Source organism: Vibrio cionasavignyae (assembly GCF_050337155.1).
Lineage (GTDB): Bacteria > Pseudomonadota > Gammaproteobacteria > Enterobacterales > Vibrionaceae > Vibrio > Vibrio nomapromontoriensis.
Window position 1 is genome coordinate 57,672 of the sequence record NZ_JAKJSR010000022.1, and the last position, 90,589, is coordinate 148,260.

The window sequence follows — 90,589 nt, forward strand, 5'->3', positions numbered from 1 at the left end:
CCTTAGGAGGTACTTATGCTTAACAAAGAATTAGAATCGAGTCTCAACGGCGCATTTGCTCGTGCCCGTGATAAAAGACATGAATTCATGACCGTAGAGCATCTCCTTTTAGCTTTGTTAGAAAATGACTCGGCTAAAGAGGCTTTAACGGCTTGCAGCGCAAATCTTGATACCTTGCGTGAAGAGCTTGACGCATTCATTGACCAAACAACGCCACTCATCCCTGACAACGACGATACTCGTGAAACCCAACCAACGTTGAGTTTCCAGAGGGTATTGCAGCGCGCAGTCTTTCACGTACAGTCTTCTGGACGTAGTGAAGTGACTGGGGCTAATGTTTTAGTCGCCATATTTAGTGAGCAAGAATCTCATGCCGCCTATCTATTGAAGAAAAATGATATCAGCCGCCTAGATATCGTTAACTTCATTTCTCATGGTATTACTAAAAATTCTGGCGCTTCAGACAGTGAACCATCAAGCGGTTCACTAGGTGGTGGAAGTGAGCCTGTTGAAGACGCAAATGGCGAAGATCGCCTAGAAAATTTTGCGACTAATTTGAATCAAGTTGCCAAAGACGGCAACATCGATCCTCTTATTGGTCGTGATAAAGAGCTAGAACGTACCGTTCAAGTACTTTGTCGTCGTCGTAAGAACAACCCATTACTTGTGGGTGAGGCCGGAGTAGGTAAAACCGCTATTGCAGAAGGCCTCGCATGGCGCATTGTTGAAGGTCTTGTGCCGGATGTCATTGAAAACTGTGTGATTTATTCGCTCGATATCGGTTCATTACTGGCGGGTACAAAATATCGTGGTGACTTTGAAAAGCGTTTTAAAGCCATTTTGAAACAGCTTGAAAAAGAAGACGACGCCATTCTATTTATCGATGAAATTCATACTATCATTGGTGCTGGCGCTGCATCGGGTGGTCAAGTTGACGCGGCTAACCTGATTAAGCCGTTGCTGAGCAGCGGTAAATTGCGCTGTATTGGGTCGACAACATACCAAGAGTACAGCAATATTTTTGATAAAGAACGTGCCTTGTCGCGTCGTTTCCAAAAAATTGATGTGGTTGAACCTTCGTTAGATGATACAACCAAAATCCTTATCGGATTGAAGCCTAAGTATGAGGCGCACCACGAAGTTCGTTATACAAACAAGGCGCTTCGTGCGGCTGTAGAGCTTTCGGCGAAATACATTAACGAACGTCACTTACCAGATAAAGCTATTGATGTTATTGATGAGGCTGGTGCCCGTAGCAGACTTGTCCCTGCGAGCCGCCGTAAGAAAACGGTTGGCGTTGCTGATATTGAGTCTATGGTTGCCAAAATGGCGCGTATTCCGGAAAAATCCGTGTCATCGTCAGACAAAGATATACTGCAAAATCTTGATGAAAAAATGAAGATGCTGGTATTTGGTCAAGATAAAGCCATCGATGTGTTGTCAGAAGCCATTAAGATGACGCGTGCTGGATTGGGGAACGATGAACGACCGGTTGGTTCTTTCTTGTTTGCTGGTCCAACAGGGGTCGGTAAAACAGAAGTCACGGTGCAATTGTCTAAACTTCTGGGCATTGAATTACTTAGATTTGACATGTCAGAATACGGCGAGCGCCATTCTGTGAGTCGTTTAATTGGTGCGCCACCGGGTTACGTCGGCTATGACCAAGGCGGACTATTGACGGATGCGGTGATTAAGCACCCACACTCAGTGGTATTACTTGATGAGATTGAAAAAGCCCACCCAGATATCTTTAATTTGCTATTGCAGGTTATGGATAACGGTACGCTGACGGATAACAACGGTCGTAAAGCCGATTTCCGTAATGTGATCTTGGTCATGACTAGTAACGCTGGTGTCTCTGAAACTGAGAAGAAATCCATTGGTTTGATACAGCAAGATCACAAACCAGATGCGATGGGCGCAATCAAGCGTGTCTTCACACCTGAATTCCGAAATCGTCTTGATGGAATCATTTGGTTCAATAGCTTAGATGATACGGTTATTCACCAAGTAGTAGACAAGTTTATTGTTGAACTTCAGGCACAGCTTGATTCCCGTGGCGTATCGTTAGAAGTCTCCGCTGAGGCTCGTGATTGGCTTGCGCTGAAAGGTTACGACAAGACAATGGGCGCACGTCCAATGGGCCGTGTTGTTCAAGACAAGCTGAAGAAACCGCTAGCAAATGAATTGCTCTTTGGTTCATTGGTTGATGGTGGCACGGTTAAGGTTGGCTTGAAAGATGACGACCTAACGTTCGAGTATATTGGCTCTAAGGAAGAAGTGCTTCATTAGCCATAAGGTACTGATTCTTCCTGATATAGGATGAAACGGTGACAATAAAGCGTGCGATTTCTCGCACGCTTTTTTATTGTCTATAGATAGCGGTTAGTGATCATTTAAAGTGGCCTAATGGCGATCAATCTACCTGTTGAGTCTAAAAATGTACAAATGCTACGGTAACCTTCATTTCCTCTCTAAGTTCGTACTCATTGCTTTATTGTGTTTTGCTAGTACGGGCTGTCAAGAATCACCAGTATTGGTTAAGTCTGGAGCTGACCACTTTCAGCCCATTATTGAGCGCGTAGAGCAAGGTAAAGCATCAAATATCCATAGTTTACTAGCTTGGCAAAACGGACAACTTTTGTTGGAACTCTATCGTCAAGGTGGCGGTCTTGACGGTAACTATCAGACTTCTCGTTTACCCATCGGGCCAGATGAGCTGCATAATATTCATTCAGTGACCAAGTCATTTGTCGCGACATTAATTTTTATCGCCATTGATGAAGGGAAAATTTCTAGTTTAGAGGCTCAGATATTTGATTTCTTCCCTGAATACGAAGGGGGTGATAGAAAGCAAAAAGAGAAAATACGCCTTCGAGACGTACTAAATATGTCGACGGGTTATGCGTTAGATGAGCTAAGCGTACCTTACAGTGATGGGGTCGCAAATGTATTTTCAAGGCATTACCACGCTAAAGACGTGTACCAGCAGTTTGTCGAGACTGAAGTAGCATTTGAACCGGGTACGCGTTTCTCATACAGCGGGCTATCGACGATAGGGCTATCTAAAGTGATTGAGCGAGCCTATGGCAAGCCGTTCACTCAGGTCATGAAAGAGAAGCTATTTGAGCCGCTATCTATTACCAATTACCAATGGTTGGCGCACTTTGGTAGCGGAGAAGCTGGAGCAGATTGGGGGCTACGACTTACTTCTAGGGATATGGGGAAGTTTGGTTTAATGTGGCTCGATGGGGGTGTTTACGGTGGGCGTCAAATAGTCGCGAAGCATTGGTTAGAACAGTTGAAAACGAGCCGTTTTAGTGGCTACAAAATGGGTTATGGATTGCACTTTTGGCAAGTGCCGTCTGCTGATGCAGTCATGGCAGTGGGTTATGGTGAGCAATATATTGCAATAATACCGAGCAAAAAAGCGGTAGTAGTGACAACAGCAGGAAATTATAAGCTAACTTCTCAGCCAGTATTAGGGCTTATTCAGCAGCTAGTGGGGGAGCTATAATGTAAGTGACTTATAATGTGGATGAAATGTTTGTATTAATGTCACTATTGGCGAGCGAATAGCCACAAAAAACGGAGCCTAAGCTCCGTTTTTTTGTGTTCTGTTAAACGTAGAGATTAACGAGCACGGAAGACGATGCGACCTTTAGATAGGTCGTATGGAGTCATCTCTACAGTTACTTTGTCACCAGTAAGGATACGGATGTAGTTTTTACGCATCTTACCAGAGATGTGGGCTGTAACTACGTGACCGTTTTCTAGTTCAACACGGAACATTGTGTTTGGTAGAGTATCAAGAACAGTGCCTTGTAGCTCAATTACGTCTTCTTTAGCCATTGAATCCTCTTTCGAAATGTGGCGCTTTTAACGGTCTGCATTGTGCCGTTAAAATCTTTATAAGTAAAGTTGTCGCGTATTCTACCCTTGCCACCGCTGATTTACTAGCCTTTGATGACGTTGGAAGCGTGTTTTATAGTTCATGGCGGAGCATTGGTCGATTTGATAGCCTAAATATAGCCACTGTTTGTTGTAAAGTTGGCAGTATTGCACTTGAAAAAGCACGGCGAGCGTTCCCAGAGATAGTGGTACGTCTGGGTCAAAAAAAGTGTAAAACGCACTGGCGCTATTTTCCAAAATGTCTGTAATTGCGATACCAACGAGCGTCTCCCCTTCATAAATATGGAGAAAGTGCATAGTCATCCAGCCACATTTAGCAAAATCAAAGAACTGCTCTTTTTTAGGAGGATACATACTGCCACTGGTATGACGTGCGTTGATATACTTAGCGTAGAGTTCAAACCACCCTTCATCGAGTTCGGTTTTTATGGTCCAGGAAAGGTGCGTAGATTTGGATAGAAGGCGCTTTTGGCTGCGACTGGCTTCAAATTCGGGAATCGCGACTCTTAATGCTTGGCATGACTGGCAATGGTCGCATTGTGGTTTATAAATAACGTCGCCGCTGCGGCGAAACCCGTTAGCAAGCAGCATCTCAAAGTGCTCTTCATCATGGCAGTACTTTTCTAAGACGATGGCCACACGCTCTTCTTGTTCTTTGATGTAGCTGCATGGTTGGTTTGTGGTTAAACCAATCCGAATTTGTTGTGAGGCCATGTTCATTCGTTGTTCACCTTGGGTAGAGTTACCGTAATATCCTGTTGTGTGTAACAATCCTTAAGCATGGACGCTTCTCTACGTTGATGCAAACTATCGATAAATACCTCGCGGGTTAATTCTATCGCGCCTAGTGACTCCAGGTGTGGGTTCATGACCTGACAATCGATAAGTGTCCCACCGTGTTTGACAAAGTGCTGGCAAAAATACCATAACGCGACTTTTGAAGCGTTGGGTTGCAGCGAAAACATGGACTCACCACAAAATACCGTTCCAACAGACAGCCCATACAGTCCCCCAACTAAGGTATCGTCTTGCCATACTTCGACAGATTGGCAGTGTCCTTGCTCGGCCAAAGCAATGTAGGCATCACACATATCTTGATTTAGCCAGGTTTCTTGAGCGGGACGAGTACTTGAGCAGTATTGGATAACTCGATCTGTTGCCATGTTTACAGTCACCCGGTATTGCGCCTTATTTTGGTACTTTTTCAAACTACGTGAAGGCTTGAAGAGATCAGGAATGAAGACGGCTCGAGGCGCGGGGCTCCACCATAGTAAGGGCTCATTAGGGCCAAACCAAGGAAATACACCATGATGATAGCCGTTCAAAATCCTTTTAGGGTTGAGATCGCCACCAAAAGCGAGCAAACCGTTGGGGTCATCCAGCGCCTCGAAAGGAGAAGGGAAATCAAAGTTAGTGTTGCTGAGTTCAGGCAAATAAATAGTCATGATAATTAGCTTAGCTGTTCTTGAGATAATTATACGCCATTTCAGTATGAATATGCTGATTGAATCAGTACTAGCTAGCTAGTACTGATTGCGTAAAAGGTAAACAAAAGTCGCGGATAAAAGCTGGTGTTTGATGCGTAATTTGGTTAGGCTGCTTTTACGAAGAATAGTAATGGTATTCGTTGTAGGACAGTGGATGCCAGTAAAGGATTAGATTCAATTAATGGAAAGCTTAACACTCCAACCCATCAAAAAAGTCTCCGGAACGGTTAACCTTCCAGGTTCTAAAAGTGTCTCAAATCGCGCGTTACTTTTAGCGGCTTTGGCGGAAGGGACGACAACACTGACCAACCTTCTTGATAGTGACGATATTAAACATATGCTTAACGCCTTAACCGCGCTAGGTGTAAGCTATGAACTGTCAGAAAACAAAAAACAGTGCGTTGTGCAAGGACTGGGTCGCCCTTTTTCGGTTGACCAAATGACAGAGCTATTCTTGGGTAATGCGGGAACAGCAATGCGCCCGTTGGCGGCAGCACTATGCCTCGGCCAAGGTGACTATGTGCTAACTGGCGAGCCAAGAATGAAAGAGCGTCCGATTGGGCATCTTGTCGATGCACTAGCACAAGCGGGTGCAAAAGTGGAATATCTTGAAAATGATAATTATCCACCGCTCAAAATTTATGGCACAGGCTTAAAAGGTGGAAAAGTTACCATCGACGGATCTATATCTAGCCAGTTTTTGACAGCGTTTTTAATGTCCGCCCCTTTTGCTGAATCTGATGTGACCATTGAGATTGTCGGTGATTTAGTGTCAAAGCCTTATATTGATATTACGCTTCACATCATGAAGCAGTTTGGTGTGGTTGTAGAAAACTCAAACTATCAGACCTTTGTCATTCGTAGCGGACAGCAATATCGCTCCCCGGGTCAGTTCTTAGTTGAAGGCGATGCCTCATCTGCTTCATATTTTCTTGCTGCTGCCGCGATTAAGGGCGGAGAAATCAAGGTGACGGGTATTGGCAAGAATAGTATTCAAGGTGACATACACTTTGCTGATGCGTTAGAGAAAATGGGCGCAGAAATTGAATGGGGCGAGGACTATATCACGTGCCGAAAAGGCCAATTGGTTGGCATTGATATGGACTATAATCATATTCCAGATGCTGCGATGACCATTGCGACAACCGCATTATTTGCGACGGGAAAAACCGTGATACGTAATGTTTATAACTGGCGCGTCAAAGAAACCGATCGTCTAGCTGCCATGGCAACAGAGCTTAAAAAAGTAGGCGCAAGAGTAGAAGAAGGTGAAGACTATATTATTGTTGAACCTGTCTCTCAATTAACCCACGCTGCGATTGATACTTATGATGATCACAGAATGGCAATGTGTTTCTCACTTGTTGCGCTGAGCGACACTCCAGTGACCATTAATGATCCCAAATGTACGTCAAAAACATTCCCTGATTATTTTGATAAACTGGCAGAACTAAGCCAGTAGTAGGTTGATGAAGTAATAAAGCGCCCAGCAAAAGGGCGCTTTATTTTTTCCGTGTTAACGACGGCCTGTGTTAATGATTACTTTAAAGTAAATTCTTTAGAAAGATGATGGGCAAGGTACTTAAACATGTTAAATACAGCCGTAGTATTGGCAGTGGGTAGGCCTTGTTCGTCGAGAAAATAATTTCCTTTAAAAACGAGCACTTCCTCTTTTTCATCTACACTGTCTGCACGCATACCCTCTAAATAGTCGTCATGCTCTTGAATTATTTGGTTTGCAATTAGCAATAAATCAAACTCGGAAATACGTTGTTTTTCTGACATATAAACGCTCTCAATCATTAGGCAATTTCCGATAGTGTATGGACGCGCTGCGGGTTTGCAAGTGCTAAGTTGTTGCCTACAATGGCGGATGTTTTGTGATAAGAAACAAATTTTGATTATCAAAGCTAGGCACAATAAGGGTTTGACGTTTACTATGGCGCCTTCGTTTCAATGGGTAGACGAAGTGAGATCGGACATTTGTCGAGCGATTAGAATGTAATTGCAAAAAACAGGTTGATCTTCTTTTGTTCTCGCTCAATAGTAAAAAGAAGCATAAATTTCGAACATCGTGCGATTAATACTCGCAATGTGATATAGGACGTTAGTGTCATTATGGGAAAGTCACTGGTTATAGTGGAGTCACCCGCTAAGGCTAAAACCATCAACAAATACCTGGGTAAAGACTTCGTCGTGAAGTCGAGTGTGGGTCACGTACGTGATTTACCAACTGCAGGTCAAAGTACTGGTAAAAAAGCAGCGGCAGTCTCGACCAAAGGTTTAAGTGTTGAAGAAAAAGCACGAATTAAAAAAGCAAAAGACCAAAAAGCACTGATTAAAAAGATGGGCATCGACCCATACAGCGACTGGGATGCTAATTATCAGATCCTACCTGGAAAAGAAAAGGTCGTTGCAGAACTACAGAAATTAGCGAAAGACGCCGATTACGTCTACCTCGCAACCGATTTGGACCGCGAGGGAGAGGCTATCGCATGGCACCTTCGTGAGATCATCGGTGGCGATGAAGAGCGATATAAACGAGTCGTCTTTAACGAGATTACTAAAAATGCTATCCAGCAGGCCTTTGAGGCACCTGGAGAGCTGAACATGGATGGTGTTAATGCACAACAGGCGCGTCGCTTCCTCGACCGTGTTGTTGGCTTTATGGTATCGCCATTACTGTGGAAGAAAGTCGCACGTGGCTTGTCTGCAGGCCGTGTACAGTCGGTTGCGGTTAAGTTATTGGTAGAAAGAGAGCGTGAAATCAACGCGTTTATCCCAGAAGAGTTCTGGGACATTCATGCCGATACTAAAACCGTCAATAAAACAGATTTCAGATTGCTTGTTGCTCAAAAGGGCGGTAAGGCATTCAAACCAACTAATGAAACAGAAGCAAGCTCAGCTACAGCGGTTTTAGCCAACGCCACGTATGAAGTGTGCAAGCGTGAAGACAGACCGACGCAGAGCAAGCCATCAGCACCTTATATCACATCAACATTGCAACAAGCTGCGAGTACTCGCCTTGGTTACGGTGTTAAAAAGACCATGATGTTAGCGCAGCGTCTTTATGAAGGCGGCTACATTACCTATATGCGTACCGACTCTACGAACTTAAGCTCGGAAGCGGTAGAGACGGTTCGAAGCTATATCGATAGTGAGTTTGGCGGCGAGTATTTGCCAGAGAACCCACTGCGTTACGGTAGCAAAGAGGGTGCACAAGAAGCGCACGAAGCAATTCGACCTTCTGACGTTACGGTTAAAGTCGACGATTTGCAGGGTATGGAAGCCGATGCTCATAAGCTATATTCATTGATTTGGAACCAATTTGTTGCGTGTCAAATGACGCCAGCCAAATACGATTCAACGACGGTGAGTGTCAAAGCTGATGACTTCACGCTAAAAGCGAAAGGGCGTATTCTTAAGTTTGATGGTTGGACTCGTGTTCAACGTCCTATGGGTAAAAACGAAGACGCGATTTTGCCTGCGGTACAAGTTGGCGACAAACTGGATTTAGTGGCACTGGATCCTAAGCAGCACTTCACTAAACCGCCAGCACGTTTTACAGAAGCGGCACTGGTTAAGGAACTTGAGAAGAAGGGTATCGGTCGACCATCGACGTATGCTTCTATTATTTCGACAATCCAAGACCGTGGCTACGTAAAAGTAGAACAGCGTCGTTTCTATGCTGAGAAAATGGGCGAGATCGTTACTGACCGTCTCAATTACAGCTTTGACGACCTAATGAACTATGACTTTACCGCTCGTATGGAGCAAAAGCTCGATCAAATCGCGGAAGGTGAAACGAACTGGAAAGGGGTGCTTAACGACTTCTTCAACGAATTTACAACGGATCTTGAAAAAGCCGAACTCGATGAAGAAACCGGAGGCATGAAGCCTAATCATATCGTTGAGACGAATATCGAATGTCCGACCTGTTCTCGAACGATGGGTATTCGTACCGCATCAACGGGTGTGTTCTTAGGCTGTTCAGGTTATGCATTACCACCGAAAGAGCGCTGTAAAACCACCATTAACCTTGGTGATGAAGAAGGCATTATCAACGTCTTAGAAGAGGATGTTGAAACGGCTGCGCTACGTGCTAAAAAACGCTGTCCTATTTGTGAAACGGCAATGGACGCGTATCTTATCGACGATAAGCGCAAGCTTCACGTTTGTGGTAATAACCCGAACTGTGAAGGCTACGTTGTTGAGCATGGCGAGTTTAAAGTTAAAGGTTATGACGGCCCAACGGTTGAATGTGATAAATGTAACGCTGAAATGGTGCTAAAAAATGGCCGTTTTGGAAAGTACATGGGTTGTACTAACGAGGAATGTAAGAATACTCGTAAGATCCTTAAGAACGGCGAAATAGCGCCGCCTAAAGAAGATCCAGTTCACTTCCCTGAATTACCGTGCGAAAACTCAGATGCCTACTTTGTGCTTCGGGACGGTGCGTCTGGTCTGTTTATGGCAGCGAGTAACTTCCCTAAATCACGTGAAACACGTGCTCCATTGGTGAGTGAACTCGCGAAATATAAAGAGCGAATTTCACCTAAGTTTCATTACTTGGCTGATGCACCAGTAGAAGACCCAGATGGTCGTCCAACAGTGGTTCGTTTTAGCCGAAAGACCAAAGAGAATTATGTTCGTTCAGAAGTAGAAGGTAAGCCTTCAGGTTGGACGGGTATGTTTGTTGATGGTAAATGGGAAATTACCGATAAGCGTAAAAAGCCAAAGAAATAGCTTCTCATCTTACGGATTGAAAACAGCACCTATTAGGTGCTGTTTTTTTTTGCTTGAAAAGAGCGGTATCACAAAACGTTTTATAACTTTTATGTATTTGTAAAGCATCTATGTAGAAAGTGTTAATACGATTTAGATCACAATCGGTTGGTGTCCGGGTGACTGAAGTGTTAGTTAAGTGTGGTTTTAATGTTGCGCCGCTATGGATAGTTGTGATGTACGCCACGAGTTGCAATGCAATACCGTACAATGACCGATATTGAGATCTTACTAGTTGTAATCTTTTTTCAACACGATAATTTAGATGAAAACCATACGAAGATTATGGTCGAACCGTGCCCCGTTCTAAGGAATATTGGTGGTGCGAATTACTTATTTATAAATGGTATTTCACTTTATATACGATATTCAACGTTTGATTGTCTGATGCCAACATCGACATCGTCATCCGTTAATAATGACGTCAGGCTGAATAACAAAGAAAAGCCTGATAATAATGACAAAGCTGTAAAAACGGAGAATATAATGGCTGGTGTATTAGGAATGATTCTTGCTGGTGGCGAAGGGTCTCGCCTTCGTCCTTTAACTGAGTCTCGCAGTAAGCCTGCAGTGCCTTTTGGAGGGAGTTATCGTCTTATCGATTTCGCCCTTAACAACTTTATCAATGCAGACTTAATGCGTGTTTATGTACTGACACAGTTTAAATCTCAATCCCTGTACCAACATATGAGAAAGGGATGGAACCTAACCGGCATTACCGACCGATTTATTGACCCTATCCCAGCGCAAATGCGTGATGGTAAGCGTTGGTATGAAGGCACAGCGGATGCTATTTATCAAAATGTTCGCTTCATTGAGTTAGCAAACCCTGAGCACGTCTGTATTTTTGGTTCTGACCATATTTACAAAATGGACATTCGCCAGATGTTGGACTTCCACAAACGCGTTGAAGCCAAATTGACGGTATCTGCTTTGCGCATGCCATTAGCTGAAGCTTCAGAGTTTGGTGTAATTGAAGTGGATGAAAACGGTAAAATGATTGGCTTTGAAGAGAAGCCACAAAATCCTAAATCGATCCCAGGTCACCCCGATATGGCACTTGTATCAATGGGTAACTACATTTTTGAAGCTGAGAGCCTATACCATGAGCTACGTATTGATGCGGAAAATGACGCATCAAGCCATGACTTTGGTAAAGATATCATCCCTAAAATGTTCCCCGAAGGGGACGTGTATGTCTACGACTTTTCAACCAACAAAATCACAGGTGAAAAAGACACCACGTATTGGCGTGATGTGGGTACGATTGATTCTTATTGGGCAGCACACATGGACTTGCTACAAGAAGACGCTCAGTTTTCGTTGTACAACCGCACATGGCCTCTACACACGTACTATCCACCTCTACCACCGGCGACGTTTGTGGATGCCGAGCATCAAAAAATTAAAATTACCGATAGCCTAGTTGCTGGTGGCAGTTACGTTCGCGGCTCATCCATTTACCGCTCGGTCCTAGGTTTTAGAAGTAATATTGCTGCTGGTTCTATTGTCAGCGAATCTGTTATCCTAGGTGACGTCAAAATTGGCGCGGGCTGTACTATCAAGCGCACAATTATTGATAAAAATGTAGAAATTGCCCCTGGAACAGTGATTGGTGAAGATTTAGAGTTGGACGCGAAGCGTTTTCATGTTTCTCCAGGTGGCGTAGTAGTCATCAAAAAAGGGACAAAAGTTGGATTCTAAAATGAGAAACATAGATGTATGGTTTCCAGTTTCAGAAGCTCAAGGACTTGTAAAAAGTGGAGGCTTGGCAGATGTTGCCAAGGCTCTGCCTAAAGCATTGCAAGAGCTCGGGAAATCGGTAGCGATTACATTACCTGGCTACCAAACCTTACCGAATAAACACGATTACGAGTGTCTTCTTGCCACAGAGCTAGAACATTGGCCGCATACGGCATATCAAGTAAAAAAAACCGAGCTTGATGGTGTGGATGTTTACGTTATCGAGTGTGATAAATACTTCGACCGACCTGAACTGTATGCTGAGCACAACCGCGCTTATGCTGACAACGGCGAGCGATTTGGTTTTTTTGCTGCTGCTAGCTTAGATGTATTACCGAAACTTGGTATCAAACCTGCGGTTGTTCATGCGAACGATTGGCATACCAGTTTAGTGCCATTTTTGCTTAAAACTCGCTACGGTGATGATGAGCGTTTTCGTGACGTAAAATCTGTCCTAACGGTACACAACGCTATCTTTAAGGGTATTTTTTCTTATAGTCAGCTTGAAATCATTCCAGAACTGAACTTGTCTGGGATGGAGTTCTTACAGTACGGCGAAGGTTGGGTGAGCATGTTGCGAGCGGGTATCGCTTTTGCTGACAAGATCAATGCGGTCAGTCCGAACTATGCCGCGGAGTTGGTAACTCCGTTAGGCTCGCATGGATTAGTAGATGACTTTGTGCACCGCGCGAAAGATCTACATGGTATCGTTAACGGTTGTGATTACTCTGAGTGGGATCCACGAAACGACGAATTCTTGCCTGAGCGTTATGAAGCTAAGCTTTCTAGTATGTTACAAGGAAAGTTAGCCTCAAAAAGGTTGCTGCAGCAAGAACTCAACTTACCTCAAGTTGACACGCCAATGGTCGGGATGGTTTGTCGTTTGACCCACCAGAAAGGCTTTCATTACATTCTGCCAATTTTAGAGAAGTTTCTTAAAAATGATGTGCAGATGGTCATTATCGGAACGGGTGAATCTCAAATTGCTGCCCATCTGCGTGATATCGCATTAGCGCATCCAGATAAACTGGCATTTGTAGAGGCCTACAGCAACCGTTTTGCTCACTTGGTAGAAGCGGGCTCAGAGTTCTTTTTGATGCCATCAGAGTTCGAAGCTTGTGGTCTTAACCAACTGTACAGCATGGCTTATGGAACGCTACCGATTATTCGTAAAGTGGGTGGACTAAAAGACACGGTTATTGATTTTGATGATAACCCGTCAGAAGCTACAGGCTTTGGTTTCGATGAGCCTTGCCACGATGCGTTGCTGATTACTCTGCAAAGGGCGCTGTTGTTCTATTTGCAGCAACCAGAAGAGATGCATAAGATGCAGCTTCGTGCAATGGGGCGTGATTTTAGTTGGCTTGAGTCTGCAAAGGATTACAGTAAAATGTATGATATTGCGTTGAATCAAGGCTAATTATTAGCATTGCTTAAATGTAAAAGGCGACGTTATGTCGCCTTTTTTAATGATAAAAATCGATGATAAGTTAACACTTAGAAATGATTTTGAATGAAAAAGTGCGGACTTTTTACCTGCATTTACAAGAATTGTGGTAACGTAACGCACACTGATATCACCCTCTTAAGAGCCTATGTCTGAGAATCTACTTTTTCATAAAACGTATCCGCATCCCACCAGTAAAGAGTGGGTCGTGTTTGTGCATGGCGCAGGGGGAAGCTCGTCCATTTGGTTTAAACAAATTCGAGCTTACAAAGAACATTTCAACTTACTATTTGTCGACTTACGTGGTCATGGTAAATCGAATCAATTGATCAAAGGGATCATGGCAAGCGGTTATACTTTTAAAAGCGTAACGGTTGATATACTAAAAGTACTCGATCATCTCAAAATCCAATCTGCGCATTTTGTCGGTATGTCCCTGGGTACAATTATTGTTCGCAATATCGCGGAGTTATCGGCCCATCGAGTTCGTTCTATGGTGTTAGGAGGCGCTGTAACGCGTTTTAACACACGTTCTCAGTTATTGGTCAATATAGGCAATTGGAGCAAGCACATCATCCCATATATGTGGTTATATCGCTTGTTTGCTTATATCGTGATGCCACAACGTGGTCAAAAAGAGTCCCGTCACTTGTTTGTCCGTGAAGCGAAAAAATTATGCCAGAAGGAATTTAAACGCTGGTATACCTTAACCACGGAAGTGAACCCACTACATCGTTACTTTAAAGACAAGGAATTGCCAATCCCTACGCTCTACCTTATGGGGGATAAAGACTATATGTTTATCCACCCTGTTAAAGAGATGGTGGCAGAACATAAATCGAGCCGCTTATTAGAAATCGCGGATTGTGGGCATGTTTGTAACGTTGAAAAGCCAGACGAGTTTAATAAGCACTCCATTGCCTTTATTCAATCGGTCAGTTAATAATCTGCCGTGCTAGGTGCTAGGTGCTAGGTGCTAGGTGCTAGGTGCTAGGTGCTAGGTGCTAGGTGCTAGGTGCTGGCAATTCCAACAAGACCCGAACTGAGCTTCGTTAAGTTCATGACAATGTTGGCAAGTCCAATCTCCCCCAGTGCTTTGATTGGCTTGCAGTTGCCATGTATCAATGATGGCTTTAGCTTTAGGCTCTTGGGATAGATCCATCAACCAAATAAAAGGCAGTGAACTTTCGTCAAGCGGAACTTCCCCCCTTAATCCAAAGACCCCTTCACCTCTTACTTCACATTGAATTCCTTCAGCATTAAGCTGTTGTTGGATAATATGCGTTTCTGTCGGGTTGTTACCTACGTAAATTTTCATTTAGTCTCTACCTGAGGCGTTTTGTTCAATTTTGCCATGACCCATTTAGCAAGAAGTGGAAACAGTCCTAGTAGAGCAAACGAAGCAAGAACAGTAGGCGAGACTATGCCAGACAAACTATCAATATTCGCAAGTTGTGTACCTGCGTTCAAATACACTGCGGTGCCTGGTAGCATGCCAAGTTGGCTGACGAAGTAGTATTTTGAGGCACGAATAGGCGTTAAACCCATGAGTAGGTTGATTAAGAAGAACGGAAAGACAGGAATGAGTCGCAAAGAGAAAAGGTAGAAAGCCCCATCTTTTTCGACACCATCATTAATGGTAGTGAGTTTTGCACCAAACTGACGCTGAACCCAGTCTCGCAGTAGAAACCGGCTACTAAGGAAGGCTAGGGTAGCACCAATGGTACTCGCAAAGGAGACCAGTAAAAGGCTGGTCCAAAATCCAAATAATGCAGCGCCTAATAGCGTCACAACTGCAGCGCCAGGAACTGAAAATGCTGTAATTGCTATGTAGAGAAAGAAATAGGTGAGTGCAGCCGTGACAAAATTGGCGTCAATGTAACTGGCGAGCTCAGCTTGTTGTACTTTGGCGTTTTCTAATGTTAAATACTGACCGAATTGCGACCCCAAGAATAGGATAAGAGCAACGAAGCCCAACCCTAACAGTAACTTTTTACTCATGACTTACTCCATGTAGACAATGCATCTTTAAGTATAAGACAGGAGCAGGGTAAATTTACTTTCAAAGACTTATAAAAAAAATCAGCCTTAAGCTGATTTTTTTATAAGTATATCAACACTAGTTGATGTGGTTAGCGAGTTCATCTCGTTTCGCTTGTGGGATAACGGACCAATGTGTACCGTTAATCGCCCCTTCTAATGCCCATAGTAACTCTAGGCCGACACTGGATGAATGTGTTTTCTGAATCGCTTTGAATGCTTCTACAGAGCCATGCTCTTGTAATGAGTTAACTGACTCGATGCCCGCTTTTTTAAGCATACGCTCTGTGGCAAGGCGAAGATTCGGCAGATCTTTTAATCGGTTAGGTTTAGTATCGGATTGTTTTACTTTTTCGTCTTTGGCAAAATCCAAGGCTGCGCGAGCGTATGACAATATAACGTTAGTGTCGTCCCAACAATCTTCTGGAAGTGCAAAGTACTTAGTAACAACAGGGAATCCACGTTTTTTATACACGTAAGGCGTATAGCCTAATTGCTTAAAAGACGCGACTGTTTTGGGGTTAGTTCGGATATGTAATTTGTTGTTCACTGCTAATGCAAACATTGTTTCGTCAACAAAGATCCCAAATCCACCGAACATGGAGCGAGATTTTACTTTTCCTAGTTGAGCGAACAATTGCATTGAATTTTTTAATACTGGATTGTCCATGCTTATCTTTTCTCGGTGTTATTGATTGTGTCACCAAAATCAGGTCCGAGAGTATAGCAAACAGGTGTCAGTTTCTTGTTAGGTCAATAACAGGATTTGACACCTTTGCCATCGGTAACCCCGCTACCTACCAAATGTGGTTTAGGCCGGAGGCTTTGCGTCCCACCTTTTCAGATGGTTTGCCCTGTGCGTGACTCAAATAGCATAAAGAAAAAAACCATTAATATGCATGGGTTATTAGTTGAAGTGTGATATTGCTTCAAAAATTAGAGGGGTATTTGTGCTTGTGAAGTAGCACAAAGTAACAATACAGATTGAAATTTATTGGAAGAAGATCAAAAAAAAGCGCCCAATAGAGCGCTTTTGTCATTATTTTGTCATGTCTTTGACAGAGCTTCGTTCAATTATCTCTGGGTGCATCTCGAATATGCGTTTGTCATGACCTTTATCTTTGATTCGTTCGAGTAGAATCTCAAATGCATTTTTACCAACACGACGTTTTGGTTGGTGAACGGTGGTCAATGGTGGTGAAAAGTACTCAGCCAGCTCGATATTGTCGTAGCCGATTACAGAGATATCACCAGGGACGTTTAATCCAAGCTGTTGTAAGCGACTCATTAGGCCTAATGCCATGGTATCGTTAAAACAAAAAACGGCGCTTGGTCGGTCTTCCATAGCGGCAATGCGATTGGCGGCGATGACGGCAGTATCGCATTCGAAGTTACCTTCAAAAATACGGTCTTCTTTCATCGTTAAGCCTGCTTCTGTTAAAGCGCGTTGATAACCGACAATGCGTTCTTGGCAAACAGCTTTTTCTAAATGACCACTTAAGCAGGCGATGTCTGTATGCCCTTTCTCAATAAGGTATTTTGTCGCTAAGTAGCCACCTTCTTCCGAGTTATCGATGATCTTATCTGCTTGCGAACTTTCTGGGCCCCAGTCCATAATGACTTTAGGGATATCAGAGTGACGGTCAAGCATAGTGAGAAGCTCTTCAGTTAGGTCTGAGCACATGACTAAAATGCCATCAACACGCTTCTCTGCCAACATGCGAATGTAGTCGCGTTGCTTTTCATACACGCCACCTGTATTACACAGTATCAAGGTATAACCTTGTCGATAGCAATAACTCTCAACACCGTCAATCACCTCAGAGAAAAACAGGTTAGTGGATTGAGTCACCAGCATACCAATGGTCTTCGTAGAGTTGCACTTTAAGCTTCTTGCGACAGCACTTGGCGCGTAATTGAGCTCTTCGACTGCAGCATTAACTTTTTCTTGTGTGGCCTCGGCAACAAAACGCGTTTTGTTGATGACGTGAGATACGGTGGTAGTAGAAACGCCAGCTAGGCGGGCGACGTCTTTAATTGTTGCCATAGCTTTATCCTGTTAGTAACGGCTTTTGTGTTTTTAATTGCATAAAAGTCGTTGCGATCATGAAGCATTATTTACGAAAAATAAGCGCTTTGTTGTAACGAATGCGTACCGGACACAAATACACTTTGTGAAATGGCGGTTTCCAATCAGTACATTTAAGTGGAAACCACATCGTACTAAAGCCTGGCTTTCGCATTTTAAACGGCGAATTGTAGTCTTAGTGGCAGACCCTAGCAATGTCTGAACCGACAATTTTGTCTATAAAAGCCAAATTTATATTTGGCTTACTGATTATTGTCGCGTTAGGGACTGGGCGCTTAACTACTTTACCTACTCTACGCGTAAGTATGTAAGGTCAAGCTGACAGAATGCAACGAGTAGTTGTGCAACAGCTGCATAAAAACCGAATTCATCAAATTCTTTACATCGACGATCAAATTGAGGTAACCACGTCATGAGGTGTTGTTCAATAAAGTCAGCTTGTTCAAGTAAAGCGTTATTGATGTGCGCATCAGATTCCAGTTCATTAGAACGAATGATGAGGTTGCCAAGAAAGTCTAACTCAATCGCTAAGTGATCTGCTGGCTCATTTAGGTTATCGGACACGCCAATATTGTGCTGTTTGAGGAGCGCTGCCATATCGTGTGCTGGGGTGTCATTTAGTAAGCCTGACTTGCCTATATACATTGATGCGTATGGGAGTGCGCCATGCTTATCGGTTTTCAAGAACAAATCGCAAAAGTCAGCAGAGAGCTCAAGTTGAGCATCTTCGCGTGTTTGTAAACGATTGAGTGCGTCGATAAAATTGGCGATAGAAGCGCTTAATGACGCATTCTCCCCCAACCCAGCGAGGAAAGCGCGTATTTCAACACTGTGATACTTCTCTAGCTCTTCTTTTGTTAGTTCTTTGGCAAATAAGCTGGATAGCCACCAATAAATTTCTGCACGTTGTTCGTTAAATGCTTTGATTTCTTGCATTTTATCTTCTCCAAAAGTCTTACTATCATTTTAGCCAATAAAAATGAACAGCAGTAAGGCAATTGGTGAAAAAATATAGGAATTTGTGAAGATAAATGAATGTGATGATGGAGAGTTCGAATGAACGAGGTGCCATTTAGTTATTAAGCTATTTATTATGGTTGCATATGTTGAGGAGGAATAGTTCTTGTCTTGAATCAAAAAAAACACGACTTTCGACAAATTGCCTTAATGTCGGCTAGAATTGTGACTAATTATGAATAGAATGGCCTTGGTCATAACAAATTTAAGAAACGGTGCATATGAGTTATCACGTATTAGTAGTTGAAGATGATGTCGTTACACGTAGCAAATTGTCTGGTTACTTTGAGAGTGAAGGCTATTTGGTGAGCGAAGCAGAAAGTGGTGAAGAGATGCGCCAAGTACTGCAATCATCCAGTGTCGATCTTGTTATGCTCGATATTAATTTGCCAGGTGAAGATGGGCTCATGCTAACTCGAGAGCTACGCAGCCAATCTGACATAGGCATTATATTGGTGACCGGACGTACCGATAGTATTGACAAGATTGTTGGTTTGGAGATGGGGGCAGATGACTATGTCACTAAACCGTTCGAGTTAAGAGAGTTATTGGTACGCGTTAAAAACTTACTGTGGCGAATTTCTCAAGCAAGAAAGCCACCTCAAGAGCCGCAAAGTGCAGAGAGTGAACATGTTGTCCATTTTGGTGAGTGGTTGTTTGATAAGCAGCGACGCTCTTTAACCTGTAATGGCGAGCCAGTAAAACTGACAAAAGCAGAATATGAACTCTTGGTTGCCTTGTCTACGTACCCCAATCAGGTGTTAAGCCGAGAACGCATCCTTAATATGATCAGTCATCGTGTTGATGCCCCTAATGATCGCACCATTGATGTGTTGATTCGCCGTATGCGTACGAAAATGGAAATGGATCCAAAGAATCCGCAGATTTTCATTACCGTTCACGGTGAAGGTTATATGTTCGCTGGTGATTAGACGCTGCAGCTGATTAAGCGCTACAGATGCGCTGACTTATCAAGTATTCCTTATGTAGGCCCGGACGTTGTATTTCGTCCGGGCCTTTTAATGCGAGTAATCTAGATAAATGATGAAATTGATATGCAACACAAGTATTACTTTTGTTAAGTGACTCGTAATCAGGTTCTGGAATGCCTACAGATTCATTTACTCGCTCGTGAGTGCGCTAGCTTGAATAGGCTGTTATGAAAAATTTAGTCTCTCAGGTTGGGTACTAAAAGAGAAAAACTAACGATTAACAGCGATTTATCATAGTTAAGTTCATTTAATACAAGGACAAGTAAATGGATAGGACGAACCCGATAGCCCAAAATAAATTACTGTCTCCAAAGGCAGCGTTGAATCACTACACTGCAACTTCATTATCGCTACTTGTTTTATTTTCGCCCACCGCATTCGCTTATCAGTGTGACAACTTACCGGTATGGAATGCAGAGACAGCGTATAACGGCGGTGCCGAGGTAAAATTCCAATCGAATGCTTATCAAGCGAACTGGTGGAGCCAAAATGCAAAGCCAAGCGAAAAATCGGGTAGCTTCCAAGAATGGACACTGCTCGGGGCGTGTGACGCGAGTGGAGGAAACCAATTACCGACGCTATCAATTCTTTCCCCTGTAGAAGGTGCCAATATAGCGTCTGGGAATACGATTACGTTTCAGGCCGATGCAAGCGATGTTGATGATGCGATTGTCAGTGTCGCTTTTGTTGTTAATGGCCAAGTGGTATCAACAGTGACATCTGCGCCTTATCGCGCGGACTGGCTTGCAACGGTGGGGAGCTACACCCTTGAGGTTATTGCCACGGATGAGCGCGGCGCGAAAACCACGCAGTCGAGATTGTTTTCAGTTTCGGTGACGGAAAATCAACCGCCATCCATCACCTTATCGGCAGACTCGCTATCAGTGTCGGTTGATCAGCCAGTGACACTCTCAGCGGCCGCAGATGATGTTGATGGTAGCGTAACCAGTGTTCGTTATGTCGTGGATGGCGTTACGCTCAGCACATTAACCACACCACCATGGACAACGACTTGGACGCCGGCGGCTGTGGGTCAGTTTGCGATACAAGCTATTGCTACTGATGATGGAGGGCTCAGTACTCAGTCACAACTTATTGATATTAATGTTTCGAGTGCTGCATCTGGCGGGCAATGTACGACACTGCCGAGTTATGTGGCGGGCAGTCAATACTCGAGCAATGAGAAAGTCAAAAATATTGATGAAGTTTTCCAGTGTAAAGTAGCAGGTTGGTGTTCATCTAGCTCTGCATGGGCGTATGAACCTGGAGTAGGTCAGTATTGGCAGGATGCGTGGGATAGTTTAGGCAGTTGCGGAGCATCTCCCGTCGTCAGTATCTTGTCACCGTCGGCTGGACAAACGGTATTGCTTGGTAGTGATGTCACGATTGAAGCGGATGCAACAGATAGCGACGGTACGGTGGTCTCTGTAGAGGCCAGTGTGGATGGCACGTCGTTAGGTGCGCTGACGCAAGCACCTTATACCTGGTTGTGGAATGTGAATACGTTGACGTCAGCGACAATCAGCATTGTTGCAACGGATGATCAGCAGCGTGAAACTCAGGCTTCAACAACCGTTAATGTTACCGACCAAGTGCTAACCAGCGAAATCATACAACCTACGTCTGGTAGCATTGTCCCGTTAGATAAACCTGTATATGTGGCGGTGTCGGCTCAATCCCTGCAAAGTGATATTGCTAAAGCCGAGCTCTATGTCAACGGACAGTTAGTGGCAACAGATAGCGCAGCACCTTATGAGTTTTCATGGCAGCCAGCAGCAATTGGAGGCTATCAGTTAACGGCATCGGTATCCGATACTCAAGGTAATCAGGTGGTATCGAATAGTGTCTCAGTTGAAGCAAAATCCATCGTGTTGCCTAAGCACAAGCTGATAGGCTATTGGCATAACTTTGTTAATGGCTCAGGTTGTCCAATGCCATTGAGTGAAATGTCAAAAGACTGGGACATTATCGATATTGCCTTTGCTGATAACGATCGTAACAGTAATGGCACCGTACATTTTAACCTTTATAACGGTGATATCCATTCAAGCTGTCTACCGATTGATCCGTTGCAATTTAAGCAAGATATCGCATCACTTCAATCAGAGGGCAAAGTCTTCGTATTGTCTCTTGGCGGTGCAGAAGGCACCATCACTTTGAATACTGCTGCTGACGAAGCTGCTTTTGTCAGTAGTTTAACGGCGATTATTCAAGAATGGGGTTTTGATGGTTTAGATATCGATCTAGAAAGTGGTTCTAATCTCGTGCACGGTAGTCAAATTCAAGCTCGACTACCAACGGCATTACGACAAATTCAACAAAATATGGGCCGAGACATGTATCTCACTATGGCGCCGGAGCATCCTTATGTACAAGGGGGAATGGTCGCATATTCAGGCATATGGGGCGCGTATATCCCAGTCATCGATCAGGTAAGGGATATGCTGAATTTACTCCACGTTCAACTGTATAACAACGGTGGCCTTGCCAACCCTTACACAACGGGAGCGGCGGCAGAAGGTTCGGTCGATATGATGGTCGCTGCGTCAAAAATGCTTACTGAAGGGTTTGAACTCGCGGATGGGTCGATGTTCCAGCCGTTAAGGGATGACCAAGTGGCAATAGGACTGCCATCGGGTCCTAGTTCAGCGAACTCAGGGCAAGCGCCTATCGCCAATATTGAAGCCGCGCTTGATTGTATGGTTTTACTGCAGCGATGTGGTAGCGTCCAGCCCACTCAGCTATCGCCTAACTTTGGTGGGGTAATGACGTGGTCTATCAACTGGGATCAACATGATGGCTTCAATTTCTCCGCTCCGGTGAAAGCCAAGCTTAACCAGTTAAATAATAGATAAAAGCTCTCGAAAACAAAAAGACCTCATCGTTATGATGAGGTCTTTTTTTATCTTACGCCGTCGCTTATTTACCGTTGGCTTGTTCGGTTTTAGGCGCACTATCTACTTCAGAGTGAGTCTCGTCTTCGGTAGCAAGCGCATCGTCTACAGCATCAGATTCTAAGACGGTGGGATCGCCAGATGGTGTACCTTCGTTTGCTGCCCAATCACGAAGACGCTGCCACGTTAGCCCCATCGTCTCATGCCAATAGCGTTCTGTTTGCTCAAGATATTGCGCTTTTGGCGTGTATTTTTGCCACGCTTGCTCAATATTTTTTTGCGCCAAAAAGTTAGTCGGGGCAGGATAGGGAATTAAGCCTGCAGATTCAAATTCATACATAGCACGTTGCATGTGACTGGCTGACGTAACAAGAACCATTTTTCTATTTTTAACAAATGACGTTGCCTGTCTTGCCTCTTCCCAGGTGTCTTTAGCTGTTTCTAGTAAAATAATGTCGGGTTTAGAGACGCCTAGCGCCAATGCGACCTTTGCCATCATACGAGCTTGACTCACGTCAGTGCCACCGTTGTAGCCAGACAAGATCAGTTTAGCACCCGGATACATGCGCATCACGCGAATGCCTTCACTAAGGCGTACTAAAGCGGTTCGGCTAAGCTCTGAAGTTGGCGGGAGATCGCTGTCGACCACGTGACCACTGCCCAGCACCATGACATAGTCAATAGTCTCGTTCACGGGTAAGAAAGGTTTATACTGGCGCTCTAATGGCATCAGTAAGCGACTAGACAGAGGCTGGAAGGCGATGAGAAAAATCCCACACAGTGATACAAGAATAACCATGCATCCGATTCTGCGTCTAGCAGTAAACATAATAAGTGCCAGCCCTAAAAAACCGAGTATCAGCATAGCTGGTAAAGGCATTAACAGGGATGACACGATTTTTTTCAGCTCAAACATAAACTAATAGTCCGAAAAAACACCACTTAACGCTAAAAAAGAGGCTTGCCCCTTTATTCCTGTCACTTATATGACAGAATAGCAGTCCGATTGGCTATCTTAACTCAATAAACCGTGATGCAAGACCGTAATTTCGACGATATCGCCCACAAATTTGCAAAAAATATTTACGGCTCAGAGAAGGGTGAAATCCGGCAAACTATTGTTTGGGAAGACTTAACCCAGGCACTCGCCGTACTGGATGATACTAGAAAAACATTAGAAATATTAGATGCAGGTGGCGGATTGGGGCAAGTTTCCCAAAGGATCGCAGCAAGAGGACATAACGTCACACTTTGTGACCTCTCTTCAGAGATGCTAAAGCTGGCGAAATCTGATGTTGAAAAAAAGGGACTACTTTCGCAATATCGCTGGATCCATAGCGCGATTCAACACGTCGATGACCATTTGTCACAGCCTGTTGATTTGGCGTTGTTCCATGCTGTGATGGAATGGTTAGCGGACCCTAAATCAGCATTAGAAACCGTGCTAAGGCAAATCAAGCCGGGTGGCATCGCATCGATTATGTTTTATAACCATCATGGGTTGGTGTTTAAGAATGTCATTTGTGGCAATATTCCGCATGTACTTAATGGAATGCCGCATCGTAAAAGATTCAAGCTTCAGCCCCAACAGGGACTCAAGCCAGAAGAGGTGTATCAGTGGATCGAAGAGGCCGGGTTTGAGATACAAGGCAAATCTGGCATTCGTTCATTCAGTGATTACATCGGTAATATGCAATATATGGGAGACTACACAGCTGAAGAGGTTCTAAAATTGGAACAACAGCTGTGCCGCCAAGAGCCCTATCTCTCAATGGGTCGATACATTCACGTATGGGCACAAAAAAAAGAAGAACAGGAAAGATAATGAGTGAGAACACTCTGCCTGCTGGAGAGCAACCTATCGACGAACTTGTCGGATGGGTGAAACAGCATGACTTTTCATTAAACCTGTCAACAGAACGGTTGGCATTTCTCATTTCTATTGCAGTTCTGAGTAATGAAAGATTTGATGAAGAGCTGGGCGAAGGCGAATTGCACGACGCATTCAAGATCGTAACCCAGCAATTTGATGAAACAGGAGACGCTTCCGCGTTTCGAGCCAACAATGCGATCAACGAACTGGTAAAACAGAAGCTCATGAGCCGATTTACCAGTGAAGTGACCGATGGTGCGAGTATTTATCGCTTAAGCCCATTGGCGATTGGCATTACGGATTACTACGTTAGGCACCGTGAGTTTTCAAAACTGCGCTTATCGATTCAGTTGTCTATGGTTGCTGACGAAATGGCGAAAGCGATTGTTGCGGCTAGAGACGGCGGAACAGTTGGACATTGGCGTAAGAACGTCTTTGGCGTACTCAAATATTCGGTGGGTGAGATCTTCGATCAGATCGATCTTAACCAACGTGTAATGGACGAGCAGCAACAGCTGGTGAAGCAACAGATTGCCGAGCTACTAAACAAAGATTGGCGCGAAGCCATCAACAACTGTGAGTCCTTACTATCAGAAACGTCTGCGAACTTACGCGAGCTACAAGATACCTTGCAAGCCGCCGGTGATGAATTACAGACTCAGATCCTCGATATACAAGAAATTGTTTATGGTGATGATGAGCTTGAATTTGTTGGTGAGGCGTTATTTGGACTGCAGATGAAGCTAGATCGCATCATCAGTTGGGGTCAGCAAGCCATCGATCTCTGGATTGGTTATGATCGCCATGTTCATAAATTCATACGTACCGCCATTGATATGGACCAAAACCGCGCCTTTAGCCAAAGGCTGCGCCAGTCGGTCACAGACTACTTTGATGCACCTTGGTACTTAACTCATGCCGATGCTGAGAAGTTATCCGACTTACGTGATGACGCATTAGTACTGCGTAACGAAGAAGTCACGGGTGCTGTGCCACTGGACGTAGAGTATGAAGAGTTCGAGCAAGTCAATGATGAGCTTGCCGAGCGCATTGCAGACATGCTTAAAGCGCATAAAGAGCGTGGTGCAGCGATCGATTTAGGCCAAGTCTTACGCGACTATCTAGCCTCGCATCCTCAGACACATCATTTTGATTTAGCAAGAATTGTTGTCGACCAAGCGGTGAGAATGGGCTATTCCCAATCTGACTACTCAGCCATCCAACCCGATTGGCAAGCGATTAACGATTTTGGCGCAAAGGTACAAGCAAATGTCATCGACAAATATTGACGAATACATGCCAGAAAAGCTGGCAAAAGCAATTACAAACCCGCTGTTTCCAGCGCTGGATAGTGCACTTCGTGCTGGCCGCCACATCTCTTCTGAAGATTTGGATAACCATGCGCTACTTTGTGATTATGAAGTGGAACTGGCGTCATTTTATCAACGCTATAACACTGAGTTGGTTAAGGCTGCGGAAGGTTTCTTTTACCTGCGACCACGTTCAACCACGTTAATTGGACGTAGCGTACTATCTGAGCTTGATATGTTAGTGGGTAAGGTGCTGTGTTTTCTCTACCTTAGCCCAGAGCGCTTGGCGCATGAAGGTATTTTTACTAATCAAGAACTCTACGAAGAGCTGCTGTCTTTAGCGGATGAATCTAAGCTGATGCGTTTGGTGACTAACCGAGCGACAGGCTCTGATCTGGATAAAGAAAAACTGTTTGATAAGGTAAAAACGTCACTGCGTAGACTACGTCGTTTAGGTATGACTATCTCTATTGGAGATACCGGTAAATTTCGTATCAGCGAATCGGTATTCCGCTTTGGTGCGGACGTAAGACTTGGCGATGATATGCGCGACGCACAACTGCGTTTGATACGAGATGGTGAAGCGGTGGTTGCTCATGTTAAAGAACCAGAACAACAAAGCTTAATTCCAACTGAAGAAACTTCAACAGAAGAACGGCCAACAAGCGCTGAAATAGAGCAAGGACAAGACGAGGCAGACGTATGATTGAAAGAGGTAAGTATCAATCAATGACCATGATCAACTGGAACGGCTTCTTTGCGCGTACCTTTGATATCGATGGTCTGGTAACCACCTTGTCTGGCGGTAATGGTGCCGGTAAATCCACGGCAATGGCGTCATTCATCACAGCACTGATCCCCGATCAGAGCTTACTGCACTTTAGAAACACCACGGAAGCGGGCAGCTCACAAGCGTCACGTGATAAAGGGCTTTACGGTAAACTGCAGCCGGGTACCTGTTACTCAGCGCTTGACGTCGTTAACTCTCGCAACCAACGCATTTTGTTTGTGGTTAAATTGCAGCAAGTTGCGGGGCGTGACAAGAAAGTCGACATTAAGCCTTTCATTATTCAAGGCTTACCGAGCCATGTTAAACCGACGGATGTTTTGATCGAAAACGTATCAGACAATCACGCTCGTGTTCGTCAGATCAATGAAGTAAAAGATGTCATTGGCGACATGGAAGGGGTGCAGTTTAAAGCCTTTAGTTCGATTGTTGAATACCATTCACAGATGTTTGAGTTTGGCGTACTACCGAAGAAACTTCGTAATAACAGCGATCGTTCTAAATTCTACCGTTTGATAGAAGCATCATTATACGGTGGTATTTCAAGTGCCATTACCCGTTCGCTACGTGACTACTTACTGCCGCAAAATGGTGGGGTGAAAAAAGCCTTCCAAGATATGGAATCGGCGCTGCGTGAAAACCGCATGACGTTAGAAGCGATCAAAACCACCCAAGCGGATCGTGATCTGTTCAAGCACTTGATCACCGAGTCAACCAATTACGTTGCCGCGGATTACATGCGCCATGCCAACGAAAGACGCAATAAGCTAGAACAGACTTTGGCGTTGCGTGGAGAGCTGTTTGGTTCTCGTCAGAGCCTAATATCACAAAATGATCTGCTTAATAATGTTCAACAATCACTGGCTATGCTGGTGGAAAGTGAAGCGGGTCTAGAGCAAGATCATCAAGCGGCGCAAGATCACTTGCAGTTGGTACAAAATGCCCTTCGCCAACAAGAAAAAATCGCCCGTTATCAAGAAGACCTAGAAGAGCTAAATGAGCGTCTAGAAGAACAGGTCATGGTGGTTGAAGAAGCGCAAGAGCGTAAATTCATCGCCGAAGAGCAGGCATCTCAATCTGAAGAAGAAGTGGATAGCCTCAAAACACAACTGGCCGATTATCAACAGGCGTTGGATGTACAACAAACACGGACGCTTCAGTATCAACAAGCGGTGCAAGCATTAGAGAAAGCGCGTCAGTTGGTAGGCAGCAACGATCTGGATGAAGGTAACGCAGCAACACAACTTAACCGCCTTAAAACGGAAGAAGCGACAAGCACGACTAAGTTGCTGGAGCTTAAACACCGAGTAGACATGTCTTCGGCGGCGGCAAAACAGTTTGAACTTGCGCTATCGCTGGTGAAAAAGGTGGTCGGCGATGTGAGTCGTGACCAGGCATCTAGTGTGGCGAAAGAGCTGGTTAATAATGCCCAGGCATACCAGCAAGTACTGAAAGATGAAACTCAGTTGCGCGCTCAGTTTCGTGACGTAGAAAAGTCACTGGAGCGACAAGAGCAAGCGCAACAACTTCGCACTGACATCGATCAACAGGGTATCCAAATCAGTACTGAAATGGATATTGAACTGGAAGCGGAAAGTCAGCGTGAGCGCGTGCTTGAAACTGAGCTTAAGTTAGAAACGCTAAAAGAGCAGCAGCGTGACGTTAAACAACAGGCGCAAGGTCACAATGCTGATATCGCCCGATTGGAAGCTCATGCACCACAATGGATTCGTTCATTTAACGCCTTAGAAGCATTGCGTGAGCAATCGGCACTTGAGCTGGTGGACCGAGCGGATGTGATTGCCTCAATGCAACATATCAATGAATCTGAACGCCAAACCGCGACAACAAGAGATACGCTCGCGATTAAGCGTGATGAACTAGAGCGTGAAATTGAGCGCCTTGCATCACCTGGCGGTTCTAATGATCCTCGCTTAAAAGGGTTAGCGGATACCTTAGGCGGCGTATTGTTGTCTGAAATCTACGATGACATCACGTTGGATGATGCGCCGTATTTCAGTGCAATGTATGGTCCGGCTCGTCATGCGATCGTCGTTTCTAACCTCGATGGTATTAAAGAGAAACTGGTTGAGCTTGATGACTGCCCTGAAGATTTATACATCATTGAAGGCGATATTGATGCGTTTGATGACAGTACCTTTGATGCCGATGAGCTAGGCGGCGCAGTATGCGTTCAACTGAACGAACGTCAGTTGCGTTACTCTCGCTTCCCAACCATTCCATTGTTCGGTCGTGCCGCTCGTGAACAGCGTTTAGAGCTACTTCGAGACCAAAAAGAAGATACCGTTGAACAGCACGCGAAAGCGGCGTTTGATGCACAAAAACTGCAACGTTTGTATCAAGCATTTAATGCCTTTGTTGCAGAACACATGCAGTTGGCATTTGACGCGGATCCTGAGCAAGCTATCGCGCAATCTCGAGAGCAGTTAAGTGTATGTAATCGCCAGCTGAATGATTTTAAACAACAAGAGCAGCAGGTTGCCTCACGGTTTAAGCAAGCAAAACAGACGGTGGTTTTATTAGATCGCCTGATGATGTCGGCGAGCATTTTGTTTGATGAGACTCTGACAGAACGATTCGACGCATTACGTACGCGCATCGAAGAGTTAAATACCGCTAAGCTGTTTATTTCAGCGCACGGTCAAACTGTGACGCAATTAAGCAATGTTGCTAACGCGCTAGAGAGCGATCCAGAGCAATTTGAAGCGCTGGAAAGTGAATATCAATCGCTGGATAGCGCTTTACAGTCGCTAAAAGGACAAATCTTTGCTGTGGCTGATTTAGCCGAGCGTCGTCCGCACTTTGCTTATGCCGACTCTGTTGAGATGCTGAGTAAAAGCAGTGAGCTGAGTGAGCAATTAAAGACGAAGTTGGTTCAAGCTGAAGACGCTCGTCGTCGTTTACGTGATGGCTTGAAACAAGCTCAAGAGCAATCAAACCAGTACAACCAAGTTATGGCATCGCTTAAGAGTTCATATCAAGCGAAATTAGAGACGGTTCAAGAGTTTAAGATTGAATTGCAAGACTACGGTGTTGTTGCCGATGAAACCGCCTTTGAACGTGCTGAAAAGCGCCGTGATGAGCTGCATTTAGCATTGCAAACGTCTCGTACTCGTAAGAGCGAATACGAGAAAACTATCACCGCCACAGAATTGGAGATGAAGGGGCTAGCTAAGCGCCTGAAAAAATCCCAAAAAGAATACGTTGAATTGCGTACTTATGTGGTGGCTGCAAAAGCTGGTTGGTGTAGTGTTCTTCGTTTAGCGAAAGAAAATGACGTAGAGCGTCGATTGCATCGTCGTGAGCTGGCGTATTTAAGCGCCAATGAGCTGCGTTCAATGTCGGATAAATCATTAGGGGCGCTGCGTTTAGCTGTCGCGGATAATGAGAACCTTCGTGATGCACTACGCTTATCGGAAGACAATGCTAAGCCTGAACGTAAAGTACTGTTCTATATTGCTGTATACCAACACCTTCGAGAGCGCATTCGCCAAGATATTATTCGTACCGATGATCCGGTTGAAGCTATCGAAGAAATGGAAGTGGAGCTGGCTCGTTTAACCGAAGAACTGACGCAGCGTGAAAACCGCCTCGCATTAAGCTCGGAATCGGTTTCAAGCATTATCAAGAAGACCATTCAGCGTGAGCAGAACCGAATTCGTATGCTTAACCAAGGTCTATCTAATATCCACTTTGGACAAGTGAAAGGCGTACGTCTTAACGTTAAGGTTCGTGAAAGCCATGAGCAGCTTCTTGAAGCGCTGACTAGAGAGCATTCCGATCTCTTTGAAACCATGCGCTATACCTTCTCTGAAGCAATGGCGAAGTTGTTCCAGCGTGTTAACCCACATATTGATATGGGGCAACGCTCGCCACAGGTTCTTGGTGAAGAGCTACTCGACTACCGTAACTACTTAGAGTTAAGTGTTGAAGTAAACCGTGGCTCCGATGGTTGGCTACAAGCCGAATCTGGTGCGCTATCCACAGGTGAAGCGATCGGTACTGGTCAATCCATCTTATTGATGGTGGTTCAGAGCTGGGAAGAGGAATCAAGACGACTACGTAGCAAAGATATTGTTCCATGTCGTCTCCTGTTCTTGGATGAAGCGGCGCGATTGGATGCGAAGTCCATTGCGACCTTATTCGAGCTATGTGATCGTCAAGGAATGCAGTTATTAATTGCCGCGCCAGAAAACATCAGCCCAGAAAAAGGCACCACGTATAAGCTTGTACGTAAAGTGTTTAAAGACCACGAGCATGTACACGTCGTTGGTCTACGAGGTTTTGGTGAGACGAAGCAAGCAGAACAGATAAAAGAGCTTGAAGAACAGATCTTAGACTAAGATCTAATCGGATAGAAATAGAAAGAGGCGTGACACGGTAAGTGTCACGCCTCTTTTGTTTGCTATGAGTCAAATTTTCGCTATAGCCAAACGGATGACTATAATTATATGAAAGCTATAATTCTATGAAAACTCGGGCGAAATGCTACTCGTAGTCAGACGCGTACGTCTCTTCGTAGGTATGTGAATAGAGCTCAAACAAGTTACCAAACGGGTCTTCTAGGTAGACCATTTTAGCTTGTTTGCTGTCGTCTTCTGGGTGGTAGCGCATAATGTCCATACGTACTTTCCCGCCAAATTGTTCAGTACGTTCAATTACGCCTTGGAAGTCGTCGGTTTGAAGACAAAAATGGAAAATGCCGATGCGAGTAAAGTCGACTTCGTGACGCGCTTGACGCTCTTTCATCTCAAACAGTTCCACACCAATCCCATCGGATGTGACGAGGTGGGCTATGTTGAAGCCTTTGAAACCCTCACCAAATACGGCAATACACATTCTACCAATCGCCGTTTCGCGCTCTTCTTCAACCTTAGTATTGCCCATAACAATGTTTAGACCTAGCGCTTTAGTATAAAACTCAACCGCTGTATCCATATCGCCTACCATAATTCCGACGTGATTCATTTTCATAGTTTGCTCCAAATTTGTATTCGTTGCTTGTTTCGATGAGGGGGAGTATAGGTGGAACCAGTAATTACCTGAAATTATCATTAATTATTTATATGATAATATTTTGTTATCATATGGTTTGACTTCGAGTGGTGTGCTGGTGGTTATGGTTATGAAAATAGAGGGTTATGAGAGGGAGTGAAAGGCAAAAATAGAGAGTGAGTGGTGACTCACTCTCTATTTTGAAATGGCTAGTATAGCGACGTTTTAGGACTCGTGGGCGGAGTGGCCAGCAATAGGGCGTGCCAGTTTACCATGGCGCTCCCTTAGGCGTTGTAGCATCACCCAGATAACCGGCACGATTAAACAACCCAGTACGGTTGCGGCGAGCATGCCACCAAAGGTACTGTAACCTACTGCGCGTCGGGCACCGTCGCCAGCACCTGCGGCAATGACTAACGGAATGACACCTAGGATAAAGGAGAAGGCGGTCATTAAGACGGCTCTAAAGCGCAATTTTGTTGCCGCAATAGCAGCATCGACAATTGGCAGCCCTTTAGTTTCACGTAACTCTTTGGCAAATTCGACAATGAGTATGGCATTACGACTTGCCATTCCGACCATCAATACCAAGCCCACTTGCGTGTAGATATTAATATCGCCATCCATTAGCCAAGTGTGGAGCAGGGCACCGAAAATAGCGGTTGGGACACACATAATAATTGCCAGTGGTGTAACCCAAGATTCGTACTGCGCCACAAGGAACAAAAAGGTAAACAACATAGCCATGGCGAACATAATCGGTGCCGCATTGCCGGCTTTTTGCTCTTGGTAGGTTAACCCTGACCAATCGTATTTGTAGCCTGCAGGTAAGCTTTCATCGGCGATTTTTGCCATGGCTGCGACCGCTTCTCCTGAGCTGTATCCCGGAGCTGCGACACCATTGATCATCAGTGAACTATATAGGTTAAAGCGCTCAACGGCTTCTGGACCTAATGTGTTATTCACGGTGATCAGTGAGCTAAGAGGCACCATCTTTCCATCGAGTGAGCGAACGTAAAAACTTGAAATGTCGCTGCTGTTGGCGCGGCTTTTTGCTTCTGACTGCAAAAATACTTTATAGTTTCGACCAAACTCTGTGAAGTCGTTGACGTAAAGCCCGCCAAGGTAGGTTTGCAGCGTCATGTAGACTGACTCGAGGCTTACATTGGTGGCTTTGATTTTGTCTCTATTGAGCTTCACTTCTATCTGTGGTGTGTTGGCGCGAAACATGGTGTAAGCCAAGTCAATCGCTGGGTGCGCCATCGCTTGTTGCATCAAATTGTCGCCAACTTGCGCGAGAGATTGCGACGAGCGTCCCATGGTATCTTCAAGACGCATCTCAAACCCAGAGTTCATTCCTAAGGCGGGAATGGCGGGAGAGAAAAAGCTTATGATTTCAGCATGTTTAATTGAATCAAGTTTGGTCTGAACGCGATCCATGATCGCTTTCATGTGAAGGGTCGCGTCTTTACGCTGTTGCCAATGGTCGAGATTAACAATCATCATCGCAGAGTTAGAGGCTGCGGCGTTACCGAGCAAACTAAATCCAGGTGCAGAGACGACGCTAGATACCCCGTCTTCTGATAACACGATGTCAATCGCATCGCGGGTGATCTGCTCCGTGCGAGCAAGTGAAGCCGCTTGCGGCAATTCAACGTTAATGAAAAAGCTGCCGGAATCTTCATCTGGCAAGAAGCCACTTGGCATTTGATAACCCATCATTACGATCGCTGCAATCATCACACCAAAACACACCATGCTTAGCGTTAAGCGCCTGATCATCAGTGAAACCGTTACACCAAGTCCTGTTGTCGCCTTTTCTAGTCCACGGTTGAACGCTTGCAACCATTTACCGGGCTTAGGGCCGCCGGGACGCATTAATATCGCGGCAAGGGCTGGCGTAAGGGTTAACGCATTGATGGTTGAAATTGCGATGGATACTGACAGCGTAATACCAAATTGCTGATATAGCTGACCTGTCAGTCCAGGCATCATGGTGACGGGACCAAAAACCGCAAACAGCACTAAGGCAGAGGCAAGAATAGGAGCGGTTACTTCTCGCATGGCTTTTAGTGTGGCGTCCATTGGTGAAAGATGCTCTTCTGCCATTAAACGCTCAACGTTCTCAACCACAATAATTGCCGCATCGACAACCGCGCCGATCGACAATACGAGACCAAGCAATGTCAGCATGTTCATCGACATTCCCATCACTTGCATAGCGGCAAAAGTGGCGATGACAGAGACAGGAATCGCAATCACCGGAATGATGGTGGTGCGCCAATCTTGAAGGAAAACGTACGTTACTGCTGTTACGAGCAAAACGGCAATAACGAGGGTTTCGAACACCTCAGCGATCGAGACTTTAACGAACTCGGTCTGGTTGTATGGAATTGAGTAGTCAATACCTTGCGGAAAGCGCGACTTGAGCTCTTCCATTTTGTCATAAATACCAGAGGATATATCCAACGCGTTGGCGCCAGGGGCCTGGTAAATAGCAAGTAACGCAGCATCTGATTGGTCATACATCGCTTTGACGATGTACTGTTGAGAACCTAGCTCCACCTTGCCCACGTCCGAAATGCGAACTAATTTGCCTTGCTTGTCAGATTTAATCACGATGTCGTCAAACTGCTCGGCGTTACTTAACCGTCCTTCAGTGCGCACCACCATTTGAAACGGTGAAGACTGCTCGGCATAGGGCGCAGCACCCACCATACCAGCAGGGCGGATGACATTCTGCTCGCCAATGGCGGCAGCCACATCTTCAGGCACAATGCCAAGGCTTGCCATTTTGAGCGGGTCAAGCCAAATACGCATCGCGTATTCCATGTCGCCGATATTACGTACCTTTGAAACCCCAGCCACCCGTGCGAGCTCGTCTTTAATGTTCATGTTGGCGTAGTTGTTGAGAAACAGCCCGTCTTGGCTTTGATCTGGCGAGTGCACCAAAACGGCCATCATGATGTTAGACGCGGTCTTTTCAACTTTGACACCTGAACGTTTCACTTCTTCAGGTAATTTCGCCATTGCGCGGTTGACTCGGTTTTGTACTAATATTTGCGCCTTGTCAGCATCAAAGCCGACTTCAAAGGCCACTGTTAGCAAGTAGTTGCCGTCGCCAGCTGATTTAGATTTCATGTAAATCATGCCTTCGACACCGTTGACCTCTTTCTCTATTTCGGTTGCAACGGTATCACGTAACACTTCGGCATTTGCACCGGTAAATTCAGTGGTTACTTCAATCTCAGGTGGCGCCACGTTGGGGTATTGTTCGACAGGAGCATTAAGTAGTGCAACCAGACCGATGATGGTCATCAAGATACTCAGTACGATGGAAAACTTGGGACGACGGATAAAAAATTCAACCATTTGAGTTATCCTTCTTCCGTCATAGCTGTATCCACGATGGTTCCCGGTTTGACCTTTTGTAGCCCATCAACAACGATATGCTCACCCTGCGTTAGACCTGACTCAACCAAAAAGACATCGCTTAATTGCTGATACCACTTAAAGTATTTTTTTTGCACGGTGGCGTTGGCATCGACAGCATAGACAAAGTGGCCGCCTTGATCATATTGAACGGCTTTCGTTGGTACCGATAATGAAGCGATGGAGTCATCCACCACTTCAACGGTGACATATTGTCCCGGTAGTAAAAGGAGCTGGGGGTTAGGGAAGTTTAGACGAACGGTGATGGTACCAGTCTCTACGTCGACGCGATTATCAACAAAACCCACTTGGCCAGCGTGAGGGTAGCGAATACCGTTAGCTAATTTTAGATTGACATCAAAGTCGCTGGCATGGCTTTGATTCAAGATCATGGCTTTTTGAAACTCGGCTAAACCAGAGGTTTCATTGACCGAAATATTGACCCAAGTGGTGTCGAGTTTGACCACGGTAGTTAGCGGCTGTCCTTCAGGTGTGACGATGTCACCTAAGCTGTATTCAGAGTTACTCACGCGGCCCTTAATTGGGCTAGTGATTTTTGTCCAGTCGAGCTCGAGCTGGGCTTTATCAAATTCAGAATTCGCGATTTCATAACTTGCCACTGCGGTGGTGTGCTCAAGTTGAATTTCTTCGAACTCTAGTGGGCTTAATGAGCCTTCACTGTGCAGTTTGCTTGCTCTTGTCAGAGTGCGCTTAGCTTGGGCGAGTTGTGCCTGAGTTTTTGCTCGCTCGGCTTTAGCGGCGTTTAATCTAACCTGAAATGGCTGTGGATCGAGTTCATACAATAGTTCGCCTTTTTCTACATCTGCGCCTTCAGACACGGCTTTGTGAATAAGACGTCCGGAGACCAGTGGCCGAATCTGCACATCTTCAGGGGCGCGAGTTCGACCTACGTATTCAGTAACAGGAAAAATATCACTTTGTGATACGGCGATCGTATTAACGCTGACAGGGGAAATGGAAGCGGTAGTTGTGTTGTCAGTATCACAGCCAAAGAGAAGAGCTAACGAAAGTGTTAAGGCTGTATATAGAACGGATTTGGTCATTTAAGTCTCCAAGCCACAAAATCCAAAGAGTAGTTAAAGCAATCGCGATCACTTCATATATGTAGGCCTAATAATGTTGGGGTCGTGATTAACGACGAGTTGCGAGCGCGTTAATACTCAAGTGCTAGCACTCAGGTACTAACAATCAGGGTCAGTAAAGGTTGGGTACTCATTATTAGGCGCGGCAAATATAAAGGGCGGGGAGTCTAAGGCGCAGTGAAATAATACAAATATAAATTTACCTATAGATCAGGCTTTTAGTGTGGTGTTAAGGGTTTGCTTGCATGGTATGAGGGTTGTTAACACGCTAAATGGTTGTTTTTATAGGTGGTTGCTGGGTGGTTGGACTGGCTATGGATGGCTTGTTATTGGTGGGGTGAATGCTAAATGGTTTGGTATTTTTGATGTGTTCGTGGTAAGTGATTGATATTAGTTGGTTTATTTGTTGTGTGACTTTTTAATAAATCTAGAGGGAACAAAATAGAAAAGTGAGAACTAGCGCAAATATGATGTGATGTAATCAGCTTGCCAGTACTTTTATCAAAAAAACGGTGGGCATAAACCCACCGTTTTTATTCTGTTTTACAGGCTACTCGTTATGGTGGCCAAACATTTTTGCCGCATACTCAACACGTTCTTCCGGTGTTGGGTAGTCAAACGGGTTTGGTGTCCCAAGTGATTCAATATGCTGTAGGCGAGGGAGTAAACCACATCCGTTAGCAATCTGAATGGCTAAGCCAGGACGTGCGTTAAGCTCGAGTACCATCGGACCTTCTTCACGGTCAAGAACCATGTCGGTACCCATGTAACCAAGCGTTGTCATTTCATACGCGCTAGAGGCAAGTGTCAGCAAACGCTTCCAGTGAGGCACCACCAATGTTGCCAGTTCTTTTCCGGTATCAGGATGTAATGTCACGGGTTGGTCATATTGCACCGCACGAACCGCTTTACCGGTTGCGATGTCAATGCCTACACCTACCGCGCCTTGGTGCAGGTTGGCTTTACCGTCAGACATTGAAGTAGAAAGTCGCATCATGGCCATAACGGGGTAGCCTTGGAATACAATGATTCGTACATCAGGCACACCCTCATAACTAAAGCCGTCAAAACAGTCATCAAATTTGATAAGGTTTTCAACCACGGCTACGTCGTTCTTGCCACCAAGAGAGAACAAACCAGCAAGAGCGTTACTGATGTGGCGCTCTACATCGACTTCGTTAATCGTTGCACCAGAGGGTTTAGTATAAACACCATCTTTGTGCTCAGTGACGACCAATATGCCTTTACCACCACTACCTTGAGCGGGCTTAATCACAAAGCCAGGCCAGTCTTTCACCATCTTGTGAACTTTTTTAACTTCAGCTTGGCTACGAATAACGCCGATAAGGGCAGGCGTTGTTGCACCTGCTTTTTCAGCAATAATCTTCGTTTGCAGCTTGTCATCAACCAGCGGATACTTAGAGCGATCATTGTACTTACTAATGTAGCTATGATTGCGCTTGTTCATTCCCATAATGCCACGTTCGCGTAGCTTGAACGGACTGGTAATCTTATTCAACATAGATTAGTCCTCCGTCAGAGGTTTGAATCGACGTAGCTCTGTTAGACGGTAACCAGTGTAAGTACCGACTAAAAGAATGGTGCCAAGGATAACCAGTTGCAGCCCGATAAAGTTGAACGTGAGATGCTGAACGTATGGATTGGTCATCGCAACATAAACCATCACTGCAGTTAGCAGAGAGCCGCCACCTTGTAGCACAACCTCTTTAACACCTTCTTCTTCCCACAAAATAGACATACGTTCGATGGTCCAAGAAAGGATAATCATAGGGAAGAAGGTAATGGAAAGCCCTTCGGTAAGCCCGATCTTGAAGGCGACCACAGTAAAGACGGAGATAATCAATATAACGGTGATGATTACCGCTGATATTCGGGCAACGAGCAGCAAGTTAAGTTTGGACAGGTAGCTTCGAATCACCAAGCCAGTACCAACAATAAGCAAGAAACCGACAATACCCGTAACCAGTTGTGTTTGTACAAACGCCACCGCAATCAATACCGGCATAAAGGTGCCTGATGTTTTCAAGCCAACCAAGACTCGCAACAAAACCACGATAAGCGCACCAATCGGGATAAGCATGATGGTCTTAAACATCGCTTGCTCTTCCAGCGGTAGGCTGTGAATCGAGAAGTTAAGTAGGTTGTCAGAATCGACCTTACTATCGGTGGCTTCTTGAGCACTGACTTCTTGAGCAATCATCGTAAAGTGTACTTTACTGTCTTTGCCGCCAACGACATCAAGTAATGAAACGTTAGATTCATCCCAGACTAGAAGGTTTTTCTTCTTCTCGCCTTCATTGGCTTCTGGTGCGAAAATTTGCCACTTAGCGCCATCCCAGACTTGAATCATTTGTTGGATAGATTGTCTACGGCGACCATCTTCCAGTTCAATGACACCAACGACTTTGCTTGGAATCTCAGCATACGCTAACAGTTTTGCCGCTGCTTGAGTTTTGTTCATCGTATTAAGGATGAGCGCAGAGTTTTGACTATCAACGTCGTTGAGGGTTTTGATGAGCTCACGGGTAAACGTGATATTGTCTGATGAACGGCTGGTCGCTCTTTCAATAAGAGCGGTTGCGGCCGCTTCTTCAGGTCCATCAAACGTTGGGACAACAATGTCACCTGATGGAGGTTCTGAGTTCGCGACGGCTTGGTCATCGACAAGGAATTGAGTTTTGTAGTAGATAGTTTGCGGTCCATGAGCTTCACGAATAGACCACTCTGCTCGACGACCTGCGTCTGTATCTACGTAGGAGATGCCGTAACCCGGAGAAGAGGCTGACTCACTAATGAGTGTAAAGCCTTCTTGCGTGTATGGCGCGGCTAAAGAAACTTTAGCGGGTTGGCCGGTCGCGTTAAATTCGACTCGGGATTCAATGTCCCAAACTTGACGAGCTTCGCCTGGGGTCCAAGGTACACCGTATGTATCATGTCTAAGGACACTAAGCGCGATACCTATTGCAATCAGTACACCAACTGATAGAAAAAATGGAATACGTGAAGTCATAAACAACCTTATTATTGTAATTTACTTTCCCTGAGAGTGTTATTCAAAAGAGATTCATTCGTTAGAAGAAAGTATATATTGCTGACTAACGTCAACTAAAGCAATATCTTTGATGAATTCTCTTCCTAGTAATATAGGGTGGGTCATTTGTGAGCGATCTGCCAGTGTAAATTGCGCTTTTTCATGGATATTTCCAACACGGATCCACAATTCGATAACCGCGCGACGCTCCGCCTTTTCATTTGTTGATTGGCGAATTTTCACATAGCGAATAACGGGTGCTTCAATCCAACGTTTATCTTGTTTCTTCGCTTTGTCATCGAGTAGATGGAATTTTACCCACTGTTTGCCATCACGCTCAAATACTTGAATGTCGATAGCATTAAGAGACGAGGTGACTGCGCCTGTATCAACGCGAGCATCGAATCGGCGATTTAAAATATCAAGATCGACTTTTTCAACCGAACCTAATACGACAGGCTTTGATGGGCTAAGGTTGCGAGTTGGGGCGGTTTGTTTTTTCGGCTCTGCCAATTTTTCTACGGCTGAGTCTTGGTTGTTTTGCAGCGTATCAATGCGTTTAGTTAGTGCAATAATTTCAGACTCAAGGCTATCAATATAGTCGCTTTGATTACTTAGTTGCAGATCCAAATTCGTAAGGCGATTATCAAGGTGTTGTTCGGAGTTCTTGATCGCATTTAAGGTACTTTGGTGAAGTTCTTGGTGGTTTACAGAAGCGCAGCCAGCGAGAAGAGTGATGGCGACAAGCGGTACCAAGCGTTTGTACATCTTAAATCCTAAACAGTTGTGGTAAATTGGAATGAATTGAGGCGGATTTTAACGCATCGAATAGGGAGTGCGATACTCCCTATTGTCAGAGCTGCGTCAGACTTATAAGCCTTTGGTAAATATCATAAGAAATGAGAAGCCAAGTGAATTTAGTTGCTTGGATTGTCAGCGACGAGGATCGCTCTTCTTGGTGCTGGGTAGCCTTCAATCGTCTTTGTTGGATCGTTGGGATCCAGATAATCAGGTAAAGAGTTATGCGTCATCCACTCGGTAGTACGTTGTTCGCCGACTGACGTCACGTTCTCATCCACAATGCGTACATTCTCAAAGCCTACTTTTTCTAACCAAACTTTTAGCGCAGGCGCAGATGGGAAGAAGTAAACGTTGCGCATTTGTGCATAGCGGTCAAACGGTACAAGTACAGCGTTTTCATCGCCATCAATCACCAGAGTCTCAAGAATTAACTCGCCGCCGGGAACCAACTGGTTTTTGAGTTGGATCAGGTGGTCAAGTGGAGAGCGACGGTGGTAGAGCACACCCATGCTAAATACGGTATCAAAGGCTTCAAGCTCTGGTAGCTGCTCAATTCCTAGCGGCAATAAGTGCGCTCGCTGGTCATCGCCCATAAGCTTACGAATGGCTTCAAATTGGACTAGAAACAGGTGCGATGGATCGATACCCACACAAAGGCGTGCACCTTCTCCCAGCATGCGCCACATATGGTAGCCATTACCACAGCCAACATCCAAAACGGAGCGGTCTTTGAGCGGTGTGATATGCGGTAACACACGATCCCATTTCCAATCTGAACGCCATTCAGTGTCAATGTGGATATCATGGACAGTATAAGGACCTTTGCGCCAAGGGTGGAATGTACGAAGTAGGCTTTCTAGCTTCTTCATTTCACCGACGGGCAGTGCGTCTGAATTGGAAAGCGTGACGCTGGTTTTTAGGTCAATGTTATCCGGAGTACCGGTTTGGATTTTCGCCAAAGCTCGTAGCCAGCGGTCGAAATCGCCATGTTGGGCATTTTGCCAGTCTGTCAATTGTTGAGGAAGAACCGTTAGCCATGGTTGTAAACGCGTGTCTTGGGCAATGAGTTGATAAAAATTTGCAAAGTTAAACATGGGACTCTCGATATATTGACTTATTTAATGGCGAACATAGAACCAAAATTGAAACACTGGAACCAGACTTCAGAGCTACTAAAACCAATGTCATTAAAGCGTTGCTTATGCGTGGCGATAGAATCAGGGCGCATCACGTTTTCAATAGCGCTGCGCTTTTGACTGATTTCGAGCTCGCTATAACCGTTGGCTCGTTTGAAGTCATGGTGAAGGTCGATTAATAACTCATGCGCGGTGTCATCTTCAAAGATGTACTTTTCTGACAAAATTAGAATGCCACCCGGGCGCAGACCTTCATAAATCTTTTCTAGTAGGGTCTGCCTGTCTTCAGGCGATAAGAATTGCAAAGTAAAATTGAGTACAACCACCGATGCATTCTTAATCTCGATGTTGCGGATATCCGCCTCAATCACATCGACAGGCGTATCGGAACGATAGGCGTTAATGTGCAACTTACAGCGCTCGACCATTGCTGAAGAGTTGTCGACGGCAATAATTTTGCAGCCTTCTTGCTGGATATGGCGACGCATAGACAGGGTAGCGGCGCCAAGAGAACAGCCAAGGTCGTAGACAACAGAATGAGGTTTGGCAAAACGCTCCGCCAGCATGCCTATAGCGGAAATGATATTGCTGTAGCCCGGTACGGAACGTTGAATCATGTCTGGGAAGACTTCAGCCACCCTTTCATCAAACGTAAAGTCGCCAATTTTCGCGATAGGGGCAGAGAATATCGTATCTTTGTTTTCCATGTCGTCTCTCTCATTCTGTAGACGTAATAAAAAGGCGCGCATCTTACGCTATTCAAGTGTACTTGTCATTATATGAAGCCATTCTTTCCTCACCGTAGCTACAGGCGATGTCAGCCGGTAGATCTTATCGATAAAAGGTCATTGCTAGTACTTAAACATCGTAATTAGTGCTTAAAACGTCTAGGGCTTAAAACATCAAGGGCTTAAAACATCAAGGGCTTAAAACATCGTAATCTGATGTTCATCGGCGCTAGGGGGAAAGGATGCTAAAGAGGGCAAAGATATCGGTTGATTGATGCCAGATACTTGATTGATACCAGATACTTGCCCTGCATGCCGTTGTAACTGCGTATACAATTGCAGCGCCAATTCTGGAGCGTACTGATTATCCGGAGTGTGAATCATGAGATAGGGCTGTTTGCCTTGGGCAATCCATTCTGGCAGCTTGTTCAGCCAGGGTTTGAAAAATGGATTGTTTGCTTCAAGCTCTGGATGACCAATAAACCGGATCATGGGGTGTTGCCCCGTAGAAATAGCATGAACCGGTACTTTGGGCTTGTTACTGTGAGCGTCTATCACCGCTGGTGAGTCGGGTTTAGCGGCAAATACCGGGCGGCTATCCATGATGATTCGATCAATGCCATGCTCAAGTAACCATTGGTTAAGCGCTTTCTCATGCGGGCCTTTTTGAAAAAAGGCAGGGTGGCGAACCTCCACGCCTAACGGCATATCGTTAGGGAAATGCTGGCAAAATGATTGCAGGGCAGGGAGATCGTTAGGGCCAAAGCGGCGTGGTAGCTGAATGGTTAGCATGCCCAGCTTTTCTCTTAGTGGTGACATCGTGGTTAAAAAATCATGGAGTGGCGCTTGGCAATGTCTTAGTTGTTGCTCGTGGGTAATGGATTTTGGCAGTTTAAACGTAAAACGAAAGTGATCTGGTGTCGCTTTATCCCAATTATTCACCGTGTTGTCGCTTGGGGTCGCATAGAATGTCGTGTTGCCTTCTACAGTATGGAATACCGACGCGTAACGCTCGAGCCTTTGGCTCGATTTCGTGCCAGAGCCATAAAACGAATGAAGCCAATCATTATGTGACCACATCGTCAGGCCCAACCGTAAACTTAGCTCACTCATATTACCTTCTACTGCGCTTTTGTTGATATTTTGTTCGTTTAACTAATCAGACTAAGTCTGACGGCAATTAAACACAATAAAACTGTCAAATTAGGTCGATTTTAGACGATTTTCCGAGTATAAATGAACCTTTAATTTTGTATGTGGGTATTGTGGTTGTTTCCATCGCCGCTTCTCGTACAATTTGATTTTAATTAATAATTGGAAATTGGGAAATTCATTATGCGTAGCCATTACTGTGGTCACCTGAACAAGTCCCTTGCAGGACAAACTGTAGATTTGTGCGGCTGGGTTAATCGTCGCCGTGATTTAGGCGGTCTTATCTTTATTGATATGCGAGATCGTGAAGGTATCGTTCAGGTAGTTGTCGATCCAGATATGGCGGATGTGTTCGAATTGGCAAGCCAACTTCGTAACGAATTCTGCATCAAGCTAACGGGCGAAGTTCGCGTTCGTCCAGACAGCCAAGTGAATAAAGACATGGCAACGGGTGAAGTTGAAATTTTGGCGTCTGGCCTAGAAATCATCAACCGTTCTGACGTGCTACCTCTTGATTTCAACCAAACGAATACAGAAGAACAGCGTCTTAAGTACCGTTATATCGATCTTCGTCGCCCAGAGATGAGTGACCGTATTAAGTTACGAGCTAAGGCATCAAGCTTTGTTCGTCGTTTCCTAGATGAAAATGGCTTCCTTGATATTGAAACACCAGTACTGACCAAAGCGACGCCAGAAGGTGCACGTGATTACCTAGTACCAAGCCGTGTTCATAAAGGGTCATTCTACGCATTACCGCAATCACCACAGTTGTTCAAACAGCTGCTGATGATGTCTGGTTTTGACCGTTACTACCAAATCGTTAAGTGTTTCCGTGATGAAGACTTGCGTGCTGACCGTCAACCTGAATTTACTCAAATCGATATCGAAACCTCATTCATGTCGGCTGAGCAAGTTCGTGAGACAACAGAAAAAATGGTTCGCGATATGTGGCAAGAGCTGCTTAACGTTGACCTAGGTGACTTCCCTATCATGCCGTTCTCCGAAGCGATTCGTCGTTTTGGTTCAGATAAGCCTGATTTGCGTAACCCGCTTGAACTTGTTGATATTGCAGACCTAGTAAAAGATGTTGAATTTAAAGTCTTCTCTGGTCCAGCAAATGACGAAAAAGGCCGTGTTGCGGTTATCCGTGTACCAGGTGGCGCATCACTGACTCGTAAGCTAATTGATGGTTACGGTGAGTTTGTTGGCATCTACGGCGCGAAAGGTCTAGCTTGGATGAAAGTGAACGATCGTGCTGCAGGCGCAGAAGGTGTTCAATCACCAGTGGCTAAATTCCTAAGCGAAGATGTAATCAACGGTATTCTAGAGCGCACAGGCGCAGAATCTGGTGACATCATCTTGTTTGGCGCAGACAAAGCAAACATTGTGGCAGAAGCAATGGGTGCACTACGTCTTAAGCTTGGTAAAGATCTAGAGCTCACCGACAACGCAGCGTGGAAACCACTTTGGGTTATCGATTTCCCGATGTTTGAAGAAGATGATGAAGGTAACCTGCACGCGATGCACCACCCATTCACATCGCCTCTAGGCATGACAGCGGAAGAGCTAAAAGCAAATCCAGCAGCGGCAAATTCTAATGCTTACGACATGGTTATCAATGGCTACGAAGTGGGTGGCGGTTCTGTGCGTATTCACAACGCAGATATGCAGTCAGCGGTATTTGGTATTCTAGGTATTGACGAAGTTGAGCAACGTGAGAAATTTGGTTTCTTACTTGACGCTCTGAAGTACGGTACACCACCGCATGCCGGTCTTGCATTCGGTCTAGACCGTCTAGTGATGCTGCTATGTGGCACAGAAAACATCCGTGATGTGATTGCTTTCCCTAAAACAACCGCGGCGGCGTGTCTATTGACGGACGCACCTAGCCTTGCTAACCCTGCATCGTTAGACGAACTTGCGATTGCAGTGAAAGCAGCAAAGAAAGACGCAGAATAGAAAAGTTCTAGCGACGCTGGCGAATACATATAGCCAGCGTGACAGACTTTTGATGACAGTGAATAAAAAATCCCGCTAAGGCGGGATTTTTTTTATTTAATTTAGGTATAGTGAAATAAAGTAAAGGTGTGTACGACGCGTTTCGCGTTTATCCTATTGAATAGAAACCAAATAAATAGAACTCAAAGGATTCCTCATGGCAGGTCATAGTAAATGGGCAAACATACGTCATCGTAAAGCCGCGCAAGATTCTAAGCGTGGCAAAATTTTCACCAAATTGATCCGAGAAATCGTAGTCGCAGCGAAAGAAGGCGGAGCCGAACCTGAGAATAACCCTCGCTTGAGAGCAGCAATCGATAAAGCGCTGTCTAACAACATGACGCGAGATACGGTAAATCGAGCCGTCAGCCGAGGAGCGGGTGGTGAAGGTGATGAAAACATGGAAACCGTCATCTACGAAGGTTATGGTCCTGCGGGAACCGCGGTGATGGTGGAGTGTATGACTGATAATCGCAACCGAACGGTTTCTGGTGTCCGACATGCGTTTTCAAAATCAGGTGGCAATTTAGGCACAGATGGCAGCGTGAGTTATTTGTTTGAGAAGAAGGGCGTAATTTCATACTCACCAGGGCTGGATGAAGATGAAGTGATGGAGGTCGCGCTTGAAAGTGGTGCTGACGACATTGAAACTCATGACGATGGTGCGATTGATGTCTATACCACGCCAGCGGAGTTTGGTCAGGTTAAAGACGCACTAGACTCAGCAGGCTTAACTTCTGTGAATGCTGAAGTGACGCTGGTTCCGTCAACAAAAGCGGAACTGGATATTGATTCTGCGCCCAAATTGTTGCGTTTAATCGACGTATTAGAAGATCTTGACGATGTGCAAGAAGTGTATCACAACGGTGATATTTCAGATGAAGTAGCGGCAGCATTGTAGTTTATGTCAATTATTCTTGGTATCGACCCCGGCTCACGCATTACGGGTTATGGGGTTATTCGGCAACAGGGCCGACACTTGTATTATCTTGGTAGTGGCTGCATTCGAATGTCCGAAAAAGAGCTGCCCGGACGCTTAAAACAAATTTACGCAGGGGTGAGTGAAATTATCACTCAGTTCCAACCGGATGTTTTTGCCATTGAGCAGGTGTTCATGTCGAAGAACGCCGACTCAGCACTTAAGCTTGGGCAGGCCAGAGGTAGCGCGATTGTTGCCGCGGTTAATCACGATTTGCCCGTGCATGAATATGCGGCGCGACTTATTAAGCAAGCGGTAACCGGTTCGGGTGGTGCGGATAAGGTGCAAGTCCAGCATATGGTGATGAGTATGTTAAAACTGGCAGCGAAACCTCAAGCGGATGCGGCAGATGCGTTGGGTGTGGCGATTTGTCATGCCAACACCAACAAAACACTGATTGCATTAGCGGGTAAAGCCACAGGAGCGAAACGAGGACGTTATCGCTAGACGTTGGGGATATTAATAAACTTAACGATAGCTAGCCCACAGTTTCGCTTCAAATCAGAAAAAGCCATTGTTAAATTATTGTTAACTCCTATAATTGGTCCGATGAGTTAAGTCAAAGGACCAAATAACAATGAAAAACAACGTCATATGGCACTACTTTATTTTAGATTCTGATCGCCTACCTCATATTCAACTCAGAAAAGCAGAGATAACCGCTGTATTTGCCATCGTTGCGCTGGTTGTTGGCTTATACAGTGCGATTAAATGGCACGGCAATGGTCACGCGGCGTTGTTTGCCACCTCTGTGGTATTAATTTTCCTTGAATGTCTGTCGTTAGCACTGCTGCGCTGGACTCACGGCATTACCATAGCGCTGAATGTCGGTTTTCTCGGCATGACCAGCCATGCGCTCAACATCATTTATCAAAGTGGTGGCATCGTTGATTCCACTCAAGCATTTTGGGCACCGTTACTCATTGTCGCATTTTATCTATCAGCATCGCGCATCATGGCATTGACGTGGAGTGTGGGGATTGTACTCATCGCTTGTACGTTAACGTATCTGCATACCAGTGGTTATGTCTTCCCACAAATAGCGCTCTCTACCAGTAAGCAAAACATTGAAATCTGGTCTGGAATGATTTTGCCACTACTGGTGATTTGCTTTGCACAAAGTTTTACCTCTAAACAGAAAGAAAGTGCCATTGCTCGTGCAGAAAAAGCCTTACAAGAGAGCGAGGCACAAGGAGAGATAGCCACTCAAGGTCAAGCGAAATTAGATGCCACCTTCGTTGTTGTTAATGAAAGTGTCGAGGAACTCGATGGCGTGATACACCACGTCAACACGCAATCGTCTCAGCTTAAAGATAACGTACAGTCACTCGGACTAAACAGTGCCTCGCAAGCAAGCGCAGCAGAAGAAATGAGCCAACAGTTAGAGCAACTCTCAGCCTTTACTCAAGATTCGGTGGTGTTCATGTCGCAAGTCATGCAACAAACCGAAGCGATAAAATCGCAAGCAGAAAGCAGCAGCGAAATGCTAAACGCATCAACGCAAGCGATCACGAATATAGACAACAGCAACCAAAAAGTGGTGTCGGTGATGGAGCTTATTACTACCGTGGCGGACCAAACCAATCTACTGGCATTAAATGCCGCCATTGAAGCGGCGCGAGCTGGGGAGCATGGGCGTGGGTTTGCCGTGGTTGCCGAACAAGTTAGGGAACTGTCTTCGAAAACCAGTAACTCGGTAGAAGAAATCCGTGCGTTAATTGGTGATAGTCAGCGTGAGATTAATTCTGGTCAGCAGACTATCCAAACGACAGTGACGGAACTCAGTCAAATGATCCAGCAGGTGCAAGTGATCTCAACGGAAATTAGCGATCTAAGTCAATTAGTCAGTCAGCAGAATCAGGCCATTGGCGAACTGGATCAGGCCAGTAGTGAAGTCGCTCATTCGGTGGCGGACAGCAAGTCGGTTGCCGATGATATTCAAATTATTACCGAACAGCTTAATCAGCAGATTAATGAAGGAACCGAGTTGTCAGAGCGGTTACGTACAGTACTCGCTTAAACAGCAAAAACGTCACGATTGGTTCATCTGTTCCCTTCCAAAATAACTGGATACCCATCCAGTTATTCTATATCCTAAGTCCTATTACAAATAGCATGAGAAATTAAACTGTGATAGGACGATTACGCGGAATTCTAGTAGAAAAGCAGCCACCTGAGCTATTGATAGAAGTCGGGGGCGTGGGCTATGAAATTCAAATGCCAATGAGCTGTTTTTACGAATTACCAGAAGTCGGCGAAGAAGCCATCATTTATACTCACTTTGTTGTTCGTGAAGATGCGCAGTTGTTATACGGTTTTAATTCTGTCAGCGAAAGAGCCCTGTTTAGAGAAGTGATTAAAGCCAATGGCGTGGGTCCTAAGCTTGGTTTAGGTATTCTGTCTGGCATGTCTGCGAGCCAGTTTGTTTCTTGTGTTGAACGTGAAGACATTTCTACGTTAGTGAAGCTTCCTGGTGTCGGTAAAAAAACCGCAGAACGCTTGGTGGTTGAAATGAAGGACCGCCTGAAAGGGTGGGGCGCAGGGGATCTGTTTACGCCTGCAACCGATGCCGCGCCAATGGATGGTATGGAGTCGTTGCGCTCAGCAAACAGTGCAGAAGATGAAGCGGTTGGCGCTTTGCTTGCTCTGGGCTACAAGTCAGCGCAAGCGACAAAAGTTGTCTCGCAAGTGGCGAAACCAGGAATGAGCAGTGAAGCGCTTATTCGTGATGCATTGCGCTCAATGGTGTAAGCTTAGTAGCGATTCAATAGAGATAAAAATATGATTGAAGCCGATCGCCTTATAGCCCCAGAAAACCCCGTTTTTAAAGACGAGGATGTCATTGATAGGGCAATTAGACCAAAAAAGTTAGCCGACTACGAAGGTCAGCAGCATGTTAGTGATCAAATGGAGATCTTCATTAAAGCAGCGCAGCTGCGAAATGAACCGTTGGATCACTTATTGATCTTTGGTCCGCCGGGATTGGGTAAAACCACGCTTGCTAATATCGTCGCCAATGAGATGGACGTTAATATTCGCACCACGTCTGGTCCTGTGTTAGAAAAAGCCGGTGACTTGGCGGCGTTGTTGACCAACCTTGAAGAAAATGATGTGTTGTTTATTGATGAAATACATCGATTAAGTCCAATGGTTGAAGAAATCTTGTATCCAGCGATGGAAGACTACCAGTTGGACATTATGATTGGTGAAGGTCCTGCGGCGCGCTCGATTAAGATTGATCTCCCACCTTTTACCCTCATTGGCGCGACGACCCGCGCAGGCTCATTAACGTCACCGTTACGTGACCGTTTTGGCATTGTGCAGCGTCTCGAGTACTACAAAATTGCCGATTTACAGCGCATCGTACAACGAAGTGCCGCGTGCCTTAACTTATCAATGGAACCTGAAGGGGCGCTAGAAATCGCGCGTCGTGCACGTGGTACGCCTCGTATTGCTAACAGGTTGCTTCGCCGAGTACGAGACTACGCCGAAGTAAAAGGTGATGGGCACATTTGTTCGGATATTGCTGATAAAGCCCTTAACATGCTGGATGTCGATCACCAAGGCTTCGACTATATGGACCGTAAGTTGCTGCTGGCCATTATGGAGAAGTTCTCTGGGGGCCCGGTTGGCTTAGACAACCTTGCCGCGGCGATTGGTGAAGAAAAAGACACCATCGAAGATGTCATTGAACCCTATCTAATACAGCAAGGTTACTTGCAGCGAACTCCTCGCGGAAGAATTGCTTCTGATCGAGCCTATTTGCACTTCGGTGTCGATAAATCCTGATTCGTGATTAGTGAAATAACCGACAATTTTAAAAAGTTATTTTTTAAAATTGTCGGTATGCATTAGCATGCGGTTGGTATAGGGAGCATGCTAATTCTTGCGTTGTCACTGATGAATATGTATTTACCTCGTCAATGTGTTTCACTATAATCCCTTACCGCTAAAGGGTTATTTCTTTCTCTCCACCCATTCTCTTCATTTTTTCTCTGTCCCCCAAAATTGTTACAAAAATTAGCTAAAATTGATCTGAATCATTGTGATTAAAGTTCGTACAACTCTCTTGTTGCCTTTATTGATGTAAATCAAAGCATGTTAGTAAATAAATCTTTTGAAACTGAATTAATTTAGCAGTAATATTAGCGCCAGCTATATTAGCGCAAGCTTAACAATTAAATAACCAATCGGTACATATTCGCAACAAGGATGAAGCCAAGTCTCAACAAGTTTAATGTAAATTAAACAGTCGTCCTTGTCGCTTAATATAGAACGTGTCTTTCAGCCGACACAAAAGGAGTTACCATGATAGATGTAGTGGAGCTGTCGCGATTGCAATTTGCACTCACGGCGATGTATCACTTCTTATTCGTTCCATTGACACTCGGTATGGCGTTTCTTCTCGCTATAATGGAGTCTCTTTATGTAATGACCGACAAGCAAATCTACAAGGACATGACAAAGTTCTGGGGTAAGCTATTCGGTATTAACTTTGCACTTGGTGTTGCCACTGGCTTAACCATGGAGTTCCAATTTGGAACAAACTGGTCGTACTATTCTCACTATGTGGGGGATATCTTTGGTGCGCCACTTGCCATAGAAGCACTGGTTGCCTTTTTCCTAGAGTCCACTTTTGTCGGTCTTTTCTTCTTTGGCTGGGATAGGCTATCTAAACGTCAGCACTTAGCGGTAACATGGCTAGTTGCGCTAGGTTCAAACTTTTCTGCATTGTGGATTCTGGTCGCTAACGGCTGGATGCAACACCCTGTTGGCGCAGAATTTAACTTCGAAACCATGCGTATGGAAATGGTCAGCTTCGCGGAAGTGGTCCTTAACCCAGTTGCGCAAGTGAAGTTTGTTCATACTGTTGCATCGGGTTATACCGCAGGCGCAATGTTCGTTCTTGGTATCAGTTCATACTACATGCTAAAAGGCCGCGACATGGCGTTCGCTCGTCGTTCTTTTGCTATTGCTGCCTCTTTTGGTATGGCGTCAATCTTGTCTGTAATCGTACTGGGTGATGAATCTGGCTACGAGCTTGGCGATGTTCAAAAAGTGAAGTTGGCTGCAATTGAAGCTGAATGGCACACGGAACCAGCTCCAGCGGCATTCACTCTCTTTGGTTTTCCTAACCAAGAAGAAATGCACACTGACTTTGCCATCAAAATTCCTTACGTGATGGGCATTATTGCTACTCGTTCTATTGATACGGAAGTAACAGGCCTGCGTGATCTACGTGAAGAGCACGTTGACCGTATCCGTACGGGTATGTACGCCTACGACCTACTTGAAAAACTTCGTGCTGGTGATCGCTCTGACGAAAACCTCGCAGCATTTGATGAAGTGAAGCAAGATCTAGGTTATGGCTTATTGCTTAAGCGCTACACCGACAATGTTGTTGATGCAACTGAAGATCAAATTCAAGCGGCTGCGGATGACTCAATCCCGACGGTTTGGCCACTATTCTGGTCGTTCCGTATCATGGTAGCGTGTGGCTTTATCATGCTATTCATCTTCGGTGCGGCGTTTGTTCAAACTTGCCGTCAAAAAATCAACCAAAAACCATGGTTACTTAAAGCGGCGCTATTTGGTATGCCACTGCCTTGGATTGCAATTGAAGCCGGTTGGTTTGTTGCAGAATACGGTCGTCAACCATGGGCGGTGGGTGAAATACTGCCAACTCATGTTGCCGCTTCCGCGTTAACCATGAGCCAACTATGGACATCATTGTTTGCCATTATCGCGCTCTACACAGTGTTCCTAATTGCTGAAGTTTATCTGATGGTGAAATTCGCTCGTAAAGGACCAAGTAGCTTAAAGACGGGTCGTTACCACTTCGAACAGAATGAAAATTCGGTTGAAGATAAAGTTAGCCGTCAAGTAGAAGCGTAAGCAGGGAGAAAAAGAATGTTTGATTACGAAATCTTACGATTTATCTGGTGGGTATTAATTGGCGTGTTATTTGCTGGTTTTGCTATCACCGATGGTTTCGACATGGGTGTGGGCGCCCTAGTACCTGTGATCGGTAAAACGGATACACAGCGTCGTGTCATGATTAACTCTATTGCACCACACTGGGACGGCAACCAAGTTTGGTTAATTACCGCTGGTGGTGCTCTGTTTGCCGCTTGGCCTCTTGTTTACGCAACGTCATTTTCAGGTTTTTACTTGGCAATGATCCTAACGCTAGCGGCGTTATGGTTGCGTCCACTGGGCCTTGATTACCGCTCAAAAATTGAAGATCCACGCTGGCGTAACACTTGGGACATCGCGATCTCAATTAGTGGCTTCGTTCCACCGCTTATCTTCGGTGTGGCATTTGGTAACTTGCTGCAAGGGGTGCCGTTCCAACTTAACGACTTCATGATGTCGACTTACCATGGTTCGTTTTTTGGATTACTCAACCCATTTGCGCTGCTTTGTGGCTTAGTCAGTGTGTTTATGATCATTTTGCAAGGCTCAACATGGTTGCAAATGAAAACCACAGGCGATGTGCACATGCGAGCACGCAATGTGGCTCAAATGATGGGCCTACTGGTTGTGGCAGCGTTTGTTGCAGCAGGTTTCTGGATTCAAACTCTGGAAGGTTACGTTATTGTTAGCGCGATCGATACCGCTGCCGCGTCTAACCCTCTTAATAAAGAAGTGATCCGTGAAGCGGGCGCTTGGATGAACAACTTCGAAACTTACCCTCTGCTTTGGATTGCTCCAGCGTTGGGTGTTGTGATGCCACTGCTTGCAGTACTCGCATCACGTTTTGAAAAATGTGCATTGGCGTTTGTTTCATCGAGCCTAGCGAACGGCGGTATCATCTTTACCGCAGGTTTTGCCATGTTCCCGTTTGTTATGCCAAGCAGCCTAAACCCAAACCATAGCCTGACTATGTGGGATTCAACATCAAGTGAATTGACGTTGAACCTAATGACTGGCGTTGCGTTTGTTATGGTGCCAGTAATTCTGAGCTACACCGCTTGGACTTACTACAAAATGTTTGGTCGTCTTGATGACAAGTTCATCGAAGATAACAAAAACTCACTTTACTAAGGAGCACATAGAATGTGGTATTTTGCTTGGATTTTAGGTGTTCTTTTAGCGTGTGCTTTTGGCATCATCAACGCATTGTGGTTAGAACACCGCGAAATGATGGATGAAGATGAAGCTGTTGACCAAAGTGGTAAACAGATAAAGAAAGATACGGACAAAGACAGTGAGTAATCTCAACGAGCAGTTTACGAATGCACATAAGTGGCTAGATAAAACCTGGTTAAAGGCCATTGCATTGCTAATGGGGTTTGCACATGTTGGGCTATTTATGTGGCGGCCGGATGCCTATGCAGAACAAATTGGTGGCTTCACGCCACTCCTTGGGCTGGCTTTTGTCCTGTCCTTATGTTCGAGCATGGTCTACGGAGTAGGGTTTAAGCCAAGGCTTTGGGTCTGGCAAATTCTATTTAGCCCTTACATCTCGTTAACTGTGCTGGGTTACTTAACGGTAATGTACGTCATATAAAGATAAAGCCCGAGCTAATGCTCGGGCTTTTGCGTAAATGGAAGCTCGCTTAAGTAGGTAATGGATGTTTTCCCCTTGTGGTACTTTCGAATAGGGCAGTTTTATTTTATAAACGCAAGTGAAACGACAAATCTACTCACAACTTCTTCAGTTAAGTGTAAATTTTCGCACTTTATTCAAAAATTATTGTCAGCAGTAATAACAAACCTATCTTCTTACGTTATATTAAGGCACTTGCGCTATAGTAGGGCGTTGTTGTTTCTAGGAAATTATTAGTTTGATTGACTTACCCTCATATTTTGAGTTCCCGGTCACCGTGTATTACGAAGATACTGATGCCGGGGGCGTAGTTTACCATTCCAATTACCTTAAGTTTTTTGAGCGCGCTCGGACGGAGCTGCTCCGCAGCGTTGGAGTAAGCCAACATGTGTTGTTAGCTGAGCATACCGGCTTTGTCGTACGACATATGGATATCGACTTTGTCCAGGGGGCTCGATTGGATGCCCACCTAACGGTAAAAACCGCCGTTTCAGAATTTAAGCGTGCTTCATTAACCTTTCAACAAGAAATAGTCGACGCGGAAGGTGTGACATTCGCGAAAGCACTGGTTAAAGTAGCATGTATTGATAATGTAAAAATGAAGCCGAAGGCCATACCTTCGTCAATCTTATTGGAGTTAAAACGTGAACGCTGAAATTTCGTTTTTGGACCTTTTTCTACAAGCAAGTTTGCTTGTTAAACTCGTCATGCTGATTTTGCTTGGTATGTCAGTCGTATCATGGGCAATGATCATTAAGCGTAGTAAAGTGTTGACTCAAGCCACCAAAGATTCAGATACCTTTGAAGACCGCTTTTGGTCTGGCGCCGATCTGTCAGTTATCTACCAAGATGTAAAGAAGCGCAAAGATGAACTCTCCGGTACGGAAGAGATTTTTTATAGCGGTTTTACTGAATTCTTACGTCTACGAAAATCCAATGCCGATTCTCCAGCATTTATCATGGAAGGAACAGGGCGTTCTATGCGCGTTGCCGTTGCTCGTGAAGTGGATGATCTTGAAGTAAACCTGCCATTCTTAGCGACGGTGGGCTCAATCAGCCCATATATTGGCTTGTTCGGTACGGTATGGGGCATTATGCATGCCTTTATCGCGTTAGGTGAAGTGAAGCAAGCGACGCTAGCCATGGTCGCTCCGGGTATTGCCGAAGCCTTGATTGCAACGGCGATGGGCCTATTTGCCGCGATTCCAGCAGTAATGGCGTATAACCGACTAAGCACGAAAGTGGGCAAATTAGAGCATAACTACGCCACATTCTCTGAAGAGTTTCATTCTATCCTGCACCGCCAAGCAATGGCCGGTAAGGAACAGTAATGGCAGGCTATCAACCTAAAAAAAGAAAACTGACCGCAGAGATAAACGTAGTGCCATACATCGATGTGATGTTGGTGTTACTGATCATCTTTATGGTGACGTCACCTTTTGTTACGCAAGGGGTTGATGTCGAGCTACCTAAAACGTCAACCGCGAAGCCTGCTTCGGATTTAGCTGGAGATACAGAATCCAGCTTTATCATTGTTGAAGTCGATCGCGATGGGAATTTTGGACTAAGTGTGAACAACGAAGATGTTCAACGCGGGTTAAGCCTTCAAGACATTATAGTCAGAGTACGCGCCGAGCTTTCCATTAACCCTAACTCACCTGTAGCTGTGGGCGGTGATGCCGCAACACCCTATGCAGAAGTGGTTTTATTATTAGATGAATTGAGTCAGGCAGGGATACCAAAAGTTGGCCTACTGACCGATATCAGGGAATAGTCATCGCAGCAGTATGAAGAAGAATAATAAAAAGCAAGCCGCGCGCTACGGAAAGCCAATTACCATTTCTTTATTGGCGCACGTGGTATTGATTGTGGCTTTGCTCTGGGGCACGGATTTCACTATGAAAGAGGCTGAACCAACGGGTATGGTTCAGGCTGTTGTCATCGATCCTGCTCGCGTTCGCCAACAAGCGCAGGAAATTAGAAAACAGCGCGAAACTGCGGCGAAAAAAGAGCAAGATCGATTGGATAAACTGCGCCGTGAGAGTGAGCAATTAGAACGAAACCGCAAAGCGGAAGAAGAACGAATTCGTAAGCTTAAAGTGCAGCAAGCCAAAGAGGCTCAGGCAACACGAGAAGCAGAAAAACGTGCGAAACGCGAAAAAGAACGCGCGGCAAAAGCGGAAGCGGAAAGAAAAACTCAGGAAGCCGCAGTACGTAAAGCTGAACAAGAACGCTTAGCGAAAGAGGCGGCGATTGTAAAGGCTGAGCAAGAGCGCCTTGAACGTGAGAAAGCTGCTAAAGCAGCGCAAGAAAAAGCGCGTCTTGAAAAAGAAGCGGCTGAAAAGGCCGAGCGCCAGCGCATAGAGAAAGAACAAGCCGCGAAAGCAGCAGCAGAGAAAGCGCGTAAAGAGCAAGAACGTTTAAAGCAGCTTGAGCGTGAAAGACAAGAGCAAGAAGCGGCGATGAACGATATCTTTGCCGGGTTGGAAAGTGAGTCGGAGCAAAACACTTCGGCTCGTTCCAAGCATGTCGCGTCTGAATTGCAGAGAATGGGTGCTATTTATACCCAGTTGATTCAACAAAAACTGTTGCTAGAGGACAGTTTTCGGGGAAAGCAATGTCGAGTTAACTTACGGCTAATTCCAGCCGGCAATGGCGCGATTGCTGGTGAGGTAAAAGTGCTCGATGGAGATAGTCGTTTGTGCGCAGCAACGAGACGAGCCATTACACAAGTGGGGACTTTCCCGCTAGCGAAAGAAGCCGACGTAAACGCGAAATTAAAAAACATCAATTTGACTGTAGTTCCAGAGTAAAAGGAAGAGCTTGTGATTAAGCGAATATTAATAGGAATGGCATTTTTGTTTAGCGTTACGACGCAAACCGCGAATGCTGCTTTAGAACTGGTCATTACTGACGGTATTGATTCAGCACGCCCAATCGCCATTGTGCCATTTAAATGGACGGGGGAAGGTAAGTTGCCACAAGATGTCTCTGCTGTCATATCTTCAGACTTGCAGCGCAGTGGTAAATTTAGCCCAGTAGCCACCAGCAAAATGCCACAAACGCCGTATGATGCCGCAGAGATCGATTTTGAATCGTGGACACCAATTGGTGTGGATTCATTGCTGACAGGCACCATTGTGAAGAAAGCTGATGGCAACTACGAAATTAGCTACCAGCTGGTGGATGTGGTACGCGGTCAGTTAACCGGTGGTCAATCAAAAGCACTTAGCGATGATGGTCAATTGGTATTGTCTAATGACCATGTGCTTTTTAAGAAGAAAGCGACCGTTCCAGCGAATCGTCTTCGTGAGTACGCGCACCGAATTTCTGATTTGGTGTATGAAGAGCTGACGGGTGAACGCGGTGCATTCTTAACTCGTATCGCCTATGTGGTCGTGAACGATAAAGATCAGTATCCGTACCAAATGCGTATCGCCGACTACGATGGCTACAACGAAAAGCTTGTACTTCGATCAAAGCAACCGCTTATGTCTCCAGCGTGGTCACCGGATGGAAAGCGTCTTGCTTACGTGAGCTTCCAAAACGGTCAAGCTGAAATCTTCATCATGAATATCTACACCGGTAAACGTGAAAAGATTACGTCATTCCCTCGTCACAATGGTGCGCCAAGATTCTCCCCTGATGGTAAATCACTAGCGCTTACCTTGTCGAAAACAGGGCAACTGCATGTATATACGCTGAATCTTGAAACAAGGAAATTACGCCAAATAACTAGTGGTCGGTCAAATAATACAGAGCCGTACTGGAAACCAGGTGGAAATTCCCTTATTTTTACGTCGGATAGGGGTGGTAACCCTCAGATTTATGAAGTAAATTTGTCTGACGGCAAAACAAAACGAATCACATGGCAGGGTAGTCAGAACCTTGGTGGGCAGATCACCCCCGATGGTCGTTACCTAGTGATGGTTAATCGTTCTAACTCTGGATTTAATCTTGCAAAACAAGATTTAGAAACAGGATCGGTACAAATCCTCACGAAAACACTGCTGGATGAGTCACCAAGCATCGCACCCAATGGTGGCATGGTGATATATAGCTCTATCTATAACAAGACTAACGTTCTTTCAATGGTTTCTATTGATGGACGATTTAAAGCTAGACTACCGGCAACAAACGGGCGTGTTCGAGCGCCTGCATGGTCCCCGTTTTTGTAGCAACTAAAATTTTAGGTTAAGGAAAAAACAATGCAATTAAACAAAGTTTTTAAGGGTTTGCTAATCGCACTACCAGTACTTGCTATGACAGCATGTAGTTCAAGTGACGACGCAGCATCTTCAACTGGCGCGGAAACAACGAATCAACAACAAGAAACAACCGTTGTGACTCCTATTGATCAAAACGCACAACTTTCTGAGCAAGAAATGAAAGAAAAAGCGTTACGTGAAAACCAAACTATCTACTTTGCGTTTGATAACTCAACAATCGCAGGTGATTACGAAGATATGCTTGCAGCACACGCCGCATACCTAAGCAAAGACGCAGCACTTAAAGTGACTATTGAAGGTCACGCTGATGAGCGCGGTACTCCAGAGTACAACATCGCACTGGGCGAGCGTCGTGCACAAGCTGTTGCTAAATACATCCAAGCACTGGGTGTTCAAGCGGATCAAATCTCTATCGTTAGCTACGGCGAAGAGAAACCATTAGTTCTAGGTCAGTCTGACGACGCTTACGCGAAAAACCGTCGCGCTGTTCTAGTTTACTAATTTAAACGGCCACAGAGGTATTCACCTTTATGACAAGTAACATTAAGCGAGCAGTTACGCTTACGTTACTAGCCGGCGCAGCGAGCTCAGTGCTCGCTGCGAAAGCACCGGTTACCGACTTGAGCACTGCAACATCATCATCAGCGACGGTTGCGTCTGTTGCATCAGCACACGCGGCAACCAACGAAACTGATATTCAACGTTTGGAGCGTTTGCTTCAAAACCGAAATCGAGTGCAAGCGCAAATGCAGCAGCAGCTCGATGATATGACACACGAAATTTCCACGCTGCGTGGTGAACTGGAACGAAATAGCTACAACATGGACCAAATGGTTCAGCGTCAGCGAGAGTTGTTTATCGAAATTGATAAACTTCGTTCCCAAGCCAGCACCGCCGCGGCTGTGCCTGCCGCTAAGGCCGCAGAATCAACGGGTAAATTTAGTACTAATGTTGATGAGCAAACCGCTTACCAAAATGCGGTTGATCTGATTTTGAAAAAACGCGACTACGCGGGCGCTATTGCCGCTTTCAAACAGTTCCAAAAAGACTTTCCCGAGTCTACGTTTGCACCTAATACCCATTACTGGCTAGGTCAGTTGTATTTTGCAAAGCGTCAAGACAGCGAAGCCGAAGCAAGCTTTAAAGCGGTACTGGCGTTTAAAGACTCCAACAAGCGTGCAGACGCCTTAGTGAAGTTGGGCGATCTAGCCAAGCGCGGCAACAATGCCACACAAGCGAAGCAATACTACCAACAAGTCGTGGATGAATATCCCGCTAGCTCTTCAGCTAAAGTCGCCAAGTCTAACTTAAAATAGGCGTCGCCTACGTAAGTGCCTAAAAAAAGAGAGTTCAACGGAGCTCTCTTTTTGCATCTATCTTAGAATTGCGTTGAACGCTTTGTGAACTATCGAAGCCATCACTGATATTCCCGCCATAACTTTGTTCTCTGGCGCATATCCGTGTACAATATCCGGATTATTTGCAAGTAGCATAGAGCACCCGCTATGAGCCACATCTTAGACTCAATTGATACAATCTACCCATTCCCTCCAAAGCCTGTTGTATTGACGGACGAGGAGAAAGCACAGCATATTGCAACAATTAAAGCTTTGTTGCAGGAAAAGGATGCTGTCCTTATTGCCCACTACTATACCGATCCTGAAATCCAAGCATTAGCGGAAGAAACCGGCGGATTTGTCGGTGACTCTCTAGAAATGGCCAAGTTTGGCAACCGCCACTCAGCCTCTACGCTGATTATTGCTGGCGTTCGTTTTATGGGCGAATCTGCAAAGATTCTCACCCCAGAAAAACGCATATTAATGCCAACCTTAGAAGCGGAATGTTCATTAGATTTAGGTTGTCCTGAAGACAAGTTTTCTGCGTTTTGTGACGCGCACCCTGACCATACGGTTGTGGTTTATGCCAATACCTCCGCTGCGGTAAAAGCACGCGCAGATTGGGTAGTGACATCCAGTATTGCTCTGGAAATTGTTGAGCACCTAGACGCGGAAGACAAGCCAATCATTTGGGGACCAGACCGTCACCTAGGCTCTTACATCGCCAACCAAACCGGTGCCGATATGCTGTTGTGGCAGGGCGAGTGTATTGTTCACGATGAATTCTCGGCAAAAGCACTAAAAGACATGAAGTCGGTTTACCCAGAAGCGGCAATTTTGGTGCACCCAGAATCACCAGCAAGCGTGGTTGAACTTGCGGATTGTGTAGGTTCTACCAGTCAGTTAATTAAAGCAGCGAAAGCGCTACCAAATAAGCAACTGATCGTCGCGACCGATAAAGGCATTTTCTTTAAGATGCAACAATTGGTGCCAGAGAAAGAGCTGATTGAAGCACCAACGGCGGGCGCTGGCGCCACGTGTCGTAGCTGTGCGCATTGCCCTTGGATGGCAATGAATGGCTTAAAAGCGATTGAAAGTGCATTAACCGAAGGCGGCGAAGAGCACGAAATCTTTGTTGATGAAGCCGTTCGCGTGAAATCACTGATCCCGCTTAACCGCATGCTTGATTTTGCTGAGCAGTTGCAATTGCAGGTGAAAGGCAACGCGTAGCTGTCTTGTGATGGGTAACGTGCATTTTATAGAAAAAAACCAGCCTATTGGCTGGTTTTTTCATATATGCTTATAACCATGTTGTGATGCAAATAAGGAATGTTGTGGTTATCTGGTTACAGCTTAGAAAGTGGCTACACTCCCACCTGTTTGAACTCAAATTAAGAAGCCTTGCCACCATACTTTGCGTGTATGTTGGGTTATCTTGGCTAGGGCTTTGGCTCAGTGGCGAAACGGATCTGACGTTACCCATTTCTCAGTTTGTTTATTTTATGATTGTCACGGCTTCAACAGTGGGATACGGCGATCTTTCTCCCAGTACGGAAGCAGGGCGATGGGTGACGGTACTGTTTATTATCCCTGGGGGACTGAGTTTATTTGCGGCCTTGCTCGGTAGACTTGCCACACTCGGGCTAGATTATTGGCGTTCAGGACAACTTGGCAAAAGGACAGTAAAAGTGGACCAACACATATTAATTTTGGGCTGGAACGGCCAACGCACCATGCATTTGATTCGAATGCTTCAACACGAAGAAACCGGACGCAGGCCCATTGTGTTGTGCAGCCGTTCTGACATAGAAAACCCATTGCCGGGAGAAATTGACTTTGTAAAAGTGAATAGCTATACGGATGGGCGTGAAATGGAGCGAACCAATATAGAGCAGGCAAGCTGCATTTTGATTGATAACCCAGAAGATGACATCACGCTGTCTGCGGCGTTGTATTGCGCCAACCGAAATCCGACGGCGCACCTTTTAGTGTATTTTAAAGATGAAGCGTTAAGCGAGCTCTTAAGGCAGCATTGCCCTAACTCCGAGTGTATCCCAGCCGTTGGAGCCGAAATGTTGGCAAAAGCCGCGGTTGACCCGGGCTCGAGTGCATTGCATCAAGAGCTGCTCAGTTCGACCCGTGGCATGACACAATATTCCACCCGCTATCCACAAACCGCCTCTGAAACGACGGTTGAAATGGTCTTTCATTGGATGAAGCGAGACTATCAAGCCACATTAATCGCCATAGATGATGGCGATGGTATTGCGTTAAACCCTGATTTAACCTCGCCAATTCATGCTGGTTGCAAACTTTTCTATATTGCCGACGAACGTATTGATGACTTTTCGTGGCAAGCGCTTCAGTCGTTCAAGCCTTAACCACCACAGATTTCAATTAAGAAGTTTGCTAGCGGTCTTGGCTTGGCCACACCATAGCCTTGAGCATACGTGATATTGAGCGTTTCCAAAATATCGATATGCTGGGGGCTTTCGACGAACTCGGCAACGGTTTCAAGCCCTAGCTCTTTTGCAACCACGCTGATTGAGCTAACAATTAGCCGATCACTTTCACTGTTTGGTAAATCTACGACAAACTCGCCATCTATTTTAAGAATATCCAAAGGTAGTCTGCGTAAGTAAGAAAAGCTAGCGTAACCAGTACCAAAATCGTCTAAGGCAATCTTCGCGCCGGCTTTTCTTAGTGTGCTAATGGTCTCAATCGCTTGCTGCTCATTTTGCAGTGCCGCCGACTCAGTGATTTCGAAGCAGATTTTGTCCAATGGAATGTAAAACTTGTCTGCCATTGCGATAAGGTCTTTCGCCAACGAAGCGTTATTTAAGGATTTAGCCGTTAGGTTAATGGCGCACTTTTCAATTTCTTCCCAGTTGTCGACGCTGTCATTGAGCATTTTAAAAGTGTTGCATACTACCCATTTATCAAGGCGTGTTTCCAAACCAAATTGGCCGATAAGTGGGAAGAATTCGGCTGGAGTTAGTACATTACCATCGCTATGCTTAACTCGGACAAGGACTTCAAAGCAGTGTTGTTGTGAACTTTTCTCAGCAAGGTTGAGGTAGGGCTGACAATAGAGCTCAAACTGGTTTTCTTTGAATACCTTTTGAATATAACTTAGCTTATCCACGCGTCCTTCTAGTAAAGGGATATCTAACCAATTCAGACGAATATCCACCAAAGATGGCTGATCACATAGGTGAGAGACCAGATCTTTGATGTTCATATCTTTAGTGACTCTAATACAATGCAGCGTTGGATCGACAAGGCTAATCGATGTGCCATTCCAATAAAACTGAAAGTTATCTAAATGATCAGATAGATTGTGAAGGTTACGATCGGTTCCGTCGCTGTATGTACTAAAGCCTAAAATGCCTAAAGAAAACGGTGGTCTATAGCAGTGACCTACGTCATGAGCATTCTTTAAGTGCTTATGTAACTGTTGAATGAGTTTCGCTTTACCTTCATGACCAATGTCACCAATTTTAGAAAGGGTAGGTGTGATGTCAAGGTAGATGAGCAACGCCCCTTCTTTGTCTGCAATATCCTCTTGTAATTGAGTAATATTTAGTAACCCAGTGTACGGGTCGAGACGCTCCGAGCGGATTTGCTTTTGCATTATCTCGTGATTGCGTAACACAGAGGTGGCCAGTAGATAACTCAACATAATGATAATAAGCATGATGAGCAAGAAACCATAAAAGTTACTATCAAGCACTAATAGCGTGTTCACCCTGTCTATGTTGATGAAAAGAACCACTAATGAAGTAAACGTGCCGATAGCAAGGGGGACCAATAGTCCGTGTTTGCCAATGCCGGATGCAACAATGATAAAAGCAGCGAGGCAAATAAATGTCAGCTCAATATTATTGGTAAAAGCAATGCCAAGTAGCACTGGGATCAGGCTGAACGCTAACCACAACTTAAAACTCACATCACTTCGTGTAGATAGGCGGATTTCTCTGTCGAGTCGTAGGTAATTGTTATTTGACTTCATGCTAATAAGTGCAGCCAATAGCATGAGTGCTGGTGCTAAAGTGAGCAATGTAATTGAATTGCCCAGCATGGAATACGCCATGAAGCCGGCTGAAATATGCTCTTTTTCGGTAAAGTAGCTGATTGCCAGTGATTTCGTCGCATTGAGTACAGGAAATAGCATCCCAAACAGAGAGAAATAAGTGAACAGCAAAGATGATTTCAAGCCATGGCGGTTTCTTTTTCTGTACTGGTTATAAATACTAGATACCAGATAGGGAACTGAAGGGATGGAGATAGCAAAAATTAATGCGGTTGATAGATCTCGTCCGCTGTACAGATAGTAGCTAACCAATGCAGCAAATATGGCGGGAGCGGCCTTCCAACCATATCTCAAAAAACACACTACCATCGTGGCAGTGACAAATGAGATGACGTGATAGCTTTCAAACTCAATGGCGAAAAATGATGAACAAAAATAGCTGACTAAAATCGCGGAGAAAATCTTCAACGAAGGCGATAAAGACTTTGTTAGTAACTTGCGATTTGAATGCCCCATGATACGCTCCAGAAGATACAGTTATGCTTGTATGGAAGATTGGCATTCTATAATAAATACCAATCATTTAGTTAGCCATTGAGGTGATTTAATCCTTCAACACCCTATATTTTAATCAACTGACAATAGGGTGTTTGCAATAGGAGATAGGACAACTTTCATTCGTCCGGTTTTTATTGTCACTCTATTCATCATTAGCTAGATTTCCGGTTTCTCAGCTATCCAGACAGAGCCTGAGTAGTAACGTGTAATGATAGCCACTACCAATATAAAAACCCAAAATATAACTTGATACAAATACCCATTCTGTTTATTATGCGCCCGTTTTTAATAATGAATGAACGTTCATTCATTCGCTTCTGGAATCATTAAATCTATGCGCGTACTTTCTTCGATTGTTTCTGTTACTTTGCTTGCTGGCGCAGTTTCTGCTCAGGCAGATGAGACAATTGCCATTCCTTCTTATGCACAACTGGCTATCGATAAAGCGTCGATGGAGTTTGAACCGGATCTCGCAGTCGCTGAGAAAACCGTTGAATCTTATGATCAAGCCGTGGATCGCCTAAAGGACGAGCCAGACAGTGACCGCTACGACGACACCATCACCGATTTAAAATACGGCAAAAAACATTATCAAGAAATTAATGGCATGCCGATGTTTAGCTTTTTAGGTGGCCCGGCTTATACACCGGAGCAAGGTCTGCTGGTGGCTGCAGGGGGCTTGTACTCCTTCAAAACTACTCGCGAGCAAGAGCAGCTACAGCGTTCGAGTGTGTCGATGTTTGTGATTGGCAACTATGTTGACTCAGAAGTGGGCTACGGACTGCGCGCCAGACACTCTTTATTTTGGAACAATAACGATATCCAATTTCAAGGTGCATGGAATGCGGGCACACAAAGTAAACACTATTGGGGTGTTGGCTACGATGCTGCGCAAGATTTTGAATTTGGTGACGTCACTCAGTACAAAGCAACCGTGACCAATTATGAAGGTACATTAACGTTTCGCGTGCATGATAACTGGTTCGCAGGCCCTGCACTGCGGGTCAACTACTTTAAGCCAACAACAGAACCTGGTTCGGCGCTGTTAGATGAAAACTTCGCGCAATTTAAAGACAAGCCATTCACTTGGGGGCTTGGTGCCACCTTACAATATGACAGCCGCGATGTGGCGGTGAACGCATGGAATGGTTCGTTCTTCCGTACCGAAGCTCTCACCTATACGCAAGCGTTGGGTAGCCAGGCTGACTATCAGAAGTTAGATGTTGAATTCCGTCACTTCTATAGTGTTGAAGAGGGCCGCGTAATCGCATTGCTAAGCCAATACAAACAAGCGTTTGGTGATGTCCCTTATTATGATATGCCGGAACTTGGCGGTGCTAGCTCTATGCGAGGCTACTATCAAGGCCAGTATCGTGACCGTGTGACGGCTGAAGTTACCGCTGAGTATCGCCATACCTTCCGTCGCAGTGGTGGCGGCTTATCTGCTCATGGTATGACGCTGTGGAGTGGTGTAGGCGCGGTGGGTAATTCTGCGGAAGACTTAGCCGGGCACGCCATTCTATCTTACGGCGCAGGTTATCGTTACGAGCTGCAACCTAGAATGAACATCCGACTCGACTTAGGCATGGGTAAGCATGGCGCAGCGTTTTACTTTAATTTTACCGAAGCGTTTTAATTTCACAGAAGCGTTTTAACTATACGGATGCGTTCTAACGATGCGGATGCGTTTAAACTTAACAGATGCGCTTAAAGCGCTCACAAGTCATGCCTAATGAGTTGTTAGGCATGACATAGGCACTTGCTCGCTTTTTCGATTAAGTGCCTCAGTTATTTACCTGCCTCACTTATATATAACGTTGCTGATCAAGCACTTTGTTAAGTGAGGAGCTTATGGCTTCTTGCTACCAATATTTAACCCCTAACACTGGAACACCTATTTTGATTAGATTACTAACCATTATGATAGTGCTTTGCACTCATACCGTATTAAATACCGTTAAGGCTGCAGGCAGTGAGTTAATAGAACAAGTCGAAAGAGAAAAAAGCCAAGCGCACTGGAGCGGCTTACCGATTTGGGGGGAACAAGTTCGTGAAATGGGATATGAGTTACCTATTCCTGTTGGTTTTGGCGTTTACATGAACTCGCAGGATGTGGAATACATCGCGACCGATGACTTTAAAATTGACGCGACAGGTGGCGTGCTGGGCGGCTTTGGTAAGCCTGCTCACTACGTGGTGCCGGCTGATGATGTTGCTATCAAAGGAACCGATAAGAGCGTTCAATTGCGAGCCGATGCTTGGGTATTTCCATTTCTCAACATATATGGCTTGGCGGGTTATACAGAAGGCAATAAAGAGATCAGTGCTGACCTATCGAATGCGACTCGCAATGGCAAACCATTTGGCGTGCCCGCGACCATTCCAATCAATATTGAGTATCAAGCCTACAACCTTGGAATTGGTGCCGTCATCGCCACACAAATCGACGTAATTGAAGGCATCAATCCTATTATTATCACTGCAGCGGGTGCCGTGACAAACGCTTGGACCACCACTACCGACAGTACTATTTTGACTAAAATTGGGTCGTTGCGAGTAGGGCAGCGTTACGATGTGCCTTATGGCAAGTTGGCATTGCTATTGGGTTATCAGTATCAAAGTATTGAACAAAACGTCACGGGCAGCTTAACCAATTTACAAGTGGGAGGGATTAACCTCGCGGATGAACTACAGTTCGACGTAGATTTAAAAAGCAAAGAAACCTCCAACATGTCACTGGCGGCGGTGTATGATTTTGGCTATGAAAAAGAATGGAATTTAATGGCGGAATATAGCTTTCTCAATTGGAATCAGCTGATTTTGGCAGTAGGCTATCGATTTTAGATTCTAGAGTGTGGCTTCTAGGGCGTAGATTGTCGTAAATAGAATAAGCGCGTTGTATTACGCGCTTATTTTTGATTAAAGCCATGGTAGTTTGATTATTGCTGCTCAGCTAACACCGCGCCTTTTTGCGTAATACCACACAGCATGACAGGCATTGCATTAAAGATCTCTTCGAACTGCTCTAGCCCTTCAATACCTTGCGCTTGCAGCGTAGTAATGGAGGTTTCAGGATCAAACAGCATGCTCAGTGACAATAAAACACCACCTAATAACGCATTGTCTTCACTGTTTTCCGGCATTAAGGTTTCCCAGTCATCACGCGCTAACTGCCAACCTTGTAATACCCCTTCACAGAAATCTTTTGTCTGCTGAGTAACAATTTCTTCGTCGTCTAACTGGCAGCCTTCTGGCCAAACCCACTCGCCATCAAGTAGCGCTGGACGGTAAGTATTCCACAACTCAATCACCGCATGCGCGTAGCTTTCTAGCTGCTCGCCAGAGGTGAACGGTGCTACTTCTTCACCGCCCCATAAGAACGGCAACCACTCTTCTGGAGGTAAGGTGTGAGGAGCAGAGGCCATGGATGCAACGAAACCTTGAGTTTGCGCTTCGTTCAAAAGTTTTCCATCGAGCTCAGGAAGGGAAAGTATGTCTTTTAATGCCAAAATGATTTACCGTTAAGATGTAAATGATAGCTAATAGTAACAAGCTATCGGCTGATAAAGCTATAGATCAGTATCGTGATTGTCATTTTATTCGGCCATAAAAAATGACGGCATACATTGGTTGCCCCTCAAGACAAAGGACTGTTTCGCTCATTATGTTGATCCGAAAATCTTTGAAGAAGAAAAGCATCGTCGCATTAACGATCTACCTTGCGATTTTTATTGCGGTTTTTGGCAGTATTACTTACTGGGTGGTGGAGTCGCCAGTGCGGCAAAAGCTGCAAGAAAACCTCGATATTAAAAATGAATTTCTGGCCTCCGAGATGTCAGCGCCTTTGCATAGCTCGGTTGGGGTACTCAAAAGTGTGGTAGGGTTAGGGCAAGCGATTCAGGACAGGCAAGCACTTGACGCTGCGCTTCGACAGATTTTCAAACTTAACGACGGCATTGTGGTGAGTGGCGGCCTGTGGCCTGAACCTTTTTCTATTCGCGCTGATGAGCGCTTCTCCAGTTTGTTTTATAATCGCACTGCCAACGGTGATGTAGATAAAATTGATCTTTGGAACAACCCACAAGCAGAGGGTTATCACACAGAGCCATGGTACACATCGGTATTCGATAAGCCAGTGAATACCGTCGCGTGGTCTGAAGTGTACATCGACCCTTATACCCATGTTCAAATGATTACCGCCTCTTCTCCTTATTATATTGATGGCGTGTTTGCTGGTGTGGCGACGGTGGATTTGTCACTCAATAATCTCATTCGTTTTGTAAAACGCAAAGCTAAAGACCAAGATCTCGGTATTGTCGTGCGTGATGCGAACCACCAAGTCATTACCGAATATAATTTTCGGGTGAGCCAAGATATCTACACCAGTAAGCGCAGCTTTGGCGATTTCAATTGGCATTTGGAAGTGGTGAATTCGCGACATCTGGTTGCGGACCAAGTGTTTGACATCGTAATGGGCGTTGAACGAGGCATCATTCCTTTGCTGCTAATCTGTGTGATGCTGGGCTACTACTTAATTAACCAGTATTTGATCAAACCCATCGCCATTATTGCCAAAAAAGCCGATGCGTCGCGTCAGGGAGGCAGCATTGACATGCGATATGACAGCCCAGATGAAATTCGCTACCTGATCGACTCCTTTAACCAAAAAACCGTTTATCTAGAACAAGAACGCATTAAGGCGCAAGCCTCAACCAAAGCCAAAACCGCATTTCTTGCCACGCTATCCCATGAGATTCGCACGCCAATGAATGGCGTACTCGGCACGGCTCAGTTGTTACTCAAGTCAGACTTAACCATTGAGCAGCGCAAGCACTTAAAAACGCTCTACGGTTCCGGTGAGCATATGATGGCGCTGTTGAATGAAATTCTCGATTACTCAAAAATAGAGCAGGGACATTTAGAACTTGAAAAAAGCCCGTTTCCGCTTAGCTCCATCATTGGCAGTATTCACAGTGTCTACCACACCTTGTGTAACGAAAAGGGACTGACCTTTAACGTCTACTCTGATGTGGATGAAGCTCGTTGGTACGAAGGCGACAAAGCCCGTTTAAGGCAGGTGCTGTTTAATCTGCTTAACAACGCCGTTAAATTTACCTCGGAAGGGCAGGTAGACGTACACTTTAGTGAATTGACTAAAGACGATAAAAATCAACTCAACATTCGGGTAAAAGATAGTGGTATTGGCATTTCATCTCACGCTCAATCGCGCATATTCAAGCCTTTTGAACAAGCGGAATCCAGTACTACACGCCGATTTGGCGGCACGGGCTTAGGGCTGGCGATTGTAAAAGAAATAGTGGACGGTATGGATGGTGATATCGTCCTCACCAGCCAAGAGGGGCAGGGAACACAATTTGATATTACCTTGCAGCTGGATTGCTGCGAGCCACAAGCTTCAGCCATTCATGTTGAAAGAAAGCTCGATTACCGCGGGTTGAATGTGTTGATAGTGGAAGACAACCGCACCAATACCATCATTATCGAGACTTTCATGCGCAGAAAAGGCTTTACCACCCATAGCGTAGAGAACGGAGAGCTGGCACTGTCGGCCATTACCGAACGCCAGTATGATTTAGTGTTAATGGATAACCACATGCCAGTAATGGATGGTGTGGCCTCTATTTCTGAGATCCGCCATATGGATGGCCCAGAAAAAGACATACTTATCTTTGGCTGTACCGCAGACGTCTTTAAAGAAACCCGAGAGCGCATGTTAGCGGCAGGCGCAGACTTTATCGTGGCAAAACCTATCGACGAGCGCGTATTAGATGATGCGCTGTATCAGTACGCTGGTAAGCTATTTCAATACCAGAGCACGACGCACTCACCAGCCTCCTGAACTCAAACCTCCCAGCCGCCAACTTCAAACTAACCATTATCCGCTAGAGGGCGAACCTCTAGCGGTGCTCCCATGCTTATATGTGCGCTTGCTATTCCTTTCTCTTTTTATAGATAACGCGTCATAAACATAAATGACGTGCTGCTAGCCGCTGATGACGAGATAACACACAAATATCATACGGGATGCAACGCCCTTTCTGGTATTTAAGTTACCAAACCATCGCGCCAACTGCCTGATTGTAGGTTGGAAATCACCATTGTGTAGTAAAATTACGTAATCTAGTACTTTAATCTGACTAACCCTTAGTTATTGGTGATTAATTTACCATTTAACTTTAAATACGGAATGTAAAACTAATAATTTGGTGGTTTAATAGCGTGAATTGCTAGTATACTGCTTGTGTCTAGCTTATTGGTTTGGTTGTGCCTAAATTTATTAGGTAATTATTCTGTAGGAAAGAAGCGGTGAAACCTAAAGCTCCATTTTGTCTTCGCAACGCAGCAGCAGATACGTTTGCTATGGTTGTATTTTGTATTGTGTCGGGCATGCTTATTGAAGTGCTTGTGTCGGGTATGACGTTTGAACAATCGCTAGCATCGCGTTTACTGTCTATCCCCGTTAATATTGCCATCGCCATGCCATACGGCTTGTTTCGCGATTGGGCATTAAAGCAAGGTGCGAAAGTATCGAATTCAGGCTTTATGAAAGCCACCGCTGACCTTATCGCTTACGTGGCATTCCAATCGCCAGTGTACGCCGCGATTTTGTTAACAGTTGGCGCATCCACCGAGCAAATCATTACCGCGGTATCGAGTAATGCTTTGGTGTCTTGTGGAATGGGCGTACTGTACGGTTACTTCTTAGATTACTGCCGACGTTGGTTCCGCGTACCGGGTTACTACCACGGCGCGTAATCGCCGAACATTTGATCGAATTAAACAGAAAGTAGGCAAACAATTAAAAAAGAGCGCTTTTTTCCAAGTTTAGGGTTGACCAAGGCACGGATAATCATTAAATTAGCGCTCGTTGGCCAGCAAGGCTGACAAACAAAACGGTGAGTTGTCCGAGTGGCTGAAGGAGCACGCCTGGAAAGTGTGTGTACGGCAACGTACCGAGAGTTCGAATCTCTCACTCACCGCCACATTCTTAAAAAGAGACGCCTTTGGGCGTCTTTTTTTATGCCTGTAAGAAAATTCTGTTTATTTACATCCAGTAACCATCTGTAGCATCTCATCATTTGCGCTGTCGCGGCCAGTATAGTTAAATCCGTCCGCAGTGAGTTTTAATGAACGAGTAAGGGGTAGCCTGTGAACCATTTTAAGTGGAATGCATTTGGTGTGTTAACTCGAGTAGAGAAAACAGACGCTATGGTATTTATTGAAAATAGTGCAGGGAACGTGCGTAAAATGAGCGTGAAACGCTATAAAGACAGCGCCGATGTTGTGTATGAAAAAGCACAAAACCTAGTAGGGCAGAGCGTAATCATACGAACCAGCCAAAACACCAATAATTGGAGTGTCGATGAGTGGTTTAGTGAGATTGCGCCACTATGAGTGAACTAGAAACATTACTCTTAGGCACCATCGCGATCCTATGTATGCTATTTGGCTACCTCGCACACCAGCAAAATAAGCGCATCGCAATGCTGGAAAGCGCCCTAAACGAGTCATTAAAGCAAACCTCTTCTGCGGCCATCCAAACCCAGTATCCGACGCCTCCGGTTGCTTGCCCTCGGCAAACCCTGTTTGAGGCATGCATCGATGTAGTGACCCAACATGAACCCGATGATTTTGCGTACTCAGTAAAGAAAGTGTTTCCAGAGCATTTTCAATTTCGCTTCGCGGTATACGGCACTATGGTTGATGACTTGAGTTACTTTCTAGAGGTCAACACCGCCAATAGGTTGGTACTGCTTAGCATGAATGGGCAGAGTGTGAGTAGTTTTGCGAGTGTTGAGGAGTTTAGGGAATGGCTTCGGTAGTGGGGGCGTTTCCGGATAATTCTAATTTTGGATGTGTGTCCCTTTAAATTTCTGCCAATTTAAAGCGTAAGTAACCTGAGGTTGCCGTGAGACTTGAAAAAGCATCATCACGAACATAACGGTCTTTGATTATTTCAGCAGCTTCTTCGAGCACTCGGTACTCATATTCTTTTTGAGGTAACAGACTACCGTAACGGAGAAATTGGGACATATTCAGGCTTCCTGTATTAGTCATGGAATAGATTCGCAGAGATGACATATACCTGAAGAATTTTTGATTATGCGCACTCTGCGCCGATGCCACTTTTTTTACCGAACCTGCTTATCCCATGAGATTTCTAAAACTAAAAGAAGTAATGGAAAAAACAGCACTAAGCCGTTCAGCGATTTACCGCAAAATGAATGAAGATCAGTTCCCTCAGTCCATTGGCCTTGGGGATAGGGCTGTAGCTTGAGTTGAGAGTGAAGTTGATGAGTGGATGGAGCAGTGTCTAGCTTTAAGGTAATTCAATGTCGCTTTGTTTTTAGGGGAGCCGTCACACTCTATCATTCTTCTGTCATTCTTCATCGCCTTATGCAATCAGGCTGTATATTATCGTAACTTAATGATATTTGATGGTATTGATAGGCGTTAATTCGTGGATAGTAGAAAAGATGACTCGATAAATATATTGAAATCCTGGCATTTAGTGGAGTTTTTTCAAGCCTACTCAGTACCAGCTAAAGACGACAGTAAAATTGCACCAGTAAATGTGTCGTGTTACGAGTTGAAGTCTCGTGGTAACCATCTACTTCCGTGGCTAGATCCCGCGGCTCGTGATTTACTTGGTCTTACCCCGGGCAAAAAGTGTACTTATACCCTATATCTGGGGTTGTTCGATAAATCGGCGATAGATAACGAAGTGCGCAGTACTTTTCTATAGACCGCCAGGAGGAATGCTTCTCTGAAGAGATAGAGCAAAGAAGAGATAATGAAGGGGCGTCTTGTTTTGCTAAATTAATGTTGGATGAGTTTGGTACTCCCCGGCTTGATACCTTTTCGGTAAGCACGCTACCTTGGGCTTTAGCTGAGCTACTCGGGGGCAGGGCTGTGACGATATCTCAGGAACGATTTGATAGTCGGTGTGACGATCTTAACGAGTTTGTGGATCGCTGGGAAGCCACCTTGCCTAACCACCCTAGCTCAGAGGGAAGGCATACTCTTTGTGTGAAAAGTCTAATGAGTTTGGTTGAGGGGCTTTACCAATGGGCTGGTATTTCTAATCAAGATTTGTTGCTTTCAGAGAACTCAAAGGTTTACCCATTTCAGATGGCTTTTTATGAGTATGAGGCGAAGTCCGACAATCTTTTGGAGAACAAAAAGGCTCCAGGAAAAATGGAAGACGATAATGAATCTAAAGAAGACGAATCTCAGTTACCTATTCTAAACAGCTTTTATATTCGAGATATAGAGCGGGCCATTAATGCGATTTCCACTGGCAGGGCCAGCCAGCCCCTTAAAAGCTACTTGGGACAATCCAGTCATAAGCATGTTGATCTGTATACCAACGATTCTATACCGTTGATTCATAATCACTTGAACCCCAAAGAAACACCAGAAGGAAGATGGCTAACAGAGCCGGCACACAGCATGTCTTTAATGCAGCAGTTTGCTATCAATACTGTGTTCAAGGAGCTAGATACTGGCGGTCTTATCTCAGTTAACGGTCCTCCTGGAACAGGAAAAACGACGTTATTGCGAGATATAATTGCACAAAATATCGTTGAGAGAGCGAAAGTATTAGCGTCCTTTTCAAAAGCTCGCGACGGGGTAAGCCCTGAAGGGTTTCTTATTGAAGACCTTACTGATTTTGAAATGGTCGTTGCGTCCTCGAACAATGCTGCGGTTGAAAATATTTCAAAAGAGCTTCCTCAAGCAAAATCGGTAGCTGGCAGATATGCTGAAACTGGTTTTTTTCGCTCAGTTGCCAATCAAGTAAGTGCTGATGAGAAGAAAGGTCGTTTGCAACCTTTGGACGATAAAAAGCAGACCTGGGGGAATATTTCTGCTGCTATGGGAGCTTACAAAAAGAGGCGAAAGTTTCTCGACCGCTTTTTCTTTAATTACTACTATGAAAAAGGCAAGGAGCCAGCAGTTAGAGAGCCTTCTTTAGACTTCTTGAATTTTTGGCAGTACCGCTCAACTTATACAGGTCCTTCTTTTAACGCGGCCAAAAAAACTTTTAACGAGAAATTATCTCGTTTCCATGAACTTAATAACAAGCTAGCCGATTTTGACTGCTTGCAGAGTACTTTCGATGATCATCAATTCGATGTTGATTTACAACGAATGAATGATGCTCTAGATGAACTAGAAAACTATGCTAGTTCGCTCTCTGTGGAGTTAGATGCCCTTAATTTAACAAGAAACGCTAAAGTCAAAAGGGAAGAAGAAATCGCAGTTTCCATAGAGCTATTGAAGGTGAACAAGCCTGGTTGGTTCAGTCGGTTTTTTAACACCAAGAAAAATAGACAATACAAGGTCTCATTATCTCAAAAGCTAGGTGACTACGAGAATGTGAAAAAATCTATTCGGCTGATAACTGGGGATGTTGAAGCCAAAGAGATCGAAATAAAAGGATGTGCGAAGAAAATTTCACAGCAGCAGGTTGATATCGCATCTAAAGAGCTAGAGAAGAGAACGCTTCTAGATGAGTTAGATGTCTATAGAGAGGAGTTTAAGGGGTATCACTTACCAGAAACTACTGATGATATTGAGGGGCATGGCAGACAGAGACACGCGTGCTGGCAGCAGGAAAAGATCAATGCGCTGAGGTCTGATGTATACGCTGCAGCGTTACTGCTTCATGAGGCTTGGTTGATCGAGGCTAGCAATCTGAATAGTTTTCGATCCCAGATACATAAAGTTAGTGATGTTGTTTTAGGGAAGAGTAGCGAGAATGCACTAGCGATTTGGCAGATACTATTTATGTTTGTCCCTGTGGTTTCGACGACTTTTGCTTCATTGGGAAACATGTTTTCTAAGTTGCCCTCAGAGTCTCTAGGTTGGCTAATGATTGATGAGGCTGGGCAAGCAATACCACAAGCAGCTGTTGGAGGCTTGCTTCGCGCTAAGCGAGCAGTGGTTGTTGGTGATCCTCTGCAAATCGAACCAGTGTTTACTTCCCCACCAGAACTTATTGACTACTTAATGCAATCTAAGTTGCAAGAGGAATCTGAGAAGTGGGACCCTTGTATGTGGTCAGTTCAGACGTTGGCAGATCGCGTTAATCCATACGGATGTATGATAGACATGGATGGTGAGGACCAATGGATAGGCATTCCATTATGGGTCCATCGTCGATGTATAGAGCCTATGTTTAGCATTTCGAATGAAATAGCTTACAACAACCGAATGATACATGGTTCTGATAACGGTAAAGACGTTGAGCCAAGAGTTCATAAGGCTTTAGGACATAATCGATGGAATGATTCACAAGGAGACTGTGTACTCAAACAGTACAAACGTGAGTTGAGTGAAGATGTTAAAGCTCTTTTACTCGAATTAGCAGCACACCAGGGTGACTTAAGCAGCATCTATCTAATAACACCGTTTAAAGCGGTAAAAAAAGAGTTGAAAGAAGATCTGAGACACTGCAAGTCAGAGCTGCTCAGTAACTCGAGTTGGAATGGTAAAGAGTTTAACAACTTCTTGAATCATAACGTGGGGACTGTGCATACCTTTCAAGGTAAGGAAAATGATACAGTCATTTTGGTACTCGGTTGCGATGAAAAAAATAGCGGCGGGGCGTCTTGGGCTTCTTCGAAACCAAATTTGCTAAACGTTGCTGTTACCCGAGCCAAAAAACATTTGTTTGTCATCGGAGACATACAGGTTTGGTCTGACAAGCGCTATTTTGATAAAACATACATGAAGCTGAATCATGTTAGTAAGAGTGACTATTCACAGGACAAGAGCACCACTAAATGCAAAGAGACATCGCCCAGTTTCTAGGTGCTTGCCCTATGCGCTGTGAGGTATTGGGTTATGAACATTGCGACGAACCTATCGTTCAAGTCATCATCACATTGATCGCTATTGAATGCTAGCAGTGGAATAAATCCCCACCAGCTTTTTCTGGTGGGGATTTGTATTTTTTCTATGCACTCAGTCTTGTATTGAGTTATCTCACATTGCCCATTCCCCAATTTTCCCATATTCTCTCACTATCAATTCTGATGAACTAAACCAACATGAGATAACACTCTGAATGGTAGACCAAATATTAACCTTGAAAGAGGTGGCTGCTTACCTAAAGTTAGCCGAAAAAACAGCATATAGATTAGCAAGCGAAGGCAAACTACCAGGCTTTAAAGTTGGTGGTTCATGGCGCTTTAAGCGTGAAGATCTCGAAGCTTGGATAGAAGAGAGTAAAAAATGACAGAAAAACTAACGCTCTCCCAATTAGAGCAGTACCTATCAAAAGCAGCATGGATCTTAAAAGGCCCTGTTGACGCTTCGGATTTTAAAGTATACATCTTCCCATTGTTGTTTTTTAAACGTATCTCAGACGTTTACGATGAAGAGTACCGCCTTGCACTAGAAGAGTCGGGTGGCGATGAAGAGTACGCATCAATGCCGGAAATGCACCGTTTTGAGATTCCAACAGGTTGCCACTGGCGCGATGTGCGTGAAACAACAACCAATGTAGGTATCACGATTGAAGATGCACTGCGCGGTATCGAGCAAGCGAACCAGGAGTATCTATATGGTATTTTTGGCGATGCTCAGTGGAGTAACAAAAACAAGCTTTCTGATGAACTGCTTATTAACTTAGTAGAGCACTTCTCTCAACATACTTTGGGCAATCAAAATGTTGCACCAGATATGCTGGGTAATGCCTACGAGTATCTAATTAAGCACTTTGCTGATTTAACCAATAAGAAAGCAGGGGAGTTCTATACCCCTCGTTCGGTCGTTCATCTGTTGGGTATGATCTTAGCCCCTCATGAAGGCGAGACTATCTATGATCCGGCTTGTGGTACGGGTGGTATGTTGCTTGAGTGTGTTGATCACTTAAAAGACAACAAAGAAGACTACCGTACACTTAAACTGTTTGGACAAGAGAAGAACCTAACGTCTAGCTCTATCGCTCGAATGAACATGTTCCTTCATGGAATTGAAGACTTTGAAATCCTACGGGGTGATACTTTGCGTCACCCGGCTTTCTTTGAAGCTGACGGTCTTAAAACCTTTGATTGTGTGATTGCTAATCCACCGTTCTCTTTGAAGGACTGGGGCTCAGAAAACTGGGCTAACGATCCTTACGGTCGAAATATTGCTGGCGTACCACCAAAAGGCAATGGTGATATGGCTTGGGTGCAGCACATGGTTAAGTCTATGAACAGCACTGGCCGAATGACGGTTGTACTTCCTCATGGCGCACTCTTTAGAAAAGCAGCCGAGGGTAAAATTCGCAAGCAACTATTAGAACAAGACATGTTAGAAGCCGTTATAGGCTTAGGCCCTAACGTGTTCTACGGTACTCAGCTTGCTGCCTGTGTCATGGTGTTTAAACAAAACAAACCTGCTGATAAGAAAGGTAAGGTGATGTTTATTGATGCATCAGATCAGATTCGAGTTGGTCGTGCTCAAAACTTCCTAGAGCCTAATCATGTTCAGCTGATTTACGATTGGTACCATAATTATCAAGACGTAGAGAACTACGTCAAAGTCGCTTCAATGGATGAGCTGGCTGAAAATGACTACAACCTCAACATTCCGTTGTATGTCGAGAAGATCATTGAAGACAACTTACCATCTGTTGAAGAAGCGATGGCAGATTTGAAGCAAGCTTGGCAAGAAAGCCTTGATGCAGAAGAGAAATTTAAGAAAGTACTAAAAGGTTTCCTGTAATGGCTTACTCAAGTTTATCGATTAAGCAATTAATCACTGACATCAGCGATAACAAATACTATCTACCTGCCATTCAGCGTAAGTTCGTTTGGGGTGAAGAAAAAATATGTAACCTGTTTGACTCGATCATGCGCGATTATCCAATCGGCACTTTCCTTTTTTGGGATCTGTCAGCAGAAAAAGCAGACGAATACACCTTTTACGAGTTTCTTAAGAATTACCACCAGCGTGATTCAAAAAACGAGTTGGTAAGACGTAACTTCACTCAAGAAGTACGTGGTGTTTTGGATGGCCAGCAGCGTATCAGCTCGCTATATATTGCACTACAGGGAGTTTATTGCTCAAAAAGAAAATATGCTAAGAAAACCACTAATACGGCTTACCCAGAAAGACAGCTATACCTTAACTTATTTGGTGATGTGTCTGATTATCAATTTAAATTTTTAGAAGAAAAAGATGCTGCGGTAAAAGGTGAAGGGCAATTTTATTATCTGGTTAGAGATATTCTAACCAGGGCAAACGATGTTGATCCTTACGATATTTTGGACGAGCTAGCAGAAGCAAATCCAAATGATGAAAACTTGCTGGCTGCTAATCGTAAAGTTGCTCGCAGCAAGCTGCACTTACTGGTTAAAAAGTTGAACCAAGATGAAGTGATTAACTACTTCAGAATTATTGATAAAGACTTAGACGATATTCTTGATATTTTTGTTCGTGTGAATAGTGGCGGTACTATTTTATCTAAGTCAGACCTACTATTCTCGACCTTAGTTGCACACTGGGAAGATGGCCGTGAACGTATTGAACAGCTAATCGAATCTATGAATGGCGAAGATGGTCTGTTCAATTTCAATACTGATTTCTTAATGCGTACCTGCTTGTTTTTGGTAGACGCACCAATGGCATTCAAAGTTCAAACCTTTGACAAAAACAACATCGCAAAAATCAAAGACAACTGGGATGGTATAGTCAAAGCCTTAACCGAAACGTCTAAATTACTGCGTGAATTTGGTTTTAACAAAGCAAGGTTGTCATCAAATTATGCAGCAACACCTATTGCCTATTACCTATATAAAGGTGGCAAGCTAGATAAAGAAACCAAGCTAGAACTGAGAAAACTAGTCATTCACAGCTTGCTTAAACAAGTATTCAGTGGCCAAGCCGATACAGCCTTAAGCGGCCTAAGAGAAGGCCTGCGTGACCGTACTCAACAAGGCAACCCACTGAAACAAAGCCGTTTTGACTTTGGTAGTTATCAACACACCAAACTTAGCGGTGGTAAGCGTCTTACTATTGATACTGACGATGTTGAAGATTTTCTAGACTACAAAAAAGGTGGCTTCTGCTTTTTATTGTTAACCGTGCTTTATCCAGATTTAAAAGTTGACCAAATCAGCTTCCATCAAGATCACATGCATCCTCATAGTGGCTTTAAAACCCACGCCTTAAAATCTATGGGCTTAAACGATCAAACTATTGAGCAATGGCAGCATTTAAGAGATCAACTGCCAAATCTACAGTTACTAGAAGGCCAAGAAAATACAGAAAAGCAAGCCTCTCCATTGGACAAGTGGTTAGTGAATAATGCGGCAAACCCACAGTATTATCGCGAGCGCAACTACATCGTTGAAAACCAGTCTTTAAAGCTAGAAGACTTTGAACAATTTTTTGAAGCCAGAAAGCAGCTATTACGAAAGCAGTTACACCAAATATTTGATGTTGCTTTACACAATGAAGCAGCGGAGTTAACCGAATAATGATGACCCAACAAGATTTAGAAAAATACCTCTGGGGCGCAGCGACTACGTTACGTGGCACCATTGATGCGGGTGATTACAAACAGTACATTTTCCCATTGATGTTCTTTAAGCGTATCTCAGATGTATACGATGAAGAATTTGAAAATGCACTTGCTGAAAGTGATGGCGATTTAGAGTATGCAGCTTTTGCCGAAAACCATCACTTCCAAGTGCCAGAGGGTGCTCATTGGAACGATGTACGTGAAACTACGGTTAACATTGGTCTAGCGCTACAAAACGCAATGCGCGCTATTGAGAAGGCTAACCCCGATACCTTAGAAGGTATCTTTGGTGACGCAAGTTGGACCAACAAAGAGCGTCTTACAGATGCCATGCTCACAAACTTAATTGAGCACTACTCTGAGCTAACTCTGAACCTTAAAAATGTACCAGACGACAAGCTAGGTAACGCTTACGAGTACTTAATCAAGGAGTTTGCTGACGATAGCGGCCATACCGCAGCAGAGTTTTACACCAACCGTACCGTGGTCAAACTAATGACCATGATCATGGACCCACAACCGGGTGAGTCGGTGTACGACCCTACCTGTGGTTCGGGTGGTCTATTACTTAACTGTGCCTTGCACCTTAAAGGTGAAGGCAAAGAATACCGTACCCTTAAATTATACGGCCAAGAGATTAACCTATTAACCTCAGCTATTGCTCGTATGAACATGTTTATGCATGGTATTGAAGAATTCGATATTGTCCGTGGTGATACTTTAAGTAATCCAGGCTTGCTTGAAAATGACGAGCTGAAAAAATTCAACGTAATTCTCGCTAACCCGCCATATTCTATAAAGTCATGGGATCGGAAAGGCTTTGAAAGTGATCCTTTTGGCCGGAATATATGGGGCACACCGCCACAAGGCTGTGCAGATTATGCCTTTCAGCAACATATACAGAAAAGTCTGGAGTTGGATAATGGTCGCTCTATTGTCTTGTGGCCATATGGTGTGCTCTTTCGCGATTCTGAAAGAGAAATGCGGAAAGAGATGGTTAACTCTGACGTAGTAGAGTGTGTTATCGCACTAGGAAAAAACTTGTTTTATAACTCAGTAATGGAATCTTGCCTTCTCATAACAAACAACAGCAAGGTTCGTGAAAGAAAAAACAAAGTTTTATTCATTGATGCCCGCGATGAGGTCAAGACTGAGAAGACAATTAGTTCCCTTTCTCCCGAGAACATCAAAAAAATATATGATTCTTATGAAGCATTTAATAACGTGGAAGGCTTTAGTTATGTTGCTGAGCTTGAAGAAATTATCAAAAAAGATGCATCGCTAAATGTACCACTATATGTAAAGTTACTTGTTTCTTCTGGAACTAACCCGACCCAAAAATACAATAAGTGGTGCATGGCTTCAGAAAAGCTGCAGCAGGAGATGTCTAGCCTTTTGGGAGTAACGAAATGAGTATCGAATTATCTGGCCTTTTGCAAGATGTCGTCGCTGGTGGTAAATGGGAGAAGTATAGTTTTAGCGAAATATTTGAAAATGTCGTTGAAAAGGTAGCTCCTGTAAGTTCAAGCCTTGAACAATATATTGGCCTAGAACATTTAGATAGTGGGTCACTACACATCAAAAGATTTGGAGACCCTAAATCCCTTACTGGCGATAAACTAAAAATATATAAGGGTGATTATATTTTTGCTAAAAGAAATGCATATTTAAAAAGGGTTTCGCTAGCTAAAAAGGATGCAATTGCATCCGCACACTCATTGGTATTGAGAACCAAAATAGAAAAGTTTAACCCTGAGTTTATTGGATATTTTCTCCTGTCAGAGTTGTTTTGGAGTCGAGCCATTGAGATCTCAGTTGGTTCATTATCACCAACGATTAACTGGAAGTCTTTAGCAAAACAGGAATTCTTGCTGCCTGATAAGAGTACTCAAGGCGCGCTTCTTCCGATCTTGAAGTCTGCAGACACACAAGTTGAAAAGTATATATCATTGACTGATAGTCTATCGGTTCTTTTGCATGCAAAGTTTAAAGAGCACTCCAGGACCTCATCAACAATTCGAGTACTACCTGTTTGCGAACTGCTATTGGATAGCCCCAAAAATGGTTTCTCACCAAAAGCTAATAGCCATGGTGAGGGGGCTGTGACAGTAAGCATTGGTGCTGTTAATAATGGTGTTTTTGATCCTAGAGGCAAAGAAAAATATGCAGATGTCAGTAATGAAATTTTAGATAAGTTCAATGTGCGCCGCGGGGATGTCTTCATTGTTCGAGGAAATGGTAATAAGAACTTGTGTGGGCGAGCAGGTCTGTCGCTAAAAGACTATGCAGGGATGTTCTATCCAGATTTACTGATTCGCTTGCGATTTGATTCAGAACAGGTTCTTCCCGAATATGCAGCTTTTCTGTGGAACACAATGCAGTCTCATACTCAACTATTGCGATCGGCCAAATCGACGAATGGTATTTGGAAGGTTAATGGGGATGATATTAAGAGACATAATTTAGCTGTGCCGACCATTCAGGAGCAAAAAGTAGTTTTAGCAGAGTTAAGAGAGGTTAGAGAAAAGCTATCAGCATCAACTGATACTACAGAAAGTATGCGAGAGCTTTTCAACTCAATTATCAATAAAATATTTGAGGCATAGAATGGGATTTACCGAATTAAATAGTGTGGAACACTACATCATCCATCAAATTAGTGGTGTTAATTTAAATGACGCTCAAGACAAGAACCAAGTGGCTGAGCCTCAAACCACGTATGCATTGCAATGGGAATTTCAATCGCCAGAGCAGTTAGGCCGTGGTGTTAATGAGGTATTAGTAGAATCTGAATTGGTTAAAGCACTAATCCGCCTTAACCCAGAGATTGAAGCTAACCCGCATTTGGCTGATGAAGTAATACATAAGCTTCGCGCTATTTTAATTTCGGTAAATCAAGTTGGCTTAGTAAAAGCCAATGAAGAATTTTTCGCCTGGATGACAGGCGAAAAAACCATGCCGTTTGGCGAAAATAACCGCCATGTGCCTGTAAAGTTAATCGATTTTGAAGACTTAACTCGTAACGACTATGTTGTAACTAATCAGTTTCGTATTCACCACAGAGAAACCAAAATACCTGATGTGGTATTACTGATTAACGGTATTCCGGTAGTGGTGGGAGAAGCAAAAACACCAATTCGACCATCAGTAAGTTGGTTAGATGGTGCCCATGAAGTACATAGCATTTATGAAAATGCCGTGCCTCAGCTATTTGTGCCTAATATCTTAGCTTTTGCCACCGAAGGCAAAGAGTTGTTTTATGGTGCAATACGTTGCCCATTAGAGTTCTGGGCCCCTTGGCGCACTGAAGAAGACGATGATTTAAAAGGCATTGGCCAAGTATCAAAAGCGCTAGGGTTAACCGAGATTGGTAAAGAACTAACTGACTTATTAAGCCCGATACGTTTGCTCGATATCATGCGTAATTTTTCGTTGTTTACCACAAACAAAAAGAAACAACGTATTAAGGTAATACCTCGCTTCCAGCAATATGAAGGGGCGAATAAAATTGTTGAGCGAGTCATTGAAGGCAAAATCAAAAAAGGATTAATCTGGCACTTTCAAGGCTCGGGTAAATCGCTGTTAATGGTGTTTGCTGCACAAAAACTTCGCCGTGCCGCAAAGCTTAAAAGCCCAACTGTTATTGTACTGGTAGATAGAACCGATTTAGATACCCAAATTAGCGGGACATTTAATGCCGCTGATGTCGCTAATGTGGAATCAACTGATAGCATTAAAGAACTACAGCGAATGCTTGAGCGTGATACTCGTAAGATCATCATCTCGATGATCCACAAGTTCCGCGATGCTAAGCCCAACATGAATACCCGTGAAAACATCATCGTGCTGGTGGATGAGGCACACCGTACTCAAGAGGGTGACTTAGGCCGTCAAATGCGTGCAGCTTTACCTAATGCCTTCCTATTTGGTTTAACCGGTACGCCAGTAAACAAAGCCGATAAAAACACGTTCTGGGCATTTGGTGCAGAGGAAGACCAAGGTGGCTATATGTCACGTTATACCTTCCATGACTCTATTCGTGATGAAGCAACGCTGCCTCTACATTTTGAGCCACGCCTAGTTGATGTTCACGTAGATAAGGAAGCGTTAGACAAGGCATTTAAAGACTTTAAAGAAAGTGCAGCGCTGAGTGATGAAGAAGCTGATGCGCTTAATCAAAAGTCAGCCAAGATGTCAGCATTCTTGAAATCACCAGAGCGGGTTGAAAAGATTGTCGAAGACATTGCTATTCACTTTATGGATAAAGTCGATCCACATGGTTTTAAAGCCATGATAGTCACACCAGACCGTTATGCTTGCGTGCAATATAAAGAAGAGCTTGACAAACACTTCGATGAGGCTGCAAGTAAGGTCGTCATATCCACCAGCGCCAACGATGATTTAGAGTTCAAGCAAAAATGGGCTGTCGATAAGAGTCAGCAAGAAAAACTGGTAGACGAATTTAATGACGCAAAATCAGAACTAAAATTCCTGATTGTGACTGCAAAGCTGCTTACTGGTTTCGATGCACCTATCTGCCAAACAATGTACTTAGATAAATCCATCAAGGACCATACGCTACTGCAAGCTATCTGTCGTACTAACCGTTTGTACCCAAATAAAACCTTTGGCTGTATTGTCGATTACTTTGGTGTGTTTGATGATGCAGCGAAAGCACTAGAATTTGATGAAGAAAGCGTACAACAAGTAATTTCAAATCTCGCTGAGCTTCGTAGTAAATTGCCAAAAGCGATGCAAGATGCCTTGGCTCACTTTGTTGGCGTAGATAGAACCTTAGACGGTTTTGAAGGGCTAGAGGCTGCGCAAAACGCGATAGGGGACAACGATAAGAAAGACGCCTTCGCACTCGATTTTAAATACCTAGCCAAGCTTTGGGAATCGCTCTCACCAGACAGTGTTCTTGATGAATATAATGAAGACTATAAATGGTTAGCTCAAGTCTATGAGTCCGTGAAACCTGCATCTGACAATATCGGTAAACTTCTGTGGTTAACCCTTGGAGCCCAGACAACGCAGCTGATACACGACAACGTACATGTCGGTGATGTACACAACCTAGAAGAGTTTGTACTCGATGCTGATGTGATTGAAAACATCTTCAACAACCCAGACCCACGTAAAACTAAGCAGTTAGAAAAAGCCCTAGCTAAGCGCTTTAAAGACCGTGGTGATCTACCAGCATTCAAATCGCTTAGTGAGCGTTTAGAAGAGTTGCGTGACAAAGCAGAGAAGGGGCTAATTGCCTCAATCGATTTCGTAAAAGAGCTTTGTAAGATTGCCAAAGAAACTGTGCAAGCAGAGAAAGATTTAGACGATGAACTTCAAGAGAAAACACCTAAAGCAGCCCTAACGGATCTTTTCTTAGAGCTTAAAGACGACCAAACACCTGCGGTAGTTGAGCGCATCGTTACCGACATCGATGCCATTGTACGTATCGTCCGTTTCCCAGGTTGGCAAAACACCACAGGCGGCGAACGTGAGGTACAAAAATCTCTACGCAAGGCATTACTCAAATACAAGCTACACACAGACCAGATCCTGTTCGACAGGGCGTATGGGTACATTAAGGAATATTACTAATGGCAACTGTTTCACTCCCTCTACCCCCCAATGTTCTCCATGACCAACCACAGGAGTTAACGTTTGACAAAATCGCTACGTTCATCGGTGGGAATGGTTCTGGTAAATCAACGATATTAAAGTCTATTTTTGATGAAAAACTTAAGGGCTCGTTATACGAAGGCTTTAAGGTTGTGTGTTTTTCGTCAGGCCAAAATGAAAGTTATTCTGAACGCTTTGCCCATTATTTAAATACGGAACGTAAAGATAAAAGAGCACTAAACTTAGATTGTTTCTACTATGACAAGTCGCTGGCAAAGCTACTGATATTTTTATCAACCACCGGTAACCCAAACGGTTTGGTCCGCAAGTTTTTACGCCATAACGGTTATGTTATTGAAAGTGAATTTGAAGAAGATGATTCAACAAAAATTTCTTTTGATATTAAAGTTGATAAAGCATATGTAAGCTTAGTAGAGCAAGCTCAAAAAGAAGAAGATAAAGGCAACAGTGATGTTATGACCAACAAGGCTTATCATCTAACTCTAAGCAACTTTATTCACACACTAGTGAACGATAGCTATGATTTTAGTCAATCTCTAGAGCTGAAAACGATTCAGTTGTCTCAAAGTAAGTTATCCAATGTGTCTTTCGAGACCGATGAGCATACCTCTTTTGATTCAAAAATCATGTTCTTTACACAAGCCGCAGACAACGATTACTTTGTTGTTAAAAAAAGTTTTAGTCTTGAATTTGTGAAAGTAGATGGCTCCTCAGACGAAGAAAGTAAGCCATTACGCTTGGAGGACCTGAGCGATGGTGAGTATCAACTACTTTTTCTGTATGCTTTAGTTGATCTTTTTGATACAGAAAATACTTTGTTTTTGTTTGATGAAGCAGATTCTCATCTCCATTATAAAAATATCGACCATTTATGGGCCACATTCAATAAAATAAGCGGTAGAGCTCTGACCACCACTCACTTAATAGATTCAATATCTAAATCTGGCATAGATAAGCTTAAGGTCGTTGATAAAGGTGAAATAAAATCTGGAGAAAAAATAAGCTACCTTGCATCTCGACTTAAAGAATTATCAGAAATCAATAATACACAACTTAAAGCAATGTCGATCGCAGAAAATATTGTTTTTATGGATGATGAAGATGATTGGATTATTTTCAAGCAATTGGCTATAAGAAAACTAGCTGACACAGAAGAAAAAACAACCCAAATGAGTTCTTTTCTTAATAGGTTCATAGTTATAAAGCAAGAATCGGGTTTTGAAAAAGATACTCAAGTATTTGGTCATGCAAAGATAAAAAGACTTGAAAATTTTGTAGGCTATTTGGAAGGGCATTTACACAATACAAAGAACGTGTATCTAATATGTGATAGAGATGAGTATCTTTTGAATAATATTGGTACTGAAAAATGTAACTTGTTAGTTCAAAACAATGGTACTCAAAAATTCAATAAGAACAAACTGACGTCTCATTTACTTTCTTGGAAAAGAAGAGAAATCAAGCATTACTTGGTTAGCCCAACAGCTCTTGCGAACACTGTTGAAGATCTTAATGATAGCTTTGATTTAGGTACTAGAACGAGGCTAACTGAAGGCAAAACAGGTGATTACGATACTAGTGGAAAATACAACGATAAGTTAGCATCAATTGAATCTAGCTTGATTAAAGATATAATCGACCCCTATGTCAAAGTTGAGGTTGGTTTTTGTTCCAATAAGACACAAGATTTTGTAAATAGAATACCCAAAGAAGAAATTAGTGAAGATATTGTAGATATGTATAACTATTTGGTGAAAACTAATGAATAATAATAGATTGATAAATATCATTGAGCTCTTAAAAAAGGATACAGGTATTAACAATGCTATTGATGCCGTTGAGCAATTGTCACTGTTACTATTAATTAAGTATCTCCATGAGGCTGTCTCGAAAGAGGTGTCAAACGAAAATCATATTGGCTCGTTTAGAAAATCACTTTTCGATCTGGATTATTTGTCAAAAGATTTTTTTGAAATTGACTTTTATGTTTTAAGAGATAGATTAATCGATATTTCAGATAATATTCGTTTTAGTGAAAATGAATTATCACATAGCGTTTTCTCTTGCCATAACTGGAGAAAAATTGAAAATATTCTAGAACAGATACCTTTTCGAATAAGATCAAAGAAAATTTTAGATGTGATAATACATAGGTTGGAAGAGTTAGATTTATTAGAAGGTATTGAAATTGACTTTGACTATCTGTTGCTGAATATGGTGAAGGACTCTAGTTCATCAGGTGCATATCACTCTCCAAAACCATTAATTAAGGTAATGGTCAATGTTCTAAGCCCTGAACCACGAGCTACTGTTTATGATCCTGCCATGGGAACAGGTGGAGCTTTTGTTGAGGTAAATAAACACACGAAAGATAAGAGCAACTTTAATGGTTTAAAATTTGTTGGCAATGATCTCAGTCCATTCGCGCATTTGATAGGAACTTTGAACTTACTTCTCAACGATATCGACATTAGTGGAGTGTCGATAGCTGATTCATTGCTAGATAGACATGATCAAAAATATGAATTTGTTATCTCGGGAGTACCTTTCGGTAAGGTTAGTGAGTTAAGTAAGTACGAATACGATTACCATGGTTATAGCGGCAGTCTCGAAGCAATGTTTCTTAAGCACACGATGGATAAGCTGGCAAAGGGTGGGCGAGCTGCGATAATGATTCCAGATGGCATTTTATTCGGTAGTGCAACACATTTAGATGAACTAAAGCGACAGCTGCTAACGCAATTTAATCTGCACACCGTTCTGAGCCTTCCCAAAGGTACGTTAGCACCATATTCAGGCGTGAAAGTTAGTGTCTTATTTTTTGATAACATCGAGTCAAAAAAAGACATTTGGTACTATGAGCTAAGCTCGGACAAACCTTTGAATAAGTTAAACTCAATTATTGACTCTGATTTTGAGGACTTTACGTCATTGTATGAACGTAGAGAAGTTAGTGAACATTCTTGTCTAATAAACAAGGAGTCTTTACTAGAAAATAAATTACTTAACCTTTCATTTTCTTTACCTAAAAAAGAAGCGGGATTGAAGTTCGATAAACAGAAAATGATTGCTTCGTTGAAAAGCGAACAGTCAGCCTTGATGACATCAATTGAAAAGCACTTTGAGCATATGTCTCAAAACCTCGAGGTTAAGTATATACATCAGATCAAGTTAAAAGATGTTTGTAAACTCAGGTCTGGAGACAGACTCAATAAATCAGAAGTAAAGGGTAGTGGAGAATTTCCTGTATACGGCGGCAACGGAGTAATAGGGTTTAATGTAGAGTCAAACAGGCCCGGAGATTCAATCGTAATTGGTAAGGTAGGCGCACACTGCGGAAACATACACTTTCCTAGTCAACCTTATTGGTTAACCAGTAATGCTATGAGTTTGGAGCTACTAGATACCACGAGGGTGTATCTACCCTACCTAGCTCATGTTTTAAAAAGCCTAGACCTCAACAATCTGGCAACAGGTACTGCTCAAAAGTTTATTTCTATCAATAAGTTATATGAAGCAGAGGTTTCTTTACCTAGTCTCGAAAAACAGAGGGAACTGAGTGGTTGGTTTACTTCTATTGAAGAAAGTAAAAGTAAGATACAAAGCCTGTTAGAAGGTTTTAGCAAAGACATTGGAACCATCTCAACGGAATCAATTAATGAAAAGGCGCTTAAAGAATGAGACTGTTACTTCTTAAGCTGACTAGGTGTTTTTGTGAGGTTTATCGCAAATATGACATGTGTGACAGAGTGTATATCCCCGAAAGTCGACTTGCTATAAGTCACTTAATTTCAATGAGATAACGTCGAAGTTCGACTTCCTCACTCCCAAGCTCAAAACCTCAGCAGAAATGCAGGGGTTTTCTCGTTCCAGTTTCCATCTTCCTCCACACACATTCGCATTCAGTCTAATTTCAAGTTACTCTGTCAAAAGTTAACCTAATGGCATTCATATGACAGCAACCTCTTCTTTCTACAGTAAAAACGCGCAGCTTTTGTCTGAGCAATACAACGCATTGAACTTCGATAAAGTACATGGTGCTTGGAAGTCGCATTGGCCTTTAGCTGGTGATGTTGTGCTGGATGTAGGAGCGGGATCTGGGCGAGATGCAAAGTGGATGTTAGCGCAGGGAGCAGAGGTGTTTGCGCTTGAACCCTGCAAAGAGCTACTTGAGTTAGGCAAAGCGTTTACTGGCCCTGAGGTTACTTGGATAGAGGATGAATTACCAAGTTTAAATCAAATACAGAACCTTGGAATTCGCTTTGATGTCATTTTGGTAAGCGCTGTATGGATGCATATCGCGCCAAGTGCACGGAGTCGCGCGTTCCGAAAGTTGTCGAATTTACTCGCGTCCAATGGAAAGCTTGTTATTAGCTTACGTCATGGTGATTTTGAAGATGGACGAGTGGGCTATCCTGTATCGGTAAATGAGCTAGAACAGTTTGCGCAAGACACCGCGTTGTTAGCCCGACAGGTTCAAGACTCAGAAGACTCAATGCAGCGCGATAATGTAAGCTGGCAGACAGTGGTGTTCTCTTTGCCTGATGATGGCTCGGGTGATCTAAATAAAGTGCGCCACATTATCGTTAATGACAACAAGAGTGCCACCTACAAACTTGGCCTATTGAGAGTGTTATTGAGGATCGCTGATGCCCATCCGGGCTGTGTAACCGATAAAACAGAAGGTGACATTGAGATTCCGCTTGGATTGGTGGCACTGTACTGGATTAAAGCGTACAAGCGGTTGTTAGACCACGGAAACCTACAGCAAAACAATAATAGTAGTAAGGGACTCGGATTTGTAACGGACGACGGTTGGCAGCTTATCAAGCATATTTCAGCGGATGATTTGGCGGTAGGAAGTTGGTTCACAGGGGCGGAAGCAATCGCTATCCAGAAAACCATTCAAGCGACAATCAAAACAATGAAAGAAGGGCCCATAAAGCATATTTATACAGGCGCGGGAACAAATCGAGTCTATGAGTTCTCTACTTTACCCGCTCGCAAGCGACGAAAAAACAGCGACAGTGTTTATCTAGATACGGATTTCTTCAGCAGTTTTGGTACCTTTGTATTGAACCAAAGTTTGTGGGAGTGTTTTCGTCTCTATAACTCTTGGATAGAGCCATTAGTGGTCAACCAGTGGGTGAGGCTGATGCAACGCTTTGAGCTTAACCAAGCCAATAATGTTTCGCTACAAACATATCATGATTGTTTGGTTTGGCTTGAGAAAGACCATGATACTTCCGAAGTACGCAAGCGCGTGAAACAACTGCAAAGTGATGGGCAATACAATACGAGTGTTTGGAGTACGCGAAAATTGAACCAAACGTTTCATGTGGACCATTGCTTACCATTCACCTATTGGCCGAACAATGATATGTGGAACCTCCTACCTACCACAAAAAGTGAAAACTTGGAGAAAAGCGATAGGTTGCCGAGTAAAACGCGCTTAGGAGAGTCTAAGTCTCGCATTGTGTCTTGGTGGGGCCTTGCGTGGGGTTCTCAAGAGCGTCATAAGCAGCGTTTTTTTACTGAGGCATCGCTGTCCTTACCCAATATTCCACCTCAATGCAGTGACTTTGAAGAAGTGTTTGAAGCGATGGGGCTGCAGATTCGTGGTGTCAAAAGTCGATTATTAATTAACGAGTGGTAGACACGGTTCACGTGAATTAATTCTAATTAACGATAATACGCCTCAACCCTGCGTGCTATTGTCGGAGTATGTATTAGTGTCAACGCCAGTTTAAAATTGACCCACTTATCGACGTTATCGCCGAAGTAAAACTGACCCACCCACGTAATTAACTTCTACTTTCAGATAGATTTTCTAGTACAGTTGGTATGGTTCCAGCCGCCTTTTTTCCTCGTAATCGATAGCTTTCTCCGCTGATTTGTACGATGTGTGAGTGATGAAGAAGCC

At 44.2% G+C, this 90,589-nt stretch carries 71 protein-coding genes, 1 tRNA gene, 2 pseudogenes and 1 riboswitch; of the genes and pseudogenes, 51 read left to right on the forward strand and 23 right to left on the reverse strand.

Translation table 11 applies throughout. The features are described 5' to 3' along the window. The first annotated feature begins 15 nt into the window (after positions 1-15). Together clpA and L4D74_RS17670 are read left to right on the forward strand one after the other, a co-directional pair. Positions 16-2,292 (forward strand): ATP-dependent Clp protease ATP-binding subunit ClpA, encoded by a 2,277-nt coding sequence (gene clpA, locus L4D74_RS17665; protein ID WP_428753667.1) that lies wholly within the window; start codon positions 16-18, stop codon positions 2,290-2,292. 148 nt (positions 2,293-2,440) lie between these two features. Next, the gene (locus L4D74_RS17670; RefSeq protein ID WP_428753668.1) at positions 2,441-3,517 is read left to right on the forward strand and encodes a serine hydrolase domain-containing protein; all 1,077 of its coding nucleotides are present in this window, start codon (positions 2,441-2,443) and stop codon (positions 3,515-3,517) included. Between the two features lie 116 nt (positions 3,518-3,633). On the opposite strand, the gene infA is transcribed toward L4D74_RS17670, so the two are convergent. The 3 genes from infA to aat form a co-directional block, all read right to left on the reverse strand. Then, the gene (infA, locus tag L4D74_RS17675; RefSeq protein ID WP_005600159.1) at positions 3,634-3,852 is read right to left on the reverse strand and encodes a translation initiation factor IF-1; all 219 of its coding nucleotides are present in this window, start codon (positions 3,850-3,852) and stop codon (positions 3,634-3,636) included. Positions 3,853-3,933: 81 nt separating this feature from the next. Continuing rightward, positions 3,934-4,632 (reverse strand): arginyltransferase, encoded by a 699-nt coding sequence (locus L4D74_RS17680; protein ID WP_428753670.1) that lies wholly within the window; start codon positions 4,630-4,632, stop codon positions 3,934-3,936. Continuing rightward, positions 4,629-5,357: a leucyl/phenylalanyl-tRNA--protein transferase gene (gene aat / locus L4D74_RS17685; RefSeq protein ID WP_428753672.1), complete on the reverse strand. Its 729-nt coding sequence runs from the start codon at positions 5,355-5,357 to the stop codon at positions 4,629-4,631. The genes L4D74_RS17680 and aat overlap by 4 nt, the downstream gene beginning before the upstream one ends. A gap of 223 nt (positions 5,358-5,580) precedes the next feature. Here aat and aroA point away from each other — a divergent pair, with 223 nt between their 5' ends. Continuing rightward, positions 5,581-6,861 (forward strand): 3-phosphoshikimate 1-carboxyvinyltransferase, encoded by a 1,281-nt coding sequence (gene aroA / locus L4D74_RS17690; protein WP_428753673.1) that lies wholly within the window; start codon positions 5,581-5,583, stop codon positions 6,859-6,861. A gap of 77 nt (positions 6,862-6,938) precedes the next feature. Here aroA and L4D74_RS17695 read toward each other — a convergent pair whose 3' ends face one another. Then, the gene (locus L4D74_RS17695; RefSeq protein ID WP_428753674.1) at positions 6,939-7,184 is read right to left on the reverse strand and encodes a YciN family protein; all 246 of its coding nucleotides are present in this window, start codon (positions 7,182-7,184) and stop codon (positions 6,939-6,941) included. A gap of 333 nt (positions 7,185-7,517) precedes the next feature. On the opposite strand from L4D74_RS17695, the gene topA reads away from it, so the two are divergent. The 4 genes from topA (at position 7,518) to L4D74_RS17715 (ending at position 14,317) form a co-directional block, all read left to right on the forward strand. Further along, a complete protein-coding gene (topA, locus tag L4D74_RS17700; RefSeq protein ID WP_428753676.1) occupies positions 7,518-10,145 on the forward strand; it encodes a type I DNA topoisomerase in 2,628 nt (875 codons plus the stop codon). Positions 10,146-10,379: 234 nt separating this feature from the next. Beyond that, positions 10,380-11,888, forward strand: coding sequence for a glucose-1-phosphate adenylyltransferase (gene glgC / locus L4D74_RS17705; RefSeq protein WP_428753678.1), 1,509 nt, complete (start codon positions 10,380-10,382; stop codon positions 11,886-11,888). Position 11,889: 1 nt separating this feature from the next. Beyond that, positions 11,890-13,347, forward strand: a complete 1,458-nt coding sequence (gene glgA / locus L4D74_RS17710) for a glycogen synthase GlgA (protein ID WP_428753679.1) — start codon at positions 11,890-11,892, stop codon at positions 13,345-13,347. 175 nt (positions 13,348-13,522) lie between these two features. Beyond that, positions 13,523-14,317 (forward strand): alpha/beta fold hydrolase, encoded by a 795-nt coding sequence (locus L4D74_RS17715; protein ID WP_265675061.1) that lies wholly within the window; start codon positions 13,523-13,525, stop codon positions 14,315-14,317. Positions 14,318-14,371: 54 nt separating this feature from the next. On the opposite strand, the gene L4D74_RS17720 is transcribed toward L4D74_RS17715, so the two are convergent. The 5 genes from L4D74_RS17720 to torD all read right to left on the reverse strand — a co-directional run bounded on the left by L4D74_RS17720 (position 14,372) and on the right by torD (position 18,439). Continuing rightward, on the reverse strand, positions 14,372-14,692 hold the full coding sequence (locus L4D74_RS17720) for a putative signal transducing protein (RefSeq protein ID WP_428753680.1): 321 nt from the start codon (positions 14,690-14,692) through the stop codon (positions 14,372-14,374). Continuing rightward, positions 14,689-15,375 carry a TVP38/TMEM64 family protein gene (locus L4D74_RS17725; RefSeq protein WP_428753681.1) on the reverse strand — a complete coding sequence of 229 codons (687 nt, stop codon included), beginning with the start codon at positions 15,373-15,375 and terminating at the stop codon, positions 14,689-14,691. Before L4D74_RS17725 ends, L4D74_RS17720 begins: the two co-directional genes overlap by 4 nt. A 118-nt stretch (positions 15,376-15,493) precedes the next feature. Continuing rightward, on the reverse strand, positions 15,494-16,084 hold the full coding sequence (locus L4D74_RS17730; protein ID WP_428753683.1) for a TfoX/Sxy family DNA transformation protein: 591 nt from the start codon (positions 16,082-16,084) through the stop codon (positions 15,494-15,496). A gap of 110 nt (positions 16,085-16,194) precedes the next feature. Then, positions 16,195-16,278: riboswitch (cyclic di-GMP riboswitch) on the reverse strand. A gap of 175 nt (positions 16,279-16,453) precedes the next feature. Continuing rightward, positions 16,454-17,461 carry an HTH-type transcriptional repressor PurR gene (gene purR, locus L4D74_RS17735; RefSeq protein ID WP_428753685.1) on the reverse strand — a complete coding sequence of 336 codons (1,008 nt, stop codon included), beginning with the start codon at positions 17,459-17,461 and terminating at the stop codon, positions 16,454-16,456. A 330-nt stretch (positions 17,462-17,791) separates the two neighbouring features. Beyond that, on the reverse strand, positions 17,792-18,439 hold the full coding sequence (gene torD / locus L4D74_RS17740) for a molecular chaperone TorD (protein ID WP_428753686.1): 648 nt from the start codon (positions 18,437-18,439) through the stop codon (positions 17,792-17,794). 302 nt (positions 18,440-18,741) lie between these two features. On the opposite strand from torD, the gene torR reads away from it, so the two are divergent. Both torR and L4D74_RS17750 read left to right on the forward strand, forming a co-directional pair. Beyond that, positions 18,742-19,452, forward strand: coding sequence for a two-component system response regulator TorR (gene torR / locus L4D74_RS17745; protein WP_428753687.1), 711 nt, complete (start codon positions 18,742-18,744; stop codon positions 19,450-19,452). Between the two features lie 326 nt (positions 19,453-19,778). After that, positions 19,779-22,367, forward strand: a complete 2,589-nt coding sequence (locus tag L4D74_RS17750; RefSeq protein WP_428753689.1) for an Ig-like domain-containing protein — start codon at positions 19,779-19,781, stop codon at positions 22,365-22,367. A gap of 64 nt (positions 22,368-22,431) precedes the next feature. On the opposite strand, the gene elyC is transcribed toward L4D74_RS17750, so the two are convergent. After that, positions 22,432-23,322 (reverse strand): envelope biogenesis factor ElyC, encoded by an 891-nt coding sequence (elyC, locus tag L4D74_RS17755; protein ID WP_428753690.1) that lies wholly within the window; start codon positions 23,320-23,322, stop codon positions 22,432-22,434. 114 nt (positions 23,323-23,436) lie between these two features. On the opposite strand from elyC, the gene cmoM reads away from it, so the two are divergent. The 4 genes from cmoM to mukB are packed head-to-tail and all read left to right on the forward strand — an operon-like array spanning position 23,437 to position 30,740. Beyond that, on the forward strand, positions 23,437-24,231 hold the full coding sequence (cmoM, locus tag L4D74_RS17760) for a tRNA uridine 5-oxyacetic acid(34) methyltransferase CmoM (RefSeq protein ID WP_428753692.1): 795 nt from the start codon (positions 23,437-23,439) through the stop codon (positions 24,229-24,231). Continuing rightward, positions 24,231-25,568, forward strand: coding sequence for a chromosome partition protein MukF (mukF, locus tag L4D74_RS17765; protein ID WP_428753694.1), 1,338 nt, complete (start codon positions 24,231-24,233; stop codon positions 25,566-25,568). Before cmoM ends, mukF begins: the two co-directional genes overlap by 1 nt. Continuing rightward, complete coding sequence (mukE, locus tag L4D74_RS17770) at positions 25,549-26,295, forward strand: chromosome partition protein MukE (protein ID WP_428753695.1); 747 nt, start codon at positions 25,549-25,551, stop codon at positions 26,293-26,295. The genes mukF and mukE overlap by 20 nt, the downstream gene beginning before the upstream one ends. Continuing rightward, a complete protein-coding gene (gene mukB, locus L4D74_RS17775) occupies positions 26,292-30,740 on the forward strand; it encodes a chromosome partition protein MukB (RefSeq protein WP_428753697.1) in 4,449 nt (1,482 codons plus the stop codon). Before mukE ends, mukB begins: the two co-directional genes overlap by 4 nt. A gap of 145 nt (positions 30,741-30,885) precedes the next feature. Here the strand turns inward: mukB and L4D74_RS17780 are convergent, their stop codons facing one another. The 9 genes from L4D74_RS17780 to L4D74_RS17820 form a co-directional block, all read right to left on the reverse strand. Next, positions 30,886-31,371: a VOC family protein gene (locus L4D74_RS17780; RefSeq protein WP_428753698.1), complete on the reverse strand. Its 486-nt coding sequence runs from the start codon at positions 31,369-31,371 to the stop codon at positions 30,886-30,888. A gap of 246 nt (positions 31,372-31,617) precedes the next feature. Continuing rightward, positions 31,618-34,764, reverse strand: coding sequence for an efflux RND transporter permease subunit (locus L4D74_RS17785; RefSeq protein WP_428753700.1), 3,147 nt, complete (start codon positions 34,762-34,764; stop codon positions 31,618-31,620). Between the two features lie 5 nt (positions 34,765-34,769). Further along, positions 34,770-35,888: an efflux RND transporter periplasmic adaptor subunit gene (locus L4D74_RS17790; protein WP_428753702.1), complete on the reverse strand. Its 1,119-nt coding sequence runs from the start codon at positions 35,886-35,888 to the stop codon at positions 34,770-34,772. 589 nt (positions 35,889-36,477) lie between these two features. Continuing rightward, complete coding sequence (locus L4D74_RS17795) at positions 36,478-37,449, reverse strand: alpha-L-glutamate ligase-like protein (protein ID WP_265675077.1); 972 nt, start codon at positions 37,447-37,449, stop codon at positions 36,478-36,480. A gap of 3 nt (positions 37,450-37,452) precedes the next feature. Beyond that, positions 37,453-38,958, reverse strand: a complete 1,506-nt coding sequence (locus L4D74_RS17800; RefSeq protein ID WP_428753704.1) for an inactive transglutaminase family protein — start codon at positions 38,956-38,958, stop codon at positions 37,453-37,455. 54 nt (positions 38,959-39,012) lie between these two features. Further along, positions 39,013-39,747: an ATP-dependent zinc protease family protein gene (locus L4D74_RS17805; RefSeq protein ID WP_428753706.1), complete on the reverse strand. Its 735-nt coding sequence runs from the start codon at positions 39,745-39,747 to the stop codon at positions 39,013-39,015. Positions 39,748-39,896: 149 nt separating this feature from the next. Then, on the reverse strand, positions 39,897-40,874 hold the full coding sequence (gene cmoB, locus L4D74_RS17810) for a tRNA 5-methoxyuridine(34)/uridine 5-oxyacetic acid(34) synthase CmoB (protein WP_265675080.1): 978 nt from the start codon (positions 40,872-40,874) through the stop codon (positions 39,897-39,899). A gap of 20 nt (positions 40,875-40,894) precedes the next feature. Next, positions 40,895-41,623 (reverse strand): carboxy-S-adenosyl-L-methionine synthase CmoA, encoded by a 729-nt coding sequence (gene cmoA, locus L4D74_RS17815; protein ID WP_265675081.1) that lies wholly within the window; start codon positions 41,621-41,623, stop codon positions 40,895-40,897. 219 nt (positions 41,624-41,842) lie between these two features. Continuing rightward, the gene (locus L4D74_RS17820) at positions 41,843-42,757 is read right to left on the reverse strand and encodes a DUF72 domain-containing protein (protein ID WP_428753707.1); all 915 of its coding nucleotides are present in this window, start codon (positions 42,755-42,757) and stop codon (positions 41,843-41,845) included. Between the two features lie 222 nt (positions 42,758-42,979). Here L4D74_RS17820 and aspS point away from each other — a divergent pair, with 222 nt between their 5' ends. The 19 genes and pseudogenes from aspS (at position 42,980) to L4D74_RS17915 (ending at position 61,272) form a co-directional block, all read left to right on the forward strand. Continuing rightward, entirely contained in the window at positions 42,980-44,755 is a 1,776-nt protein-coding gene (gene aspS / locus L4D74_RS17825) for an aspartate--tRNA ligase (RefSeq protein ID WP_428753709.1), read from the forward strand. Between the two features lie 196 nt (positions 44,756-44,951). After that, positions 44,952-45,695, forward strand: coding sequence for a YebC/PmpR family DNA-binding transcriptional regulator (locus L4D74_RS17830; RefSeq protein WP_428753711.1), 744 nt, complete (start codon positions 44,952-44,954; stop codon positions 45,693-45,695). Positions 45,696-45,698: 3 nt separating this feature from the next. Continuing rightward, the gene (ruvC, locus tag L4D74_RS17835) at positions 45,699-46,220 is read left to right on the forward strand and encodes a crossover junction endodeoxyribonuclease RuvC (protein WP_250617064.1); all 522 of its coding nucleotides are present in this window, start codon (positions 45,699-45,701) and stop codon (positions 46,218-46,220) included. Positions 46,221-46,350: 130 nt separating this feature from the next. After that, positions 46,351-47,793: a methyl-accepting chemotaxis protein gene (locus L4D74_RS17840; protein WP_428753713.1), complete on the forward strand. Its 1,443-nt coding sequence runs from the start codon at positions 46,351-46,353 to the stop codon at positions 47,791-47,793. Positions 47,794-47,903: 110 nt separating this feature from the next. Further along, positions 47,904-48,524: a Holliday junction branch migration protein RuvA gene (ruvA, locus tag L4D74_RS17845; RefSeq protein ID WP_265675085.1), complete on the forward strand. Its 621-nt coding sequence runs from the start codon at positions 47,904-47,906 to the stop codon at positions 48,522-48,524. Positions 48,525-48,554: 30 nt separating this feature from the next. Further along, positions 48,555-49,562, forward strand: a complete 1,008-nt coding sequence (gene ruvB / locus L4D74_RS17850) for a Holliday junction branch migration DNA helicase RuvB (RefSeq protein ID WP_428753715.1) — start codon at positions 48,555-48,557, stop codon at positions 49,560-49,562. 519 nt (positions 49,563-50,081) lie between these two features. Beyond that, positions 50,082-51,668 carry a cytochrome ubiquinol oxidase subunit I gene (cydA, locus tag L4D74_RS17855; RefSeq protein WP_428753717.1) on the forward strand — a complete coding sequence of 529 codons (1,587 nt, stop codon included), beginning with the start codon at positions 50,082-50,084 and terminating at the stop codon, positions 51,666-51,668. 15 nt (positions 51,669-51,683) lie between these two features. Continuing rightward, positions 51,684-52,820: a cytochrome d ubiquinol oxidase subunit II gene (gene cydB, locus L4D74_RS17860; RefSeq protein ID WP_428753718.1), complete on the forward strand. Its 1,137-nt coding sequence runs from the start codon at positions 51,684-51,686 to the stop codon at positions 52,818-52,820. Positions 52,821-52,832: 12 nt separating this feature from the next. Continuing rightward, positions 52,833-52,931, forward strand: a pseudogene (gene cydX / locus L4D74_RS17865) (cytochrome bd-I oxidase subunit CydX); the annotation flags it as partial. A gap of 52 nt (positions 52,932-52,983) precedes the next feature. Next, a complete protein-coding gene (gene ybgE / locus L4D74_RS17870) occupies positions 52,984-53,286 on the forward strand; it encodes a cyd operon protein YbgE (RefSeq protein ID WP_428753719.1) in 303 nt (100 codons plus the stop codon). 277 nt (positions 53,287-53,563) lie between these two features. Continuing rightward, positions 53,564-53,980 (forward strand): tol-pal system-associated acyl-CoA thioesterase, encoded by a 417-nt coding sequence (gene ybgC / locus L4D74_RS17875; RefSeq protein WP_428753720.1) that lies wholly within the window; start codon positions 53,564-53,566, stop codon positions 53,978-53,980. Beyond that, positions 53,970-54,656 (forward strand): protein TolQ, encoded by a 687-nt coding sequence (gene tolQ, locus L4D74_RS17880; RefSeq protein ID WP_428753721.1) that lies wholly within the window; start codon positions 53,970-53,972, stop codon positions 54,654-54,656. Before ybgC ends, tolQ begins: the two co-directional genes overlap by 11 nt. Then, positions 54,656-55,099 (forward strand): protein TolR, encoded by a 444-nt coding sequence (gene tolR / locus L4D74_RS17885; RefSeq protein WP_250617072.1) that lies wholly within the window; start codon positions 54,656-54,658, stop codon positions 55,097-55,099. The genes tolQ and tolR overlap by 1 nt, the downstream gene beginning before the upstream one ends. A 13-nt stretch (positions 55,100-55,112) precedes the next feature. Continuing rightward, a complete protein-coding gene (tolA, locus tag L4D74_RS17890; RefSeq protein ID WP_428753723.1) occupies positions 55,113-56,138 on the forward strand; it encodes a cell envelope integrity protein TolA in 1,026 nt (341 codons plus the stop codon). Between the two features lie 36 nt (positions 56,139-56,174). Then, positions 56,175-57,503: a Tol-Pal system beta propeller repeat protein TolB gene (gene tolB, locus L4D74_RS17895; RefSeq protein ID WP_428753761.1), complete on the forward strand. Its 1,329-nt coding sequence runs from the start codon at positions 56,175-56,177 to the stop codon at positions 57,501-57,503. A 30-nt stretch (positions 57,504-57,533) separates the two neighbouring features. Continuing rightward, entirely contained in the window at positions 57,534-58,055 is a 522-nt protein-coding gene (gene pal, locus L4D74_RS17900; RefSeq protein WP_265675093.1) for a peptidoglycan-associated lipoprotein Pal, read from the forward strand. Between the two features lie 29 nt (positions 58,056-58,084). Then, positions 58,085-58,870, forward strand: coding sequence for a tol-pal system protein YbgF (ybgF, locus tag L4D74_RS17905; RefSeq protein ID WP_428753726.1), 786 nt, complete (start codon positions 58,085-58,087; stop codon positions 58,868-58,870). 189 nt (positions 58,871-59,059) lie between these two features. Continuing rightward, positions 59,060-60,121, forward strand: coding sequence for a quinolinate synthase NadA (nadA, locus tag L4D74_RS17910; protein WP_428753727.1), 1,062 nt, complete (start codon positions 59,060-59,062; stop codon positions 60,119-60,121). Between the two features lie 104 nt (positions 60,122-60,225). Next, positions 60,226-61,272 carry a potassium channel family protein gene (locus tag L4D74_RS17915; protein WP_428753729.1) on the forward strand — a complete coding sequence of 349 codons (1,047 nt, stop codon included), beginning with the start codon at positions 60,226-60,228 and terminating at the stop codon, positions 61,270-61,272. Here L4D74_RS17915 and L4D74_RS17920 read toward each other — a convergent pair. Then, positions 61,269-63,440, reverse strand: coding sequence for an EAL domain-containing protein (locus L4D74_RS17920; RefSeq protein ID WP_428753730.1), 2,172 nt, complete (start codon positions 63,438-63,440; stop codon positions 61,269-61,271). The two genes, L4D74_RS17915 and L4D74_RS17920, sit on opposite strands and share 4 nt — an antisense overlap. Before the next feature lie 376 nt (positions 63,441-63,816). Here L4D74_RS17920 and L4D74_RS17925 point away from each other — a divergent pair, with 376 nt between their 5' ends. Next, on the forward strand, positions 63,817-65,118 hold the full coding sequence (locus L4D74_RS17925) for a BamA/TamA family outer membrane protein (RefSeq protein WP_428753732.1): 1,302 nt from the start codon (positions 63,817-63,819) through the stop codon (positions 65,116-65,118). A 263-nt stretch (positions 65,119-65,381) separates the two neighbouring features. After that, a complete protein-coding gene (locus L4D74_RS17930) occupies positions 65,382-66,326 on the forward strand; it encodes a hypothetical protein (RefSeq protein WP_428753733.1) in 945 nt (314 codons plus the stop codon). 95 nt (positions 66,327-66,421) lie between these two features. On the opposite strand, the gene L4D74_RS17935 is transcribed toward L4D74_RS17930, so the two are convergent. After that, positions 66,422-66,991 (reverse strand): UPF0149 family protein, encoded by a 570-nt coding sequence (locus L4D74_RS17935; RefSeq protein WP_428753735.1) that lies wholly within the window; start codon positions 66,989-66,991, stop codon positions 66,422-66,424. Between the two features lie 155 nt (positions 66,992-67,146). Here L4D74_RS17935 and L4D74_RS17940 point away from each other — a divergent pair, with 155 nt between their 5' ends. The 5 genes from L4D74_RS17940 to L4D74_RS17960 all read left to right on the forward strand — a co-directional run bounded on the left by L4D74_RS17940 (position 67,147) and on the right by L4D74_RS17960 (position 71,326). Next, a complete protein-coding gene (locus L4D74_RS17940; RefSeq protein WP_428753737.1) occupies positions 67,147-69,342 on the forward strand; it encodes a hybrid sensor histidine kinase/response regulator in 2,196 nt (731 codons plus the stop codon). Between the two features lie 467 nt (positions 69,343-69,809). After that, a complete protein-coding gene (locus tag L4D74_RS17945) occupies positions 69,810-70,259 on the forward strand; it encodes an L-alanine exporter AlaE (protein WP_428753739.1) in 450 nt (149 codons plus the stop codon). 139 nt (positions 70,260-70,398) lie between these two features. Beyond that, positions 70,399-70,486, forward strand: a tRNA-Ser gene (locus L4D74_RS17950). A gap of 166 nt (positions 70,487-70,652) precedes the next feature. Beyond that, positions 70,653-70,898 (forward strand): hypothetical protein, encoded by a 246-nt coding sequence (locus tag L4D74_RS17955; protein WP_428753740.1) that lies wholly within the window; start codon positions 70,653-70,655, stop codon positions 70,896-70,898. Next, complete coding sequence (locus L4D74_RS17960; protein ID WP_428753741.1) at positions 70,895-71,326, forward strand: hypothetical protein; 432 nt, start codon at positions 70,895-70,897, stop codon at positions 71,324-71,326. The genes L4D74_RS17955 and L4D74_RS17960 overlap by 4 nt, the downstream gene beginning before the upstream one ends. Before the next feature lie 43 nt (positions 71,327-71,369). Here the strand turns inward: L4D74_RS17960 and L4D74_RS17965 are convergent, their stop codons facing one another. Beyond that, positions 71,370-71,537 (reverse strand): DNA repair protein RadC, encoded by a 168-nt coding sequence (locus L4D74_RS17965; protein ID WP_428753742.1) that lies wholly within the window; start codon positions 71,535-71,537, stop codon positions 71,370-71,372. A 118-nt stretch (positions 71,538-71,655) separates the two neighbouring features. Between L4D74_RS17965 and L4D74_RS17970 the strand changes: the two genes are divergently transcribed. The 12 genes from L4D74_RS17970 (at position 71,656) to L4D74_RS18025 (ending at position 90,322) form a co-directional block, all read left to right on the forward strand. Further along, positions 71,656-71,781, forward strand: a complete 126-nt coding sequence (locus tag L4D74_RS17970) for an AlpA family phage regulatory protein (RefSeq protein WP_428753743.1) — start codon at positions 71,656-71,658, stop codon at positions 71,779-71,781. 183 nt (positions 71,782-71,964) lie between these two features. Continuing rightward, positions 71,965-72,249: a hypothetical protein gene (locus tag L4D74_RS17975; RefSeq protein ID WP_428753745.1), complete on the forward strand. Its 285-nt coding sequence runs from the start codon at positions 71,965-71,967 to the stop codon at positions 72,247-72,249. Between the two features lie 296 nt (positions 72,250-72,545). Then, positions 72,546-75,320, forward strand: coding sequence for a DEAD/DEAH box helicase (locus L4D74_RS17980; protein ID WP_428753746.1), 2,775 nt, complete (start codon positions 72,546-72,548; stop codon positions 75,318-75,320). A 256-nt stretch (positions 75,321-75,576) separates the two neighbouring features. Continuing rightward, positions 75,577-75,747 carry a methylation-associated defense system helix-turn-helix domain-containing protein MAD1 gene (gene mads1 / locus L4D74_RS17985; RefSeq protein WP_017038628.1) on the forward strand — a complete coding sequence of 57 codons (171 nt, stop codon included), beginning with the start codon at positions 75,577-75,579 and terminating at the stop codon, positions 75,745-75,747. Beyond that, the gene (locus L4D74_RS17990; protein ID WP_428753747.1) at positions 75,744-77,222 is read left to right on the forward strand and encodes a type I restriction-modification system subunit M; all 1,479 of its coding nucleotides are present in this window, start codon (positions 75,744-75,746) and stop codon (positions 77,220-77,222) included. Before mads1 ends, L4D74_RS17990 begins: the two co-directional genes overlap by 4 nt. Beyond that, positions 77,222-78,979 carry a DUF262 domain-containing protein gene (locus tag L4D74_RS17995; RefSeq protein ID WP_428753748.1) on the forward strand — a complete coding sequence of 586 codons (1,758 nt, stop codon included), beginning with the start codon at positions 77,222-77,224 and terminating at the stop codon, positions 78,977-78,979. The genes L4D74_RS17990 and L4D74_RS17995 overlap by 1 nt, the downstream gene beginning before the upstream one ends. Beyond that, the gene (locus tag L4D74_RS18000; protein ID WP_428753749.1) at positions 78,979-80,436 is read left to right on the forward strand and encodes a type I restriction-modification system subunit M; all 1,458 of its coding nucleotides are present in this window, start codon (positions 78,979-78,981) and stop codon (positions 80,434-80,436) included. The genes L4D74_RS17995 and L4D74_RS18000 overlap by 1 nt, the downstream gene beginning before the upstream one ends. Continuing rightward, the gene (locus L4D74_RS18005) at positions 80,433-81,629 is read left to right on the forward strand and encodes a restriction endonuclease subunit S (RefSeq protein ID WP_428753751.1); all 1,197 of its coding nucleotides are present in this window, start codon (positions 80,433-80,435) and stop codon (positions 81,627-81,629) included. The genes L4D74_RS18000 and L4D74_RS18005 overlap by 4 nt, the downstream gene beginning before the upstream one ends. A 1-nt stretch (position 81,630) precedes the next feature. Continuing rightward, positions 81,631-84,624 (forward strand): type I restriction endonuclease subunit R, encoded by a 2,994-nt coding sequence (locus L4D74_RS18010; RefSeq protein ID WP_428753753.1) that lies wholly within the window; start codon positions 81,631-81,633, stop codon positions 84,622-84,624. Next, on the forward strand, positions 84,624-86,435 hold the full coding sequence (locus L4D74_RS18015; RefSeq protein WP_428753754.1) for an AAA family ATPase: 1,812 nt from the start codon (positions 84,624-84,626) through the stop codon (positions 86,433-86,435). Before L4D74_RS18010 ends, L4D74_RS18015 begins: the two co-directional genes overlap by 1 nt. Then, entirely contained in the window at positions 86,428-88,347 is a 1,920-nt protein-coding gene (locus L4D74_RS18020) for an N-6 DNA methylase (protein ID WP_428753756.1), read from the forward strand. The genes L4D74_RS18015 and L4D74_RS18020 overlap by 8 nt, the downstream gene beginning before the upstream one ends. 271 nt (positions 88,348-88,618) lie before the next feature. Next, entirely contained in the window at positions 88,619-90,322 is a 1,704-nt protein-coding gene (locus L4D74_RS18025) for a class I SAM-dependent methyltransferase (protein ID WP_428753757.1), read from the forward strand. 148 nt (positions 90,323-90,470) lie between these two features. Here L4D74_RS18025 and L4D74_RS18030 read toward each other — a convergent pair. Next, positions 90,471-90,589, reverse strand: a pseudogene (locus tag L4D74_RS18030) (ATP-binding protein); the annotation flags it as partial.

What these genes read in the sequence shown, in the direction of transcription:
- L4D74_RS17725 (WP_428753681.1), bottom strand. Translation starts at nt 15,375, where the DNA reads ATGAGTAAAAAGTTACTGTTAGGGTTGGGCTTCGTTGCTCTTATCCTA.
- L4D74_RS17960 (WP_428753741.1), top strand. Translation starts at nt 70,895, where the DNA reads ATGAGTGAACTAGAAACATTACTCTTAGGCACCATCGCGATCCTATGT.
- L4D74_RS17730 (WP_428753683.1), bottom strand. Translation starts at nt 16,084, where the DNA reads ATGGACAATCCAGTATTAAAAAATTCAATGCAATTGTTCGCTCAACTA.
- purR (WP_428753685.1), bottom strand. Translation starts at nt 17,461, where the DNA reads ATGGCAACAATTAAAGACGTCGCCCGCCTAGCTGGCGTTTCTACTACC.
- elyC (WP_428753690.1), bottom strand. Translation starts at nt 23,322, where the DNA reads ATGTTTGAGCTGAAAAAAATCGTGTCATCCCTGTTAATGCCTTTACCA.
- cydA (WP_428753717.1), top strand. Translation starts at nt 50,082, where the DNA reads ATGATAGATGTAGTGGAGCTGTCGCGATTGCAATTTGCACTCACGGCG.
- cydB (WP_428753718.1), top strand. Translation starts at nt 51,684, where the DNA reads ATGTTTGATTACGAAATCTTACGATTTATCTGGTGGGTATTAATTGGC.
- L4D74_RS17785 (WP_428753700.1), bottom strand. Translation starts at nt 34,764, where the DNA reads ATGGTTGAATTTTTTATCCGTCGTCCCAAGTTTTCCATCGTACTGAGT.
- L4D74_RS17980 (WP_428753746.1), top strand. Translation starts at nt 72,546, where the DNA reads ATGAGTTTGGTTGAGGGGCTTTACCAATGGGCTGGTATTTCTAATCAA.
- L4D74_RS17750 (WP_428753689.1), top strand. Translation starts at nt 19,779, where the DNA reads ATGGATAGGACGAACCCGATAGCCCAAAATAAATTACTGTCTCCAAAG.
- L4D74_RS17840 (WP_428753713.1), top strand. Translation starts at nt 46,351, where the DNA reads ATGAAAAACAACGTCATATGGCACTACTTTATTTTAGATTCTGATCGC.
- topA (WP_428753676.1), top strand. Translation starts at nt 7,518, where the DNA reads ATGGGAAAGTCACTGGTTATAGTGGAGTCACCCGCTAAGGCTAAAACC.
- L4D74_RS18000 (WP_428753749.1), top strand. Translation starts at nt 78,979, where the DNA reads ATGATGACCCAACAAGATTTAGAAAAATACCTCTGGGGCGCAGCGACT.
- tolR (WP_250617072.1), top strand. Translation starts at nt 54,656, where the DNA reads ATGGCAGGCTATCAACCTAAAAAAAGAAAACTGACCGCAGAGATAAAC.
- cmoA (WP_265675081.1), bottom strand. Translation starts at nt 41,623, where the DNA reads ATGGAAAACAAAGATACGATATTCTCTGCCCCTATCGCGAAAATTGGC.
- L4D74_RS17965 (WP_428753742.1), bottom strand. Translation starts at nt 71,537, where the DNA reads ATGTCCCAATTTCTCCGTTACGGTAGTCTGTTACCTCAAAAAGAATAT.
- nadA (WP_428753727.1), top strand. Translation starts at nt 59,060, where the DNA reads ATGAGCCACATCTTAGACTCAATTGATACAATCTACCCATTCCCTCCA.
- L4D74_RS18025 (WP_428753757.1), top strand. Translation starts at nt 88,619, where the DNA reads ATGACAGCAACCTCTTCTTTCTACAGTAAAAACGCGCAGCTTTTGTCT.
- infA (WP_005600159.1), bottom strand. Translation starts at nt 3,852, where the DNA reads ATGGCTAAAGAAGACGTAATTGAGCTACAAGGCACTGTTCTTGATACT.
- clpA (WP_428753667.1), top strand. Translation starts at nt 16, where the DNA reads ATGCTTAACAAAGAATTAGAATCGAGTCTCAACGGCGCATTTGCTCGT.
- L4D74_RS17995 (WP_428753748.1), top strand. Translation starts at nt 77,222, where the DNA reads ATGGCTTACTCAAGTTTATCGATTAAGCAATTAATCACTGACATCAGC.
- L4D74_RS17720 (WP_428753680.1), bottom strand. Translation starts at nt 14,692, where the DNA reads ATGAAAATTTACGTAGGTAACAACCCGACAGAAACGCATATTATCCAA.
- ruvB (WP_428753715.1), top strand. Translation starts at nt 48,555, where the DNA reads ATGATTGAAGCCGATCGCCTTATAGCCCCAGAAAACCCCGTTTTTAAA.
- L4D74_RS17970 (WP_428753743.1), top strand. Translation starts at nt 71,656, where the DNA reads ATGAGATTTCTAAAACTAAAAGAAGTAATGGAAAAAACAGCACTAAGC.
- L4D74_RS18020 (WP_428753756.1), top strand. Translation starts at nt 86,428, where the DNA reads ATGAATAATAATAGATTGATAAATATCATTGAGCTCTTAAAAAAGGAT.
- L4D74_RS17940 (WP_428753737.1), top strand. Translation starts at nt 67,147, where the DNA reads ATGTTGATCCGAAAATCTTTGAAGAAGAAAAGCATCGTCGCATTAACG.
- L4D74_RS17805 (WP_428753706.1), bottom strand. Translation starts at nt 39,747, where the DNA reads ATGTACAAACGCTTGGTACCGCTTGTCGCCATCACTCTTCTCGCTGGC.
- mads1 (WP_017038628.1), top strand. Translation starts at nt 75,577, where the DNA reads ATGGTAGACCAAATATTAACCTTGAAAGAGGTGGCTGCTTACCTAAAG.
- pal (WP_265675093.1), top strand. Translation starts at nt 57,534, where the DNA reads ATGCAATTAAACAAAGTTTTTAAGGGTTTGCTAATCGCACTACCAGTA.
- glgA (WP_428753679.1), top strand. Translation starts at nt 11,890, where the DNA reads ATGAGAAACATAGATGTATGGTTTCCAGTTTCAGAAGCTCAAGGACTT.
- L4D74_RS18005 (WP_428753751.1), top strand. Translation starts at nt 80,433, where the DNA reads ATGAGTATCGAATTATCTGGCCTTTTGCAAGATGTCGTCGCTGGTGGT.
- cmoB (WP_265675080.1), bottom strand. Translation starts at nt 40,874, where the DNA reads ATGTTTAACTTTGCAAATTTTTATCAACTCATTGCCCAAGACACGCGT.
- aroA (WP_428753673.1), top strand. Translation starts at nt 5,581, where the DNA reads ATGGAAAGCTTAACACTCCAACCCATCAAAAAAGTCTCCGGAACGGTT.
- L4D74_RS17820 (WP_428753707.1), bottom strand. Translation starts at nt 42,757, where the DNA reads ATGAGTGAGCTAAGTTTACGGTTGGGCCTGACGATGTGGTCACATAAT.
- mukF (WP_428753694.1), top strand. Translation starts at nt 24,231, where the DNA reads ATGAGTGAGAACACTCTGCCTGCTGGAGAGCAACCTATCGACGAACTT.
- L4D74_RS17920 (WP_428753730.1), bottom strand. Translation starts at nt 63,440, where the DNA reads ATGGGGCATTCAAATCGCAAGTTACTAACAAAGTCTTTATCGCCTTCG.
- aspS (WP_428753709.1), top strand. Translation starts at nt 42,980, where the DNA reads ATGCGTAGCCATTACTGTGGTCACCTGAACAAGTCCCTTGCAGGACAA.
- glgC (WP_428753678.1), top strand. Translation starts at nt 10,380, where the DNA reads ATGCAATACCGTACAATGACCGATATTGAGATCTTACTAGTTGTAATC.
- tolA (WP_428753723.1), top strand. Translation starts at nt 55,113, where the DNA reads ATGAAGAAGAATAATAAAAAGCAAGCCGCGCGCTACGGAAAGCCAATT.
- torD (WP_428753686.1), bottom strand. Translation starts at nt 18,439, where the DNA reads ATGCAAGAAATCAAAGCATTTAACGAACAACGTGCAGAAATTTATTGG.
- L4D74_RS17670 (WP_428753668.1), top strand. Translation starts at nt 2,441, where the DNA reads ATGTACAAATGCTACGGTAACCTTCATTTCCTCTCTAAGTTCGTACTC.
- L4D74_RS17715 (WP_265675061.1), top strand. Translation starts at nt 13,523, where the DNA reads ATGTCTGAGAATCTACTTTTTCATAAAACGTATCCGCATCCCACCAGT.
- mukB (WP_428753697.1), top strand. Translation starts at nt 26,292, where the DNA reads ATGATTGAAAGAGGTAAGTATCAATCAATGACCATGATCAACTGGAAC.
- mukE (WP_428753695.1), top strand. Translation starts at nt 25,549, where the DNA reads ATGTCATCGACAAATATTGACGAATACATGCCAGAAAAGCTGGCAAAA.
- L4D74_RS17830 (WP_428753711.1), top strand. Translation starts at nt 44,952, where the DNA reads ATGGCAGGTCATAGTAAATGGGCAAACATACGTCATCGTAAAGCCGCG.
- tolB (WP_428753761.1), top strand. Translation starts at nt 56,175, where the DNA reads ATGGCATTTTTGTTTAGCGTTACGACGCAAACCGCGAATGCTGCTTTA.
- L4D74_RS17790 (WP_428753702.1), bottom strand. Translation starts at nt 35,888, where the DNA reads ATGACCAAATCCGTTCTATATACAGCCTTAACACTTTCGTTAGCTCTT.
- ruvC (WP_250617064.1), top strand. Translation starts at nt 45,699, where the DNA reads ATGTCAATTATTCTTGGTATCGACCCCGGCTCACGCATTACGGGTTAT.
- L4D74_RS18010 (WP_428753753.1), top strand. Translation starts at nt 81,631, where the DNA reads ATGGGATTTACCGAATTAAATAGTGTGGAACACTACATCATCCATCAA.
- L4D74_RS17800 (WP_428753704.1), bottom strand. Translation starts at nt 38,958, where the DNA reads ATGACTTCACGTATTCCATTTTTTCTATCAGTTGGTGTACTGATTGCA.
- ybgF (WP_428753726.1), top strand. Translation starts at nt 58,085, where the DNA reads ATGACAAGTAACATTAAGCGAGCAGTTACGCTTACGTTACTAGCCGGC.
- L4D74_RS17990 (WP_428753747.1), top strand. Translation starts at nt 75,744, where the DNA reads ATGACAGAAAAACTAACGCTCTCCCAATTAGAGCAGTACCTATCAAAA.
- L4D74_RS18015 (WP_428753754.1), top strand. Translation starts at nt 84,624, where the DNA reads ATGGCAACTGTTTCACTCCCTCTACCCCCCAATGTTCTCCATGACCAA.
- aat (WP_428753672.1), bottom strand. Translation starts at nt 5,357, where the DNA reads ATGACTATTTATTTGCCTGAACTCAGCAACACTAACTTTGATTTCCCT.
- L4D74_RS17680 (WP_428753670.1), bottom strand. Translation starts at nt 4,632, where the DNA reads ATGAACATGGCCTCACAACAAATTCGGATTGGTTTAACCACAAACCAA.
- L4D74_RS17695 (WP_428753674.1), bottom strand. Translation starts at nt 7,184, where the DNA reads ATGTCAGAAAAACAACGTATTTCCGAGTTTGATTTATTGCTAATTGCA.
- L4D74_RS17925 (WP_428753732.1), top strand. Translation starts at nt 63,817, where the DNA reads ATGCGCGTACTTTCTTCGATTGTTTCTGTTACTTTGCTTGCTGGCGCA.
- L4D74_RS17795 (WP_265675077.1), bottom strand. Translation starts at nt 37,449, where the DNA reads ATGTTGAATAAGATTACCAGTCCGTTCAAGCTACGCGAACGTGGCATT.
- torR (WP_428753687.1), top strand. Translation starts at nt 18,742, where the DNA reads ATGAGTTATCACGTATTAGTAGTTGAAGATGATGTCGTTACACGTAGC.
- L4D74_RS17780 (WP_428753698.1), bottom strand. Translation starts at nt 31,371, where the DNA reads ATGAAAATGAATCACGTCGGAATTATGGTAGGCGATATGGATACAGCG.